Annotated in this window: 86 protein-coding genes, 6 tRNA genes and 1 riboswitch; of the genes, 78 read left to right on the top strand and 14 right to left on the bottom strand. The window is 39.0% G+C overall.

Annotated elements, in window-relative coordinates; all coding sequences use genetic code 11:
- Nucleotides 1-139: 139 nt before the first annotated feature.
- Entirely contained in the window at nucleotides 140-1,369 is a 1,230-nt protein-coding gene (locus tag LMB56_RS06125) for an IS110 family RNA-guided transposase (RefSeq protein ID WP_229282092.1), read from the bottom strand.
- A gap of 364 nt (nucleotides 1,370-1,733) precedes the next feature.
- Between LMB56_RS06125 and LMB56_RS06120 the strand changes: the two genes are divergently transcribed.
- Nucleotides 1,734-2,327 (top strand): peptidylprolyl isomerase, encoded by a 594-nt coding sequence (locus LMB56_RS06120; RefSeq protein WP_229282120.1) that lies wholly within the window; start codon nucleotides 1,734-1,736, stop codon nucleotides 2,325-2,327.
- Between the two features lie 42 nt (nucleotides 2,328-2,369).
- Here LMB56_RS06120 and LMB56_RS06115 read toward each other — a convergent pair whose 3' ends face one another.
- On the bottom strand, nucleotides 2,370-3,251 hold the full coding sequence (locus LMB56_RS06115; RefSeq protein WP_228341978.1) for a LysR family transcriptional regulator: 882 nt from the start codon (nucleotides 3,249-3,251) through the stop codon (nucleotides 2,370-2,372).
- 136 nt (nucleotides 3,252-3,387) lie between these two features.
- Between LMB56_RS06115 and LMB56_RS06110 the strand changes: the two genes are divergently transcribed.
- The 10 genes from LMB56_RS06110 to LMB56_RS06065 all read left to right on the top strand — a co-directional run bounded on the left by LMB56_RS06110 (nucleotide 3,388) and on the right by LMB56_RS06065 (nucleotide 16,104).
- Nucleotides 3,388-5,016: a malolactic enzyme gene (locus LMB56_RS06110; RefSeq protein WP_229283540.1), complete on the top strand. Its 1,629-nt coding sequence runs from the start codon at nucleotides 3,388-3,390 to the stop codon at nucleotides 5,014-5,016.
- Between the two features lie 293 nt (nucleotides 5,017-5,309).
- Nucleotides 5,310-6,698, top strand: a complete 1,389-nt coding sequence (locus tag LMB56_RS06105; protein WP_229283541.1) for a class II fumarate hydratase — start codon at nucleotides 5,310-5,312, stop codon at nucleotides 6,696-6,698.
- Between the two features lie 121 nt (nucleotides 6,699-6,819).
- The gene (locus LMB56_RS06100) at nucleotides 6,820-8,214 is read left to right on the top strand and encodes a flavocytochrome c (protein WP_122481538.1); all 1,395 of its coding nucleotides are present in this window, start codon (nucleotides 6,820-6,822) and stop codon (nucleotides 8,212-8,214) included.
- Nucleotides 8,215-8,286: 72 nt separating this feature from the next.
- Nucleotides 8,287-9,708, top strand: coding sequence for an anion permease (locus LMB56_RS06095; protein WP_003674937.1), 1,422 nt, complete (start codon nucleotides 8,287-8,289; stop codon nucleotides 9,706-9,708).
- Nucleotides 9,709-9,874: 166 nt separating this feature from the next.
- Nucleotides 9,875-10,762 (top strand): LysR family transcriptional regulator, encoded by an 888-nt coding sequence (locus tag LMB56_RS06090; RefSeq protein WP_003664640.1) that lies wholly within the window; start codon nucleotides 9,875-9,877, stop codon nucleotides 10,760-10,762.
- Nucleotides 10,763-10,817: 55 nt separating this feature from the next.
- Nucleotides 10,818-12,185 (top strand): threonine/serine exporter family protein, encoded by a 1,368-nt coding sequence (locus LMB56_RS06085; protein WP_229283542.1) that lies wholly within the window; start codon nucleotides 10,818-10,820, stop codon nucleotides 12,183-12,185.
- 12 nt (nucleotides 12,186-12,197) lie between these two features.
- Nucleotides 12,198-12,851, top strand: coding sequence for a uracil-DNA glycosylase (locus tag LMB56_RS06080; protein ID WP_229282108.1), 654 nt, complete (start codon nucleotides 12,198-12,200; stop codon nucleotides 12,849-12,851).
- Nucleotides 12,852-12,927: 76 nt separating this feature from the next.
- The gene (locus LMB56_RS06075) at nucleotides 12,928-14,487 is read left to right on the top strand and encodes an MFS transporter (RefSeq protein WP_229283543.1); all 1,560 of its coding nucleotides are present in this window, start codon (nucleotides 12,928-12,930) and stop codon (nucleotides 14,485-14,487) included.
- A gap of 48 nt (nucleotides 14,488-14,535) precedes the next feature.
- Complete coding sequence (locus LMB56_RS06070; protein WP_229279123.1) at nucleotides 14,536-15,519, top strand: alpha/beta hydrolase fold domain-containing protein; 984 nt, start codon at nucleotides 14,536-14,538, stop codon at nucleotides 15,517-15,519.
- Nucleotides 15,520-15,531: 12 nt separating this feature from the next.
- Nucleotides 15,532-16,104 carry a DJ-1 family glyoxalase III gene (locus LMB56_RS06065; RefSeq protein ID WP_229283544.1) on the top strand — a complete coding sequence of 191 codons (573 nt, stop codon included), beginning with the start codon at nucleotides 15,532-15,534 and terminating at the stop codon, nucleotides 16,102-16,104.
- A 59-nt stretch (nucleotides 16,105-16,163) separates the two neighbouring features.
- Here the strand turns inward: LMB56_RS06065 and mprF are convergent, their stop codons facing one another.
- The gene (gene mprF, locus LMB56_RS06060; RefSeq protein ID WP_229283545.1) at nucleotides 16,164-18,749 is read right to left on the bottom strand and encodes a bifunctional lysylphosphatidylglycerol flippase/synthetase MprF; all 2,586 of its coding nucleotides are present in this window, start codon (nucleotides 18,747-18,749) and stop codon (nucleotides 16,164-16,166) included.
- Between the two features lie 154 nt (nucleotides 18,750-18,903).
- On the opposite strand from mprF, the gene LMB56_RS06055 reads away from it, so the two are divergent.
- Both LMB56_RS06055 and LMB56_RS06050 read left to right on the top strand, forming a co-directional pair.
- A tRNA-Asp gene (locus tag LMB56_RS06055) sits at nucleotides 18,904-18,978 on the top strand.
- A gap of 77 nt (nucleotides 18,979-19,055) precedes the next feature.
- Complete coding sequence (locus tag LMB56_RS06050; protein WP_229283546.1) at nucleotides 19,056-19,928, top strand: RluA family pseudouridine synthase; 873 nt, start codon at nucleotides 19,056-19,058, stop codon at nucleotides 19,926-19,928.
- Between the two features lie 48 nt (nucleotides 19,929-19,976).
- On the opposite strand, the gene LMB56_RS06045 is transcribed toward LMB56_RS06050, so the two are convergent.
- On the bottom strand, nucleotides 19,977-20,705 hold the full coding sequence (locus LMB56_RS06045) for a DUF4811 domain-containing protein (protein WP_229277672.1): 729 nt from the start codon (nucleotides 20,703-20,705) through the stop codon (nucleotides 19,977-19,979).
- Nucleotides 20,705-22,213, bottom strand: a complete 1,509-nt coding sequence (locus LMB56_RS06040; protein ID WP_003668833.1) for an MDR family MFS transporter — start codon at nucleotides 22,211-22,213, stop codon at nucleotides 20,705-20,707. The genes LMB56_RS06045 and LMB56_RS06040 overlap by 1 nt, the downstream gene beginning before the upstream one ends.
- 132 nt (nucleotides 22,214-22,345) lie before the next feature.
- Here LMB56_RS06040 and LMB56_RS06035 point away from each other — a divergent pair, with 132 nt between their 5' ends.
- The 4 genes from LMB56_RS06035 (at nucleotide 22,346) to LMB56_RS06020 (ending at nucleotide 26,602) form a co-directional block, all read left to right on the top strand.
- A complete protein-coding gene (locus LMB56_RS06035) occupies nucleotides 22,346-22,792 on the top strand; it encodes a MerR family transcriptional regulator (RefSeq protein WP_035161615.1) in 447 nt (148 codons plus the stop codon).
- Nucleotides 22,793-22,870: 78 nt separating this feature from the next.
- A complete protein-coding gene (locus tag LMB56_RS06030) occupies nucleotides 22,871-23,218 on the top strand; it encodes a DUF3368 domain-containing protein (protein WP_229273943.1) in 348 nt (115 codons plus the stop codon).
- A 192-nt stretch (nucleotides 23,219-23,410) separates the two neighbouring features.
- Nucleotides 23,411-25,267 (top strand): ribonuclease J1, encoded by a 1,857-nt coding sequence (rnjA, locus tag LMB56_RS06025; protein WP_122481524.1) that lies wholly within the window; start codon nucleotides 23,411-23,413, stop codon nucleotides 25,265-25,267.
- A 147-nt stretch (nucleotides 25,268-25,414) separates the two neighbouring features.
- On the top strand, nucleotides 25,415-26,602 hold the full coding sequence (locus tag LMB56_RS06020; RefSeq protein WP_122481523.1) for a CPBP family intramembrane glutamic endopeptidase: 1,188 nt from the start codon (nucleotides 25,415-25,417) through the stop codon (nucleotides 26,600-26,602).
- Between the two features lie 47 nt (nucleotides 26,603-26,649).
- Here the strand turns inward: LMB56_RS06020 and LMB56_RS06015 are convergent, their stop codons facing one another.
- Genes LMB56_RS06015 through LMB56_RS06000 form a run of 4 tightly spaced genes read right to left on the bottom strand, consistent with a single transcriptional unit; the run spans nucleotide 26,650 to nucleotide 29,537 of the window.
- Nucleotides 26,650-27,303, bottom strand: coding sequence for an amino acid ABC transporter permease (locus LMB56_RS06015; RefSeq protein WP_003674923.1), 654 nt, complete (start codon nucleotides 27,301-27,303; stop codon nucleotides 26,650-26,652).
- Between the two features lie 12 nt (nucleotides 27,304-27,315).
- On the bottom strand, nucleotides 27,316-27,954 hold the full coding sequence (locus LMB56_RS06010; protein ID WP_003664618.1) for an amino acid ABC transporter permease: 639 nt from the start codon (nucleotides 27,952-27,954) through the stop codon (nucleotides 27,316-27,318).
- Nucleotides 27,954-28,784 (bottom strand): transporter substrate-binding domain-containing protein, encoded by an 831-nt coding sequence (locus tag LMB56_RS06005; RefSeq protein ID WP_228341968.1) that lies wholly within the window; start codon nucleotides 28,782-28,784, stop codon nucleotides 27,954-27,956. The genes LMB56_RS06010 and LMB56_RS06005 overlap by 1 nt, the downstream gene beginning before the upstream one ends.
- Nucleotides 28,785-28,796: 12 nt before the next feature.
- The gene (locus LMB56_RS06000; RefSeq protein ID WP_003674920.1) at nucleotides 28,797-29,537 is read right to left on the bottom strand and encodes an amino acid ABC transporter ATP-binding protein; all 741 of its coding nucleotides are present in this window, start codon (nucleotides 29,535-29,537) and stop codon (nucleotides 28,797-28,799) included.
- Nucleotides 29,538-29,814: 277 nt separating this feature from the next.
- Here LMB56_RS06000 and LMB56_RS05995 point away from each other — a divergent pair, with 277 nt between their 5' ends.
- From LMB56_RS05995 to LMB56_RS05985, 3 genes are all read left to right on the top strand, one after another.
- Nucleotides 29,815-30,291 (top strand): universal stress protein, encoded by a 477-nt coding sequence (locus LMB56_RS05995; protein WP_065533243.1) that lies wholly within the window; start codon nucleotides 29,815-29,817, stop codon nucleotides 30,289-30,291.
- 202 nt (nucleotides 30,292-30,493) lie between these two features.
- Nucleotides 30,494-31,177, top strand: coding sequence for a VIT1/CCC1 transporter family protein (locus tag LMB56_RS05990; RefSeq protein WP_035157206.1), 684 nt, complete (start codon nucleotides 30,494-30,496; stop codon nucleotides 31,175-31,177).
- A 14-nt stretch (nucleotides 31,178-31,191) separates the two neighbouring features.
- Entirely contained in the window at nucleotides 31,192-31,884 is a 693-nt protein-coding gene (locus tag LMB56_RS05985; RefSeq protein WP_035157203.1) for a VIT1/CCC1 transporter family protein, read from the top strand.
- Between the two features lie 63 nt (nucleotides 31,885-31,947).
- Here the strand turns inward: LMB56_RS05985 and LMB56_RS05980 are convergent, their stop codons facing one another.
- Nucleotides 31,948-32,868, bottom strand: a complete 921-nt coding sequence (locus LMB56_RS05980) for a cation diffusion facilitator family transporter (RefSeq protein WP_086142537.1) — start codon at nucleotides 32,866-32,868, stop codon at nucleotides 31,948-31,950.
- A 182-nt stretch (nucleotides 32,869-33,050) separates the two neighbouring features.
- Here LMB56_RS05980 and LMB56_RS05975 point away from each other — a divergent pair, with 182 nt between their 5' ends.
- The 13 genes from LMB56_RS05975 (at nucleotide 33,051) to LMB56_RS05915 (ending at nucleotide 39,817) form a co-directional block, all read left to right on the top strand.
- Nucleotides 33,051-33,725, top strand: a complete 675-nt coding sequence (locus tag LMB56_RS05975) for a metal-dependent transcriptional regulator (RefSeq protein ID WP_019253152.1) — start codon at nucleotides 33,051-33,053, stop codon at nucleotides 33,723-33,725.
- A 146-nt stretch (nucleotides 33,726-33,871) separates the two neighbouring features.
- On the top strand, nucleotides 33,872-34,072 hold the full coding sequence (locus LMB56_RS05970; RefSeq protein ID WP_003672521.1) for a cold-shock protein: 201 nt from the start codon (nucleotides 33,872-33,874) through the stop codon (nucleotides 34,070-34,072).
- Between the two features lie 102 nt (nucleotides 34,073-34,174).
- Complete coding sequence (locus LMB56_RS05965) at nucleotides 34,175-34,930, top strand: threonine/serine exporter family protein (RefSeq protein ID WP_153703177.1); 756 nt, start codon at nucleotides 34,175-34,177, stop codon at nucleotides 34,928-34,930.
- A gap of 11 nt (nucleotides 34,931-34,941) precedes the next feature.
- The gene (locus LMB56_RS05960) at nucleotides 34,942-35,415 is read left to right on the top strand and encodes a threonine/serine exporter family protein (protein ID WP_019252700.1); all 474 of its coding nucleotides are present in this window, start codon (nucleotides 34,942-34,944) and stop codon (nucleotides 35,413-35,415) included.
- Between the two features lie 55 nt (nucleotides 35,416-35,470).
- On the top strand, nucleotides 35,471-36,145 hold the full coding sequence (locus tag LMB56_RS05955; RefSeq protein ID WP_019252701.1) for a phosphatase PAP2 family protein: 675 nt from the start codon (nucleotides 35,471-35,473) through the stop codon (nucleotides 36,143-36,145).
- 73 nt (nucleotides 36,146-36,218) lie between these two features.
- A complete protein-coding gene (locus tag LMB56_RS05950; RefSeq protein ID WP_229283547.1) occupies nucleotides 36,219-36,674 on the top strand; it encodes a GNAT family N-acetyltransferase in 456 nt (151 codons plus the stop codon).
- Between the two features lie 37 nt (nucleotides 36,675-36,711).
- Nucleotides 36,712-36,886, top strand: a riboswitch (Lysine riboswitch).
- Nucleotides 36,887-37,013: 127 nt separating this feature from the next.
- Nucleotides 37,014-38,489: an amino acid permease gene (locus tag LMB56_RS05945; RefSeq protein ID WP_035168573.1), complete on the top strand. Its 1,476-nt coding sequence runs from the start codon at nucleotides 37,014-37,016 to the stop codon at nucleotides 38,487-38,489.
- A gap of 98 nt (nucleotides 38,490-38,587) precedes the next feature.
- Nucleotides 38,588-39,229, top strand: a complete 642-nt coding sequence (locus LMB56_RS05940) for a deoxynucleoside kinase (protein ID WP_113897328.1) — start codon at nucleotides 38,588-38,590, stop codon at nucleotides 39,227-39,229.
- Nucleotides 39,230-39,294: 65 nt separating this feature from the next.
- Nucleotides 39,295-39,367 (top strand) — tRNA-Val (locus LMB56_RS05935).
- A gap of 7 nt (nucleotides 39,368-39,374) precedes the next feature.
- Nucleotides 39,375-39,457, top strand: a tRNA-Leu gene (locus LMB56_RS05930).
- Nucleotides 39,458-39,547: 90 nt separating this feature from the next.
- Nucleotides 39,548-39,619 (top strand) — tRNA-Gly (locus LMB56_RS05925).
- A 5-nt stretch (nucleotides 39,620-39,624) separates the two neighbouring features.
- Nucleotides 39,625-39,698: transfer RNA gene (locus tag LMB56_RS05920), tRNA-Arg, on the top strand.
- Between the two features lie 45 nt (nucleotides 39,699-39,743).
- Nucleotides 39,744-39,817: transfer RNA gene (locus LMB56_RS05915), tRNA-Pro, on the top strand.
- Nucleotides 39,818-40,152: 335 nt separating this feature from the next.
- Here the strand turns inward: LMB56_RS05915 and LMB56_RS05910 are convergent.
- Together LMB56_RS05910 and LMB56_RS05905 are read right to left on the bottom strand one after the other, a co-directional pair.
- On the bottom strand, nucleotides 40,153-40,725 hold the full coding sequence (locus LMB56_RS05910; RefSeq protein WP_228341965.1) for a hypothetical protein: 573 nt from the start codon (nucleotides 40,723-40,725) through the stop codon (nucleotides 40,153-40,155).
- A 158-nt stretch (nucleotides 40,726-40,883) separates the two neighbouring features.
- On the bottom strand, nucleotides 40,884-41,843 hold the full coding sequence (locus tag LMB56_RS05905) for an alpha/beta hydrolase (RefSeq protein ID WP_228341964.1): 960 nt from the start codon (nucleotides 41,841-41,843) through the stop codon (nucleotides 40,884-40,886).
- A gap of 293 nt (nucleotides 41,844-42,136) precedes the next feature.
- On the opposite strand from LMB56_RS05905, the gene adhP reads away from it, so the two are divergent.
- From adhP to LMB56_RS05870, 7 genes are all read left to right on the top strand, one after another.
- The gene (adhP, locus tag LMB56_RS05900) at nucleotides 42,137-43,165 is read left to right on the top strand and encodes an alcohol dehydrogenase AdhP (RefSeq protein ID WP_035157169.1); all 1,029 of its coding nucleotides are present in this window, start codon (nucleotides 42,137-42,139) and stop codon (nucleotides 43,163-43,165) included.
- 166 nt (nucleotides 43,166-43,331) lie between these two features.
- Complete coding sequence (locus LMB56_RS05895; RefSeq protein ID WP_003664589.1) at nucleotides 43,332-43,799, top strand: CtsR family transcriptional regulator; 468 nt, start codon at nucleotides 43,332-43,334, stop codon at nucleotides 43,797-43,799.
- 14 nt (nucleotides 43,800-43,813) lie between these two features.
- Nucleotides 43,814-46,306: an ATP-dependent Clp protease ATP-binding subunit gene (locus LMB56_RS05890; RefSeq protein ID WP_229283548.1), complete on the top strand. Its 2,493-nt coding sequence runs from the start codon at nucleotides 43,814-43,816 to the stop codon at nucleotides 46,304-46,306.
- Nucleotides 46,307-46,591: 285 nt separating this feature from the next.
- A complete protein-coding gene (locus LMB56_RS05885) occupies nucleotides 46,592-47,194 on the top strand; it encodes a TetR/AcrR family transcriptional regulator (protein ID WP_003664584.1) in 603 nt (200 codons plus the stop codon).
- 227 nt (nucleotides 47,195-47,421) lie between these two features.
- Nucleotides 47,422-51,039, top strand: a complete 3,618-nt coding sequence (rpoB, locus tag LMB56_RS05880) for a DNA-directed RNA polymerase subunit beta (protein ID WP_003674901.1) — start codon at nucleotides 47,422-47,424, stop codon at nucleotides 51,037-51,039.
- Between the two features lie 43 nt (nucleotides 51,040-51,082).
- Nucleotides 51,083-54,718, top strand: a complete 3,636-nt coding sequence (gene rpoC, locus LMB56_RS05875; RefSeq protein WP_003672258.1) for a DNA-directed RNA polymerase subunit beta' — start codon at nucleotides 51,083-51,085, stop codon at nucleotides 54,716-54,718.
- A 69-nt stretch (nucleotides 54,719-54,787) separates the two neighbouring features.
- Entirely contained in the window at nucleotides 54,788-55,963 is a 1,176-nt protein-coding gene (locus tag LMB56_RS05870; RefSeq protein WP_229283549.1) for a DUF998 domain-containing protein, read from the top strand.
- 38 nt (nucleotides 55,964-56,001) lie between these two features.
- On the opposite strand, the gene LMB56_RS05865 is transcribed toward LMB56_RS05870, so the two are convergent.
- Nucleotides 56,002-56,676, bottom strand: coding sequence for a prepilin peptidase (locus LMB56_RS05865; RefSeq protein WP_229283550.1), 675 nt, complete (start codon nucleotides 56,674-56,676; stop codon nucleotides 56,002-56,004).
- A 267-nt stretch (nucleotides 56,677-56,943) separates the two neighbouring features.
- Between LMB56_RS05865 and rpsL the strand changes: the two genes are divergently transcribed.
- The 38 genes from rpsL to rpsI all read left to right on the top strand — a co-directional run bounded on the left by rpsL (nucleotide 56,944) and on the right by rpsI (nucleotide 78,979).
- Complete coding sequence (rpsL, locus tag LMB56_RS05860; protein WP_003664576.1) at nucleotides 56,944-57,363, top strand: 30S ribosomal protein S12; 420 nt, start codon at nucleotides 56,944-56,946, stop codon at nucleotides 57,361-57,363.
- Between the two features lie 20 nt (nucleotides 57,364-57,383).
- The gene (gene rpsG / locus LMB56_RS05855) at nucleotides 57,384-57,854 is read left to right on the top strand and encodes a 30S ribosomal protein S7 (RefSeq protein ID WP_003668788.1); all 471 of its coding nucleotides are present in this window, start codon (nucleotides 57,384-57,386) and stop codon (nucleotides 57,852-57,854) included.
- 138 nt (nucleotides 57,855-57,992) lie between these two features.
- Nucleotides 57,993-60,080 carry an elongation factor G gene (gene fusA, locus LMB56_RS05850; protein ID WP_003674892.1) on the top strand — a complete coding sequence of 696 codons (2,088 nt, stop codon included), beginning with the start codon at nucleotides 57,993-57,995 and terminating at the stop codon, nucleotides 60,078-60,080.
- 431 nt (nucleotides 60,081-60,511) lie between these two features.
- Nucleotides 60,512-60,820, top strand: a complete 309-nt coding sequence (gene rpsJ, locus LMB56_RS05845) for a 30S ribosomal protein S10 (protein WP_003664569.1) — start codon at nucleotides 60,512-60,514, stop codon at nucleotides 60,818-60,820.
- 48 nt (nucleotides 60,821-60,868) lie between these two features.
- A complete protein-coding gene (gene rplC, locus LMB56_RS05840; protein WP_003664567.1) occupies nucleotides 60,869-61,528 on the top strand; it encodes a 50S ribosomal protein L3 in 660 nt (219 codons plus the stop codon).
- A 21-nt stretch (nucleotides 61,529-61,549) separates the two neighbouring features.
- Nucleotides 61,550-62,173 (top strand): 50S ribosomal protein L4, encoded by a 624-nt coding sequence (gene rplD / locus LMB56_RS05835; RefSeq protein WP_003664566.1) that lies wholly within the window; start codon nucleotides 61,550-61,552, stop codon nucleotides 62,171-62,173.
- The gene (rplW, locus tag LMB56_RS05830) at nucleotides 62,173-62,469 is read left to right on the top strand and encodes a 50S ribosomal protein L23 (RefSeq protein WP_003664564.1); all 297 of its coding nucleotides are present in this window, start codon (nucleotides 62,173-62,175) and stop codon (nucleotides 62,467-62,469) included. The genes rplD and rplW overlap by 1 nt, the downstream gene beginning before the upstream one ends.
- A 25-nt stretch (nucleotides 62,470-62,494) precedes the next feature.
- The gene (gene rplB / locus LMB56_RS05825) at nucleotides 62,495-63,340 is read left to right on the top strand and encodes a 50S ribosomal protein L2 (RefSeq protein ID WP_003664563.1); all 846 of its coding nucleotides are present in this window, start codon (nucleotides 62,495-62,497) and stop codon (nucleotides 63,338-63,340) included.
- A 40-nt stretch (nucleotides 63,341-63,380) separates the two neighbouring features.
- On the top strand, nucleotides 63,381-63,659 hold the full coding sequence (gene rpsS, locus LMB56_RS05820) for a 30S ribosomal protein S19 (protein ID WP_003664560.1): 279 nt from the start codon (nucleotides 63,381-63,383) through the stop codon (nucleotides 63,657-63,659).
- A gap of 17 nt (nucleotides 63,660-63,676) precedes the next feature.
- Nucleotides 63,677-64,024 carry a 50S ribosomal protein L22 gene (gene rplV / locus LMB56_RS05815; protein ID WP_003664558.1) on the top strand — a complete coding sequence of 116 codons (348 nt, stop codon included), beginning with the start codon at nucleotides 63,677-63,679 and terminating at the stop codon, nucleotides 64,022-64,024.
- A 12-nt stretch (nucleotides 64,025-64,036) separates the two neighbouring features.
- The gene (gene rpsC, locus LMB56_RS05810) at nucleotides 64,037-64,702 is read left to right on the top strand and encodes a 30S ribosomal protein S3 (RefSeq protein WP_003664556.1); all 666 of its coding nucleotides are present in this window, start codon (nucleotides 64,037-64,039) and stop codon (nucleotides 64,700-64,702) included.
- A 3-nt stretch (nucleotides 64,703-64,705) separates the two neighbouring features.
- On the top strand, nucleotides 64,706-65,140 hold the full coding sequence (rplP, locus tag LMB56_RS05805) for a 50S ribosomal protein L16 (RefSeq protein WP_003664555.1): 435 nt from the start codon (nucleotides 64,706-64,708) through the stop codon (nucleotides 65,138-65,140).
- Complete coding sequence (gene rpmC, locus LMB56_RS05800; RefSeq protein WP_003664552.1) at nucleotides 65,130-65,336, top strand: 50S ribosomal protein L29; 207 nt, start codon at nucleotides 65,130-65,132, stop codon at nucleotides 65,334-65,336. Before rplP ends, rpmC begins: the two co-directional genes overlap by 11 nt.
- A gap of 24 nt (nucleotides 65,337-65,360) precedes the next feature.
- Nucleotides 65,361-65,627, top strand: a complete 267-nt coding sequence (gene rpsQ, locus LMB56_RS05795) for a 30S ribosomal protein S17 (protein WP_003664551.1) — start codon at nucleotides 65,361-65,363, stop codon at nucleotides 65,625-65,627.
- A gap of 69 nt (nucleotides 65,628-65,696) precedes the next feature.
- Complete coding sequence (gene rplN / locus LMB56_RS05790; protein WP_003664550.1) at nucleotides 65,697-66,065, top strand: 50S ribosomal protein L14; 369 nt, start codon at nucleotides 65,697-65,699, stop codon at nucleotides 66,063-66,065.
- A gap of 35 nt (nucleotides 66,066-66,100) precedes the next feature.
- Complete coding sequence (rplX, locus tag LMB56_RS05785) at nucleotides 66,101-66,409, top strand: 50S ribosomal protein L24 (protein ID WP_003664549.1); 309 nt, start codon at nucleotides 66,101-66,103, stop codon at nucleotides 66,407-66,409.
- A 28-nt stretch (nucleotides 66,410-66,437) separates the two neighbouring features.
- Nucleotides 66,438-66,980 (top strand): 50S ribosomal protein L5, encoded by a 543-nt coding sequence (gene rplE, locus LMB56_RS05780; protein WP_229283551.1) that lies wholly within the window; start codon nucleotides 66,438-66,440, stop codon nucleotides 66,978-66,980.
- 15 nt (nucleotides 66,981-66,995) lie between these two features.
- Nucleotides 66,996-67,181 carry a type Z 30S ribosomal protein S14 gene (locus LMB56_RS05775; protein WP_003664547.1) on the top strand — a complete coding sequence of 62 codons (186 nt, stop codon included), beginning with the start codon at nucleotides 66,996-66,998 and terminating at the stop codon, nucleotides 67,179-67,181.
- Nucleotides 67,182-67,213: 32 nt separating this feature from the next.
- Nucleotides 67,214-67,612, top strand: coding sequence for a 30S ribosomal protein S8 (rpsH, locus tag LMB56_RS05770; RefSeq protein ID WP_003664546.1), 399 nt, complete (start codon nucleotides 67,214-67,216; stop codon nucleotides 67,610-67,612).
- A gap of 29 nt (nucleotides 67,613-67,641) precedes the next feature.
- On the top strand, nucleotides 67,642-68,178 hold the full coding sequence (gene rplF, locus LMB56_RS05765) for a 50S ribosomal protein L6 (protein WP_003664544.1): 537 nt from the start codon (nucleotides 67,642-67,644) through the stop codon (nucleotides 68,176-68,178).
- A gap of 62 nt (nucleotides 68,179-68,240) precedes the next feature.
- Entirely contained in the window at nucleotides 68,241-68,597 is a 357-nt protein-coding gene (gene rplR / locus LMB56_RS05760; RefSeq protein ID WP_003664543.1) for a 50S ribosomal protein L18, read from the top strand.
- A 21-nt stretch (nucleotides 68,598-68,618) separates the two neighbouring features.
- A complete protein-coding gene (gene rpsE, locus LMB56_RS05755; RefSeq protein WP_003664542.1) occupies nucleotides 68,619-69,128 on the top strand; it encodes a 30S ribosomal protein S5 in 510 nt (169 codons plus the stop codon).
- Between the two features lie 15 nt (nucleotides 69,129-69,143).
- Nucleotides 69,144-69,326 (top strand): 50S ribosomal protein L30, encoded by a 183-nt coding sequence (rpmD, locus tag LMB56_RS05750; protein ID WP_003664541.1) that lies wholly within the window; start codon nucleotides 69,144-69,146, stop codon nucleotides 69,324-69,326.
- A gap of 31 nt (nucleotides 69,327-69,357) precedes the next feature.
- Nucleotides 69,358-69,792: a 50S ribosomal protein L15 gene (gene rplO, locus LMB56_RS05745; RefSeq protein ID WP_003664540.1), complete on the top strand. Its 435-nt coding sequence runs from the start codon at nucleotides 69,358-69,360 to the stop codon at nucleotides 69,790-69,792.
- Nucleotide 69,793: 1 nt separating this feature from the next.
- Nucleotides 69,794-71,110, top strand: coding sequence for a preprotein translocase subunit SecY (gene secY / locus LMB56_RS05740; RefSeq protein ID WP_003664539.1), 1,317 nt, complete (start codon nucleotides 69,794-69,796; stop codon nucleotides 71,108-71,110).
- Between the two features lie 5 nt (nucleotides 71,111-71,115).
- Entirely contained in the window at nucleotides 71,116-71,769 is a 654-nt protein-coding gene (locus LMB56_RS05735) for an adenylate kinase (protein WP_003674878.1), read from the top strand.
- 133 nt (nucleotides 71,770-71,902) lie between these two features.
- Nucleotides 71,903-72,121, top strand: a complete 219-nt coding sequence (infA, locus tag LMB56_RS05730; RefSeq protein WP_003664537.1) for a translation initiation factor IF-1 — start codon at nucleotides 71,903-71,905, stop codon at nucleotides 72,119-72,121.
- A 36-nt stretch (nucleotides 72,122-72,157) separates the two neighbouring features.
- Complete coding sequence (rpmJ, locus tag LMB56_RS05725) at nucleotides 72,158-72,277, top strand: 50S ribosomal protein L36 (RefSeq protein WP_003664535.1); 120 nt, start codon at nucleotides 72,158-72,160, stop codon at nucleotides 72,275-72,277.
- Nucleotides 72,278-72,308: 31 nt separating this feature from the next.
- The gene (gene rpsM, locus LMB56_RS05720; protein ID WP_003668778.1) at nucleotides 72,309-72,674 is read left to right on the top strand and encodes a 30S ribosomal protein S13; all 366 of its coding nucleotides are present in this window, start codon (nucleotides 72,309-72,311) and stop codon (nucleotides 72,672-72,674) included.
- A 34-nt stretch (nucleotides 72,675-72,708) separates the two neighbouring features.
- Nucleotides 72,709-73,098: a 30S ribosomal protein S11 gene (gene rpsK / locus LMB56_RS05715; protein ID WP_003664532.1), complete on the top strand. Its 390-nt coding sequence runs from the start codon at nucleotides 72,709-72,711 to the stop codon at nucleotides 73,096-73,098.
- Between the two features lie 85 nt (nucleotides 73,099-73,183).
- Nucleotides 73,184-74,128, top strand: coding sequence for a DNA-directed RNA polymerase subunit alpha (locus LMB56_RS05710; protein WP_003664530.1), 945 nt, complete (start codon nucleotides 73,184-73,186; stop codon nucleotides 74,126-74,128).
- A 34-nt stretch (nucleotides 74,129-74,162) separates the two neighbouring features.
- Nucleotides 74,163-74,546: a 50S ribosomal protein L17 gene (gene rplQ, locus LMB56_RS05705; protein ID WP_229283552.1), complete on the top strand. Its 384-nt coding sequence runs from the start codon at nucleotides 74,163-74,165 to the stop codon at nucleotides 74,544-74,546.
- Nucleotides 74,547-74,765: 219 nt separating this feature from the next.
- Complete coding sequence (locus tag LMB56_RS05700) at nucleotides 74,766-75,593, top strand: energy-coupling factor transporter ATPase (RefSeq protein ID WP_229277679.1); 828 nt, start codon at nucleotides 74,766-74,768, stop codon at nucleotides 75,591-75,593.
- Entirely contained in the window at nucleotides 75,569-76,435 is an 867-nt protein-coding gene (locus tag LMB56_RS05695; protein ID WP_229277680.1) for an energy-coupling factor transporter ATPase, read from the top strand. Before LMB56_RS05700 ends, LMB56_RS05695 begins: the two co-directional genes overlap by 25 nt.
- Nucleotides 76,428-77,231: an energy-coupling factor transporter transmembrane component T family protein gene (locus tag LMB56_RS05690; protein ID WP_003668773.1), complete on the top strand. Its 804-nt coding sequence runs from the start codon at nucleotides 76,428-76,430 to the stop codon at nucleotides 77,229-77,231. Before LMB56_RS05695 ends, LMB56_RS05690 begins: the two co-directional genes overlap by 8 nt.
- Nucleotides 77,232-77,250: 19 nt before the next feature.
- A complete protein-coding gene (gene truA, locus LMB56_RS05685) occupies nucleotides 77,251-78,021 on the top strand; it encodes a tRNA pseudouridine(38-40) synthase TruA (protein WP_035157145.1) in 771 nt (256 codons plus the stop codon).
- Nucleotides 78,022-78,126: 105 nt separating this feature from the next.
- Nucleotides 78,127-78,570, top strand: coding sequence for a 50S ribosomal protein L13 (rplM, locus tag LMB56_RS05680; protein WP_003672672.1), 444 nt, complete (start codon nucleotides 78,127-78,129; stop codon nucleotides 78,568-78,570).
- A 7-nt stretch (nucleotides 78,571-78,577) separates the two neighbouring features.
- Nucleotides 78,578-78,979 carry a 30S ribosomal protein S9 gene (gene rpsI, locus LMB56_RS05675; protein ID WP_003668771.1) on the top strand — a complete coding sequence of 134 codons (402 nt, stop codon included), beginning with the start codon at nucleotides 78,578-78,580 and terminating at the stop codon, nucleotides 78,977-78,979.
- A gap of 240 nt (nucleotides 78,980-79,219) precedes the next feature.
- Here the strand turns inward: rpsI and LMB56_RS05670 are convergent, their stop codons facing one another.
- Complete coding sequence (locus LMB56_RS05670) at nucleotides 79,220-80,449, bottom strand: IS110 family RNA-guided transposase (RefSeq protein ID WP_229282092.1); 1,230 nt, start codon at nucleotides 80,447-80,449, stop codon at nucleotides 79,220-79,222.
- Nucleotides 80,450-80,801: the final 352 nt, after the last annotated feature.

The following is an 80,801-nucleotide window of genomic DNA, read 5'->3' as shown; positions in this document are numbered from 1 at the left end:
AGTCATGTGGTAATAAGTCAAGATAAAATTATCACTGACAAACTTGTTTTGACCAGATTTTTGACGCACTTAAATAAGCCTTGATCCCAAGGTGTTTTAAAAGCTAAGCGTCGAGAATCAGTTTATCTTCCTATACCAATTACCTCTTTTCCTGATAGATTTGATGATTTTTGAGTAGGAAGAAAATCACCCTAATAAGTTTACGTGCGGTAAGGACGAGAGCGCGTTTTGATGGGGTATGCTTTACTTCTTGATATTTACGCCGATAATATTCACCAAAAACTGGATCTTGGATTCTAACTCTGTTGGCAGCTTCAACCAAATAGTATCTAAGATAAGCATTACCAGTTCTCTTGAGCGGAGTATTATCACTAGCGTAAGCTCCGGACTGCTTTTCTCGCCAGGAAAGCCCAGCATATTTAGCCAATTTAGCTTCATTATCAAATCGTTCGATTTGACCAATTTCAGCTAAAATACCAGCAGCGTATACTGGTCCAATTCCGGGAATGGAGCGCAAAATCTGTTCTTCATCAGTTACTTGAACTACTTTCTCAATTGCTTTGTCGAGGTCTTTAATCATCTTCTGAAAAGCTTTAATTTCCTCGGCATAAACGGAGAGAACTGTATCAACTGAATTAGCAATTACTTTGTCTAAACGATAAGAAGCACGAACTGCCTTTTGAATTATTTTCGCCAAGGCTTCAGGGTTCGCGAAGCGACCCCGGCCGTGTTCATTCAGATAATCGGCTAAATCAGTAATCGAAAGATTAAGTAAGTCATCAGTAGTCATATCTTCAGTTAGCAGACTCATCATCGTTGAACCAAAGATAGAAGTATTCAGTTCATCAGAAATTACTAATTTATTGAGCTTGTAGTATAGGTTCTCAATAAAGTGTTGCTTAGCCCGAGCTAAGCTTTGAACAAGCTCATATCGGGAACGCGTTAAGCGTTGCAGGGCAATGTAGTTCTCTTGACGAACAATCCCTACTGAATAGCGTCCAACACGTAGGAAGTCAGCAATGTAAAAAGCGTCGATTTGATCATTTTTATCTTCAGCGAAGACATCATGATAGCGCTTAGTTTTCTTAGGATCGATAACCACGGATTGTGTATTGAACTTTTTAAGGTCCGAGTCTTCTTGGAAAAACATTGCTGGGTGAAAGCTGTAAATGGAAGTGGCTTCCATGCCAATCACAACTTGGTCGAGATGATTTGAATTCGCCGTATCGATAATCATGTTTTTTAATTCTGTTGCGCCTTTCAAATCATTAACAAAGTTACCATGGAAAACAACTTCAGTTGTTTCTTCAGAAATCATTGAAGTTACTAAATCTTTTGAGCTAACGTCAATACCGACAAAAAGTTTCATTGGAATGGCCTCCTTTCATTAAAATTTACTGGTCTTAATCTGATCACTGCATGATAGCCCCTAATTACAATCACTAAAAACATCCTCGCAAGTATCAGTATTCATTGGTTAGAGAGTTAAAGCTGCACCTAATCCTACTCTGAATTAGTAAACTATCTAATCGATACAGCATGTGAGTTCGAAAATCAGTAGATTGGCTGGGCGGCAGACTTCATAAGTAGTTAAAAACTACAGGAGGTATTAACCTATACCAGTTGACCAAAGCCAATGATAATTAGAGGTTATCATGCGGTGACCAGAAAACAAGTTGTAATGTAGCAAAATCCGTAAGGATATATTTATAGAATACGAGGAGGCTTTATTTATGAAATATCCCCAATTATCATTGGATGAGGTTGAAGGACCAAAAGCAGTAATTGAAACTACAATGGGAACAATTACGGCCCAACTTTTTCCAAAGTACGCACCTAAAACGGTTGAAAACTTTGTTAAATTAGCAGAGAAAAATTATTATGATGATGTAATTTTTCACCGGGTTATTCCGGATTTTATGATTCAAGGTGGCGACCCAACTGGAACCGGACGTGGTGGCGAAAGTATTTATGGTCACCCATTTGAAGACGAGTTTTCTGAAGAGCTATTTAACTTCACTGGTGCTCTTTCAATGGCTAATGCTGGTCCGAACACAAATGGCAGTCAATTCTTTATTGTCACTAATGAACATGTTCCAGAAAATATGATTGATCAAATGAAGGCAATTGGGTATCCCCAGGAGATTATTGATTATTACGAAAAACATGGCGGTACACCGTGGCTTGACTTCCACCACACCGTATTTGGTCAAGTATTATCCGGGATGGATGTTGTCGAAAAGATCAGCAAGGTTAAGCGGGACGCGATGGATAAGCCTAAGAAAGACGTTATTATAAAAACAATTAAGATTGAAAAAGAAAAGTAATAAAAGGAGTGTCGAATAGCCACCTCATTAGATGGTTATTTGTCATTCCTTTTTTGCAGTTAAGAGATCCCATAATTTTTGCTTGGGGGCTGTTAATAGTTCAGTTGAACGGGTAACAGCTGAAAGACGGAACGATTGTTTTAACGGGCTGGTAACATTTAATGAATGGATGTTATCTTCTGGAGTAATCGCCAAACTTGTTAAATAAGCAATTCCAAGATTTTCTGCAACCATGGTTTTGATAACGTGAATGTCAGCGGTTCGGTAGATGACTTGGGGACGAAAATGAGCTAAATGAGAGATTTGCTTAAAAGCTTGCTCATGAAAGAATTCAGTATCAGGAACAATAAAGCGTTCATTTTTGAGAGTAGCAAAATCAATCTCCTTTTTGGCAGCGAGGGGATGGCGCTTGCTAACGATAATCTTAAAGGGATACTCAGCTAGTTCAGTGGTTTTTAGCCCCACTTCTTTTAGGGGGTTAAGCGATCCAAGCAATGCCAAATCAAGGTGACCATGTTTAAGCATCTTGAGAATTTCCTTAGAACCATGCTCAGAGGTTTCCAAGTGGCTTAAAAGGCCTTCTCGCATTAATAGCGGGGTCAATGGCGGAAAGTAGTAATTGCCGATAATAGGTGGCAACCCAAAGCGAATACTGGATGATTCAGCTTGATTGATTTCTTGGTGAGCAATCCTTAATTCGTTTAAAATAACGTCAACGTGAACGGCAAATTGCTTCCCGGTTGGCGTAATATGCAATTGTTTATGGACATGGTCACGAACAAAAAATGACGTGCCAAAATCTTTTTCTAGTCGTTGGATAGCCATTGTAATAGTAGGTTGACTGACATTGAATTTTGCTGCAACTTGCGAAAAATTTTTATATTTTACTAGTGCTTGATAATATTTTAGGTCGTTTAATTTCATAGTAAATGCCTCTCTGCCAATAATTATAATGGGTACTATCAATTTTATTTATATCATAGCATATATTTGACTATAAACTAGCGCTGGAATTACCCTAAGATTGTTGAAACAGATAAAAGGTAAAGGATAGGCGATAATGTTGCGTAAAGGAATGCAAATGTTAAATGATCCCTTTAAGAATAAGGGAACTGCTTTTACAATTGAAGAACGAAAAAAGTATGGTTTATTAGGCTTGTTACCATCTTGTGTAAGAACGATTGAGGAACAGGCAGACGAAATCTACCGGTTATATCAATCTAAGAACTCACGGATTGAACAACGTCACCTATTGATGGAGGTATTCAATACTAACCGTACGCTTTTCTTCTACTTGATGGAAAAACATATTGCGGAGTTTATGCCGGTTGTGTATGATCCCGTAATTGCTGAGGCGATTGAGCAATATAATGAACGTTACATTAAGCCGCAAGATGCTGCATATTTGAGCATTGAGCATCCGGACTTAATTAAAGAGGAACTTGCTGATGCCGCTGATGGTCGTGATATTCGCCTTATCGTTGTTACAGATGCTGAAGGAATCCTTGGCATTGGCGACTGGGGTGTAAATGGGGTTGACATTTCTGTTGGAAAATTAATGGTTTACACGGCAGCGGCTGGAATTGATCCATCCCAAGTTCTCCCGGTTTCTATTGATGCAGGGACTAATAATGAAAAATTGTTGAAGTCCGCTAATTACCTAGGAAATCGAATTAAGCGGGTTGAGGGACAACCTTACTTTGACTTTATCGATAAGTTTGTTGATGCAGTTGAAGGATTGTTCCCTAAGAGTTTATTACACTTTGAAGATTTTGGTCGGGGAACGGCTGCACGGATTCTTGATAAATACCAGGATAAGATTTTGACCTTTAATGATGATATTCAAGGAACCGGGATTATTGCCTTAGCTGGTGTGCTAGGAGCCATGAATATCTCAAAAGAAAAGTTAACGGACCAAACATTCTTAACATTCGGTGCAGGGACCGCTGGAATGGGAATCGCTAAGATGCTTTATGACGAATTGCTCCGTCAAGGCCTGACACCCGAAGAAGCAAAGAAGCACTTCTACCTTGTTGACAAGCAAGGATTATTATTTGACGATACGCCAGGCTTAACACCAAAGCAAAAGCCATTTACCCGTCAACGGAGCGAGTTTGCTAATGCTGATGAATTAACTAATTTACTTGCTGTTGTTAAGGCTGTGCACCCAACAGTAATGATTGGTACATCCACTCAACCAGGCAGTTTTGATGAAGCGGTTGTAAAGGAAATGGCAGCTCATACTTCACGGCCTGTTATTTTCCCACTTTCTAACCCAACTAAGTTAGCAGAGGCAAAAGCAGCCGACCTTCTCAAGTGGACTGATGGAAAGGCATTAATCGCAACGGGAATTCCGGTTAAAGATATTGAATATAACGGAACTGTTTACCAAATCGGACAAGCTAACAATGCGTTAATTTATCCTGGAGTTGGTTTTGGGGCCTTGGCTGCTGAAGCTAAAGTGCTAAATGATAATATGTTAGCAGCAGCTGCTCATGCTTTAAGTGGCTTAGTTGATCCGGAAAAGCCAGGCGCAGCGGTGTTACCTCCTGTTTCTAAGTTAACAGAATTTTCTAAGCGAGTGGCTGAACGAGTAGCCGAATCTGCTATCGATCAAGGCCTAGCCGGCGACGGAATTACCGATGCAAAGAAGGCAGTAGCAGAAAAAATTTGGAAGCCTCAATATTAATCAAGCAGCTTGTACCTTTGTGAATAATAAAACCAGATTATTAGACAAAAATAGAAAAGCATCTAAGAAATTAAAAAATCTTAGGTGTTTTTTGTATCGAAGTTTGTGAAATTTTTGCAAACACGATTGAAAAAAGCTATTATAACAGTTGGTAAGGCAATAGCTATAAGTGAAATTTATTGAAAATTAAAGATTTGACTATAGCTTTACTTACAAGGTAGGATATACGTGTAAATGATGTGTAACATTTCACAAGATAAAATTGCTCAATTAATATATTGGAGGTTTTTGAGATGTCAGAATACCGTACTGAAGAAGATACGTTAGGTCCTGTTAAAATCCCTGCTGAAGCATTATGGGGACCACAAACAGAACGGAGCCGGAATAACTTCCCAACCGGTCAATACATGCCATTAGCAATCATCCGTGCTTTATTGAACATTAAAAAGGCAGCGGCCAAAGCTAATATGGAAACTGAAGCTATCTCTGAAGAAAAGGGTAATTTAATTGTTAAAGCGATTGATGAATTACTCGCATTAAGTGATGAAGAATTGCGGAAGGACTTCCCATTAAAGGTTTACCAAACTGGTTCTGGTACCCAAACCAACATGAACACTAATGAAGTTGTTGCGCACAAGGCTCATGAAATTAACCCTGACATTGAAATCTTGCCAAATGATGATGTTAACAAGGGTCAAAGTTCAAACGATACTTTCCCAACTGCTATGAATGTGGTTGCCTTAGAAGCGCTTGATAAGTTGAAGCCAGCTGTTCAACACTTAATTGATGAATTAAAGGTTAAGGAAGAGAAGTACATGAAGACTGTTAAAGTTGGACGTACTCACTTGCAAGATGCAGTTCCATTGACATTTGGTCAAGAACTTTCTGGTTATATTGCTTCCTTAGAACATGACCTTGATTACATTAAAACTTTGGAACCAACATTAGATGAATTGGCAATTGGTGGTACTGCTGTTGGTACTGGTTTGAATGCTGCAGAAGGAATGCCTGAAAAGATTGCTGAAAAGCTTAGTGAAGTTTACGGCTTAAACTTGACTGCTGATTCAAACAAGTTCTACGGTTTAGCTAACCACTCTGGTTTGGATGTTGTTCACGGTGCTTTGAAGACGTTAGCAGCCGACATGTTCAAGCTTGCTCAAGATATTCGTTTCTTGGCTTCTGGTCCTCGTGCAGGTTACGGTGAATTAAATATCCCAGCTAACGAACCAGGTTCATCAATCATGCCGGGTAAGGTTAACCCAACTCAAGCAGAAGCTGTAACAATGGCTGCTTTACGGGTATTCGGTAACGATACTGTAGTAACAATGGCTTCATCACAAGGTAACTTCGAAATGAATGTTTACAAGCCAGTATTGATCGATGCATTCCTCGAATCAGCTGACTTATTAACTGGAACAATTACTGGATTTGCTGACAAGATGATCCACGGAATGACAGTTAATGAAAAGCGGATGGAAGAATTAGTTGATAATTCATTGATGACTGTTACTGCTTTGTCACCACACATTGGTTACCATGACAGTGCTAAGATTGCTCAAGCTGCTGATAAAGCTGGTAGCACATTAAAAGAAGCTGCTTTGAAGTCCGGTAAGCTTACTGAAGAACAATACGATGAATGGATGGACATGCTTAAGATGACCAACGTTGATCGAGATAAATAAGAATTGAGTTAAAAGTAATGCCAATTTTGGCAAGAGTGGAAATAAGCAATAAAAAGAACTTGTTCCACTCTTTTTGACTGTTAATGTATTTAAAATTAAGAATTAAAAGGAGAGCAATATCATGGCTGAAAAATTCCAACCATTATCTGTAAGTAAATTAGATAATGATTACGATGTTATTGTAATTGGTTCTGGTGGAACAGGTCTTTCCGCAGCAATTCAAGCAAACGAATTGGGAATGAAGACGGTTGTTCTTGAAAAGGAAGAAGAACTTGGGGGAAATACCAACCGAGCTTCTTCAGGAATGAATGCCGCTGAAACCAACGTGCAATTACAACATGGAGTAATTGATAACGTTGCTGACTTTTACCACGAAACATACAAAGATGGTGGACGTCTAAACGATAAGGATATGCTAGGTTACTTTGTATATCATACAGCCCCAGCAATCGACTGGTTAGCTGATCATGGGATTAAGCTTGATGACATTACAATTACTGGTGGAATGTCTCGTAAGCGTACTCACCGTCCAGCAAGTATGGCGCCAATTGGTGGTTTCTTAGTAAAGAGTTTATTGGAAGTTGTTCAAAAGGAAAACATTCCAGTATTTAATAAGGTTAAAGTTAACAAGCTCTTACAAGATGATGAAGGTAAGGTAATCGGTGTTGAAGCTAATGCTGATGGCCTGATTAAAACCATTCACGCAAAGGCTGTTATCTTAGCTACTGGTGGATTCGGTGCTTCTAAGGAATACATGAAGCGGTTCCGCCCAGACCTTGCTGATTACAAGACTACCAACCAACCAGGAGCAACTGGTGATGGTTTGAAGCTTGCTGAAGGCGTTGGCGGTGAATTAATGCAAATGGACCTTGTGCAAGTTCACCCAACTGTTCAACAAGATAACCCTCATGTTTACTTAATTGGTGAAGCTGTCCGTGGTGAAGGGGCAATTATGGTTAACGCTGAAGGTAACCGGTTTGTTAACGAATTGAATACCCGAAAGATTTGTGCCAATGCAATTACTTCCCTTCCAGAACACAGTGCTTACTTGATTTTTGATCAAGGTATTCGTGATCATGTTAAGGCAATTGAATTCTACGATAAAGTCGGTCTTGTTGTTCATGGTGATACGATTGAAGATCTTGCAAAGAACCTCAACATGGATCCTGAGAACTTGAAGAAGACAGTTGCCACATGGAATGAAGCTGTTGAAAATCATGATGATAAAGAATTCCATCGGACAACAGGAATGGATCGTGGAATTACTAAGCCAGGATTCTTCGCAATTCATATTGCACCTGCAATTCACTACACTATGGGTGGTATTCATATTAATACAAAGACTCAAGTGCTTGATGGTAATGGGGATGTAATCAAGGGATTATATGCTGCAGGTGAAGTTGCTGGTGGTTTGCATGGTAATAACCGTGTTGGTGGTAACTCAATTGCAGAAACAATTGTCTTTGGACGTCAAGCAGGTCAACAAGTAACTGTTTACGCCCGTGGCTTAAAGTAAAAAATAATGGGCAGTGAGAAACTGCCTAGAGCAATTATCAATTAATTACTTAACTATATAAGGGATAAGGAAATGAAAAAATTAGAAAGTGTAAATTATAAGGGGTTCATTTGGCCTGTTATTATTGGCTTGATTTTATGGTTTATGACTCCTATTAAACCGGCTGCCGTTCCAGTTGCTGGTTGGCATATGTTTGCTTTGTTTGTTGCTACAATCATTGCATGTATTACCCGTCCACTTCCAATTGGTGGTGTTTCAATTATTGCTTTTGCTTTAACTGTTTTAACAAAAACAGTTCCAATGGAAAAAGCAATTGTTGGTTTTGGGAATGCATCGATTTGGATGATCGCAATGGCCTTCTTCATTGCCCGGGGATTCATTAAGACCGGACTTGGTCGGCGGATTGCATTGAACTTTGTTAAGGCATTTGGTAAGCGGACTTTAGGACTTGCTTACTCCTTGATCGGTGTTGATTTGATTTTAGCGCCAGCTACACCAAGTAACACTGCGCGTGCTGGTGGTGTTTTGTACCCAATCATTGAATCATTGTCTCAATCATTTGGTTCAGATCCTAAGAAGGGAACAGAACGTAAGATTGGTTCTTTCTTGATTTTTGCTGAATATCATGGTGATATGATTACTGCAGCAATGTTTATGACAGCCATGGCCGCTAACCCATTGGTTCAAACACTTGCCAAGAGTAATGGTGTAAACATTACTTGGGTTGGTTGGTTCTTAGCTGCCTTGGTACCAGGGATTATTTCCTTAATCATTGTTCCATGGTTGATCTACAAAATGTATCCACCTGAAATTAAGGAAACTCCTAATGCTAAGCAATGGGCAGAAGACGAACTCTCTAAAATGGGAGCAATGACTTTACCAGAAAAATTAATGGCTGTTATCTTTGTTATTGCCTTAGTTCTCTGGATTGTCGGAAGTTTTATCGGGATCGATGCAACACTTGCTGCATTTATCGCATTAGGGTTGTTACTCTTATGTGGTGTGTTAAGTTGGCAAGATGTTCTTCATGAAACGGGAGCTTGGAACACTTTGACATGGTTCTCTGTTCTTGTTATGATGGCCGGTCAATTGACGACTTTAGGATTTATTCCATGGTTGAGTAAGACTGTTGGTAACTCGCTTCACGGTATGAACTGGATTTTGGTATTAGTGATCTTAATTATTGCTTACTTCTACTCACATTACCTATTTGCTAGTTCTACTGCTCACGTAACTGCAATGTATAGTGCATTCTTGGCTGTTGCTATTTCAGCTCATGTTCCACCAATGCTTGCAGCTTTGATGCTTGGTTTCTTCGGTAACTTAATGGCATCTACTACTCACTACGCTTCTGGTCCAGCTCCTGTTCTCTTTGGTTCAGGTTATGTTCCACAATCGAAGTGGTGGTCATTAAACTTTGTCCTTGGTATTTTCTACCTTGTCGTATGGATCGGTATTGGTAGTCTTTGGATGAAAGTTATTGGAATGTGGTAAAAATTTATCTTAAAAGAAAACTACTTGGTGAAATTTGCCAAGTAGTTTTTTTGTTAGGCCAAAGATGAATACAAGCATTATAAGAATATTCAGAATCTTAATTGCAAATGAATACTTAATTGACGTAAGATAAAGATATTATTTCGACATAGAAAGGGTTAAGACGATGAATACTCGTGATTTGCAATACTTTGCCATGTTAGTTAAATTAAAAAATTATACGCAAGTAGCAAAGTATTTTAATGTTTCTCAACCTAGTATTACCCAGGCAATTCGTCGCCTTGAGCAAGAATTTGACACAAAATTAGTGCGCAAAGATCGTGTTCATAGGGATGAAATGATTACGCGCAGTGGGCAGTTACTATATGAAAAAGCGTTGGCGATAAATAAAAAAATAGACATTGCCCATCAAGAAATAGCACGGTCCGATCAACGACAAATAAAATTCGGTCTTCCGCCAATCATTGGAAAAATGTATATTTCACACATTATCGGCAATCTTTCTAAGCAGCTTCTTCAACGAATAAAAATCGTTTCTGTGGGGTCTCATGAATTGCTAAGTGAATTACAAGCGGGAAAGATCGATATTGCCATGCTGGGTTCAATTGCGCCAATTGATCAAACCGGTATTTTTGCGGAATTAATAACTGCGCGACCATTTAGTATCATCGTAAGTGCTGATCATCCACTTGCAAAGAAAAAGGCGGTTAGTTTTCAAGACTTAACGAACGAAATCTTTATTAATTATGACCAGCAATATGTCCATAAAGCTGCCTTTCAAGCTTATTCTACCTATGCCCAAATTAATCCACAAACGGCAATTTATAAGGTACCAAATGTTTCCTGGATTAAAGAGTTAGTACGGCAAAATAAGGGAATTAGTTTGATGGTTAAAGATGCGGTAAAGGATGAACCGGGAATTGTCGCCCTCGATATTAAAGACCCAATTCCGGAAAAGTTTTTTATTTCGCTTGCCACACGGGAGGATTACATTTTAAGCGATGATGAACAGCAATTAATCACTAAATTAAAGGAAATCACTCCCGTCGCTTGACAGCCGCCGTATAATTAAATAGTTAAGAGAATTGATAAGAGGAGCTGGATGGGTTTTGAGTAAGGATAAAGAGATCTCAGCGAATGATTTTGAGCCGACTGAACATTTGTCTGATAAGCATCATATGGCGATTCCATGGCATGACTTTTTTACAAATGATAATTTCACCCCTGCGTATGAGGCTAATTTAGTAGAACGAGCAGCGATTGTCGGGCGAATTGGATTAATGATGCTGTCTTATGGAACGGGGGCATGGCGAGTTCGTGATTCAATGAATACAGTTGCCCGGACGTTGAAAATGACTTGTTCGGTCGATATTGGGTTAGTTTCCCTCGAATATACTTGTATGGACGCCCACCATAGTTACACGCAGGCAATATCTTTGCCAAGCACAAGTGTAAATACGACAAAACTTTCGCAGATGGAGCGATTTATTAAAGAATTTGATCAGAATGGGAGTGAGATGACAATTGGAGAAATCCACTCCCAGTTGGAAGAAATCGCTCACTCAAAAGGGAATTACGCTCCTTACCAAGTAGGACTAGCAGCTGCTCTGGCATGCAGCGCCTTCGTCTTTTTACTCGGTGGTGGACCAGTTGAAATGTTTTGTAGTTTTATCGGGGCTGGCCTCGGAAACTATGTCCGTCGTAAGATGATTGACCATCACATTACTTTATTTGCGGGAGTAGCGGTCGCGGTTGCAGTTGCGTGTCTTTCTTACCTGCTGGCTTTAAGTTTGATGCAATTAACGTTTAATGTAAGTTCGCGTCATGAAGCAGGGTATATCGGCGCAATGCTGTTTATTATTCCGGGATTTCCATTTATTACTAGTGGCCTTGATATTTCAAAACTTGATATGCGGTCTGGGCTTGAACGGATGACCTATGCAATCGCAATTATTACAGTTGCTACATTGGTTGGGTGGATTGTAGCATTAATGGTTAATCTCCGTCCTGAGAATTTTCAAGCATTGCCGCTATCTGCATTAATGCTCTTTTTACTCCGGCTGCCAGCCAGCTTTTGTGGAGTATTTGGCTTCTCAATAATGTTTAACAGTACGCCTAAAATGGCAGCTATTGCCGGTTGTATTGGTGCGATTGCCAATACCTTACGCTTAGAATTAACGGACTTGACCGGAATACCGGCAGGAGCAGCCGCATTTTTAGGGGCGTTAGTTGCTGGGTTATTGGCATCGATTGTTAAACGTAAAATTCAATATCCACAAATTTCAATCACGGTTCCATCGATTGTTATTATGGTCCCGGGACTTTATATGTATCGGGCAATGTATAATATCGGTTTAACTTCGATTAGTGTAGGAACGCTTTGGATGACCAAGGCGCTTATGATTGTTGTATTCTTGCCAATGGGATTGATCGCTGCTCGTATTCTTACAGATTCTAAGTGGCGACATAATGGATAGGAGATTGAGAACATGATTGCAGAATATCCGCCAACACTCCTGGCAGAGGTAAAAGAAAAAACAAAGGATCGACAATTAACAGGTTTTACTCCAGGTCAAGGACCACTTAATCCAGACTTGATGTTAGTAGGAGAGGCTCCTGGTCGTCACGAAGAAAAGGTAAATATTCCTTTTTCTGGTGCTTCCGGTCAAGAACTGATGAAATTGATTGAATCAATCGGATATTCGCGTTCAACCGTTTATATTACCAGTGTAGTTCGTCAACGGCCTTATAGTATTAAGAAAGCAGTCGATAAGAAGACGGGTGAAGTAATTGAAAAACACCCAAATCGGACGCCAACTAAAAAAGAAGTCTTAGCATTTGCCCCTTTGTTTGATTGGGAATTAGCTCAAGTTAAGCCGAAAATTATTGTTACGCTTGGCAATACGGCTTTACAACGGCTGCTTGGTAGTCAGGCTAATATTGGTAAGCTTCATGGGCAACTTCTCCACGAAAAAATTCAACGGACTAATGATGCGCATGATGGTTATGAGTTGACGACTGATAAGCATTGGATTATGCCGATGTATCATCCGGCCGCAGTACTCTATGCCCGCCGATTGGAGCCTACTATTAAAGCAGATTGGCAACAGTTAGGGCAGGATATTAAGAAAATGAAAAAATAACCATTATACTTTTTATGCCTAAGGTCGTATAATGGAAAACAGTTTGTAATTCAAGAGGATGGGACAACGCACTTAGATGCTCTGTTCCATCCTCTTTAGTACGGAGAGAATTAAAGGGGATGAAAAAGTGGAATTACAACAACGACGAACAATTGTTACTGGGGCGTTGTTACTATCTAACATCATGGCGGGGATGGATGGTACGATTGTAAATACGGCCTTGCCAGCTATTACCAGTGACCTTCATGGGTTGCAATATATGGGGTGGATCATCGCAACTTTTCTTTTGGGAATGGCTGTTGCAACCCCGTTATGGAGTAAGTTTGGTGAGCATAAGGGAAACAAGCAAGCCTATATTACTGCTACCTCCATGTTTTTAGTCGGAGCCATCTTTCAAGGATTAGCCCCTAATATTTTATGGTTTATTATCGCGCGAACTGTAATGGGAATTGGTGCTGGAGGAATGAATACAATCCCGTTTATCGTTTTTGCTGAATTGTACGACAACCTAAAAAAACGAGCTCAAGTATTGGGAATTGCCAGTGCTTGTTTTGGAACTGCTTCGATTATTGGTCCCCTCCTCGGTGGATGGATTGTTGACGCGTTGAGCTGGCACTGGGTTTTCTATGTTAATGTGCCGATTGCCTTAATTGCGATTACCATTATTAGTCTGTTCTATAAGAATGTGAAAAAGCAAGCTGCTGGTAAGCCGGTTGATTATCTTGGAGCGACTTTATTGGTAGTCAGTTTAGTAATGATTTTAGTAGCTGTTCAATTAATTGGTTCAGCTTCTGGCTTAGTAGTGGGCTGTTTATTAGTTGTTGGTCTCTTATTGCTTGGCGGAATGATAAAAGTTGACAGTAAGGCGGTCGACCCAATTGTTCCTAGCCGTCTGTTTAAAAATCGTGAACTAGTAATTGATTTTACTTTGTTCGTCATAATTTGGGGTTCCTTTATTGCATTTGTCACTTATATTCCAATGTGGGCTCAGGGAATTTTAGGTTTAAGTGCGCTGCTTGGCGGAATGACGCAAATTCCAGGGGCGGTTACTAACTTTATTGGTTCAGAATTAGTGCCAGTATTACAGGAACGATGGGGAAAATACTGGATTGTTACCTGTGGTGCGGCTTCAATTTTTATTGCCTATTTAGGAATAATGATTGGGGGACAAAAAACACCATTCTGGCTTATTTTATTCATGGGTGCTTTTGAAGGATTTGGTGTTGGTCTTGTCTTTAATATTTTACAGATTAATGTTCAAACAGATGCTGAATTACGGGATGTGCCAATTGCTACTTCACTCGGATACTTATTGCGAATTTTGAGTCAGACCCTTATGTCCGCGGTGTATGGAGTTATTCTTAACCAAGAGCTATTCCAGGGTGTTCAAACGCACCACGGAATTACCTTAAGAATGCTAAATAAATTATCCAATGCCCAAACTGCTAGTAGTCTTCCAGATAAGCTTTTACCAACCCTGCGTACGATTCTTTATAATGGGTATCGCGACATTATCATTGCGGCAGTGATTTTAATCGTTATTGCTTTAGTTTTAGTTGTGGTTTTAGGCTGGCAAAACCATTGTCATCAACGCGAGCTAATGGCTTTAGGTAATCTTAAAGACACAAAATCTTAAATCATGATAGGATAATAGTAAGATTTTAAATGAGGAGCGATCGTTTCAGTGGAGAAAATAAAGAAATTTAATACTCAAATTGCTAGTCATTTGGCTAATAATCTTGAGAATAGTTTGCGAGAGTTACGACGATGTGGTGCTCATCGTTCTAGTAAAGCAACCTTTACTGAAATGGGAATTCAATTAAGTGGATTTAAAAACGATCTTGCAGAAAATAATAAGTTTAATGCCTTGGTGGGGAACGCATGGGTTGACAACGAGGCTGATTACTACTTGCCTGCTGCTGTAATGACGGTTGATGTTCAGCGTCAAGAACAGGAAGTAACAACATATGTCTTAAATAATCACGGAAATAATCAACGAGTAATCATGTATCTAACCGGGGGAGCCTATATTCAGCGTCCCGATAAGACTCATTGGCAATATTTAAATCGGTTGGCAATCGCCACGGATGCGAAGATTTATGTCCCGATTTATTCGTTGGTTCCGCATGCTACTTACCGTACTGCCTACCAAGAAATTGCTAGTCTTTATAGTAAAATTTATACCCTTATGCCTGCTAGTAAAGTAACTATTATGGGCGATTCAGCTGGTGGAGGATTAGCAGCTGGCTTTTGTGAATATCTTGGTAAAAAGGGGCTTCCACAGCCTGGTCACCTCATCTTATTTTCTCCTTGGCTCGATCTTGACCTCACAAATCCCCTCATTAGCAAATATGAGGATAAAGATGTTACACTAGCAGTGAACGGTTTACGAAAAATTGGTACGATGTGGGCCGGTGATACAGATCATCAAGACTATCGCTTAAGTCCCTTATATGGGAATCTTGATCAGTTGCGCGATGTGACTGTTTTTGTAGGGACAAGGGAAATAATGTATCCTGATGTGACCTTGTTTGTTCAAAAATTGCGTGACGCTGGGATTACTGTAAACTCATATACGGGTCGTGGACTGTTTCATATTTACCCGCTTTATCAAATTCCAGAAGCAAAGGGTGTAATGAAACGGGTAGTTGCAACAATTAATAATTGATGGGGTGATATTTTGGCTAAAGTTGCTGTAGTGTTTGCACCAGGTTGTGAAGAAGTAGAAGGACTTACAATTGTGGACGTTCTCCGGCGAATGGGGATTGAAGCCACAATGGTCGGACTAGAGGATCTTCATGTTCCTGGCGCTCACGGAATTGAATTAACTTGTGATGAGGTAATGAGTGATCGGCTCCTCGATTATGATGTGGTGGCCTTTCCTGGTGGTCGCGGGGGTGCCCAAAAGCTTCGCGATAATGATAGGTTGATGAAATTGATGCAAAAACGCAACGCAGAAAATAAGTGGGATGCCGCAATGTGTGCTGCTCCGATTGCCTTGGCTCGGTATGGTTTGCTTGATAATCATAACTATACTTGTTTCCCGGGAATTAACGAGGAAATTGCTAAGGTAGCCCCAACAGCAAATTTTGAAGAGGACATTACGGTTGTTGATAATGACGGAAAAATCATTACCAGTCGTGGCCCCGCAACTGCCTTAGCCTTTGCTTATCAGATTGCAGAGGTATTAGGATACAACACTGATAAGATTAAGCATGAGATGCTATATGATTATTTGATGGATCAAAAATAGGCGAAAAAAGTAAAGAGGGTGAGGAAAAACGGAAAAGTTTTTCCTCACCCTTAATTATATTATTTAATCAACCACCAGAAGATTGAACGGTGGTTTTGCTGATCAACACGTTGGTTAACGACACTAACTAAAATCATCATTGTGGCAATGATTGAATTCTTCTTACGGAAGGCAGTATAACGTGAATACCAAACTGTCGCATATTTATCCTTGTATCGCCGTAATCCTTGAAAGCCATACAAATGATATCCATATTCATAAATGAAGTGTGCAGCTTTTTCTTCAATAAAGCTAAATTGATACTCCCCGACATTTGAAAGAGGCGCCATTCCGAGGTCAAAGTAGGTATAGCCGTTTTCCTGACCATACTGGAACATACTGATGAAAATTTTATCCATTATTCCAGAAGGGGCATCTTTGCTATGACGCATGAGGTCAATTGTTAAAATCTTTTTACCCCCTGTCGGCATAAACGTTGCAAAGGCGACCATTTTGCCTTCCTTATCACGGATAATACCAACAGGTGCTTGATTAATATAGTAGGAGTCAAAGAAACCGAGAGAGAATCCTTTTTCTGTTTCGTTTCCTAACCAGCTATCGGAGACTTGTTTCATCTCTTGCATTAATTCTTTACTAAATGGTGGCTTTTCAACAGAGAAGGTATAGCCTTCACGATCAAATTTATGCATCAATGCTCGTTGTGATCGTTGTCGCTTACCAGCAAGCGTAAAGTCTGCCAGCTTAACGAGGCCAGTTTCACCGGTTTTAATAAAGTCGAAGCCAAATTCGTGAAGAAGCATTGTCATATCGCTGGAGACTTCATAAAAGACAAGCTGATAGCCATACTTATCAGCTTCTAAGACAAATTGTCGAAGAGCTGGTCGCCAACTATCCTTATCTCCAACTGGATCGCCCATTACGACCAAGCGATCATATTTACGGCGATACATGAAAAAGAGCTTATCATGATCGTCAACACTGTAATAGTAGATACTTTTATCTTTTAAGAAAGCGAGGTGACTAGTTTCATTTCCTCCATATTCTTTAATAACATTGCGGATCCGTTCAGCATCAAATACATTTGGGATATTGAACGGATCAGTCCCGGCCATAAAGTAACGCAGAATGATGAAAATTAATAAGAGGCCGAGGATTAATCCGAAGAGTCCAGAAATCCAAATCTTTTCACCAGGGAAAAATAGGAAATCAGGGATGTGATGCTTGCTGGAATATTGAGGAGCATTAATAACACCGACAATTACATAGAGGATACAAGCCCCAGCGAAGATAAAACTATCAATTGCGAATTTTCCAATTGAGTATTCCAATTTCTTCCGGTACAACACATGGCGAGAGAGCAAAACAAGTATCAAAACGATGACGAGGTAAATTGTTAAGCTCAATGTTCCCAGATTCCAAATGGTATTAGCAATTCCAATTACCAATAATATTAAAGTGGGAAGGTATGCTTTTTTCACCTTTGATTGAAGACCGCGGGCACAGGCAAGCATAGCAAGTGCAAATAAGATGGTTGTCAATTGGTGAAGGAAGAAGAAGGTATAGGGATAAAGGTGCGCAATAATTTTGTTTTGCGCTGTGATGTCTGGAATTGAGGCAGTAATAAGCATCAAAATTCCAGAAACATACATAAATGTTGTGATTAAATAGTAAGCAAGTTTGCGGACCATTAGTAATGGCAATCCGTCAAAGAACTGGTTAACTTGTGATGCCAGCGAATGCAAGAACATGAACCCAGCAATAATTAATGGAACGATGTAGTAAAAAATTCGGAATAATAATAGCCAGATAACAGAGGTAGTTTGGGAAACGCCAAGTAATGACAGTTCTAACATCATTAAAAGGTCAAACGAACCAAGCGCCCCCGGAATCATTGAGAGAACCCCGAGAACCTGGGCAACAACGTATAACGGCAGAACGCTAATAAGGTTATGCCGAACGCCTAGGCACCAACCGACTAATAAGAAGAAAAGTGCGACAAATAGCCATTCACAAGTTGAACTGGTAACTAAAAAGGTTCCTACTTTTGGCGTAATATCCTTAAATATTTTACTATTATGAATAACAGTAAAATAAAAAACGATTGGGAAATATAATCCGCCCCCCACAAGCCAAAGTGCGTATTGGTTAAAGTGGCCGCCATCGTGAAATACAAACATGATGATCAAAGCTACCCAACAAAGAACAGATAAACCAGAGAGTAAGAAAACAGCGATTTTAGAGATAGCAAGCAGAATCTCTTTCTTAGTTGCGTTCTTTCGATAGAAGTATGCTCGTAAAGTAGAACCAAGAATTCCGCCAAATCCGGCAATATTTGTTAAAGTGTTAGTAATCCATCCACAGCGAATAATATATGATTTCTTAAATTTCCCGGGTAATAAATGGGTGATTGCAAAATCATACCCCAACATGGGGATGACTGCGATGCATCCGGTAATTAGGAGTAGGATGATGCTTTCCCAAGACAGGTTTGCTAAGCCAACTCCTACTTCATGCCATTTAACTGTTTTAAAAAAGTTACCTAAAGCGAGAATAACAAAGACTAGGACTGAAGTTACGAACACTACTTTTATGACTTTTGAATACTTAGACCACCAGTTTAATAGGCGTTTGCCCAACTGCTGCATTAAAAACTCCTCCTTAATAATAGCTAGTACTTTCATTATAAACTATTGGGAATTTTTGCGGTATAGATAGGAAAAACGAAAAATCAAAAATAAATTACAAATTTTTGTTGACTAATTTTGAGAAATCTCGTATACTTTTATTTGTTGTCAAGTTGGTCCGTTGGTCTAGTTGGTTTAGGACGCATCCCTGTCACGGATGAGATCACGAGTTCGAGTCTCGTACGGACCGTTCAATATTAAAGAGCTGTGATTTAGGTCATTAGCTCTTTTTTTGTATCTTTTGCAATGTTGATGGAGGAAATTAAGATGGAAAATACGTGGATATACCGAGGAACCGAACCGATTAAAATAAAGAAATATCTTCAGTCATTGGGGATGGGACATCGTTTGTTTAACGATCTTAAAAACGGTGAAGGAGAATTTCTTGTTGATCATCGGAAGGTACGGCCAACAACTCAGATTCTTCCTAATCAGCCCTTAACCATTAAGGCTCAGCCAGAATTAGCTGATGATACTGTTGAAATTAGTAATGAGCCCTTAAATATTGTTTATGAAGATGATAATTGGTTGGTAGTAGATAAGCCAGCAGGTGTGACTTCTATCCCAGGACTAACAGTTCAAAATGATACAGTTTTAAATCGGGTAAAGGGATACTTAATCGCAAATAATTCTGCAGATCTCCGTCCTCATTTAATTACACGACTGGATCGCTTTACGGGGGGATTACTTCTTATCGCTAAGCATCATATTGCTTCCAGTATGATCAGTCAGCAAGTGCAGCAACATCAAATGCTGAAGGAATATACCGCTTTAGTAGAAGGACAGGTTATGGACGAGCATGGCGAGATTAACAAGCCGATTGGAAGAAAGGATGGGCAGGCTGCACGGGTAATTGACGAGAATGGGCAACGTGCTTTGACCGAGTATTGGGTTGAAGAACGAGGCGCAAAGTGGACACGAGTGCGGGTAAGGCTCCACACTGGACGCACACACCAGATTAGGGTTCATTTTGCCGCTATTGGTCATCCCCTAATTGGTGATCATCTTTATGGCGGCGATACTAGTAAATATGATCATCAGTTGCTTCATGCAAGTAAAATTAGCTTTAACGATCCTTTTACGCTTAAACAGATGACATTTACCTCAGAATTGCCACCAGTCTTTTCTGAATTAGATTAAATAAAAAAGTAGAGACTAGAGTTTAATTTTCTCTTAGTCTCTACTTTTTTACTTAACTTGTTTTAAAATTTGTTGAACGCTTTGGGCCTGAAATTCTTGTTCTGCTTGTGCTGATACTTCTTGAATTTGTTTAGCAGTCATGTTAGGATTCTTAGCCATTGCTGCTTGAACCTTTGATGTAACAAAAGCGCGTCCTTGTTCTGCTGCTTGTGCTTGTAATTTGGCTCCCGTAGCAGATTTAGCAACTCTGGCAAGTTTAGCTGCCTGACTCGTTGTGAGTTTAACATACATTCGTGGATATTCTAACACGTTAGTTCGCTTAACCAATGTATTGTTCATTCCTGACCATGCATATAGGACTTTATAAAAATCATTACGATATTGCCAGCGCGTCTCAGTTGTTACGAGCTGAGGGGTAGAACCATTAGTCCATTTAATTCGACTAGTGGTGTATTCGTTTGCTTGGGTATGGTTAGGCGTTTTTTGTTTAACTTTGGTGTTATAAATATAAACATCATCGCGGCCGCTTTTACCAACCGGTTGATAAATTGCCAGGGGCATTGAGGAATTTGAAGCAGAGTAAATACGCTTGGTGGTTGTTGTCGTAACTTTTTGCATTCCAAAATGGTGACTGTAATTTAGTGTCATCAAAAGAGTTGAGCCCACAAAGATAATTCCCGTGAGTGTAGCTAAAATAATTCGCAGGCTTTTTTGCTGAATAAACATCATGCAAGCAAAAAAGGCAAGTGCTCCTAGAAAAGTTAAAATAATAACCATTACTTCATCCCTCCTTTATCAGTTGGTTCTGCAATGTCTTCGCTATCAAGGCGGAGGTGAATTCCATTACCACTTGTAACAAAGAATGTAAGGAATAAACCAATGAGTGAGAAGGCGATTGCAAACCAGAATGCTGCATGGTACCCCATCAAAGTAGCATCAAACATCTTTGCTTTATATTGCAATGGGGATTGTGTCAGCAGTGAATGAGCAGGTCGATTGCTATTAGTAATATTTGTCAAAACAGAGATCATGATCGCTGTTCCCACAGAAGTAGCGACTTGACGAATGGTATTGTTAACAGCTGTACCGTGCGAGATTAAATTGTAAGGAAGAGAATTCATTCCGGCCGTAGTAACTGGCATCATTACCATCGAAATACCAAACATTCGGACTGCATATAAGAAGACAATATAAATAGTTGGGGTATCACGAGTAATAAAGGCAAAAGGAATTGTTCCAACAGTTAAGATAAACATTCCCGTAAAGGCTAAGCGCTTAGCACCGTGACGGTCAAATAAGTTCCCAGTAATTGGACTCATAATTCCCATGAAAAGGGCTCCAAATAAAAGGGTAAGACCTGAATGGAAGGCGGACATTCCATGAATGATTTGAAGGTAAAGAGGGATGACGAATTCCACCCCAACCATTGCCATCATTACAATTGAACTAAGGATAGTTGCGAGGGAGAATTCTTTGCTTTCAAAGACCTTGAATTCAAGGAACGGATCGTCTAGCTTGTTTTGACGCATGATTAGAATTCCAACTAAAATCACCCCAATGATAATGGTTGAAAGGACAACTGGATCTGTCCACCCCTTATCACCGACACTTGAGAATCCGTAAAGCATGCTCCCAAATCCTAATGTTGAAATAACAACAGAAAGCCAGTCAAGATGCGGCTTTTTATTAGGAATAACATTTTTAACTGCAAAAAAACTAACAATGATAACTAAAGCAGTAATGGGGGCGATCATTCCGAAAAGCCACCGCCAGCTATAACTATCGATAACCCATCCAGATAGAGCTGGACCGATTGCTGGGGCTAATCCAATAACTAAGCCGTTTACTCCCATCGCAGCACCACGTTTCTCAGGAGGATAAACAGTCAGCATAATATTTTGCATTAGGGGCATGTTAATTCCTACTCCGACCGCTTGGATAAGACGACCGGCTAATAAAACGGCAAACGATGGAGCAATCCATGCTAAGATTGTCCCAACTTCAAAGGTTGACATAGCAATGATAAAAAGACTTTTAGTATTAAAACGACTGGTTAAATAGGCACTTACGGGGATCATAATCCCATTAACCATTAAGAAACCAGTAGTTAACCACTGAACTGTGGCAGTACTAATATTAAAAGCATCCATTAATGCGGGAAAGGCTGTTGAAAGAATAGTTTGGTTTAAAATGGTACAAAAAGCTCCAATTAATAGGACGAAGATCATTAAGGAACGATTATAAGTTTGACCATTAATATCAACAGGTTGTTGCTCTTGATTCACTAATAGAATCCTCCTTTACGTTTTTTACAATGTGAAAAATATAATACTATTCGATATCTTTGTCAAATAATTTGACAAAGATATCGAATTTTTGGTAATTTATGATTGAAATATACACTTTGGAGGAAAATAATGGATCCGCTTTCTGAAAAAATTAGAAAAATGATCGCTAGTAAACAATTAAAGATTAGTATGAGTGAAGTAGCACGTGTAACTGGTGTCTCTACTAGTCAACTAAGATACTGGGAGAAAAAGGGTTATATTAAATCGGAACAAGATGAGCAGAATAAAAATCACTATTTTAGTTTTCCAACAATTTTTCAGGTATTAACGATTAAAGTATTTTTGGATCAAGGTTTTACTTTAGCGATGGCTGTAAAAAAGGAACGAAAACGGCGCGAGCTTCATAAGATTTTTACTCGTTTTATTACTGATGGCATCAAAGAAGTAGAACAAACCGGGGAAGATAGTGGAGAAGTTAAGCTGGGCTCATTAGCTGAAGATTCCACAAAAGAAGTATATGCAGTGATTAATGGTGATAAGACTAGTCTTCGTATTCGGGATCGGAAAGAAAATTAACGGATAATAAACTTTGTGTTAAGGTTAGAATGTAGAGGATAACCAAAGTAAATTAATTTGAGAAAGGAAGAATAACAATTGGCTACAACAGGTTTGAGTTATAGTGAGTTAAGCGAGGATGCTAAAGAAGTTGCCCTTAATTCATTTATTAATTTTTATGTTGATCAATATCGTAGGGGCAGTTTAGAGATCCTTAGCTCACAAGTATCAAATGAACTAATGGCTACAATTAATCAAATCTTGCGCGATAATGCGTTTATGGGTCATCAAGAATTAGTTAATGTAAGCACGCGGCTAAGTAAACCAGCTTATCAAAAAATTTTAACAGCGTTGCCTAATGTTAAATTTTATAAAGATGGGGAACCAGTTGTTGATTGGATGAAGGCTTGGGAACAAAAAGAGGAACAGCTACCAGAAGAAGATTAGGCAATTACTACCTTCAATTTTGTAGATGTGGTAAAATAATAGTTAGTTTTACGTACGGATTAAATAATTAAGATTAAGTGCCAATATTAAAATGAATATCAATAACCGACCTTGCCAAAACAAAGCGGTTCTTTTGGCTTACTTAAATTCCGTTAATTAACATGATAAAAAATCTATAAAAGGAAAGGTATTATGACAAAATTAAAGATTAAAAACAATGAAGTTGCCTTTTACGCCATGGGTGGTCTTGGTGAAATTGGTAAAAATATGTATTGTGTACAATTCCAAGATGAAATTATTGTTATTGACTGTGGAGTTTTATTCCCCGAAGATGAATTACTAGGGGTAGATTACGTAATTCAAAACTATGATTACCTCATTGAAAATAAAGATAAGATTAAGGGAATCTTTATCACACACGGTCACGAAGACCACATTGGAGGATTACCATTCTTCTTACAAAAGGTCAATGCGCCTATTTATGCTGGACCTTTTGCAATGTCATTAATTAAAGGGAAACTGGAAGAAAAACACTTGCTAAGAAATGCTGAATTGCATGAAATTAATGAATTTGATGAAGTTCATTTTAAGAAGTTATGGGTGAGCTTCTTCCGTACGACCCACTCAATTCCTGACACTTTGGGAATTGCTGTTCATACTCCTCAAGGAACAATTGTCCAGACTGGTGACTTTAAGTTTGATTTAACACCAGTTGGTAATTTACCAGGTCCTAATCTTCAACAAATGGCTAAATTAGGGGATGATGGGGTTCTCCTCCTAACGTCAGATAGTACAAACGCTGAACGACCAGAATTTACAAAGTCTGAACGCTGGGTTGATATCCATATTCGCCGGATCTTTGAACGAATTAAGGGACGCATTATCTTTGCTTCATTTGCATCTAATGTTTATCGGTTGCGTGAAGCATCTGATGCTGCGATTGCACAAGGTCGAAAGATTGCGGTTTTTGGTCGCAGTATGGAAAATGCAATCACTGCTGGTCAAGAATTAGGTTACCTTAACATTCCTAAAGATTCGCTTATTGATCAAAATGAAATTAACAATTACCCACCAGAGAAAGTATTGATCATGTGTACTGGGTCGCAGGGTGAACCAATGGCAGCCCTTAGTCGGATTGCTAATGGTACTCACCGTCAAATTACTATTCAGCCAGAAGATACAGTTGTCTTCTCTAGTAACCCAATTCCGGGAAATACTACTAGTGTTAATGCCCTTATCAATAAGCTTGAAGAAAGCGGGGCTAATGTAATTCACGGGTATGTTAATAATATCCACACATCAGGACACGGTGGTCAAGTCGATGAAGAATTTATGCTACGGTTAATGAAGCCTAAGTTCTTCGCGCCGGTTCACGGTGAATACCGAATGCAAAAAATTCACACCAAGTTAGCTGAGATGACTGGTGTGCCAGAGGAAAATAGCTTTGTCCTTGCAAATGGGGATGTTTTAGCTCTTACGAAAGACTCTTGTCGAGTGGCGGACCATATTGATAGTGTTAGTGATGTTTATATTGATGGTCGTGATGCAGGAGATACAGTTGGAAATCCAGAAATTCGCGAACGGCGCTTACTTTCAGAAGAAGGTGTCGTAACAGCGATTGCAGTTGTCGACTTAAAGGATTACCAAATTGTTGCGGGGCCTGATATTGTTTCGCGTGGCTTTGTTTATATGCATGAGTCACAAGAGCTGATTAAGGCAGCCAATCATGAAGTATTCTGGGCGATCCTTAATACATTTAAGAATCACAAACACATTGATCAACGGGTATTAAACCGGACAATTATCAGTCGTTTGCAAAAATTGCTTTATGATCGCACTGGTCGTCGTCCTGTGATTATTCCGATGGTGACAATCTTGAACGGCAATAATCGTTCAGAAAATCAACACTATCGTCGACCAAACAATAAAAATAATCAAGCACATAAAAGCGAACGACAAAATAATCATTCCCACCGGAAATCTCAGCAACATTCTAAAAAGAAGAATGGCAAAGAGAAACAACCAGTTGCAACTGGAAACACAAAATAAACAATAAAAGAACTTGCGGTTTTTTTGCCTGCAAGTTCTTTTGTGGTTTAAACTAAAAAAAGAAGATTTGTTCTTAAAACTAAGGAGATTGTTTGGTATGATCATATTTAGCAATTATTTTATATTTCCCAGAGAGGATGAGGAAAAATGACCGGAAACGATTATCTAAGGATCTGGTACCGGGTTCAAATTGGGGCGACCCTGGTCATTTTAGCGATGATGATGATTCGTAATTATGAATTTAATCGTCAGACCGTTGCATTAGCATTATTGATCATGGTTATTATTTTAGGAATTGGTTTAGTCTTTGAACTCTTGCCTAATGTGTCCTTGCTAGTTAAGAAGTTGAATGCATGGCTGCAGGTAATTGCCCAGCCGATAATTTTAGTGTTTGCCTGGGATGTAATGGTTCGAGAAATTATTGTTCTATTACATTTACCATCCCGGGGCGTTGTGACAATGATGATTTTTTATTACTTTATAATGTTTGCACCCTTTGCAAGCGTAATTGGTGAGTTCATGCATTGGAGCATCGAACGACTAATCTTTATTGCCTGGTTAGCTCAGGTGGTTTTCACGCCATTGATTGCCTTACCAACAGACTTGGTTGATAACCACTTCTTATTATTAGCATTATCCACTGGTGCAGTTGGCGCAGTTGCTTTCTTTATTCTTACGACAACTGTTATGCGGACGTGGCATTTATCATGGCCAGGATTAAAACCACACTGGAGCGGTGATTTTAATTGGGGGATATTTGCTGGATTAGTTGTTGTTGATATTATCTTTATGGCCTTAAATACGGGAGAAATGCCAAGGCTCCACCGTGCTAATTGGGATTTTACCCTTTCGGCGTTTGAAGCTGCGGTAATGGAAGAGACCTTATTCCGTTTTGCTATTCTGGGCATCTTATTTTATGCTTGGCGCAATGTTAAGCAACGCCTTCCGTTGGCATTGGCAACGAGTTCAATTTTATTCGGAATTGTTCATCTTACCAACTATGGCCCTCAAGAATGGTCAATGACTGTTTTACAAGCAGTTAGCGCAGCTGGTATTGGACTATTTTTTGCAACCGTTTATGTTTATACTGGTCAATTGTGGCTAGCAATGTTAATGCACTTCTTATTAGATTGGACGGCATTTATTGCTTCTGATTCAACGTTGATGACTGGCAAAGTAACAGTTCAGGATTGGATTGGGACGGGAATTGAATTAGTAGTATTTATTGGAATTGCCGTTTGGATGATGTTTGGACAACGACGTCAAGTGATGGAACGACATGTTAATCGCTTAACGGGAGAGCATCAACGGTTTGATTTTATGATTCAGTATTAAAAAATGGCGAGATTAGAAAAGTTTTCTAGTCTCGCCATTTTTAATATTCAGGCAATGTGTTTATGCAAATAACGTGCAAACAATGATAATGAGTAGCAGACAATAAAGTATAGGACTGCTAAAGCAACGAACATTGGAATAATATAATTTGTGTTTTGTCCATAGATGATTTGGGCGTGGTACATTAACTCTGGCAAGACAATAATTGTTGCTAGTGATGTATCCTTGACCAAGGAAATGAACTGGCTAACGAGGGCCGGCATCATATTCTTAATCGCCTGTGGTAAGACAATAATTCGTAAAGCTTGCCACTTAGTTAATCCGTTAGCTAATGCCCCTTCCGTTTGACCATAATCAATCGAATTTATTCCTGAGCGAACAATTTCAGCAACCATTGCCGATTCGAAAATTGAAAGTGCCATAATTGCAGCCGGAATAATTTCTGGTTTGATTCCGATATTCGGGAGACCAAAGTAGGTGAAGAAAATTATTAGCAGGAGGGGGAGATTACGGATAATATCGATAATGAAACCCACAATTGCTGATAAGTATTTGATGTTAGCGTAACGAATAATTCCGAGAAAAGTTCCTAAAATAAAGCTGATTATAATTGAAATTACGGAAACTTCAATTGTAATCCAAAGTCCTTCTAGGAGGAAACGGATATTAATCCATGAATACGCGTCAATAAAGTTTTGCATTGATCATCCCTCCTAGGCTAATTTCTTTTCAAGGTGTCGCATATAATAACTCAACGGAAGCGTGATGATGAGGTACATGATCCCGACAATGAAATACGTGGGCATAGTTGCTAAGGTATCGTTTGCAATTAGATTTCCCTGGTACATAAGATCAAAGCCAGCGACAAAGGCAAGGACCGATGAGTTTTTAACCAAGTTGATAAATTGATTGCCAAGTGGTGGAATAACAACGCGAAATGCTTGTGGTAAAACAATGTAGCGCATCGCTTGTCCATAGGTAAGTCCATTGGCGAGGGCTCCTTCCATTTGGCCAGGATCAATTGAATTAATTCCAGCACGGACGGTCTCAGCAATAAAGGCGGACGTATAAAGAGTTAAGCCAATTGTTCCCGCAGTAAACCCATTAATTTTAACAATATACATTGGAATGATCAGGAAAAAAGCCATTGTAATTACCAATAATGGAATATTCCGAAAGACCTCCACATAGACATGACCAATTATTTTAACAACACGGTGTTGCGAAATCTCGAGAAGAGCAAAAAAGGTTCCGATAATGAGGCTCCCAATTAATGCGATAAGGCTACACAGAATAGTATTCCAGAGGCCGGTTAAAAGGGGATGCCACTCATTTATAATTAAATTTAACATTAGCGTTTCATCTCCTGATAATTAAATCCTTTAACATTGCCAAACCATTTAAGAAGAAGACGGTTGTAGGTTCCATCCTTTTCAACTTCTCTTAACGCCCAGTTTAATTTATTACGAAAACGCGTTTGATTTTTGTTAACGGCGATTCCATAAGGTTCTTTAGTAAAGTTACCGCCGACAACTTCATAACCTGGATTTTCAGCTGCCATCCCATAGAGGATCCCATTATCAGTGGTAAGGGCATCTCCCTGCTTGGATTTAAGGGCCGTCATTGCTTGAGCGTAGTCAGATAATTGAAGAACGCGTGCTTTAGGAGCAAACCTCGCAACGTTTTTAACTGAATTTGATCCAGAAACACCAAGAATTACAGCGCCTCGTCGATTTAAATCGTTGATGTTTTTGATCGGACTTCCTTTCCTGACAAGGAGAGATTGACCAGCATCAAAGTAAGAATGGGTAAAATCAACTTGCTTTTCCCGTTCAGGAGTGATCGTCATGGTTGCCATTATTGCATCAATATTACCGTTTTTAAGGAGTGGCACCCGGGTTCCGCTAGTTACAGGAACAAAAATTGGTTTTCCCTGTGGGCCGAGAATCTTTTTGGTAATAGCTGTTGCGAGATCAATTTCAAATCCTTCTAGCTTCCCTGTCCGGATATTTTCCAGTCCAAAGAGACGAGTATCTGCTTTTACTCCCCAGGTAATTCGTTGACTACGCATATCCTCAGTCAGGACATCTTTTTTTGCAATTGAGGTACCACAGGCAGAAAGGGTAAGGAGGGTGATAAAGAGGAGGGCGCTAAGACTAATTAATCGCCAATACTTTTTCATTGTAATTCCTCCTTAGTGACCACTGATCTTACTCATAAATTCGCGAGCACGCTCTGTAGAAGGCTGGTCGCCAAAGAATTTTTCAGTTGAATCGTCTTCTAAGATCCGACCATCTGCCATAAAAATAACCCGGTCAGCAACTGCTCGTGCAAAGCCCATTTCGTGGGTCACCACTAACATCGTCATGTTGGAGTTTTTAGCGATATCTTTCATAACGTCTAAAACATCATCAATCATTTCCGGATCAAGAGCACTTGTTGGTTCATCGAATAGGAGGCACTTAGGCTTCATGGCCAGACTGCGGGCAATCGCAATTCGTTGTTTTTGCCCTCCAGATAGCTGAGCAGGCATACTTTCAGCCTTATTTGCAAGGCCAACTTTATCAAGCAGTTTCATTGCTAACTCTCGGTTCTCGTCTTCTGGGCGTTTTAATACGATTCGTGGTGCAAGCATGATGTTTTCGATAACACTCTTATTGTTATATAAGTTAAAGTGTTGAAAGACCATCCCAACATCTTTTCGAATTAAATTAACATTGGTCTTCTTATCAGCAAGGTCAAAGCCATTAACGATTAATTGACCGTCTCTAATAGGATCTAAACCATTAACAGTCCGGATTAAACTACTTTTTCCCGAACCAGATGGTCCAATTAAAACAACCGTTTCACCAGCTTCGATTGTTAAATTAATATCTTTTAATGCATGAAACTTACCATAATATTTTTGTACATTATGAAATTCAATCATTGACATGAAATAATTAACCCCCGTTTCGTTATATTATCAAGAAGTAAGTAACTTTTATTATATCGATTGTTCTATAAGTCGTCAAAATGAGAATTGTGTAGAAGTGAATTTGAAAAAATAATTATAAAATTCTTTAATAAATCACTTTTATTTTAGGAAGACCGAAATAATTATTTACAAAATCGAGATAAGTAGTAACATAAGGAGTGAAGAATATGACTTAACGAAGAGGAGCGAGTAATGCTTCATCGTTAAAGTGTAGAACATAGGGAGGAGAATACTAATGTTCGAAATAAAGCCAAAGAAGTTCAAGAAGATCCTCGTTGGTGTTGACGATGCACCAGATGCCCGTGCCGCTTTCTCATACGCGGTTGATAAGGCGAAACGTGATGGCTCAGCGCTAGGAATTGTCTCAATTCTTGAAACTGATCGGGTAAATGTATATCAAATCTTAGATAAGGATTACGTTCATAGCAGCGAAGACGAATTGCGTCAGCGGGTAAATGAATATGTCCAAGCAGCAATTGATTACGGTGTAGATCCAGAAAAGATTACGGCAATTGTTGATCGTGGTGAACGGCCAGCTGAGCGGATTTGTAATCACGTTATTCCTGCTTTCCAACCGGATTTATTAGTTGTTGGTTCAATTGGTAAGAAGGGTAATCGTAAAGCGGTTGGTTCCCAGGCATCATACATGGCTCGCCATGCTGGAACATCAGTATTTGTTATTCGGACAAATACTGTTCAGGCTTATGAATAAATAATTTAATTTTTGAGCTACTGTGTTTTGGCAGTTTACAATTTAAATTAGTAAAGAGGTTGGATTATTTTCCCAGCCTCTTTTTACATGAAAATATAATTTTTAATGATTCTAATATAGGATACCATTTGAAGATTATTTGGTTGTTTTTACTCACCTCTATGTTATAATGATTCTAAATTAAAAGAGGGAAGGGATAAATGTGTCCAAGAAAAAGATGTCACTAGCACAAAAGGTAAATGTCCTGCGTGCGAGTGTGATGGGGGCTAATGATGGGATTATTTCAATTGCCGGAATTGTTATCGGGGTAGCAGCGGCAACGAGTAATGCCCGTTCCATCTTAATTGCAGGTTTGTCGGGAACACTTGCCGGTATGATTTCAATGTGTATGGGGGAGTATGTCTCGGTTTCAACCCAAAAGGACTCACAAAAAATGGCTTTGATTAGTGAAAAGCAACGTCTTCAAAATCAATACCAGCATGAATTTGACTATGTCCAAAAGAAATATGAAGCTCAAGACATCGATCCGCAACTAGCTAAACAAGCGACGAAAGAATTAATGGAAAAAGATGCTTTAGGGACAACTGTTCAAGAGCGCTATGGCTTTAATCCCAATGAGTTTACAAGCCCATATGCTGCGGCAATTGCTTCCTTTATATCTTTTCCAACCGGTTCAATTTTACCGATGGTGGCGGTTACCGTTTCCCCCGCAAACGTTCGAATTTTAGCAACCGCAATTGCAGTTCTGATTGCCTTGTTAATTACTGGTTATTTTGCGGCAGTTTTAGGAAAATCTAACCGAATTAAGTCAATGATCAGAAATGCAGTTGCTGGATTGTTAACAATGGGAGTTACATACCTGATTGGACAATTATTTGCACGGTAGGGAGATGAGATTAAATGAGTATTAAGGTGAAAAAACATCAGAAGCAAACAATGGAAGAAAAACTGAATACGTTACGAGCAGGGGTACTAGGTTCAAATGATGGCATTCTGACTGTTGTCGGTGTTTTGGTATCGGTAGCAGCAGCGACAAGTGACCGTTTTACTATCTTCATTGCTGGCTTATCTGATTTGCTTGCCTGTGCATTTTCAATGGCTTCTGGCGAATATGCCTCTGTATCTACTCAAAAGGATACGGAAAAAGCGGCCGTTGCTAAAGAAGAGCAGCTCTTAAAAACCGATTATGAAGGGGAACTTGCGGCAGTAAAAGACTATTATGTAAATAAAGGAGTTACCCCTGAAACATCGATCAAAATTGCTAAGGATCTCCTTAATAAAAAGCCCCTTGAGACGGTTGTTCGGATTAAGTATGATATTGAGCTTGGTCACTATCTTAACCCTTGGGATGCGGCATTTTCTTCTCTTTTTTCAGCAGCTGCTGGAGGCTTGATTCCGTTGATGGCGATGACTTTTGCTCCCGAAGCATATAAGTGGTATGCCGTGATTTTAGCGGTTGCTTTTACGAGCGCTCTAACCGGTTATATCAGTTCTAAGCTTGGTAACGGGCTTGTAAAAGTTGCAGTTATTCGAAATATTATTATTGGTTTGATTACGATTACGATTCACTATGGAGTTGGAAAATTATTTTAATTTATATAAAAAATTAGGAAGCAAGAGGCTGAGTTTTCGCTCAACTTTTCGCTTCCTTTAATTTTAGTCCTGTTTGAAGTCGTTACTAATAACATTTTTTTCATCAACGGGAGTATTGAATAGTTCTTCATCTTTCCCACGGTGATATTCTGCTTGAATAGTAACATGGCAAATTCCGTATTTTTCATGCAAGATCTTTTCTACTTGACTATAGATCCGCTCAACCTGGCTTAGTGGCAAGTCATCACAATTCAGATGGGCAGAGAAAATAATTCGGTGTTCATCCATCATCCATGCATGAACGTGATGAACAGCCGTAACGCCATCAATCTGTTTTAAATCATTTTCGATGGAATTATAATCAAGATCAGGGGAAGACTGCATGAGAATTTTAATGGTTTGATTAATAATTGGCCAAGCTTCATAAGCAATATAGAGGGCAACCCCGATTGTCAAGGCAGGGTCAAGCCATGGCACATTGACAAAGGTAAGAATGATTCCTCCAATGATAACGGCGACAGAAGAGAGCGCGTCACTTAGAATATGAAGATAAGTTGCTTTGACATTTAAGCTGTCTTCGCTACCAGCATGTAAAAGAGCTGCCGAAATAAAGTTTGCAAGAAGACCAATCACGGCTACGGTTAACATAATGCCTCCGTTAATATGCTGAGGATGCTCTAACCGTTTAATAGCTTCAATAATTAAAAAGACAGAGATAACAATTAGAAAGATACTATTAGTTAATGCTGAGAGGATTTCAGCTCGCCGGTAGCCATAGGTTCGCTGCCGATTCTCTGGCTGACCCCCAATATGCTGGGCAAAATAGCCTAGTACAATGGAAAGCGAATCTCCCAAGTTATGAAAAGCGTCTGATAGTAAGGCTAAACTTCCAGAGAGAATACCTCCAAGAATTTCAACAATTGTAATTAATACATTTAGGAGGGTAACTGCTAAAAAGCGTTTCCCTGTTACTTTTTCGTCCATGATTTACCTACTCCTCCGTAAAGATCGATTGCGGGTTTGTAAAAAGCTTATAACAAAAAAGTTAGGCTTTCCAAACTACACTTTTAATAATATGCTATAATCAATTTGGGTTCAATGTTAATATATAAAAACACACAATGACCGATCGTAGGCCAAATTTTAATACCCAGAGGTGAAACAATTTGACTCCAATGAAGGAAGACTATCTAAAAATTATTTTTGAATTAGGTGGTAGTCATAAAAAAGTTTCTAATAAAGAGATTTCCCTTGGACTAGGAATTGCCGCTGGATCAGTAACCGAGATGATTTCTAAGTTGGCTGACGAAGGGCTGGTTGTTCATGAACCATATGCCGGTATTTCTTTAACGGAAAAAGGACAAAAGTATGCTGCGGAATTAGTTCGGAAGCATCGTTTATGGGAAACATTTTTAGTGGATAAGCTTCACTATAATTTTGCAGATGTTCATTCAGAAGCGGAAATTCTTGAACATCAGACAAGTGATCGACTAGCAACGGCCTTAGATTCTTTTCTTCAACACCCTGATCATTGTCCGCATGGTGGAGTAATTCCATCAGCTAATGGCAAGTTTCCAGATGTAACGCATCGTTTATTGGCAGATGCTGATGATGGGGAAAAAGTTGAACTAGAACGATTCTTAGATAATCATGAGTTGCTCACTTACTTAGAAGAGTTGGGATTACGACCTCAAGAACAAGTTACTGTAATTCGCCATGAGCCTTTTGAAGGACCAATTGTGATTCAAAAAGAGGATAACGACCAAGAAATTAATGTTTCATATAAGGCATCACATAATATTTTTATTGAACCGGACACAGCTCAAGAAAATAAAGATTAATTATGTAAATGATTGCTTATGTGATACAATGGTTTTTGTAGTTTTTTTAAGTGCGGTTGGTTCGATTGTTTCATTGCAAATGGATCTCTTCACCTGAGACGAATTACAAATTATATTAGTGCTTAATGCACAGGAGGATTTCCAACATGGAACAAGGAACTGTTAAATGGTTTAATGACGATAAGGGGTATGGCTTCATTACTCGTGAAAGCGGCGATGACGTGTTTGTTCATTTTTCTGCTATTCAAGGGGATGGCTTTAAGTCATTGAGCGAAGGACAACATGTTACGTTTGAAGTTGAAGAAGGCGAACGTGGCCTTCAAGCTGCAAATGTAGTTAAAGACTAAATACAAAAAAACGACTGGATTTTTCCGGCCGTTTTTTTGTATTGAGCTCCTTATCTAAACAGAGGATAATAATAAATATCTTTGAACAGAGAAGGCGAAAAGATGTTAACAAAACGACGACAAGCACTAGCACTAAAGACTTGTTTGCTAGCTGGGAGACTTTTAATTGAAAATGGATCAAATATGGAACGAGTTAACGATACCTTATCCCGAATGGCAAAAAGTGCTGGACTTCATGGCTTTCAGGCCTTTACAACCGTAACTGGCATTGTAGTTGGGACGATTAATGAACCTGATGCCCAAGTAATTACTATTCGTCATCGAAAAAATAATTTAAGTAAAATTGCGGATGTCAATGAAGTTTCTCGTGAACTAGCACGGCGCAAAATTGATGTTCCACAAGCGTTTGCCAAATTAAAAAAGATTGATCGCCAAAAGATGCCAAGATGGCAAAATTGGTACGAATCATTTGCCGCTGCAATTTTAAGTGGCGCATTGATGATTGTCTTTACAGGCAATGTTTCTGATTCTTGGGCCGGCTTCCTTGCAGGTGGCGTAGGTTATGGGGCATTTTCATACCTCTTGCGAAAATTTAAGATTCAGTATTTAGGAGAGTTTTGTTCTTCCTTGATTATAGGTATTTTAGCGGTAATCTTTGTTAGAATGCACCTCGCTAATAATATTAATGATATTATTATCGGCGCAGTTATGCCTCTGGTTCCTGGAGTGCCCTTAACTAATGCGGCGCGGGATTTAGTTTCAGGAAATTTAATCAGCGGACCCACAAGAGGGATTGAGGCGATCCTAACTGCCGTTTCGATTGGTAGCGCGATAGTAATTGTTTTGCACTTTAATTAGGAGGGTAGGAGATGAATTGGAGTACCCTATTATTACAATTTTTCTTATGCTATGTTTCGACAGTTTGTTTTGGGATCCTCTTAAATATTCCTAAACGTGCCTACAATACTGCGGGGATGATTGGCGGAGGCGTATGGGTAATCTATTGGATAATGTATTATTGCAGTGGAATTGGCCTTGCGTTTAGTAATTTAGTTGCTGCAATCTTAATTTCGGTATTGAGTCAGGCAGCAGCTCGGCGAAAACGAATGCCGATTATTGTTTTTAATGTGCCCGCGCTAGTTCCATTCGTGCCGGGAGGACAGGCCTATAAAATGGTTCGTAATTTTGCTATTGGCAATTACCACCTTGTTAATGTTTATTTCTATCAGGTAGTTGTCATTGTTGGTGCAATTACGCTTGGCTTTGGGTTAGGAGAACTTTTAAATCGTGTTTTGAACTATCTTCATAAATATTTAATCAAAAAGTCACGATGGAATTTTTGACACTGTGGTATACTCATTTTTGATTAATTAATTTAAGTTAGGAGAATCCTTGATTATGTTTATTGAACGTGATGATCATCGGTGGTGGCGATTTGCCTTAAGCGGTGGTTTCTTTATTGCATTGATGCTATTAATTATGTTTAATTCGTCAGTGTTAACAATGATTGATGCTGTTTTGCAGTCATTATTTACCAGTCAGCGTCTAGAAGGAATTGGTTGGTTCCATGCTTTAATGAGTTTACTTTCATTTTTAGCTAAACCAGTCTTAGATTTAGTATGGGTATTTATTATTGCAGGTGTTTTATGGCTGAAGGGTTATCGCATCCCAGCGTTATGGTCATTAGGAACGATTTTTGGTGGAGATGTGCTTGGGACAATCATTAAACACATCGTTAAGCGGGTCCGTCCTGCACAACACTTGGCAGCAGATGATGGCTATAGTTTCCCTAGTGGTCACACTTTAGGATTCTTCTTGGTAGTAGCAATTTTATTCTTAATTGTAATTCCGCTTATTCAAAAAGCATCTGTCCGCACAATTTTGCAAATTTTATTAATATTCGCAGTCTTCTTTTTGGCAGTATCGCGGGTATATCTTTATGCTCACTGGCCATTTGATACTATTGGTGCAATGTTATTAGCTTATGCATGGTTACAAGTAGCGGAATGGCTCTATGTCGCTTGGGCACCACGATTGCAACGAATTCCGTTCTTCCGTAGTGTTGAAATTTAATAATCGAAATTGATGGAGGGCAATCTTTTTTTTGCTGCTCCTCTTTTTTATTTCCCGGGAAATAGGAGAAAAAATGAGTGAAATTATAATTGAACCAGCAAAAAATAATAACAATTTAGGAGCGATAGTTAAATTATTGGGCGATGAAAAATTAACACAAGCAGTGGGATTGCTTTTACCGCTTCAAGAAGAAAAACGTACGCAAGCTATTAAGATGTTTATTCGCCATAATCATGTGATGGTAGTAAAAATAAATGAAGATGTAGTGGGGATGATTGTATTAAGTGCTTGGTATGGGGATGAAGGAAAAAGAATTGCTCATCATTATGAATTAGGTTATCTTTTGCAGCGAGACCAATGGAATAAAGGCATAATGACAGTTGCACTTCAAAAATTTATTTCTATTTTGCCATCTAAGATTACGATTCATGCGGAATGCAAACAAAGTAATTATCGTTCCCAGCGAGTGCTTATTAAATGTGGATTTGTTTATGACAAGGACGATTTATGGCAACGCATTATTAAATAATCGGGCTTGCATTTTTATTTGAGTGGGGTATAATTTCATTCGATGAAGAGGTTGCATATTTTATTAGTAACTGATATTAGGTGAATAAGCACCGGAGTATTAGTGAAAGGGAAATATGCCGAAACACTACTTAGCTTATTTCTGGTAGGTGTTGGGCTATAGTCATAATAGGCTATAGACTGTCGCAATAATTGCGGGGCGCTTCCTAAATTGATTCAACGATTAATTATAGGTATTAAGTTGGGTCTTCTGGTAGGGTTACCGATCAGAAGACCCTTTTAATTTATCCTCTTCGAAAATGTTGACGTTAAGACACACAAATTTGGAGGAAATATATTTATGGCAGATGAATCTAAGTCGACGGGTCATATGGAACGGACATTACAGACGCGTCACTTGTCCATGATTGCTCTTGGTGGAACAATCGGTACTGGACTTTTTATTGCCAGTGGATCCGCTATTTCAACTGCGGGACCTGGTGGAGCATTGGTTGCATATGGAATTATGGGAATTATGGTTTATTTCCTAATGACGAGTCTAGGTGAAATGGCAACATATATGCCATTGACTGGGTCGTTTTCAGCTTATTCGACGAAATTTGTTGATCCAGCACTCGGATTTGCTCTTGGTTGGAATTATTGGTTTAACTGGGCAATTACAATCCCCGTTGATGTTACAACTGCGGGAATTGTAATGAATTATTGGCTTCCCAATGTCCCAGGCTGGATTTTTAGTGTAACAGTGATGGCGCTAATTTTCTTAATCAATTATTTATCGGTACGATCTTATGGTGAAACTGAATTTTGGCTTGCTTTAATCAAAGTGGTCACTGTTATCGTATTTTTAATTGTTGGTGTTGCAATTATTTTTGGAATTATGGGCGGTAAGCCTGTTGGGTTAAGCAACTTCCACTACAAGCAGGCACCGTTTGTTGGGGGAGTGCCAGCGATTATTAGTGTTTTCTTAGTTGCTGGTTTCTCATTCCAAGGAACAGAATTAGTTGGAATTACTGCTGGTGAAGCCGCTACACCAGAAAAGTCTGTCTCCAAGGCAATTCATTCAACTTTCTGGCGAATTTTACTTTTTTATATTTTTGCTATTTTTGTTATTGCTTGTATCCTGCCTTATACAGATAAGAACTTATTGAATCAAGATGTTTCAAACATTACAATGAGTCCATTTACAATTGTGTTTAAGCGGGCGGGGTTAGCTTTTGCAGCTAGTGCAATGAATGCGGTTATCTTAACTGCCGTCATTTCTGCTGCTAACTCTGGTTTATATGCCTCAACCCGGATGCTTTATTCACAAGCGCGTGAAGGATATGCATGGCGGATTTTTGGTTATGTAAACCGGCGTGGTATTCCGATTTATGCTTTACTAGGAACAATGGTTGTCTCATTAGCAGCTTATGCAACCCAATTTATTGGTCCAAAAGCTTATAACTACTTAATTGGCGCATCGGGATTGTGTGGATTTATTGCATGGTTGGGAATTGCAGTTTCCCACTATCGATTTAGAAAGGCATTCCTTAAACAGGGACATACGCTTTCCGAATTGAAGTATCACGCAACAGGATTCCCATTTGGTCCAGTATTCGCACTTGCTTTATGTATTATCGTTATTTGTGGTCAAAACATCGATGCTTTTGTAAAAATGGATTGGCAAAACATCTTGATTACTTACATGGGAATTCCATTATTCTTAATTCTTTTCTTCTACTACAAGATTCGTTATAAGACACACTTGATTCCACTTGATAAGGTTGATTTATCACGGCGAACAAAGGGTGAATCATACGAACCAGAAGATGATTAGTAAGTGAAAAAGGAACGAGAAAATACTCGCTCCTTTTTATTTTAAATGTTAGAATTGTTTTCGTTACTTTTTGAATTTGAAATAGGGGGAAATAACTAATGATTGCTTTAGCCGGGACAATCGGTGCAGGAAAGACCAGTTTGACAAAGTTATTGGCAGACCATCTTAATAGCCAGGCCTTTTATGAATCTGTCGACGATAATAAAATTTTGCCGCTTTTTTATAAAGATCCTAAAAAATATGGTTTCTTATTACAGATTTACTTTTTAAACAAACGTCTTGCTGAGATTAAAGATTCATACTCAAATGACTTAAATGTTTTGGACCGTTCAATCTTTGAAGATGCTTTATTGTTCAAGTTAAACGCGGATATGGGCCGGGCTACGGAAACGGAGTCAAATATTTATTCTTCATTATTAGGCAATATGATGGAAGAATTGCCAGAGCAACCACACCAAAAAGCCCCTAACCTTTTAATTACAATTAGGGTTTCGTTTGAAACAATGCTTGAACGGATTAAAAAACGGGGACGTTCATTTGAACAAATTGCTAATGATCCTTCCTTATATTCATATTATAAAAATTTAAACGAACGTTATGTTCAATGGTATGAGGATTATAATGAAAGCCCTAAGATGGTTATTGATGGCGATAAATATGATTTTGTTGAAGATCCGGCTGCAGCTAAGAAGGTCTTAGCCATGATTGATGAAAAATTAATTGAATTAAATCTTAAATAGGATTTGACAAAAAAGTATATAGATGATATATTAAATAGGTTGATTTATATAGCAAGCCTATTTATGGAGGATTAGCTCAGTTGGGAGAGCATCTGCCTTACAAGCAGGGGGTCACAGGTTCGAGCCCTGTATCCTCCATTAATTTGCGGATGTGGCGGAATTGGCAGACGCGCAAGATTTAGGATCTTGTATCATTTTGATGTAAGGGTTCAAGTCCCTTCATCCGCATTTAATATTTTTTGAAAATTCTTGTTGACATTGATGAGATTTTCGTGTAATATTAATAATCGTTGATAGGGAATAACTTATCAAAGACATGCGGAAGTAGTTCAGTGGTAGAACATCACCTTGCCATGGTGGGGGTCGCGGGTTCGAATCCCGTCTTCCGCTTATATGCACCCATAGCGCAATTGGATAGAGTGTCTGACTACGAATCAGAAGGTTGAAGGTTCGACTCCTTCTGGGTGCACTAATTATAGTAAGCGTGACAGTTTAATTGTTACGCTTATTTTTTCGGAATTTAGCTCAGCTTGGTAGAGCGCTGCGTTCGGGACGCAGAGGTCGCAAGTTCAAATCTTGTAATTCCGATTTATATATAATAAGGACTATCATTGAACGGTAAATCGTTGAAATGACAGTCCTTTTTTGTTTTGTAAAATGGATTGAATTGTACCTAGTAGGCAATAATTCTGTAATAGAGTTTTGAGAATTCTTAATCAAAAGCGATTAAATTAGCCATTGTGTCAACGGTTCTAGTTTTTTCTTCTTCGGATATTCCAGTGTAAACATTTAAGGTTATATCTGCGGAAGTGTGACCTAATTCTGCTAATTGTTAAAAAGGGCATTGCCTTGTAGATAGAGCTAGTAATAAAAACGGCGATGACAAAAAATCACCGCTGAAATTAGTTATATTATTTAACAATTTAATACTGATTACTGTATCGCTTTTCAAACTTCATATTCCATAACCATTGGAGATTGATTGATGGCTCTGGTACATTATGTTTGATTTCACTTTGGATATGATCTAGCTCACTAAGAATTAGTTTTTCAGCATAATTAGGCATGCCTTTACCACGTTCTATTTTATCGATTTTACCATCTGATTCAAAATCGATAGTAAATTTATCATCTTCAATGTTCTCATTATCAAAATTAGCGTCACTTGCGTTCGGATAGTACTCCGCATCGGTTTGTAAGATATTTAGAAGGTCATTATCTTGAGCAATGCTTTTTCTTTGGATTTGTGGATTAAAACCTTCTCTGACATCTCCAAAATACTTGATTTTATATCCCGGTACGTATTTTCGAGCAATAGGTACATCGGAACGCACGTTTATTACGGCGATAAAGGGATATTGGTTTCTTTTATGTGGCATGTGAGTTGCATAATAGTAGGCATTATAGTGAAGATTGAGGGGAATCAAAATGAAATGGGTAATAACAAATAAAAAGAAAAATGCTGATGATATTAGAAAAATTTTGAGTTCTTTCATACTTAATCTCCCTAAGCATTTATAAAAATAGGTTGCCTAAAATTATAGCTTATAATATCAAAAAGTCTCAATCCCATAATTCCTATTTGTTATTAAACATTAAAAAATGCCGACCAGCGCTCCACTATTGAGGCACTGGCTGGCATTTTGTCGTTTGATTATGCGTTGAAACTGTCTTTTATAAACTTTGCAATTTGATCTACTGGAATTTTTTCCATATTATCATATAGATCAATATGCTCGCAGTCTTCTACGATTAATCTTTGCTTTGGCTGGTTAGCAAGGTAATAAGCTCTCTCGGAATAAGAGCGGGAATGAGCATTGTCTCCATAAACAAATAGGATTGGTCGTGGTGAAATTTCTTTAATATAGTCTAATGCAGAAAACTCAAGCATTGCTAAATTAGAAGTGGTTGTTGCAGTTCCACGTGCATTGGGATGGAAGCCACGTTTAAGAGCGTAAAAACGAAGCCACTCATTTGTTAATTCATCATGATTTGGCAAATCGTCGATACTATCATATGGTTCTTCTGGGAAGGAAGGATGATAGTCAGGCTGCCCATTTTTAAAATCGTCCCACCGTTGCTTTGATAATTGATCTTTAAGCTGGAATAATTGTTCAGGAGCAAGATTAGCCATCTCACGAATATCTGTCATATCATACATTGAAATTGTTACAACAGATTTAATTCGCGTATCAACAGCCGCAGCACTAAGAGCAAACCCAGCTCCCCCACTGATACCGATAACACTAATTTGTTCACGATTGACATGTTTTGCTTTAGTGCCTAGATAATCAACTGCGGCACTAAAAGATTCTGCATATAAGTCTGGAGAAGCAACATGACGCGGTTCGCCAGCTGATTCACCCATGTATACTTGATCGAATGCAAGGGTAACAAAACCTAATTGAGCAAACATATTTGCATAAATTGCCGCTGCCTGTTCCTTTGTGCTTCCATAAGGTGCCCCGATTATGATGGCTGGTAACAATTTGTCTTCTTCTAGATTCTTAGGGGTGTAGATATCGGCAGCAATTGCTGTTCCATAACGATTATTGTAACGAACATGTTGCCGTTCTACATTTTCACTTAGCTTGGTGATATATCCATAAGACATTATTATACTCACTCCTTTGTCTAATTGATTAAATTATAACATCCATTATTAATAGAGAGCGTCTAAAATTATAACAGTAAAGTTTTAGTGATGATTAGTAAGTGATTTACTTTACAATATGAATAGAATTGATTTACTAGACTTTATTGTTGTTATATCAGTACTTTAATAAAAAAACAAAATTATTTATTTTCGGTAAATGTGCAAATTTTCACTTTAAATTTGTCTAGGAGTTATGGTACTATAAGCATTGTAAAAAGTAATTTGTTTATTAATAAAGGAGATCTTACCTTATGAAAGCTGCTGTTATTAATGATCCAGTAGACGGTTTTGTTACTGTTAAAGATGTTCAACTTCGGGATTTGAAGCCCGGTGAAGCTTTAGTTGACATGGAATATTGTGGTCTTTGTCACACTGATTTACACGTTGCTGCTGGGGACTTTGGTAAGAAGCCCGGTCGTATTATCGGTCACGAAGGGGTTGGTCGTGTATCTAAGGTTGCCCCTGGCGTTACTTCCTTGAAAGTTGGCGACCGTGTATCAATTGCATGGTTCTTCAAGGGCTGTGGACACTGTGAATATTGTTTAACTGGTCGTGAGACTCTTTGTCGTAACGTTCTTAATGCAGGTTACACTGCTGATGGTGCGATGGCTGAACAATGTATTGTACCAGCTGATTACGCTGTTAAGGTTCCAGAAGGTCTTGACCCTATCGAAGCTACTTCATTAACTTGTGCCGGTGTTACTATGTACAAGGCATTGAAGGTTGCTGACATCAAGCCAGGTCAATGGGTATCAATCGTTGGTGCTGGTGGTTTAGGTAACTTGGGTATCCAATTTGCTCACAACGTATTTGGTGCTCATGTTATCGCCGTTGATGGTAACCCTGATAAGCTTGAAGCTGCTAAGAAGAATGGTGCTGAAATTGTAATTAACCGTCATGACGGTGATGTTGATAAGCAAATTCAAGAAAAGGTTGGCGGTGTTCACGCTGCTGTAGTAACAGCTGTTTCTGCATCTGCATTTGATCAAGCTGTTGATTCACTTCGTCCAGATGGTAAGCTTGTTGCCGTTGCTCTTCCACAAGGTGACATGAAGCTTAACATTGCTAAGACTGTTCTTGATGGTATCATCGTTGCCGGTTCATTAGTTGGTACCCGTCAAGACTTAGCTGAATGTTTCCAATTTGGTGCAGAAGGTAAGGTTCACCCAATCGTTAAGACTCGTAAGTTAAGCGAAATTAATGATATGATCCAAGAGCTTAAGGATAACAAGGTTGTTGGTCGTAATGTTGTTGATTTTGTTCACAACGATAACGATTAATTAAAAAAGTTAGTTCATATTTAATTCTCTAAAAGGCTAGTGTTGCACTTGAATGCTTCACTAGTCTTTATTATTTCCTTAAATGTATGGGTATAGAAGTAGGCTATCACTCTAAAAATGTGTTAAAATAATGGTCAAGATTAGTCAAAAGAGCCGAGGTGATATAATGGAGAATAAAAGTATTTCAGATATTATCGAAGCATACTTAAAAGAAATACTTGGTGACTCAGCTCAGGTCGAAATTCGTCGTTCTGAGATTGCTAACCAGTTTGATGTAGTACCGTCACAGATTAATTATGTTATTAAGACGAGATTTACTATTCAAAATGGTTATTTAGTAAAAAGTAAGCGTGGAGGCGGCGGGTACATTCGAATCGAGCGAGTTAATTTACTTGATGATGTAAATGTGCTAAACTCACTTATTCAAGCAATTGGCGACTCGGTTCGTGAACGTGATGCTTTTGATATCGTTCGAACGTTATATGAAGAAGACGTGATTACGAGACGTGAAGGAGACCTTATGCTTGTTGCATTATCTAAACAAGCGCTAGCAGTTAATGATAGTAAGGTTGAAGATCAACTTCGCGCCCGGATATTAGTATCATTCTTGAATCGACTTCGCTATGAAAGTTAAAAGGGGGATTGTACATGGATAATATGTTCACGCCAAGTGCAAAGCATGTTCTAGCAATTGCACAAGAACAAGCAAAATACTTTAAACACCAAGCAGTAGGGACTGAACACCTTTTGCTTGCCCTCTCAATGGATAAAGATGGGATTGCTAATAAAATATTTGAACAATTTTCTATTACAAACGATGATATTCGTGAAGAAATTGAACGCTTAATTGGCTATGGAACGATGGAAAATCTGGGAGCTTCAGATTATCTCCCATACTCACCAAAAGCAAAGCAAGTGTTATCGTTAGCAGGTAAAGAAGCCCAACAAATGCATGCATTGAAGATTGGCACTGAACACTTATTATTAGCCTTAATCGCTGATGAAAGTGTTCTATCTTCACGGATTTTATATAGTCTAGATGTTGTGCCACGACAGATGAGAAAAGTAATTTTACGGCGGTTAGGGATTGCTGATAGTCAGCAACGCAATTCTAGTCGTCAATCGTCTCGTCGGCGGGTCCAACAAACTGGTACACCAACATTAGATAAACTAGCTCGTGATATGACAGAACTTGCTCGGAATGGCCAACTTGATCCTGTAATTGGTCGAAATAAGGAAGTTAAACGTGTGGAGCAGATTCTTAGTCGTCGTACCAAGAACAATCCTGTGCTGATCGGCGAACCTGGTGTAGGAAAGACAGCGATTGCTGAAGGACTTGCTCAGCGGATTGTTGAGGGAAAAGTCCCAGCTGAATTAGCTAATAAACGTTTGATGATGCTAGATATGGGATCATTAGTTGCGGGAACCAAGTATCGAGGAGAATTTGAAGATCGCCTTAAGAAAGTGATTGATGAAATTCAAAACGATGGGCATGTGATTCTTTTTATTGATGAACTCCATACATTAATTGGTGCTGGTGGCGCTGAAGGGGCAATTGATGCATCTAATATTTTGAAACCAGCCTTAGCACGAGGCGAGCTGCAAACAATTGGTGCTACTACCCTTGATGAATATCAGAAATATATAGAATCTGATGCGGCACTTGAACGACGCTTTGCTACTGTTCAAGTTGATGAGCCGACTACTGACCAAACCCTGCAAATCCTGCGAGGACTACGACCGAAGTATGAGGAGCACCACCATGCTAAGATTACTGATGAAGCGCTGGAAGAAGCAGTTAAATTGTCGGATCGTTATATTTCAGATCGTTTCTTGCCGGATAAAGCAATTGATCTTATTGATGAATCGGCAGCTATGGTTCGGATTGATGCTGAAGATAAGAAAAATCATCAGCCTTCATTAGAAAGTCAGTTAGAAGATTTACGAACCCAAAAAGAAGAAGCAATTGATAATCAAGACTTTGATCGTGCAGCTACTCTTCGTCAACAAGAATTAGCACTAAAAGATAAGATTGATCGCAAAAAGCAACGCACTCAACAAAAGGATTCCCATAACTATAAATTGAAAGTAACTGGTGAAAACATTGCACAAGTTGTTGCTGAATGGACAGGAGTTCCTTTAACTCAATTGAAGAAGAGCGAGAGTGAACGATTGGTTAACTTGGAAAAGGTTCTGCACCAACGAGTAATTGGTCAAGATGAAGCAGTTACCGTAGTCGCTAAAGCAATTCGGCGTGCACGAAGCGGTCTTAAGGATCCTAGTCGGCCGATTGGTTCCTTTATGTTTTTAGGACCAACTGGGGTAGGAAAAACAGAGCTTGCCAAGGCATTAGCTGCTGCAATGTTTGGCTCGGAAGATAATATGATCCGGATTGATATGTCAGAATATATGGAAAAATATAGTACTAGTCGCTTGATTGGTGCTGCTCCAGGATATGTCGGCTATGATGAGGGTGGCCAATTAACTGAAAAAGTACGGCAACATCCATATTCAGTTGTCTTATTAGATGAAGCTGAAAAGGCACATCCGGATGTATTTAATTTATTACTTCAAGTTTTAGATGATGGTTACTTAACTGATGCAAAAGGTCGGCGCGTTGATTTTAGAAATACCATTATTATTATGACTTCTAACCTTGGAGCAACTCAGCTTCAGGATGAGAAAGAGGTTGGTTTTGGGGCAAAAGATATGTCACAAGACTATAATGCGATGGCGGCGGCGATTAAGCAACAAATGAGGTTATACTTCCGCCCAGAATTTCTTAATCGGATTGATGAAACGATTATCTTCCATTCATTACAAAAGAAAGAACTTCATCAAATTGTTAAACTCATGGTTAATGATTTAAATAAGCGGGTAAGCGAGCAAGGTATTAACTTGAAAGTCACGCCTGCTGCAATTGATGTAATCGCAAAGCTTGGTTACAATCCCGCTTATGGAGCTCGTCCGCTTCGTCGTGCTTTACAAGATCATGTTGAGGATGGTTTGAGTACTGGAATGCTTAGTGGTGAAATCAATGTGGGGGATGACGTAACAGTAGGTGCGCATCAAGGTAAAATTACTTTTAAAGTAAAAAAGCCGGATGAAGATAAAGCAGTTGAATTAAAATTAAATAAATAAAAGAAACGGTAAGTTATTCTGAAAATGCAGAGTAATTTACCGTTTTGCATTCTAGCTTCGTTAAATTTGAAGTACACAAATAAATATTTCGCATTTTATATCGCTTAAAATCAACTATAATCGCCAACGTTGTTCTCTGATGATAATAGAAAAAGGAGCTGCCAAATTGCATTCATTTATCACATTTGATGATTATTTTTCTAAAACGGTTGTCAAAAGATAAGTTATAGTCTTATAATGTGTTTATCAGATAATTAATGATTAAAAATAGGGGATGAACAATAAATGAAGCGAGCGGAACAATTAGAAAAGACAAGACAAGCAATCTTAAAAACCGCTACAAAATTATTTTTACAAAAGGGATTTGGTGAAACTTCAACACGGGATATTGCCAAACAGATTGGAATTACTCAACCGGCTTTATATCACCACTTCAGCGATAAAGAAGTTTTATATCTGGATGTAATGACAAATTTATGTGGAAAAGTTCGCCAAGATATTAATAAAGTAATGCGTAAACATGATTTGTCACCGAATGAACAATTATGGCAAATCACCAAGGCATTAAAAAAACATCATCCATTAAGTATTTATGACCAATACAATCAAGCGATGCGCCTATTATCGAAAAGTGCACAGCAAAAGCTTAATATGATTTTTACAATGGATTATCTAGAACCGATTGCAGCATTCTTCCGTCAACCAGATGTAGGGTTGCGTCCTGATATTCTTCCTAAAGAAGCTGCTGAATTATTTATTGCTGGACTAACTCCAATTTTTGGTACTTCTCAATTAATTGGTGGCCATTCAATTACACCAGAACAACGTGACCAATTAATCCTAGACTGCATTATTAACGGTTTATCAAATTGGGGCGGAAAAAATTAAAAAATATAAAAATAATTGTTGACAAAATTTAATAGAACTTGTATACTTTAATAGTATGTAATTGTGAGTTCATTTGAACCTGGTGATCTATTGTCCATCAGATTCTGCATAAAAGCCAAAGACAGTCGTCGAACTGTTTTTGGATTTTTTTTGCCCAAAAGTCGCATTTTAGGCAAATTGTAATCAAATTGTAACATTTAAATGGGCTCGCGGAATAAATTAGAGAGGTGAACAGTTTGGCTGGACATTTAGTTAAATACGGTAAACACCGTACCCGTCGTAGCTACTCGCGAATTAAAGAAGTTCTCGAATTGCCAAACCTTATTGAAATCCAAACCGATTCTTACAATTGGTTTATGGAAAAAGGTTTACGGGAAATGTTTGATGATATTATGCCAATTGATGATTTTCAAGGAAAGCTTTCTTTGGAATTCGTTGACTATCAACTTTTAGAACCTAAGTATACTGTTGACGAAGCTCGTGAACACGATGCTAATTACTCAGCACCACTTCATGTTACGTTACGGTTAACTAACCATGAAACTGGTGAGATTAAGTCTCAAGATGTATTCTTTGGTGACTTCCCACTAATGACTGACCAAGGTACATTCATTATTAATGGTGCCGAACGGGTTATTGTTTCACAATTAGTTCGTTCACCAGGTGTCTACTATAGTGAAGAAAATGATAAAAATGGTCGGCCAAACTACGGTGCTACCTTTATTCCAAACCGTGGTGCATGGTTAGAATACGAAACTGATGCTAAGAATGTTTCATATGTTCGAATCGATCGGACTCGTAAGTTGCCAATGACTGAATTAATTCGTGCATTGGGCTTTGGTTCTGATGATGAAATTATCGACATGTTCGGTGGCGATAGTGAGACATTATCATTAACCTTGGATAAAGATGTTCACAAGAACGCTGAAGATTCTCGGGTTGAAGAAGCCTTAAAGGACATTTATGAACGGCTTCGTCCTGGTGAACCAAAGACTGCTGATTCAGCACGGAGCTTATTAACAGCTCGTTTCTTTGATCCAAAGCGTTATGATATGGCACCAGTTGGTCGTTACAAGACAAACAAGAAGTTGATGCTTAAGTACCGTTTACTTGGACAAACTTTAGCTGAAACTTTAGCAGATCCTGATACTGGTGAAGTATTAGCACAAAAGGGTGATACGGTAACCAAGGAATTGCTTAATAAGCTTGAACCTTACTTAGACCGTGATGACTTTAAGACTATTACTTACACCCCATCAGATGAAGCGGTTGTAACTGAACCAGTTAAGTTACAAAAGATTTTAGTATATTCTAAGACTGATCCTGATCGAGTTGTACCTATTATTGGTAACGGTCATATCCCATTAGAATACAAGCACATTGAACCAGCTGATATTCTTGCTTCCTTAAACTACTTCTTTAACTTACAAGAAGGTATTGGTAGCACAGACGATATCGACCACTTAGGTAACCGTCGTATTCGTTCAGTTGGTGAATTACTTCAAAACCAATTCCGGATTGGGCTTGCACGGATGGAACGGGTTGTTCGTGAACGGATGTCAATTCAAGATCCTGACACTGTTACCCCACAGCAATTAATTAATATTCGTCCAGTGGTTGCTTCTATTAAAGAATTCTTTGGTTCATCCCAACTTTCCCAGTTCATGGACCAAACCAACCCATTAGGTGAATTAACTCATAAGCGTCGTCTTTCAGCACTTGGTCCTGGTGGTTTGACTCGTGACCGGGCTGGATATGAAGTGCGGGACGTTCACTATACTCACTATGGCCGGATGTGCCCTATTGAAACACCAGAAGGTCCTAACATTGGTCTTATTAACAGTCTTTCATCTTACGCACGGGTAAATAAATATGGATTCATCGAAACTCCATACCGTCGTGTTTCCTGGAAGGATCACAAGGTAACTGACAAGATTGATTACTTAACTGCTGACGAAGAAGATAACTTCATCATTGCTCAGGCTAACACGCCATTAAATGATGATGGTTCATTTGTTGACGATCAAGTAATGGCTCGTGATAAGGATGACTACATCGAAACCAGTGTTGAAAACATTGATTACATGGATGTTTCTCCTAAACAAGTTGTTTCTGTTGCCTCTGCATGTATCCCATTCCTTGAAAACGATGACTCTAACCGTGCTTTGATGGGTGCTAACATGCAACGGCAAGCTGTTCCTTTGATCAATCCTCATGCACCATTAGTAAGTACTGGTATTGATTACAAGGCTGCCCATGACTCTGGGGTTGCAATGATTGCTAAGAAGCCAGGAACGGTTGAATATGTAGATGCTCGTGAAGTACGGGTTCGTGAAGAAGATGGAACACTTGATACTTACAAGTTAATGAAGTTCCGTCGTTCAAACGGTGGTAAGAACTACAACCAACGCCCAATTGTTAAGGTTGGCGAACATGTTGATGCTGATGACGTATTAGCTGATGGTCCATCAATGGAACAAGGTGAATTAGCTCTTGGACAAAACCCATTAATCGCCTTCATGACTTGGCAAGGATACAACTTCGAAGATGCCATCGCTATTAATGAACGATTAGTTAAAGACGATGTTTATACTTCTATCCACATCGAATCATACGAATCTGAAGCACGTGAAACCAAGCTTGGCCCTGAAGAAATGACGCGGGAAATTCCAAACGTTGGTGACGATGCTTTGAAAGATCTTGATGAAAACGGGATTGTTCGTGTCGGTGCCGAAGTTCATGATGGAGATATTTTAGTAGGTAAGGTTACTCCAAAGGGAATGACTGAATTATCTGCCGAAGAACGCCTTCTTCACGCTATCTTTGGTGAAAAGTCACGTGAAGTTCGTGATACTTCATTACGTGTTCCTCATGGTGGTGGCGGAATCATCCAAGATGTTAAAGTCTTCACTCGTGAAAATGGGGATGAATTATCACCAGGTGTAAATACAATGGTTCGTGTTTACATTGCACAAAAGCGGAAGATCCAAGTTGGGGATAAGATGTCTGGACGTCATGGTAACAAGGGTACTGTTTCTATCGTTGTGCCAGAAGAAGATATGCCATACATGCCAGATGGAACTCCTATTGATATTATGCTTAGTCCGATGGGTGTGCCAAGTCGTATGAACATTGGTCAGCTTCTTGAATTGCACCTAGGAATGGCTGCTCGTCGTCTTGGGATTCATATGGCTACTCCAGTATTCGATGGTGCATCTGATAAAGATGTTTGGGATGCTGTTCGTGAATCTGGATTCCCAGAAGACGGTAAGACAATTCTTTATGACGGTCGTACCGGTGAACCATTTGAAAACCGGATTGCTGTTGGTTCAATGCACTATCTTAAGTTAGCTCACATGGTTGATGATAAGATTCACGCTCGTTCAACTGGTCCTTACTCACTTGTTACTCAACAGCCATTAGGTGGTAAGGCACAATTTGGTGGACAGCGTTTCGGTGAAATGGAAGTTTGGGCTCTTGAAGCTTATGGTGCTGCCTACACTCTCCAAGAAATCCTTACTTACAAGTCAGATGATACTGTTGGTCGTGTTCGGACTTATGATGCAATCATCAATGGTCAACCAATTCCTAAGCCAGGTGTTCCAGAATCATTCCGTGTTCTTGTTAAGGAATTACAAGCATTAGGTCTTGATATGAAGGTTCTTGATGGTAACAACAAGGAAATTCAGTTAAAGAACATGGACGAAGATGATGATGAAGTTGTAAATGTTGATGCATTAGCTAAATATGCAGAAGAACATAAAACAGACGATAAGAAGAACGAAGAAGAAAACAAGTCTGAAGCAACTTCAACAACTACCGATGACAAAACTAATCAAAATTAATATTTAGGTTGCTACGGTTTACTGAAAGAAGGAGGAACATCCTTTGATTGATGTCAATAAATTTGAAAGTATGCAGATCGGTCTGGCATCTCCAGATAAGATCCGTAGTTGGTCATATGGGGAAGTTAAAAAGCCCGAGACTATTAACTACCGGACATTAAAGCCAGAAAAGCAAGGTCTGTTTGACGAACGAATCTTTGGCCCAACCAAGGATTACGAATGTGCGTGTGGAAAGTACAAGCGTATCCGTTACAAAGGTCGTGTTTGTGACCGTTGTGGTGTTGAGGTTACTAGTGCAAAAGTTCGTCGTGAACGGATGGGGCATATTGAATTAGCTGCTCCTGTATCTCACATTTGGTACTTTAAAGGAATTCCAAGTCGAATGGGACTTGTATTAGATATGAGTCCACGTTCGCTTGAAGAAGTTATCTACTTTGCTTCATATGTTGTTCTTGATCCAGGTGATACTCCACTTGAAAAGAAACAACTTTTAACTGAAGCTGAATATCGTGATAAAAAAGCAGAATATGGTGACCGTTTCAAAGCTGAAATGGGAGCTGCTGCTATTCAAAAACTTTTAGCTGATGTTGACTTAGAAAAGGAAGCTGCTGAATTAAAGGAAGAATTGAAAGAAGCTACTGGTCAAAAACGGACTCGTGCTATTCGTCGTCTTGATATTCTTGAAGCTTTCATTAAGTCAGGAAACAAGCCTGAATGGATGGTTATGGATGTAATTCCAGTTATGCCACCTGACTTGCGGCCAATGGTTCAACTTGAAGGGGGACGTTTTGCTACCTCCGATTTGAACGATTTATATCGGCGGGTTATTAACCGTAATAACCGATTAAAGCGACTTCTTAAATTACAAGCACCTGGAATTATTGTTCAAAATGAAAAACGGATGCTTCAAGAAGCTGTTGATGCATTAATCGATAATGGTCGCCGCGGACGTCCAGTAGCTGGACCAGGTAACCGTCCATTGAAGTCACTTTCTCACTTACTTAAGGGTAAGCAAGGACGTTTCCGTCAAAACTTACTTGGTAAGCGTGTTGACTACTCTGGTCGTTCTGTTATTGATGTTGGTCCATCATTGAAGTTGAACCAAATGGGATTACCAGTTCCAATGGCACTTGAATTATTCAAGCCATTTATTATGCATGAATTGGTAAAGCGTGGTCTTTCTGCTAACGTTAAAGCTGCTAAGCGTAAGATTGATCGTAGTGATGATGATGTCTTTGATGTATTGGAAGACGTTATTAAGGAACACCCAGTTCTATTGAACCGGGCACCTACTCTTCACCGGTTAGGTATCCAAGCGTTCGAACCAATCTTGGTTTCCGGTAAGTCAATGCGTCTTCACCCATTAGTATGTTCAGCATATAACGCTGACTTTGATGGGGACCAGATGGCTATTCACGTTCCATTATCTGATGAAGCTCAAGCGGAAGCACGTTTGTTAATGCTTGCTGCTCACCATATTCTTAGTCCTCGTGACGGAGAACCTATTGTTTCACCATCACAGGATATGGTTATTGGTAATTACTACATGACTACTGAAGATAAGGGTCGTGAAGGTGAAGGAATGATCTTCAAGGATACTGATGAAGCTGAACTTGCTTACCGCAATGACTATGTTTCATTACAAACCCGTGTTGGAGTTCAAGTATCTGCATTCCCTGAAAAGCCATTTACTGATGAACAACGAGGCAAGATCATGGTGACAACTGTTGGTAAGCTTCTTTTCAACCGAATTATGCCAAAAGATTTTGCTTACATTAACGAACCAACAGATGCAAATATTCAAAATGGTGTTGATGATCGTTTCTTCCTTGAACCTGGTCAAGATATCCATGAATACCTTGAGAATGCACCATTAGTTCCACCATTTAAGAAGGGCTTCCTATCTGACTTGATCGCTGAAGTATATAAGCGTTACAAAGTTACAAAGACGTCCCAATTCTTAGACCGTATTAAGGACTTAGGTTACTACGAATCAACTATTTCTGGTTTAACTACTGCTATGTCTGATATTCATGATTTACCAGAAAAACCAGAAATTCTTGATAAGGCACAAAAGCAAGTTGCTTTAATTACTAAGCAATTCCGTCGTGGTTTAATTACAGACGACGAACGTTATGAACGAGTAATCGGTGCATGGAACGATGCTAAGGATGAAGTTCAAAACAAGTTAATTGAACACATGGATATCCATAACCCAATTAACATGATGTCCGACTCTGGTGCGCGGGGTAACATTTCAAACTTTACTCAGTTAGCCGGAATGCGTGGATTGATGGCATCACCAAACGGTAAGATTATGGAATTACCTGTTAAGTCAAACTTCTATGAAGGACTTTCAGTGTTGGAAATGTTTATTTCATCACACGGTGCTCGTAAAGGTATGACTGATACAGCCTTGAAGACTGCCAACTCAGGTTACTTAACTCGTCGTCTTGTTGATGTTGCGCAAGATGTGGTTGTTCGTGAAAAAGACTGTGGTACTGATCGCGGACTTGAAGTTACTGCTATTACAAACGGTAACGAAATGATTGAACCGCTTTATGATCGAATCATGGGTCGTTACACTATGAAGTCTGTCTTTGATCCTAAGACTGGTGAAAAGATTGTTGGTAAGAATGTCCTTATTGACGAAGAAATGGCTCAAAAGATTGTCGATGCAGGCGTAAAGAAAGTAACTATTCGTTCAGCATTTACTTGTAACACTGAACATGGTGTATGTGAACGTTGTTATGGACGAAACGCAGCTACCGGTGACCGTGTAGAAGCTGGTGAAGCTGTCGGAACTGTTGCCGCTCAATCAATTGGTGAACCAGGTACTCAGTTAACTCTTCGTAACTTCCACACTGGTGGGGTTGCTGGTAACGATGATATTACTCAAGGTCTTCCACGTATCCAAGAAATTGTTGAAGCACGTAATCCTAAAGGTCGTGCAACAATTACAGAGGTTACTGGTGAAGTTGTGTCTATCGAAGAAAATCCTGCTGAACGGACGAAGGATATTACGATTAAGGGTGAGACTGATACCCGAACTTACACCCTTCCAATTACAGCACGGATGAAAGTTGCTGAAGGTGATTTCATTCACCGTGGGGCACCACTAAATGAAGGTTCGATTGATCCTAAGGAATTAATCCAGGTTCGTGATGTTCTTTCTACTGAAACTTACCTCTTATCGCAAGTTCAAGGTGTTTACCGGATGCAGGGTATTGACTTGTTAGATAAGCACGTTGAAATTATGATTCGTCAAATGATGCGGAAAGTTCGTGTCATGGATCCAGGTGATACCGATCTTTTACCGGGTCAATTAATGGATATCAGTCAATTCCGTGACGCTAACAAGGATACCTTAGTTGCTGGAAATATTCCTGCAACAGCTCGTCCTGTTATTCTTGGTATTACTAAGGCTGCCTTAGAGACAAACAGTTTCTTATCAGCTGCTTCATTCCAAGAAACTACACGTGTATTAACTGATGCTGCTATTCGTGGTAAGAACGATCCATTAGTTGGATTGAAAGAAAATGTTATTATTGGTAAGATTATTCCTGCAGGTACTGGTATGAGTGCTTACCGGAACATCAAGCCAAAAGAAGTTAGTGTAGCTGCTTACTCAATTAAAGATATTGAGGCTAAGTTAAAAGAAGAAGATAAGCAAAACTAATTTATAAAAAAGGCAATGGTTAACCTGTGAAAGGGCCATTGCTTTTTTAGTTTAAAATGAGGTGATTACTTGGCAAAAAAATATCAGATAGAAATTCCTGACTCAGCATTTAAAAAGACAGATTTTTCTACGAATGAAGAACTTTCTCTTAGTGTTAATCATAAGCAAATTAACATTCGTCCAATAAATGTGAGTGATCAACTACCTAAAATTAATATTTTCTGGTATGTGATTCCTTCAATTATTTTAGCTGCAATATTTTTAGCTTTTTTTAGTGCTAGAAAAATTAATACAGTCCCGATAACAGGTGATGATTATTCCATTGCCAATGGTGCTTTAATCTTAGGAGTATGTAGTGGAATTCTATCGTTTTTGATAGCTTTTATTATTACTAAGATTCTCGGAAAAGGGCCTAGTAAGGATTTTCATTGGCGGAGTTTGCCAACAATTACGATTGCATGCGGTCTAATCATTGCATTTTCGCTATCGGCAATTTTTTGGCTGTTCGGTCAGATGTTCAAAGATGCGCGGTTTGATATTTATACAGCAACTGCTTTTATATTTGTAATTATTGCGGCAATAAACTATATTATGATTAATTTGGCGTTAACATTATCATCAGGAGTTATCACCAATTTATTAACAATAATGATTATTGGTGGAATGCTTTTTTCGATGTTGACGAATTCTAAACGAGACTGGTGGCGTTATAATTTCAGTTTTTTAGGAACAGCGAAAAATTCCACAAGTCTGCAATTTAATATAACTTTAATTTTTACCGGATTGTTAATGATTGCTTTAGTTGATTACTTATTTGTAAATATTCAACGTCGGTATCACGGTTATAAAATTCAAGTATTGCGGTGGCTGTTAATTATGTTAGCTATCTGTATCGCTTCTATTGGTCTTTTTCCCAATAATCCAGAATTTCACGTTTTACATGACCGAATTTCAATGTGGCTTGTTTATATTATGCTAATTCTGATTGTAGTTATTAGGTGGGTTCTACCTGAAGTTACTAAACAATTTTTGGTGATTTCTTATACGATTGGAGCCGTAATGAGTATCGAATATATTGTTTTTAAGTTAACGAACTATCTTTCCTTAACAGCATTCGAATTGTTTGAATTTGGCTTGGCCTTTTCTTGGTTGCTTTTATTACTACAAAATATTGAAAATCTCGCTCAATTTGGGCAAAACTTATTTGTAGTAAAACTCAAACCGATAAAAGATGATACTAATTAAACATTGTAAAAGGCTAGGGTAATCCTGGTCTTTTATTTTTAACAGCCTTGTATAAAAAGACACAGAATAGTAACAAGGGACAGAGCGGGGATAAATGGTAGTTTCTTTTTTCTTGTAAATACAAAGATAAATAGCATGATTAAAGAGCTCCATTGGATAATTAAAAGGGTTTGATACCATCCCCATATCAGACATGTTACAAACAAAAATTCAATATCACCAATTCCTAGCGTCTTAGTAAAAGTAGCGAACAATAGTAAACTGACTACTAGAATGCAGGCAAAAATCAAATTGTAAAAATAATTTTGTGGAATAGATAGTAAGGCAATAGGAAACAGTCCCAATAGAGAATAGGAATAGATTGCATGACTAAAAAAATCAGTAGAAGTTAAAAAGATTAAGCTAGTGAGAAAGAGAAGAATGATTAAATCATGAATAGGTTCATAAATGAGGAAAGTAGTGAAAGCAATACCAGATAAAAATTCAATTACTGGCAAATATAAACTAATTTTTTGTTTACAATAAAAACATTGACCGCGAAGGATGATAAAACTAAAAATAGGGATAAGATGCCACCATCGCAAAATACAATGGCAATTATCACAATATGATCGCTGAGGAATGGTTAAAGAGTGGTTATTACCAAGACGATAGCAACAAGAAGTAATAAATGAAGCGACAGAAGCACCAAATAAAAATGATAAAAATAACATAAAAAACCTCCTAATAAATAAATACGTGATTTTTAATGAAATTTACTTTTAAATTAACGATTTAAAAGAAATCGCTGAGGATACGTTGACATTCATTTGTGAGCATGATAGTCTATTTAAGGTGCTTTTTTAGCAACGGAGTGTCTGTCGTTGGGCAGATGCGTCAACGAAGGCACAACAATTGTATAGATACATTTAGGACTTTTTTTATTCACAAAAAAGAACCGCCTGGATGTGTGGACTTAAATTAAGGAAGGGGAAAAAATAATGCCAACCATTAACCAATTGGTACGTAAAGGCCGTAAGAGCCACAAGGGCAAGTCAAAGTCACCAGCTCTTGGTTATGTTTACAACACTTTCAAGAAAGAAGAAATTAAGACTCCATCACCACAAAAGCGTGGAGTTGCTACTCGTGTGGGTACTATGACTCCTAAGAAGCCTAACTCAGCTTTACGGAAGTATGCCCGTGTACGTCTTTCAAACTTAATCGAAGTTACTGCTTACATTCCTGGTATTGGACACAACCTCCAAGAACACTCAGTTGTTTTAATTCGTGGTGGTCGTGTTAAGGATTTACCTGGGGTTCGTTACCACATCATCCGTGGTACTTTAGATACTGCTGGTGTTGAAGGCCGTATGCAATCACGTTCTAAGTACGGTGCTAAGAAGCCTAAGGATAAGAAGTAATTTTAAGGAGGAGTTAAGTAATGCCACGTAAAGGACATGTACAAAAGCGTGAAATTTTACCAGATCCAATGTACAACTCAAAGTTGGTTACTAGCTTAATTGATCACTTAATGATTGATGGTAAGCGTGGAACTGCTACTAAGATTTTATACGCTGCTTTTGATGAAATTAAGAACGAAACTGGTAATGATCCAGTTGAAGTATTCCAACAAGCAATGGAAAATGTTATGCCTGTCTTGGAAGTTAAGGCTCGTCGTGTTGGTGGTTCTAACTACCAAGTTCCGATTGAAGTTCGTCCAGACCGTCGTACTACATTAGGTCTTCGTTGGATTGTTCAATACGCACGTTTGCGCGGTGAACATACAATGGTTGAACGTCTTGCACGTGAAATCATCGATGCTTCAAACAATACTGGAGCTTCAGTTAAAAAGCGTGAAGATACGCACCGTATGGCAGAAGCCAACCGTGCATTCGCACACTACCGCTGGTAATAATCACTGTCATTTGATTCTGGTTATTTAACTAGTTTCAGTGAAGGGGTGACGTTCAAACATCGATTACGTCACCCCTTTTTGAAAATAATGGTAAAATAAGTATAACCATATTTCGGAAGGAGATACTCTTTTAAGATGGCTAATAAACGTGAATACCCACTTGCTAAAACTCGTAACATCGGTATCATGGCACACATCGATGCTGGTAAGACGACTGCAACTGAGCGGATTCTTTACTATACTGGTAAGATCCACAAGATTGGTGAAACCCATGATGGTGCTTCACAAATGGACTGGATGGATGAAGAAAAGGAACGTGGTATCACTATTACTTCTGCAGCTACAACTGCTGTTTGGAATGACCACCGTATCAACATTATTGATACCCCAGGACACGTGGACTTCACTGTCGAAGTTGAACGTTCACTCCGGGTTCTTGATGGTGCCGTAACTGTTCTTGATGCGCAAGCTGGTGTTGAACCACAAACTGAAACCGTTTGGCGTCAAGCTGACGACTTTGATGTTCCTCGGATTGTTTTTGCTAACAAGATGGACAAGGTTGGGGCTAACTTTGATTATTCTGTTCAAACTATTAAAGACCGTTTGAATGTTACTCCTCTTCCTATTCAAATGCCAATTGGTGCTGAAGATGACTTTATCGGTTTAGTTGACCTTGTTAAGATGGTTGCCTATGTTTATGACGAAGATAAGCTTGGTACTAACTGGGATACTGTTGAGATTCCTGATGATATGAAGGAAGAAGCTCAAAAGCGTCATGACGAAATGGTTGAAACATTAGCTGATATTGACGATAACTTAATGGAAAAGTACCTTGAAGGTGAAGAAATTTCTGTTGATGAAATCAAAGCAGCTATTCGTAAAGGTACTTTGGAAGAAAAGATCTTCCCTGTATTAGCTGGTTCAGCTTACAAGGATAAAGGTATCCAAATGATGCTTGATGCTGTTATCGATTACTTACCATCACCACTTGATGTTAAGCCTTTCGTTGCACATGATGCTGAAGGAAATGAAGTTGAATTAACTGCAGGAGACAACAAGCCTTTCGCTGCTTTAGCATTTAAGATTGCTACTGACCCATTTGTTGGTCGTTTAACATTCTTACGTGTCTACACTGGTTCACTTCAATCAGGTTCATACGTTCTTAATGCCACTAAGGACAAGCGTGAACGTGTTGGCCGTTTACTTCAAATGCACTCTAACCAACAACAAGAAATTCCAGAAGTGTTCTCTGGTGATATCGCTGCTGCCATCGGTTTGAAGAATACTACTACTGGTGATTCTTTAACTGATCCTGACAATCCACTTCAACTTGAATCAATGGACTTCCCAGAACCAGTTATTCAAGTTTCTGTTGAACCTAAGTCTAAGGCTGACCAAGACAAGATGGACAAAGGACTTCAAAAGCTTGCTGAAGAAGATCCAACCTTCAAAGCTGAAACTAACCCTGAAACTGGTGAAACATTAATCGCGGGTATGGGTGAATTACACTTAGACATCATTGTTGAACGTCTTCGTCGGGAATTCCATGCTGAAGTTACTGTTGGTAAGCCACAAGTTTCTTACCGTGAAGCATTTACTAAGCAAGCAAGTGCTCAAGGTAAGTTCGTTCGTCAATCTGGTGGTAAAGGTCAATATGGTGACGTATGGATCGAATTTACACCACTTAAAGAAGGGGAAGGATTCGAATTTGAAGATGCCATTGTTGGTGGTGTTGTTCCTCGTGAATTTATCCCTGCTGTTGAGCAAGGATTAAAGGAAGCTATGCAAAATGGTGTTCTTGCAGGTTACCCACTTGTTGACATGCATGCTAAGCTTTATGATGGTAGTTACCACGAAGTTGACTCTAGTGAAGCTGCCTTTAAGGTTGCTGCATCATTAGCACTTAAGAATGCTGCTAAGAAAGCAGATCCTGTTATCCTTGAACCAATTATGAAGGTTGACATTGTTGTACCACAAGACAACATGGGTGATGTTATGGGGCAAGTAACAGCTCGTCGTGGTACCATTGATGGTATGGAAGAACGTGGTAATGCTCAATTAATCCACTCATTTGTTCCACTTTCTGAAATGTTTGGATACGCTACTGCATTGCGTTCAGCAACACAAGGTCGTGGTACCTTCACTATGACTTTCGATCACTACTCAGCTGTTCCTAAGTCTGTTCAAGAAGATATTATTAAGAAAAACGGTGGCAATAACTAATTATTGACATTGTGATCTCAAATCCATCAAAGAGCTACAGTTTGATTACTGTAGTTCTTTTTTTGTTTGGTAATAAAAATTCAAAAAGCATTTTAATGAGTTTCGTCAAAACGAATAAATTACTTTTTAATACATCAGAAAAAATTAATGGTATTTTAGTATCGCTAATTTTTAACTAATTTAGGAAGAAAATTTTACAAAAATATTTCAATTGAAAATATTCTAAAATTTCCCTTGATCTAATTACGTTTCTTTAGTATTATGGATAGGTGCTTGAGCTTTGGAGGTAGATTTGCCTTACCCCCTATTAAGTGAAAGCTGCGAAGCGTTGATGCGGAAGGTTGCGACACACCCGGCCGCTTTGCCACAGGATGTGGCGGTAATTTCCGCGGAGCTAGTCAAATTTCAAATCTGACGAAGGAGGGAACATAATGGCAAAACAAAAGATTCGTATTCGGTTAAAGGCTTATGAACACCGTATTTTAGATCAATCTGCTGATAAGATTGTTGAAACCGCTAAGCGGACAGGTGCTCAAATTTCAGGTCCTATTCCGTTACCAACTGAACGGACTATCTACACTGTTATCCGTTCACCACACAAATTTAAGAAGTCACGAGAGCAATTCGAAATGCGCACACACAAGCGTTTAATCGATATTGTTGACCCAACACCCAAGACCGTTGACTCATTAATGAAGCTCGATCTTCCTAGTGGTGTTGATATTGAAATTAAGCTTTAATTGTTAGAATAAGAATAATACATAAAACATAAAATTGGAGGTGTACTCATGACCAAAGGAATCTTAGGTAAAAAGGTTGGAATGACTCAAGTATTCACTGACAATGGTGAATTAGTTCCAGTTACTGTTATCGATGTTACACCAAACGTTGTAATGCAAATTAAGACCGTTGAAAACGATGGTTACAGTGCTGTACAACTTGGTTTTGATGACAAGCGGGAAGTTTTGAGCAACAAACCTGAACAAGGTCATGCAGCAAAAGCAAACACGACCCCTAAGCGCTTCATCGGTGAAATCCGCGACGCTGAATTAGGGGACATTAAAGTCGGAGACGAAGTTAAGGCTGACGTTTTCGCAGAAGGTGAAACTGTCGACGTTACGGGTACTACCAAGGGTCATGGTTACCAAGGTAACATCCATAAGGATAACCAATCTCGTGGACCTATGGCACACGGTTCTCGTTATCACCGTCGTCCTGGTTCATTGGGTGCCATTATCAACCGGGTTTTCAAGGGTATGAAGCTCCCTGGTCGTATGGGTGGCAAGACTGTTACCATGCAACACTTACAAGTTGTTAAGGTTGATCTTGACAACAACGTATTACTCATCAAGGGTAATGTTCCTGGTGCAAACAAGTCTTACGTAACTATTAAGAACTCAGTTAAGGCTAATACTAAGAAGAGTCTTAGCAAACAACACAATAAATAATAAGAAAGGAGGAAGTAAATAATGACTAGCGTTAATTTGTATAAACAAGATGGTAGCCAAAACGGTACTGTTGAATTAAACGATGCAGTATTTGGTGTTGAACCAAATGAAAATGTTGTATTTGATGCAATTTTGCGTCAACGTGCTTCATTACGTCAAGGTACACATGCTGTAAAGAATCGTTCTGCAGTTAGCGGTGGTGGTAAGAAGCCATGGCGTCAAAAGGGTACTGGTCGTGCTCGTCAAGGTTCTATCCGTTCTCCACAATTCCGTGGTGGTGGTATTGTTTTTGGACCTACTCCACGTTCATATAAGTACAGCCTTCCTCGTAAGGTTCGTCAACTTGCAATCAAGTCTGCCCTTTCTCAAAAGGTTCTTGATAACAGCTTTGTAGTAGTTGATGCATTAAACTTTGATGCACCAAAGACAAAGGAATTCGCTGATGTTATGGGTAACTTAAACGTTGCTGAAAAGACATTAGTTGTTGTTACTGATGACGACAAGAATGCTGCTTTATCAGCACGTAACTTAGCTAATGCTACAGTTGTTACTCCAGCAGGTGTTAACATCTTGAACGTTGTTGATAACCAAAAGATTGTTATCACTAAGTCAGCTCTTTCTCAAGTAGAGGAGGTGCTCGCATAATGGAAGCACGCGACATTATTTTACGTCCAGTAGTTACTGAAGCTTCAATGGCTGGCATGGACAACAAGCGTTACACTTTTGATGTTGATTTACGAGCAACTAAGACACAAGTTAAAAATGCTGTTGAAGAAATTTTTGGCGTTAAAGTTGTAAAAGTTAACATTATGAATGTAAAAGGTAAGTTAAAGCGCCAAGGTCGTTACGAAGGATACACTAAGCGTCGTCGTAAGGCTATTGTTACTTTATCTGCCGACTCAAATGAAATTAAGTTGTTTAACGACAACAACGAAAACTAATCATTAAAAAAAGGAGGAAAAAACAGTGGGAATTCGTAAATATAAAGCAACCACTAACGGTCGCCGTAATATGAACGGTTACGACTTCGCTGAAATCACGAAGACAACGCCTGAAAAGTCATTATTGGCTCCGTTAAAGCACACTGCTGGTCGTAACAGCTATGGTCACATTACTGTTCGTCACCGTGGTGGTGGTACAAAGCGTCAATACCGTATTATTGACTTTAAGCGAATTAAAGATGATGTTCCAGCAACTGTTAAGGCAATTGAATACGATCCAAATCGTACTGCAAATATTGCTTTACTTGTTTACGCTGATGGTACTAAATCATACATCATCGCACCTAAGGGCTTGAAGGTTGGCATGACCGTTCAATCTGGTCCTGATGCTGATATCAAGGTTGGTAATGCTCTTCCTTTAAAGAACATTCCAGTTGGTACTGTTATTCACAATATTGAATTAAAACCAGGTAAAGGTGGTCAACTTGCTCGTTCAGCTGGTGCCTCAGCTCAATTACTTGGTAAGGAAGAAAAATACGTATTAGTACGTCTTTCTTCTGGTGAAGTTCGTATGGTCCTTGCTACTTGCCGTGCTACTATCGGTACTGTTGGTAATGATGAACACGCCTTGATTATTAAAGGTAAGGCTGGTCGTACTCGTTATGCTGGTCAACGTCCACACGTTCGTGGTTCTGTTATGAACCCTAACGATCACCCACATGGTGGTGGTGAAGGTAAGCAACCAGTTGGTTTACCATCTCCTCTTTCTCCATGGGGTAAGAAGACTGTTGGTAAGAAGACCCGTTCACACAAAGCTCGTTCAAACAAGTTCATTGTTCGTGGTCGGAAGCGCGGTCCACATACTCGTTAAAATTTATATACGTTCTAATACCCGAGAGGAGGTACACTAAATGGGTCGTAGTTTGAAAAAAGGACCTTTCGCTGATGCTTCATTACTGAAGAAGGTTAAGGAGCAAGAGGGTTCTGAAAAGAAGACTGTCATCAAGACATGGTCACGTCGTTCTACCATTTTCCCAAGTTTTATTGGTTACACATTTGCAGTATATGATGGTCGGAAGCACGTGCCAGTTTACGTACAAGAAGACATGGTTGGTCACAAGTTAGGTGAATTTGTTCCTACTCGGACTTTCCATGGTCATGCTTCTGATGACAAGAAGACAGGTAAGTAAGGAGGGTGAAATAACATATGGCTGAAAACATTACGTCAGCTAAGGCTACTGCCAAGATGGTACGGGTGTCTGCTCGTAAGGTTCGTCTTGTATTAGATGCCATTCGTGGCAAGAGTGTTGCCGAAGCATTTGCTATTTTGAAGTTCACCCCTCGTGGTGCCGCTTCAGATGTTGAAAAAGTATTAAAATCTGCTGTTGCAAACGCTGAAAACAATTTCGACTTAGATCGTGCTTCATTGGTTGTAAGTGAAGCCTTTGCTAACGAAGGACCAACTCTTAAACGGTTCCGTCCTCGTGCTAAGGGTTCTGCTTCTCCAATTAACAAGCGGACTAGTCATATTACAGTGGTTGTTACAGAACGATAGGAGGAATGAATAGTGGGTCAAAAGATCAATCCTAATGGTTTTCGTGTTGGGGTCATTCGTGATTGGACTGCAAAGTGGTACGCTGACAAGGACTTTGCTGATTACCTTAACGAAGACCTTCGAATCCGTAAGTATATTGAAAAGCGACTTGCTGATGCCTCTGTATCAACCGTTGAAATTGAACGTGCAGCTAACCGCGTAAACGTATCAATTCATACAGCCAAGCCAGGAATGGTTATTGGTAAAGGTGGTTCAGAAGTTGAAGCACTTCGTAAAGAACTTAATAAATTAACTGGTAAACGTGTTCACATTAACATTGTGGAAATTAAGAAGCCAGATTTAGATGCTCACCTTGTTGGTGAGAGTATTGCACGGCAATTGGAAGCTCGTATTGCTTTCCGTCGTGCTATGCGTGGAGCTATGCAACGTGCTATGCGTGCTGGAGCTAAGGGTATTAAGACTCAAGTTGCTGGTCGTTTGAACGGTGCAGATATGTCACGGATCGAATCATACTCAGATGGTACTGTTCCATTGCATACACTCCGTGCTGATATCGATTATTCTTGGGACGAAGCTAACACTACATACGGTGTTCTTGGTGTAAAGACTTGGATTTACCGTGGTGAAGTACTTCCTACTAAGAAGAACTCAAACAATGATGAACAAGGAGGGAAGTAACACATGTTAGTACCAAAACGTGTAAAGCACCGTAAGGTTCAACGTGGTCATATGCGCGGTGAAGCTAAGGGTGGTAAAACTGTTACTTTTGGTGAATTTGGTTTACAAGCTCTTGATTCACATTGGATTAGCAACCGTCAAATTGAAGCTGCTCGTATCGCTATGACGCGTTACATGAAGCGTGGTGGGAAAGTTTGGATTAAAATCTTCCCACAACTCTCATACACTAGTAAAGGTGTTGGGGTCCGGATGGGTAACGGTAAAGGTGCTCCTGAAGGATGGGTTGCTCCAGTAAAACGTGGCAAGGTAATGTTTGAAGTAGGGGGCGTTTCTGAAGAAGTCGCTCGTGAAGCTTTACGTCTTGCCGGTCACAAGTTGCCAGTTCGCACTAAGATCGTACAACGTGAGGAAGTAGGTGGACAATCTAATGAAAAGTAAAGATTATGTACAAGAACTGAATGGATTAACCACTGATAAGCTACTTGACCGTGAAAAGGAACTGAAGGAACAATTGTTTAACTTACGTTTCCAATTAGCAACCGGCCAGTTGGAAAATACTGCAAGTCTTAAGCAAGTACGCAAAGATATTGCACGGGTTAAGACAGTTCTTCGTCAACAAGAATTAAACAAATAAGAATACGAAAAGGAGGATTAGCGCATGAGTGAAGAACGTAATGCACGTAAGGTTTACCAAGGCCACGTTGTTTCTGATAAAATGGATAAGACTATCACTGTTGTAATTGATACTTACAAGAGTGCACCTATCTATGGTAAGCGTGTTAAGTACTCAAAGAAGTACTATGCTCACGATGAAAACAACGAAGCTAAGACCGGCGACACTGTACAAATTATGGAAACTCGGCCATTATCAGCTAAGAAGCGTTTCCGTCTTGTAAAGATTGTCGAAAAAGCTGCTACCCTTTAATTTAGCAGATAACTCTAAAAATTATTCGTATTCTAATTCTTATTTGTAAATGGAAGGAGGACATTAACCGTGATTCAACAAGAAAGTCGGTTGAAGGTCGCTGATAACTCCGGTGCTCGTGAAATCTTAGTTATTAAGATTTTAGGTGGTTCCCGAGTTAAAACAGGTAATATTGGTGACATCATTGTTGCTACTGTAAAGCAGGCAACACCAGGTGGCGTTGTCAAAAAGGGTGACGTTGTTAAGGCCGTTGTTGTACGGACTAAACATGGCATTCACCGTAAGGATGGTTCATACATTAAGTTTGATGAAAATGCCGCTGTTTTAATTAACAACGACAAGAGCCCTAAGGGTACCCGTATTTTTGGCCCAATCGCTCGTGAGCTTCGTGGAGACGACTTCATGAAGATCGTTTCATTAGCTCCAGAAGTTCTCTAAAGATTTTACCGAAAATAAGGAGGTGCACAATCAACATGTTCATTAAAACAGGTGATAAGGTTCGCGTAATCGCTGGTAAGGATAAGGGCAAAGAAGGTACTATTAAAAAGGTACTTGCTTCTCAAAACCGCGTTATCGTTGAAGGTGTAAATATCGTTAAGAAACACCAAAAACCAAGCAACTCAAATCCTAATGGTGGCGTTATTGATACAGAAGCTGCAATTAATGCTTCAAACGTAATGCTGATTGATCCTTCAACAAATGAACCAACTCGTGTAGGTTACAAGTTCGTTGATGGTAAGAAGGTTCGTGTTGCGAAGAAGTCAGGTAAGACACTTGACTAATTTTTAAGGAAGGGAGGAATAACTTCTAATGGAAAACCGTTTGAAAGCTAAATACGAAAATGAAATTCGTCCAGCATTGATTGAAAAGTTTAACTACTCTTCAGTTATGCAAGCACCAAAGATTGACAAGATCGTTTTAAACATGGGTGTTGGTGATGCAACTACTAACTCCAAGAATCTTGACGAAGCTGTTGAAGAACTCGGCTTGATTTCTGGTCAAAAACCTTTAATTACTAAGGCAAAGAAATCAATCGCTGGTTTCCGTCTTCGTGAAGGTATGTCAATCGGTGCTAAGGTAACCTTACGTGGTGAACGTATGTATGATTTCTTAGATAAATTAGTTAATGTGGCATTGCCACGGGTTCGTGATTTCCATGGTGTAAGTAACAAGGCATTTGATGGTCGTGGTAATTACACTCTTGGTATCCATGAACAATTAATTTTCCCAGAAATTGATTATGATAAAGTTAACCGAGTTCGTGGTTTAGATGTTGTTATTGTAACAACTGCACAAACTGACAAAGAATCCCGTGAATTACTTGCTCAACTCGGTATGCCGTTTGCTAAATAAAGGAGGTTCCACAAATTGGCTAAAAAATCAATGATTGCTAAGTGCAACCGTCCAGCTAAGTTCTCAAGTCGTGAATACACGCGTTGTGCACGTTGTGGACGTCCGCACTCTGTTTACCGTAAATTCCACCTATGCCGGATTTGCTTACGAGAACTTGCCCACAAAGGACAAATTCCTGGTTTGAAGAAGGCTAGCTGGTAAACAAAAAAACCGACAAAAGGAGGAAAACATCGATGTCTATGAGTGATCCAATTGCAGATTTCTTAACTCGTATTCGTAATGCTAACATGGCTCAACACGAATCAGTAGAAGCACCTGCATCAAAGATGAAGAAGGACATCGCTGAAATCTTAAAAAACGAAGGTTTCATTCGCGATGTTGAATACGTTGATGATAACAAGCAAGGCATCATCCGTGTGTTCTTAAAGTACGGTAATGACGGTCAACGTGTTATTTCTGGCTTAAAGCGTATTTCTAAGCCTGGTTTACGTACATACGTTAAGTCAGATGCTGTGCCTAAGGTTCTTAACGGATTAGGTATTGCTATCATTTCAACATCTGAAGGTGTTGTTACTGATAAAGTTGCTCGTGCCAAGAAAATTGGTGGCGAAGTTATCGCTTACGTTTGGTAAAAAACGAATATTAGATAGGAGGTGCAAAGATGAGTCGTATTGGTTACAAAGAAATTGATTTGCCAAGTGGTGTTGAAATTTCTCAAGATGGTAATGTAGTTACTGTTAAAGGTCCTAAGGGTACTTTATCTCGTGAAATTTCACCATTAATCAAAATGACTATTGATGGTAACGTTGTAAAGTTTGATCGTGATGCTGATACTAATAAGTTAAAGATGTTACACGGAACTACTCGTGCTAATGTTAACAACATGGTTGAAGGTGTTGTTGATGGTTACAAGAAGGTTCTTAAGCTTGTTGGTGTTGGTTACCGTGCTCAACTCAAAGGTAACAAGTTGATTTTAACTGTTGGTTACTCAAACCCAGTTGAAATGGATAAGCCAGAAGATGTTGAAATTAACGTACCTGACAATACTACTATCGAATTAAGCTCAATTAACAAGGAACACCTTGGGAATTTTGCTGCTGAAGTTCGTGCTGTACGTTCACCTGAACCATACAAAGGTAAGGGTATTCGTTACGAAAACGAACACATTATCCGTAAGGAAGGTAAGACTGGTAAGTAATCTGAAAAGATTATTTAACATTCTTTTATTTAATGGAATTAATATAATAAGAGGTGACTGTTGTGATTTCTAAACCAGACAAGAACAAGATCCGTCAACGTCGTCATTTACGCGTTCGCGGTAAGATTTCTGGTACTGCGGAGCGCCCACGCTTAAGTGTTTACCGTTCAAACAAAAACATTTACGCTCAATTAATTGATGACGTAAAGGGTGTGACGCTCGCAAGTGCCTCCACAAATGATAGTGAAGTAAGTGGAAAGACTAAGACTGAACAAGCTAGTGGTGTAGGAGCATTAATTGCTAAACGCGCTAACGAAAAGAACATTACTGAAGTTGTGTTTGATCGTGGTGGATACCTTTACCATGGACGTGTTCAAGCTTTGGCTGAAGCTGCTCGCGAAAACGGACTTAAATTCTAAAAAAAGGAGGAATAACCTGCAATGGCATCATCAGAATTCATTGATCCAGCAAAGTTGGATTTAGACGATCAAGTTGTAGCCATCAACCGGATTACTAAGGTTGTAAAAGGTGGACGTCGTATGCGTTTCGCTGCTTTAGTAATTGTTGGTGACCGTAAAGGTCATGTTGGTTTTGGTACTGGTAAGGCTCAAGAAGTTCCAGAAGCTATTCGTAAAGCTCAAGCAGCTGCTGAAAAGAACTTGATTACTGTTCCTATCGTTGGAACTACTATTCCACACGAAGTTATTGGTGTATACGGCGGTGGAAAGATCATGTTAAAGCCAGCTGTTGAAGGTTCTGGAGTTGCTGCCGGTGGTGCGGTTCGTAACGTTATGGACCTTGCCGGTGTTGCGGACGTTACTTCTAAACGTCTTGGCTCTAACACACCTGTTAACGTTGTTCGTGCAACGTTTGAAGGTTTGAAGCAATTAAAGAACGCTGAAGAAGTTGCAAAGTTACGTGGTGTTTCAGTAGACCACTTGGCAGAATAAGGAGGGCACTAAATTATGGCTCAAGTAAAAGTTACCTTAATTCACAGTGTTGCCCACCGACAACCTACTCAACGTCGTACTGTTAAGGCATTGGGATTAGGTAAGATCAATAGCTCAGTTATCTTACCAGATAATGCGGCAACACGCGGTCAAATTTTTAAGATCGCTCACTTGGTTTCTGTTGAAGAAGTTAAGTAATTAAAATTAAATAATAAGGAGGTGCCTACTAATGAAGTTAAACGAATTGAAGCCAGCAGCTGGTTCTCGTTCTAAGCGTCTTCGTAAAGGTCGTGGACTTTCATCAGGACACGGTTTTACATCTGGACGTGGTACTAAGGGGCAAAAGGCTCATGGAAAGACCCGTTTAGGATTTGAAGGGGGTCAAATGCCACTTTACCGGCAAATTCCAAAGCGTGGATTTACCAACATTAACCGGAAAGAATACGCAATTGTTAACTTGGCATCATTAAACAAATTTGATGATGGTACAGAAGTTACTCCACAATTATTGATGGAAAGTGGCTTAGTTAAGAACTTGAAGAGCGGCATCAAGATTCTTGGTAGCGGTAAGCTTGAAAAGAAATTAACTGTTAAGGCTAATAAGTTTTCTGCTTCTGCAGTTTCTGCAATTGAAGCTGCCGGTGGTAAAACTGAGGTGATGTAGTTTGTTCACAGCCGTCAAAAATGCATTCAAGGTAAAAGATATCCGTAAAAAGATTTTCTTTACATTGTTTGTATTGATTGTCTATCGGATTGGGGCAGCGATTACCGTTCCTGGAGTTAACGCTGCTGCTCTGCAGGAAATCTCCTCAACCGGTTTAGCATCAATCCTCAATACCTTTAGTGGTGGTGGATTGGAGAATTACTCTTTATTTGCAATGGGAGTGTCTCCATATATTACTGCGCAAATTGTTGTTCAACTATTACAAATGGATATTGTTCCGCGTTTTGTTGAATGGAGTAAACAAGGAGAAGTAGGACGGCGAAAACTTAATCAAGCAACCCGATGGTTAACGATTGTACTTGGATTTATTCAATCAATCGGTATTACCGCCGGGTTTAATGCATTGAGTACTATTCGTTTGGTTAATCACCCTGGTGTTCAAACGTATTTAACAATCGGTTTAATTTTAACTGCAGGTACAATGTTTGCTACTTGGATGGGAGACATGATTACTGAACGTGGCTTGGGTAATGGTGTTTCCATGTTAATTTTTGCTGGTATTGTTGCGCAAATGCCAGGTGGAATTCGTCAGTTATGGGATGACCAAATTGCTGGTGAATCTGGTTCTGCTTTGTGGATGGGAATTGGATTTGTTACTCTTGTTATTGTTGCAATTTTAATTATTGTAGCGTTTGTTACATGGGTCCAACAGGCGGAAAGACGTCTACCAATTCAATACACAAGACGGACCACTACTTCACCATCCAGTAGTTATCTTCCCTTGAAGATTAACGTATCAGGTGTTATTCCTGTTATTTTTGCTGGTTCTTTTATCTCAACCCCGCAAACTATTCTTATGGCTTTCCAGCAAAACCATGGTGGGGATAGTTGGTATCAAATCATGACGACCATTTTTAACATGCAATCTGGTCCTGGGATCGCACTGTATGTATTTTTGATTGTTGTATTTACCTTTTTCTATGCCTTTGTTCAGGTTAACCCAGAAAAACTTGCTGAGAATTTACAAAAGCAAGGAAGTTATATTTCTGGAGTACGTCCTGGAAAGGGTACACAAGACTATATTTCTTCATTGTTAATGCGATTGAGTACAGTAGGTTCATTATTCTTAGGATTAATCTCCTTAATTCCGTTAATTGCAAGTAACGTATGGAACCTAAGTCAGTCAATTGGTTTAGGTGGTACAAGCTTACTGATTATCGTACAGATTGCTTTAGATGTTGTTCGACAGTTAAACGGACTAACAATGAAGCGCGAATATATTGGATTTATTCGAGAACCTAAAGGAGGAAATGACTAATGAGTATGAATCTTGTATTAATGGGTCTTCCAGGTGCCGGTAAAGGTACTCAAGCTCAAAAGATCGTTGAAGATTTTCCAATTCCTCATATCTCAACTGGAGATATTTTTCGGGCAGCCATGAAGAATGAAACTCCCATGGGAATTGAAGCTAAGAAATATATTGATAAAGGTGAACTTGTTCCGGACGAAGTTACTAACGGTATCGTTAAGGAACGGTTAGCTCAAGATGATACTAAAGATGGCTTTATGCTGGATGGATTTCCTCGTAATCTTAACCAAGCAGCAGCTTTGGATGAGATGTTAGCAGAGAGTAATCGGCATCTTGATGCTGTGATCAATATTCACGTTGAACCGGATGTATTGGTAGAACGTTTAAGTGGACGTTTTATTTGTCGTAACTGTGGAGCAACATATCATAAACTTTATAATGCTCCTAAAGTTGAAGGCACATGTGACGTTTGTGGTCATCATGAATTTTATCAGCGTGATGATGATAAGCCTGAAACGGTTAAGAATCGTCTAGATGTTAATATTAAGTTGAACACACCACTGGTAGACTATTACCAAAAGAAAGGTGTTTTGCACGAAATTAATGGTGAACAAGATATCGATAAAGTTTACGAAGATATCAAGAAAGTATTAACAAACCTAAACTAGATAATAGTTATCTCTTGCGAAGTTTGTAAACATATGCTAAACTATGCAAGGTTTATCTATCTGAGTAGTGGGAAGTTTTATACTTTCCACCATTTTTACGTAATATCTAGAATAGGTAAGGAGGTACTATTTCGTGGCAAAAGCCGATGTAATTGAAGTAGAAGGTAAAGTAACTGAAACTTTGCCTAATGCAATGTTTAAAGTTGAATTGGAAAATGGAGCAGAAATTTTAGCACATGTTTCTGGCAAAATTCGGATGCACTACATTAAAATTTTACCAGGAGACCGTGTTAAAGTAGAAATGTCTCCATATGACCTTACAAAGGGTCGGATTACTTTCCGGTTCAAGTAGTTATTGATCATTTACTCTCAATAGGAGGATTTTAGAATGAAAGTAAGACCATCTGTTAAAAAGATGTGTGAGCACTGCAAGATCGTTAAGCGTAATGGTCGTGTTATGGTTATTTGCTCTGCTAACCCAAAGCATAAGCAACGTCAAGGTAAGTAATTTATTTTATAGAGAAATGGAGGTGTAGCTCATGGCTCGTATTGCAGGTGTCGATTTACCTCGTGACAAGCGAATCGTAATCGGCTTAACATATATTTTTGGTATTGGTGATTCTACTGCTAAGAAGATTCTTGAAAATGCTGGTGTATCAGAAGATATCCGTGTTCGTGATTTGACTCCAGATCAAGAAGAAAAGATTCGTGCACAAGTAGATCAAATTCAAGTTGAAGGTGATTTACGGCGTGAAGTTTCAATGAACATTAAGCGTCTTCAAGAAATTGGATCATACCGTGGTATGCGTCACCGTCGTGGCCTACCTGTTCGTGGTCAACATACTAAGAACAATGCTCGTACTCGTAAGGGTAAGGCTGTAGCTATCGCTAATAAGAAGAAGTAATTTAACTTTATAAAAAAGGAGGTTAGTACTAGATATGGCAACCAAAAAAGGTACGCGTAAGCGTCGTGCAAAAAAGAATGTTGAAACTGGTGTTGCACACATTCACTCAACATTTAATAACACTTTGATCATGATTACTGACGTTCAAGGTAACGCTGTAGCATGGTCCTCAGCTGGTGTTTTAGGCTTTAAGGGAAGTCGGAAGTCCACTCCATTTGCTGCTCAAATGGCTTCAGAAGCTGCTGCTAAGCAAGCTATGGAACATGGTATGAAGACTGTTGAAGTTGAAGTTAAGGGTCCAGGTTCAGGTCGTGAAGCTGCTATCCGTGCACTTCAAGCAACTGGATTGGAAGTTACTGCTATTCGTGATGTAACACCTGTTCCTCACAATGGTTCTCGTCCTCCAAAGCGTCGTCGTGTTTAATTGACATTGCTGGAGACAATTATTTCCATCAATTGCCTTTTTGTCTCAAATACGAACCACGTTTTGAAAGGGGTACAAGGATAGAATGATCGAATTTGAAAAGCCAAATATTCACAAAGTTGAAGAAACAGATAACTACGGTAAATTTGTCGTAGAACCACTTGAGCGCGGTTATGGAACCACTCTCGGTAACTCGTTAAGACGTGTATTAATTGCATCTTTGCCAGGTGCAGCGATTACGAGTATGCAAATTGATGGTGTTTTACATGAATTTAGCACTGTTGAAGGTGTAACTGAGGATGTTACGCAGATTATCCTAAATCTAAAGAAAGTTTCTTTGAAACTTGATTCAGAGGATCAAAAGAATCTTGAATTAGATGTTAAAGGACCTGCTGAAGTAACTGCAAGTGATATCCAGGGTGATAATGAAGTTACAATCTTAAATCCTGATCTGCATATTGCAACTGTTGCTGATGGCGCAGAATTACACATCAAGTTAACTGCTGATAAGGGTCGCGGTTACCTTTCTGCTAACGATAATAAGGCCCGGATGGATGATTTAGCAATTGGTGTTTTACCGATTGATTCCATCTATACCCCAATTGAACGTGTAAATTACACTGTTGAAAATGCACGGGTTGGTCAGCGTAACGATTATGATAAGTTGACGCTGGATGTTTGGACTGATGGTTCATTAACACCAACTGAAGCAGTTAGTCTAGGTGCGAAGATTTTGACTGAACACTTAGCTATGTTTGTTGATTTAACAGAAACAGCTCAAAATGCTCAAGTGATGGTTGAAAAAGAAGAAACACACAAAGAGAAGATGCTTGAAATGACTATTGAAGAGCTTGATCTCTCTGTACGTTCTTACAATTGTTTGAAGCGAGCTGGTATCAATACTGTTAAGGAATTAACTGATAGAACAGTGTCTGATATGATGAAGGTTCGAAACTTAGGACAAAAGTCGTTAGAAGAAATTAAACTTAAATTGAATGATCTTGGTGTTTCATTTCGCCAAGACGACTAATTAGTATACCAATTGCAAAGGAGGGAACCACTTTATGAGTTACCGTAAATTAGGACGTACAAGTTCACAACGTAAGGCTTTATTACGTGATTTAACTACAGATTTAATCGTTAATGGTCGTATTACCACTACTGAAGCACGTGCTAAGGAAGTTCGTAAGACTGCTGATAAGATGATTACGCTTGCTAAGCATGGTGATTTAGCTTCTCGTCGTAAGGCTGCCGCTTTTGTGCGTAATGTTGTTGCTGATGTTAAGGAAGATGGCGATGATATTCGTGTACAATCTGCTCTTCAAAACCTTTTTGAAGAACTTGCTACAAAGTATGCAGATCGTAACGGTGGTTACACACGCATCTTGAAGACTATGCCTCGTCGTGGTGACGGTGCACCAATGGTTATTCTTGAATTAGTGGACTAATTAATTCGTTCACATAAACTAAATACGTAATAAAGAATCACTATCATTGATAGTATAGAGCGTTACGATGGTGGGGAAACCCTAGTCTAGCTTGAATGCGGGAAACCCTCGCGCACTTCAATGGTAAGTGATTTTTTATTTTAAATTTAATTTTGATAGATAATTCTGTGGACTTTGCTAAAATATACTTATTAACTAAAATTGAAAAGAGGAAATACTGTGACTGGAATAAAAATTCGAAAGCTTGTATTTACATATCCAGACAGTAAATACCCCGTTTTAAAAAATATCAATCTAGATTTTGAACCATTTTCTTGGACAGCGATTATTGGTCATAATGGTAGTGGAAAGAGTACATTAGCCCGATTAATTGATGGATTACTCAGTCCTACTGCGGGATCGATTGAAGTTGACGGGATTCAAGTTAACGAAAGTTCTTTAGGTCAGATTCACCAGCAAATCGGATTCGTTTTTCAAAACCCTGAAAATCAATTTGTTGGAGCAACTGTTGCTGACGATGTTGCATTCGGACTTGAAAACCGACAAGTAGCTCGAAATGAAATGGAGGAAAAGATTGATAAAGCTTTAAGGATGGTAGGAATGAGTGATTATAAAAACACAGCTCCTATTAATCTCTCAGGAGGACAAAAGCAGCGGGTAGCACTTGCAGGAATCCTTGCATTAATGCCTAAGATAATAATCCTTGATGAGGCCACTAGTATGCTTGATCCTTTAGCACGACAAGAAATTTTGTCTTTATTGCAAAGATTAAAAAATGAATATAATCTTTCAATTATTTCGATTACGCATGATCTTAAAGAAATTGAGCTAGCGGATAAAATAGTTGTATTAAATGATTCGCAAGTTGTAAAGCAAGGTACTCCATCCGAAATTCTTAAAGATAAAGAATTATTACTTGAAATTGGAGTAGGAGTTCCTGCAAGTCAACAACTGCAGAAATTATTGGTTGAACGAGGAATTGATATTCCAAATAGATATTTAAACTTAGAGGAGCTAAAAAATTGGCTAAAGCAGCAATTACAGTAAAAAAACTCCACTATACATATCCCAATTCTACTAATGAAGCCTTACATAATGTTTCATTAACAATTCATGAGCAGGAATTTGTTGCCATTATTGGACAAACCGGAAGTGGAAAATCAACATTGGTTTCATTAATTGATGGATTAATAAAACCTAGCAGTGGGGAACTTAATGTAGCAGGTTTAGAAATTAATGCAACGACAAAAGCTGAATATTTAAGTAAAATCCACCATCAAGTCGGTTTTGTATTCCAATTTCCTGAACAGCAACTATTTGCAGAAACAGTTGCGGAGGATATTGCTTTTGGGCCTCATAATTTAGGGTGGTCTGCAAAAAGAATTGAAAAAGCAGTTGACGAAGCATTAAAAATGGTGGATTTGCCGTTAGAATTAAAGTCACACTCCCCTTTTGCGCTTTCTGGAGGCCAGATGAGGCGAGTAGCGATTGCTGGCGTTTTAGCAATGGATCCCAAAATTTTAATTCTTGATGAACCAACAGCGGGACTGGACACTCAAGCAACTAATGATTTGCTTAAACTTATTAAAGTACTTAATAAGAAGGGAACAACGATTATAATGGTTACTCACCAAATGGAACAGGTAGCCTACTATGCTAATCACGTAATTGCAATGAGTAATGGGCAGATTGTTGCGGATACGACTCCTCAGCAATTATTTGGTGATGCTCAACGATTAAAAAAACTATCATTAACGCTGCCTGTTTCCGTCGAAGTTGCGCAATTCCTTAGTAAAGATGGGATAACTTTAAAAAATACAGAACCGCTTACGCTTGATGCATTAGCAGATGAAATAGCAGAAGCGATGAGGAGAAAAGAAAATGAATAGTAAAATCGTATTTGGTAGTTATGTACCAGTAAAATCGATCCTTCATCGTCTTGATCCACGAATAAAACTAATTATGTGTATTATTTACGTTATTTTAATTTTCTTCGTGAATAATTTTTTAGCTGCTATATGGCTTTTATTAGCGCTTCTTGCGGCAATTAAGTTAAGTAATGTTGGGTTAAGACAGTATTGGCAAGGAATTAAGCCGTTATTTTTAATTATTTTGATAACAGTAGCGTTTCAAATTTTATTTAGTAGTGGCGGAAAGATGTATTGGCATTGGGGAATTATGGCAATAACCCGTGACGGTCTTATTAATTCATTGATTATTTTCTATCGGTTTATTGTGATTATCACTGCCTCAACAGTTTTAACTGCCACCACTCAAACTTTTCAGATTGCAGACGCCTTGGCATGGTTAATGAAACCATTACAAATAATTAAGGTCCCTGTCAATCAGATTACGTTAATGCTTTCCATTGCGTTGCGCTTTGTTCCAACTATTATGGATGAAACTAATAAAATTATGAAAGCTCAGCGGGCCCGCGGGATTAATTTTAACGCTGGAAATCTTTTGACACGGATTAAACATTTAGTTCCGATTCTTATCCCATTGTTTGTCAACTCGTTTAAGCGGGCAGAAGAATTAGCAACGGCAATGGAAGCACGAGGGTATGATCCTAATGCACCACGGACTCATTATCGTCAATTAGTTTGGCATAAAAATGATGCTTGGGCTGGTTTGGCGCTATTGATTGTGACAGTTGGTCTAGTTTGCATCCGAATATTTTTATAAATTAATAAGGAAGTAAAAAATGTATCGTTATAAAATAACCTTTGCTTATGATGGAACCAATTTTTCCGGTTTCCAAATTCAACCAAATAAGCGGACAGTTGAACAAACATTAAAGAATGCAGTAAATAAAATTGCTAAGCACCCAACTCCTGCTATTCCCGTTATCGGCTCAGGAAGAACAGATGCAGGAGTTCATGCTCTGAATCAGGTTGCGCACTTTGATATTCCCTATCATTTAAGTAATGAATCGATGAGAAAGGCCCTCAACAGCATTTTGCCACTGGATATTTTAATTAAGAAGGCCGAATTAGTGGATAATGATTTCCATGCGCGATACAGTGCTCATCGTAAGACTTATCGTTACCGGGTTGATCAGGGGGAATTTGTGAACCCATTTAAACGCAACTATACTTCTCATTTTAAATATCCTCTTAACTTAGAAAAGATGAGAAAAGCAGCTAGTGATTTAGTTGGAACTCATGACTTTACAAGTTTTGTTGCGTCGGGGAGTCAAGCAAAAAGCAATGTTCGGACGATTGAGAATATTACAATTAGACGAGACGAATTAAGAAATGAAGTCGTCTTTGATTTTACTGGTAATGGTTTTCTTTATAACCAAGTTCGAATAATGGTTGCTTTTCTCTTAGAAATCGGAAGCAATCAGCGGCCAGTAGATGACGTGCCTCGAGTCCTTGAAGCAAAGGATCGGACGTTGGCACGGATGACGGCTCCAGCAAGTGGTTTATATTTAGTTAATGTAGATTATGGAACAAATGATGAAAAGGATTGACGAAAGTACTAGAAGAAGGTATACTAGCCATTGGTATTTCTTTTCCATCTAATAACTCGGTACACTATTATATGTAAAAGAAAAACAAAATTGGAGGACTTAATCGTGAGAACGACATACATCGCAAAACCTGGTGAAGTTGAACGCAAATGGTACGTTGTCGATGCTAAGAATGTCCCAATGGGTCGTTTAGCATCTGCAGTAGCATCAATTTTGCGCGGTAAGAACAAACCAACATTTACTCCACACGTTGATACTGGTGATTACGTTATCGTTATCAACGCTGCGCAAGTTAAGTTAACTGGTAAGAAAGCATCTCAAAAGATGTACTACCGTCACTCAAACTACCCTGGTGGTTTGAAGCAACGGACTGCTGGTGACTTCCTTGCAAAGGAACCAGAGAAGTTATTGGAAACTGCTATCAAGGGTATGCTTCCACACAACTCTCTTGGTCACAAGCAAGGTTTGAAGTTACATGTTTATGCTGGTGAAGACCACAAACATGCTGCACAAAACCCAGAAGTTTTAGACATTACTAACTTAATCTAAGGAGGGAATGGAATTGGCTCAACAAGTACAATACAGTGGTACTGGTCGGCGTAAGGATGCAACCGCACGTGTTCGCTTAGTACCAGGTTCAGGTAAGATTACGATGAACGGCAAGGCAATTGAAGACTACATTCCATTTGCCAACTTACGTGCTATCGTTAACCAACCATTTGCTGTTACTAAAACAGAAGGTCAATACGACGTTTTAGCTAACGTTAATGGTGGTGGATTCTCTGGTCAAGCAGGTGCAGTACGTCACGGTATCGCCCGTGCACTTCTCGCTGTTGATCCAGACTTCCGTGACGCTTTAAAGAAGGCTGGTCTCTTAACTCGTGACCCTCGTATGAAGGAACGTCGTAAGCCAGGTCTTAAGAAAGCTCGTAAGGCTGCTCAATTCAGTAAGCGTTAATATTTCGATTATCGCTTCCAGAGACATCAGTATTTTGCTGGTGTCTTTTTTATATTTAAACGGAATTTAATATACGGTATAATAAGTGATAACTAATATAAAGTCATGTGGTAATAAGTCAAGATAAAATTATCACTGACAAACTTGTTTTGACCAGATTTTTGACGCACTTAAATAAGCCTTGATCCCAAGGTGTTTTAAAAGCTAAGCGTCGAGAATCAGTTTATCTTCCTATACCAATTACCTCTTTTCCTGATAGATTTGATGATTTTTGAGTAGGAAGAAAATCACCCTAATAAGTTTACGTGCGGTAAGGACGAGAGCGCGTTTTGATGGGGTATGCTTTACTTCTTGATATTTACGCCGATAATATTCACCAAAAACTGGATCTTGGATTCTAACTCTGTTGGCAGCTTCAACCAAATAGTATCTAAGATAAGCATTACCAGTTCTCTTGAGCGGAGTATTATCACTAGCGTAAGCTCCGGACTGCTTTTCTCGCCAGGAAAGCCCAGCATATTTAGCCAATTTAGCTTCATTATCAAATCGTTCGATTTGACCAATTTCAGCTAAAATACCAGCAGCGTATACTGGTCCAATTCCGGGAATGGAGCGCAAAATCTGTTCTTCATCAGTTACTTGAACTACTTTCTCAATTGCTTTGTCGAGGTCTTTAATCATCTTCTGAAAAGCTTTAATTTCCTCGGCATAAACGGAGAGAACTGTATCAACTGAATTAGCAATTACTTTGTCTAAACGATAAGAAGCACGAACTGCCTTTTGAATTATTTTCGCCAAGGCTTCAGGGTTCGCGAAGCGACCCCGGCCGTGTTCATTCAGATAATCGGCTAAATCAGTAATCGAAAGATTAAGTAAGTCATCAGTAGTCATATCTTCAGTTAGCAGACTCATCATCGTTGAACCAAAGATAGAAGTATTCAGTTCATCAGAAATTACTAATTTATTGAGCTTGTAGTATAGGTTCTCAATAAAGTGTTGCTTAGCCCGAGCTAAGCTTTGAACAAGCTCATATCGGGAACGCGTTAAGCGTTGCAGGGCAATGTAGTTCTCTTGACGAACAATCCCTACTGAATAGCGTCCAACACGTAGGAAGTCAGCAATGTAAAAAGCGTCGATTTGATCATTTTTATCTTCAGCGAAGACATCATGATAGCGCTTAGTTTTCTTAGGATCGATAACCACGGATTGTGTATTGAACTTTTTAAGGTCCGAGTCTTCTTGGAAAAACATTGCTGGGTGAAAGCTGTAAATGGAAGTGGCTTCCATGCCAATCACAACTTGGTCGAGATGATTTGAATTCGCCGTATCGATAATCATGTTTTTTAATTCTGTTGCGCCTTTCAAATCATTAACAAAGTTACCATGGAAAACAACTTCAGTTGTTTCTTCAGAAATCATTGAAGTTACTAAATCTTTTGAGCTAACGTCAATACCGACAAAAAGTTTCATTGGAATGGCCTCCTTTCATTAAAATTTACTGGTCTTAATCTGATCACTGCATGATAGCCCCTAATTACAATCACTAAAAACATCCTCGCAAGTATCAGTATTCATTGGTTAGAGAGTTAAAGCTGCACCTAATCCTACTCTGAATTAGTAAACTATCTAATCGATACAGCATGTGAGTTCGAAAATCAGTAGATTGGCTGGGCGGCAGACTTCATAAGTAGTTAAAAACTACAGGAGGTATTAACCTATACCAGTTGACCAAAGCCAATGATAATTAGAGGTTATCATGCGGTGACCAGAAAACAAGTTGTAATGTAGCAAAATCCGTAAGGATATATTTATAGAATACGAG

This window comes from Limosilactobacillus reuteri, from assembly GCF_020785355.1.
GTDB lineage: Bacteria > Bacillota > Bacilli > Lactobacillales > Lactobacillaceae > Limosilactobacillus > Limosilactobacillus reuteri_I.
This window is presented reverse-complemented; position numbering and strand designations above follow the sequence as displayed.

Coding starts and splice junctions, on each gene's coding strand:
- LMB56_RS06125 (WP_229282092.1), bottom strand. CDS start 1,369: ATGAAACTTTTTGTCGGTATTGACGTTAGCTCAAAAGATTTAGTAACT.
- LMB56_RS06120 (WP_229282120.1), top strand. CDS start 1,734: ATGAAATATCCCCAATTATCATTGGATGAGGTTGAAGGACCAAAAGCA.
- LMB56_RS06115 (WP_228341978.1), bottom strand. CDS start 3,251: ATGAAATTAAACGACCTAAAATATTATCAAGCACTAGTAAAATATAAA.
- LMB56_RS06110 (WP_229283540.1), top strand. CDS start 3,388: ATGTTGCGTAAAGGAATGCAAATGTTAAATGATCCCTTTAAGAATAAG.
- LMB56_RS06105 (WP_229283541.1), top strand. CDS start 5,310: ATGTCAGAATACCGTACTGAAGAAGATACGTTAGGTCCTGTTAAAATC.
- LMB56_RS06100 (WP_122481538.1), top strand. CDS start 6,820: ATGGCTGAAAAATTCCAACCATTATCTGTAAGTAAATTAGATAATGAT.
- LMB56_RS06095 (WP_003674937.1), top strand. CDS start 8,287: ATGAAAAAATTAGAAAGTGTAAATTATAAGGGGTTCATTTGGCCTGTT.
- LMB56_RS06090 (WP_003664640.1), top strand. CDS start 9,875: ATGAATACTCGTGATTTGCAATACTTTGCCATGTTAGTTAAATTAAAA.
- LMB56_RS06080 (WP_229282108.1), top strand. CDS start 12,198: ATGATTGCAGAATATCCGCCAACACTCCTGGCAGAGGTAAAAGAAAAA.
- LMB56_RS06075 (WP_229283543.1), top strand. CDS start 12,928: ATGCTCTGTTCCATCCTCTTTAGTACGGAGAGAATTAAAGGGGATGAA.
- mprF (WP_229283545.1), bottom strand. CDS start 18,749: ATGCAGCAGTTGGGCAAACGCCTATTAAACTGGTGGTCTAAGTATTCA.
- LMB56_RS06050 (WP_229283546.1), top strand. CDS start 19,056: ATGGAAAATACGTGGATATACCGAGGAACCGAACCGATTAAAATAAAG.
- LMB56_RS06045 (WP_229277672.1), bottom strand. CDS start 20,705: ATGGTTATTATTTTAACTTTTCTAGGAGCACTTGCCTTTTTTGCTTGC.
- LMB56_RS06035 (WP_035161615.1), top strand. CDS start 22,346: ATGGATCCGCTTTCTGAAAAAATTAGAAAAATGATCGCTAGTAAACAA.
- rnjA (WP_122481524.1), top strand. CDS start 23,411: ATGACAAAATTAAAGATTAAAAACAATGAAGTTGCCTTTTACGCCATG.
- LMB56_RS06020 (WP_122481523.1), top strand. CDS start 25,415: ATGACCGGAAACGATTATCTAAGGATCTGGTACCGGGTTCAAATTGGG.
- LMB56_RS06015 (WP_003674923.1), bottom strand. CDS start 27,303: ATGCAAAACTTTATTGACGCGTATTCATGGATTAATATCCGTTTCCTC.
- LMB56_RS06010 (WP_003664618.1), bottom strand. CDS start 27,954: ATGTTAAATTTAATTATAAATGAGTGGCATCCCCTTTTAACCGGCCTC.
- LMB56_RS06005 (WP_228341968.1), bottom strand. CDS start 28,784: ATGAAAAAGTATTGGCGATTAATTAGTCTTAGCGCCCTCCTCTTTATC.
- LMB56_RS06000 (WP_003674920.1), bottom strand. CDS start 29,537: ATGTCAATGATTGAATTTCATAATGTACAAAAATATTATGGTAAGTTT.
- LMB56_RS05995 (WP_065533243.1), top strand. CDS start 29,815: ATGTTCGAAATAAAGCCAAAGAAGTTCAAGAAGATCCTCGTTGGTGTT.
- LMB56_RS05985 (WP_035157203.1), top strand. CDS start 31,192: ATGAGTATTAAGGTGAAAAAACATCAGAAGCAAACAATGGAAGAAAAA.
- LMB56_RS05980 (WP_086142537.1), bottom strand. CDS start 32,868: ATGGACGAAAAAGTAACAGGGAAACGCTTTTTAGCAGTTACCCTCCTA.
- LMB56_RS05970 (WP_003672521.1), top strand. CDS start 33,872: ATGGAACAAGGAACTGTTAAATGGTTTAATGACGATAAGGGGTATGGC.
- LMB56_RS05965 (WP_153703177.1), top strand. CDS start 34,175: ATGTTAACAAAACGACGACAAGCACTAGCACTAAAGACTTGTTTGCTA.
- LMB56_RS05960 (WP_019252700.1), top strand. CDS start 34,942: ATGAATTGGAGTACCCTATTATTACAATTTTTCTTATGCTATGTTTCG.
- LMB56_RS05955 (WP_019252701.1), top strand. CDS start 35,471: ATGTTTATTGAACGTGATGATCATCGGTGGTGGCGATTTGCCTTAAGC.
- LMB56_RS05950 (WP_229283547.1), top strand. CDS start 36,219: ATGAGTGAAATTATAATTGAACCAGCAAAAAATAATAACAATTTAGGA.
- LMB56_RS05945 (WP_035168573.1), top strand. CDS start 37,014: ATGGCAGATGAATCTAAGTCGACGGGTCATATGGAACGGACATTACAG.
- LMB56_RS05940 (WP_113897328.1), top strand. CDS start 38,588: ATGATTGCTTTAGCCGGGACAATCGGTGCAGGAAAGACCAGTTTGACA.
- LMB56_RS05910 (WP_228341965.1), bottom strand. CDS start 40,725: ATGAAAGAACTCAAAATTTTTCTAATATCATCAGCATTTTTCTTTTTA.
- LMB56_RS05905 (WP_228341964.1), bottom strand. CDS start 41,843: ATGTCTTATGGATATATCACCAAGCTAAGTGAAAATGTAGAACGGCAA.
- adhP (WP_035157169.1), top strand. CDS start 42,137: ATGAAAGCTGCTGTTATTAATGATCCAGTAGACGGTTTTGTTACTGTT.
- LMB56_RS05895 (WP_003664589.1), top strand. CDS start 43,332: ATGGAGAATAAAAGTATTTCAGATATTATCGAAGCATACTTAAAAGAA.
- LMB56_RS05890 (WP_229283548.1), top strand. CDS start 43,814: ATGGATAATATGTTCACGCCAAGTGCAAAGCATGTTCTAGCAATTGCA.
- LMB56_RS05885 (WP_003664584.1), top strand. CDS start 46,592: ATGAAGCGAGCGGAACAATTAGAAAAGACAAGACAAGCAATCTTAAAA.
- LMB56_RS05865 (WP_229283550.1), bottom strand. CDS start 56,676: ATGTTATTTTTATCATTTTTATTTGGTGCTTCTGTCGCTTCATTTATT.
- rpsL (WP_003664576.1), top strand. CDS start 56,944: ATGCCAACCATTAACCAATTGGTACGTAAAGGCCGTAAGAGCCACAAG.
- rpsG (WP_003668788.1), top strand. CDS start 57,384: ATGCCACGTAAAGGACATGTACAAAAGCGTGAAATTTTACCAGATCCA.
- fusA (WP_003674892.1), top strand. CDS start 57,993: ATGGCTAATAAACGTGAATACCCACTTGCTAAAACTCGTAACATCGGT.
- rpsJ (WP_003664569.1), top strand. CDS start 60,512: ATGGCAAAACAAAAGATTCGTATTCGGTTAAAGGCTTATGAACACCGT.
- rplC (WP_003664567.1), top strand. CDS start 60,869: ATGACCAAAGGAATCTTAGGTAAAAAGGTTGGAATGACTCAAGTATTC.
- rplD (WP_003664566.1), top strand. CDS start 61,550: ATGACTAGCGTTAATTTGTATAAACAAGATGGTAGCCAAAACGGTACT.
- rplW (WP_003664564.1), top strand. CDS start 62,173: ATGGAAGCACGCGACATTATTTTACGTCCAGTAGTTACTGAAGCTTCA.
- rpsS (WP_003664560.1), top strand. CDS start 63,381: ATGGGTCGTAGTTTGAAAAAAGGACCTTTCGCTGATGCTTCATTACTG.
- rplV (WP_003664558.1), top strand. CDS start 63,677: ATGGCTGAAAACATTACGTCAGCTAAGGCTACTGCCAAGATGGTACGG.
- rplP (WP_003664555.1), top strand. CDS start 64,706: ATGTTAGTACCAAAACGTGTAAAGCACCGTAAGGTTCAACGTGGTCAT.
- rpmC (WP_003664552.1), top strand. CDS start 65,130: ATGAAAAGTAAAGATTATGTACAAGAACTGAATGGATTAACCACTGAT.
- rpsQ (WP_003664551.1), top strand. CDS start 65,361: ATGAGTGAAGAACGTAATGCACGTAAGGTTTACCAAGGCCACGTTGTT.
- rplX (WP_003664549.1), top strand. CDS start 66,101: ATGTTCATTAAAACAGGTGATAAGGTTCGCGTAATCGCTGGTAAGGAT.
- rplE (WP_229283551.1), top strand. CDS start 66,438: ATGGAAAACCGTTTGAAAGCTAAATACGAAAATGAAATTCGTCCAGCA.
- rpsH (WP_003664546.1), top strand. CDS start 67,214: ATGTCTATGAGTGATCCAATTGCAGATTTCTTAACTCGTATTCGTAAT.
- rplF (WP_003664544.1), top strand. CDS start 67,642: ATGAGTCGTATTGGTTACAAAGAAATTGATTTGCCAAGTGGTGTTGAA.
- rpsE (WP_003664542.1), top strand. CDS start 68,619: ATGGCATCATCAGAATTCATTGATCCAGCAAAGTTGGATTTAGACGAT.
- rpmD (WP_003664541.1), top strand. CDS start 69,144: ATGGCTCAAGTAAAAGTTACCTTAATTCACAGTGTTGCCCACCGACAA.
- rplO (WP_003664540.1), top strand. CDS start 69,358: ATGAAGTTAAACGAATTGAAGCCAGCAGCTGGTTCTCGTTCTAAGCGT.
- LMB56_RS05735 (WP_003674878.1), top strand. CDS start 71,116: ATGAATCTTGTATTAATGGGTCTTCCAGGTGCCGGTAAAGGTACTCAA.
- rpmJ (WP_003664535.1), top strand. CDS start 72,158: ATGAAAGTAAGACCATCTGTTAAAAAGATGTGTGAGCACTGCAAGATC.
- rpsM (WP_003668778.1), top strand. CDS start 72,309: ATGGCTCGTATTGCAGGTGTCGATTTACCTCGTGACAAGCGAATCGTA.
- rpsK (WP_003664532.1), top strand. CDS start 72,709: ATGGCAACCAAAAAAGGTACGCGTAAGCGTCGTGCAAAAAAGAATGTT.
- LMB56_RS05710 (WP_003664530.1), top strand. CDS start 73,184: ATGATCGAATTTGAAAAGCCAAATATTCACAAAGTTGAAGAAACAGAT.
- rplQ (WP_229283552.1), top strand. CDS start 74,163: ATGAGTTACCGTAAATTAGGACGTACAAGTTCACAACGTAAGGCTTTA.
- LMB56_RS05690 (WP_003668773.1), top strand. CDS start 76,428: ATGAATAGTAAAATCGTATTTGGTAGTTATGTACCAGTAAAATCGATC.
- truA (WP_035157145.1), top strand. CDS start 77,251: ATGTATCGTTATAAAATAACCTTTGCTTATGATGGAACCAATTTTTCC.
- rpsI (WP_003668771.1), top strand. CDS start 78,578: ATGGAATTGGCTCAACAAGTACAATACAGTGGTACTGGTCGGCGTAAG.
- LMB56_RS05670 (WP_229282092.1), bottom strand. CDS start 80,449: ATGAAACTTTTTGTCGGTATTGACGTTAGCTCAAAAGATTTAGTAACT.